We start from the raw sequence: 93,839 nt of genomic DNA on the forward strand, positions 1-93,839 counted from the left end.
CCGTCGACCGCCTTTCGGACGGGGTCGGGGAGGCGGAAGCAGCGGGGCGATCTCGTCCCAGAGATCGTCGGGAAGAAGTGCGCGGGCCATGAAACACCAACGCACATCAACGCTCAGGGTGCCGTTCTGTTAGGCGCTCTAAGGCGATCCGTAAAGGCGCGTCACGCGGGACGATCGTCCAGCCTGTCGCCGCGGACCGCCGCGTCGTACCCGGCCAGCCATTGGTCGTGGGCCGCCATGCCCTCGGCATAGGGGCAGTCTTCGCGGCGGAGGTTCTTGCCCGGCGCGTAGAAGCCGAGCGCGTAGTGGTCCAGGTTGTCGTCCGGCGGCTCCGACATCGATGGTTCTCCCGTATGCGTGGGGCGGCGGCGGTGCCGCGGCTTAAGTCATCACCTCGGCGAGGATGCACGGCACCTCCGCCGGAAGCTCGCGGGCGAGGAAGCCGATTCCGCCGTAGCGGCGCGCCAGCCGGCGGCCCGCCTCGCCGTGGGCGTAGACGCTCCACAGGGCCGCGGCTTCGGGCTCGGTTCCGCGCGCGAGCAGGCCGACGATGAGGCCCGCCAGCGTGTCGCCCGATCCCGAGATCGCCAGCCCGACATGCCCCATCTCGTAGCACCAGGCGCGGCCGTCGGGGGAGACGACCTGCGTCCGGCCGCCCTTCATCACCGTGATCGTCCCGAAGCGCTCGGTGGCCCGGCGAGCCGCCGCCAGCGGGTCGGCCTCGACGGCCTCTCGGTCGATGTCCAGCAGCTTGGCCATCTCGCCGGCGTGCGGGGTGATGATCGCTGGCTTGGGCAGGCGGCGCGTCAGGTCCGGATCGGCGCGCAACGCGGCGAGCGCCCCGGCATCCAGGACGATGGCTGCCGTGTCCGCCCCGCGGACGAGCGCGGCGACCACGGCTTCCGTGTCCGCGTCCTCGCTCATCCCCGGCCCGCACAGGATCGCGTCGCTCGCGCCGGCCCGCTGCGCGAGATCGTCGGCGCAGGCGCGCCCGATGCTGCCGGCCTCGGTCTGTGCCAGGCCGATCACCAGGGCTTCCGGCACGGCGATCCCGATCGGGATCGCGAGGTCGCGGCAGACGCCGATCTGCAGCTTTCCCGCCCCGACGCGCATCGCCGCGTTGGCGCCGAGCAGGACGGCGCCCGGCAGCGCCGTGCAGCCCGCGACGATCAGGACGCAGCCGCGCCCATCCTTGCTGTCGCCGTCCGGATCGGGAGGGGCCATGCCGCGGAGCACGTGCTCGGTCAGCGGTGTGACGGCGCTCATGGCTTCCCTCCGGTCCTTGCCCCAAGGGTCTGACGGTCGCTCAGCTCTTGGTGTCGGGTTCGGAGGTAACGGTGGCGCCCTGTGCCTCAAGGGGTGCGACGAAGTTGTAGCGGATCAGGTCGAGGGCACCACCGGGTGTGGCGCGCGCCGAGGGGACGTACTCGGTGACCCCGCAATTGGCGATGTCGCCCTCGGCGTCGATCGCCAGGATCTCCCCCTCGGTCATGTTCTCCAGGAGGTAGCGCAGGCACAGGACGACCACCTGGTGGGCGACGAGGAGGATGCGCTGGCCTTCGTAGTGCAGGGCCATCGTGTCAAGCGCGCCGCGCAGGCGCAGGATGACGTCGCACCAGCTCTCGCCGCCGGGCGGCCGGTGGTAGAACTTGCCGAGGTCGCTGCGCAGCGCCGCCTGCTCCGGGTGCAGCTGCTCGATTCCGGCGCGCGTAAGCCGGTCGAGGATCCCGAACTCCTTCTCGCGCAGGCGCTCGTCGACGAGGAGCGGCGGGGTGTCCGCGGTTAGCGCACCGGCGGCGCGGATCCCCTCGGCGGTCTCGACCGCGCGGCGGTAGGGCGAGGCCAGGACGAGGTTCGGACGCTGGTCCTCGGGCAGGCTGGCGAACCAGCGGCCGAGCGCCTCGGCCTGCCGGTGGCCGAGCGGGCTCAGCGGCACGTCCACGTCGCGTTCGGGGATGTCGATCCGCGCCGCGCCCGAGGCCTGCGCCGCATCGCGGGCGACGTTGCCGGCGCTCTCGCCGTGGCGCACGATCCAGAGGTGAAGCGGCTGTCTGTGCGGCACGGGGATCTCCAGCGCGTCCACCGGTCCGGTCGGCGCAGGTCTCGTCAAACGGCGCCGTCGCGCGCGAGATACGGCGACGACGCGGGATCGCATCGCCCCGCCCTTGGGCGCGATGCCGGCAGGGTGGGCGAGCGCACGAAGAAGCCCGCCGCGGCGAACCGGGCGGGCTGAACGACGTGCCGTCGACGCGAAGCCTACTTCGCGGTCGGGGCGCTGCCGCTGTTGACGGTGCCGCCCGCGCTCGGGCCCGCGCCGTTGCCGGCGGCACCGGGAGCGACGGGCGCCATGGTGGCGCTCGGCGCGGTGGTGCCTGCGTTCGGGACGGTGCCGGTGGTGGTGGACGACCGGCCTGCGGCCGACCCCTCACTGATCGTGCCGCCGGCCGACGGCCCGGCGCCCGGGCTGCCGGGGCCGCCGTCGGAGGCTCCGCCCTGGGCGAAGGCGGCGGTGCCCATGGTCAGGACGAACGCGGACGCGAGCGTGATCGACTTGAAAGACAATGTGTTTCCTCCGGTGAATTACCAAACTCTGCTGAAGAACCAGCTTGCGCCGTCTCCGTTCCACACGAGAAAGCCGGCCTGGATCTCCCCGGCCGGGCCCCTCGATCGTCGGGCTTCGATCGGCGCGTCTTTAAAGGCGCCTTCAGCGCGTCCTGGCACCGAGCTTGGTGCTGATCGTCCGTCCGCCGCCACGGCGCATCATGTGGCGCCGCATGGTGTGGTGGCGCATCATCGAGCGGCGCGTCATCCGTACCTGCACGGTCGGGGCCTCGGGCTGAACGAGGCTCGGCGCGGGCGCCGGCGTCGCGGCGGAGACGGCGCCGGCCGACATCAGAACGGCGCCGAAGGCCGCGGCCGCGATCGCAGAGGCTGTGAAACGGGTCTTGGTCATCGGTGCCGGGTCCTTGCTGCCGCACCGAGTCGGTGCCACGGCGTGAAACCACGGCCACAATCCGATCGTTCCTCGCCTTCCGGTTGAGAAGGTGCCAGCCGACCCGCCTCAGCCGATCAGGAAGTGCACCAGGATCAGCGCCAGCGCCGCGCCGCCGATCGCGAGGCCCATCAGGACGACGCTGCTGAGCTGGTCGACGCCGTCCACGTCCTGGCCGATGCGATGCTCGACGCTGTTGGCGCCGTGGCCCGGCCTGTCGGGAAAGGTGGGTTGTGCCATGTCGATCTTCCTCGCGATCCGAAGGGGTGATGCGGGGGCAACGCGACATCGGACCGGTCGGTCCTCGACGTTCGGCAGGCGATGCAACATGCCGCGGGTCGCGAAATCCCGGGCGCAGCGCGCTCCGAGCCGATGTGAACCAAAGCCTTCGCACGCCGTTGCAAGTGCCAGCGACGGGAGTGGATCGATGAAGACGCTTTGCACGGTGATGGTGGTGGGCCTGACGATCGCCGGATCGGTCGCGCCGGCCTTGTCCCAGCCCTACGGCGGCCGGGACTACGGCTACGGCGAGCGCGAATCCGGGTATGGCGGCCGTGACGACCGCTACCGCGATCGCGACCGGGGCTACGACGACCGCGGCCGCGGCGGCGGCCGCTTCGGGTTCGACGAGGCCGAGTACCTTCGCTGCAACCCCGACGTTCGCCGCGCGGTGAGCCGCGGGCAGGTGGATTCGGGCGCGGCGCATTACCGGGTGTTCGGCCGGCGCGAAGGCCGGCGGTTGAGCTGCTGAGCCTCCGACGACGCGGTCGGCCGGCACGACGGCCGGGCGGAGGCGATCTCGCCAAGCCCGGCCGGAGAGCCGCGCAGGGTCGATGGCGGCCGCCGGTTCACCGACGGCTCGGTCGGCCCGATTGAGATATGCATCCGGAGCGTAGCAACACCGTGTGGTTGCGCTTGCCGGCGCACTTGCCAGCATCCCCGCCATGGCCGCATGCAGCACGCGTTGCCGCCGCGAGCCCCAGCCCACGATGTCCCCTCCGCCCGCACCGTCGAGCACGCCGACCCATCACGGCCTGCCTCCGGCCCAGCGCGGGCGGGCGATGGTGGCGGTGCTCACCGGCGTCGCGCTGGCGACGCTCGACACCGCCATCGCCAACACCGCCCTGCCGACCATCGCCGCCGATCTCGGGGTCGATCCCGGCGCCTCGGTGTGGATCGTCAACGCGTACCAGCTCGCGGTGGTGGCGACGCTGCTGCCGATCGCGGCGCTGGGCGAGATCGTCGGCCAGCAGCGGATCTACGTCGGCGGGCTGATCCTGTTCACCGGCGCCTCGCTCGTCTGCGCGCTGGCCTGGTCGCTGCCGACGCTCGTCGCGGCCCGCGTGCTCCAGGGCGTCGGCGCGAGCGCCCTGATGGCGGTCAACATCGCCCTCATCCGCTTCATCTATCCGGCCCACCAGCTCGGGCGCGGCGTCGGCCTCAACGCCTTCGTGGTCGGCATCGGCTTCGCGGTCGGCCCGACCGTCGCCTCGCTGATCCTCGTCGCGGCGCCGTGGCCGTGGCTCTTCGCCGTCAACGTGCCGATCGGGCTCGCCGCCCTGCTGCTGGCCTGGACCGCGCTGCCGGAGACCGGCCGCTCCGGCCACCGCTTCGACGGGGTCGGCTCGCTGCTCAACGCGTCCGCCTTCGCCCTGCTCGTGCTCGGCCTCGGCGAGGCCGCGCACGAGGGGCCGCTCTGGCGCATCCTGGCGGAGGCCGCCGGCTCGGTCGCCTGCTTCCTGCTGCTGCTGCGGCGGCAGGCAGGGCATCCTGCGCCGATGCTGGCCGCCGACCTCCTCCGGCGCCCGCTGTTCGCCCTCTCCGCCACGACCTCGGTGTGCTCGTTCGCGGCGCAGGGGCTCGCCTTCGTCTCGCTGCCCTTCCTGTTCCAGCACACGCTCGGGCGCACGCAGGTCGAGACCGGCTTCCTGATGACGCCGTGGCCCGTCGTGGTCGCGCTGATGGCTCCCCTGGCCGGGCGCCTCTCGGACCGCTACCCGCCGGGCCTGCTCGGCGGGATCGGGCTCGCCGGACTCGCCGTCGGCATGGGGCTGCTCGCCGCCCTGCCGGCGAGCCCGACCGTCCTCGACATCGGCTGGCGCATGGCGATCTGCGGCGCGGGCTTCGGCTTCTTCCAGGCGCCGAACCTGCGTGCCATCATGACGAGCGCGCCGCCGGCGCGATCGGGCGGGGCAAGCGGCATCGTCGCCACCTCCCGTCTCCTCGGCCAGACCATGGGCGCCGCGCTCGTCGCCGCCTGCTTCGCGATCGCGGATGCGCATGGGCCGGCGCTCGCCCTGGGGCTCGGCGGCGCCTTCGCCGCCGTCGCGAGCGTCGTCAGCTTCCTCCGGCTCGCCGTCGCCCCCGAGGACACGGCGAGACCGGCGTGAGGCTGCGGGGCCGGACCTCGGCGCCGCGTTAACGCTTCATCAACCACGCGCCGGCCACGGTGTCCCGAGGAGAGACACCGCCATGAAGCGACGCCCCAGCCGCGACTTCGATGCCCTGAGCCAGGCGCAGATCGCCGCCGGCCGGACCGACACCCGGCGCGTGGATGCCGGCCGCCTGATGCCCGCCTCGGCGCCGAAGCGGATGGCGGACCTCCTCGACGCGATCCAGCACGTGACCGAGGCGGCGACGGGGGAGCGCAGCTTCCTCCACGTCCGGCCGCGCCCGTGACGCCGGCGCGCTTCTCCGGCACCCGCGCTCGTCCGGCGACGGTCTTGCGATGATCACGCTGGGCTTCGTGGTGATGCTCGCGGCCGCCCTCGGCCCGGCGGCGATCCTCGTCGCCGCCCCGGCGCGCCGTCGGTTCCTGCGCTGAGCGCGGGGCCTACGAAGCCGGCCCACGTCACGCTGCGGGGCGCGCCGCCTGATACACGGCGAGGAAGATGCGGACGGCCTCGTCCACGTGCCGTTCCATGTCGGCGCGGCTGCCGTCGTCCTTGTGGGGGATGAACAGGCACACCGGAACCACCTTCCCGATGATCAACCCGATGAACATGGTCGCGGCGAGCAACGGGTCGTCGCCGATGAACGCGCCGTCGCGCCGGGCCGCCTCGAGGTAGTCGGTCAGGTGCCGCTGCGTGCGGCCCGGCGCCATCGCGTAGAACGCCTCGCCGAGGGCCGGGTTGCGCTGGACCTCGGCGACGATGATGCGGGCGAGCGCCGTCATCTCGGGCATGATCATCGCGCCGTAGAGGTTCGTGCCGAAGGCCCGGAGCACCGCCGGGAGCGGGCCCTTGCTCCCGAGATCGGTCTCGATCCGCTGCCTGAGATCGCGCGTCCGGTTGCTCACGACCTCGATGAACAGGTCGTCCTTCGAGCCGAAATGGCGATAGAGCGTCTCGGTCGAGGCCCCGGCCTCGTTCGCCACCATCTTCATCGTGGTGTCCGAGAACCCGTGCTGAAGGAACACGCGCTCCGCCACAGCGGCGATCTCCTCGCGACGGCGCGATCCGCGCGGCACACGAATCCGAGAGCCATCAGCCGAACCGTTCGTTTCGCTTGACATCACCATCCAGATTGAGGGTAGAAACGAAACGTTCGGTTCGGATAACTCGCCGCACCGTACGGACGATCGCCCACGCCGTCTCGCTGAACGTGCGGTGGGACGAAAGGTTTGCATTCATTCCATGCGTGACGTCGATGCAAGCACCTCGTCCGGCCTGTCCAGGCCGTCGCGGAGTCGACGCGACCTGCTCGACGTCGGCTCGCCGCCCCGGCAGGGCGGGCCAGCCCGCGATGCCGACGACCGCCGTCGCCCCGCCCGCGATGCGTTGCGCGTCGTCCGGGATCGGCCCCGCGACGGCAGGGACGAGGAGCCGTACGCGGACGAGCGGGATCACGGAGATCCCCGTCGCAGCCGCGACGCGCGCGACCACCGCTCCGAGGGCTGGCAGGCCCGCGAGCGGCAAGGCGACGACGATCGGCACGGCGACGACGATCGGCAAGACCACGATGGGCGAGACGACCATCGGCAGGACGACGATGATCGGAAGGGCGGCGACGCGAAGGACCGGGACGACCGCGGCGGCAAGAAATCGGACGGGGACGACCAGGGAACCGACGAGCGCGCGCGCAGGAAGCGGCGGCCTTGGGTCATCGGGATCGCCGTGGTGGTCCTGCTGCTGCTCGCCGGGGGCGGCGTGACCTACTGGCTCGCGACCCGCGGGACGATCAGCACCGACGACGCCTACACCGACGGCAACATCGTCACGATCGCGCCGCAGGTGGCCGGGCAGGTGATCGCGCTCGAGGTGACGGACAACCAGTTCGTGCACAAGGGCGACACGCTGTTCCGCATCGACCAGCGCCAGTTCGTCTACAGCCGCGAGCAGGCCCAGGGCCAGTTCGCCGCGAGCAACGCCCAGATCGCCAGCCAGCGGCTCGGCGTCGAGATCGCCAAGAAGAACTTCCCCGCGGCCCTCCAGCTCGCGCAGGCGAACCTCGACTCGGCCAAGGCCAACCTCGCCCTGCAGCAGGCCAACTACGACCGGCAGAGGAGCCTGCCCAAGCTGGCCACGACGCAGCAGGAGGTCGAGACCAACGCGTCCAACTACCAGCAGGCCAAGGCGCAGGTCGAGCAGGCCCAGGCCCGCCTCGTCCAGGCAATGCCGGTCCAGCAGAACATCGGCCAGTCCGAGCAGCAGGTCGACCAGATAAAGGGCCAGGCCGAGCAGGCCAGGGCGCAGGTCGAGCAGGCCAACCTGAACATCGAATGGAGCGTGGTGCGGGCGCCGCAGGACGGCTGGGTGACGAAGCGCAACGTCAACGCCGGCGACTACCTCACCGCCGGCCAGCAGGTCATGTCGCTGGTCACCACCGACGTCTGGGTGACGGCCAACTACAAGGAGACCGAGCTCGACGGCATGCGGACCGGGCAGCGGGTGCGGATCGCGATCGACGCCTATCCCGACCTCGACCTGCAGGGGCACGTCGAGTCGATCCAGCGCGGGTCGGGCTCGAAATTCTCCGCCTTCCCGGCCGAGAACGCCACCGGCAACTTCATCAAGATCGTCCAGCGCGTGCCGGTGAAGATCGTGATCGATTCCGGCCTGAGGAAGGAGGAGCCGCTGCCGCTCGGCATCAGCGTGGTGCCGACGGTGATGCTGAAGTGAGCGGGGCCTCGGACGGCTGGAAACCCGCTCACAACCCCTGGCTCATCGCGATCGCGGTGACGCTGGCGGCGTTCATGGAAGTGCTCGACACCACCATCGTCAACGTGGCCCTGCCCTACATCGCGGGCTCGCTCGCCGCCTCGAACGACGAGGCGACCTACACGCTCACCGCCTACCTCGTCGCCAACGGCATCGTGCTGACCATCGCCGGCTGGCTCTCCGACACGATCGGCCGGAAGCGCTACTTCCTGATCTGCATCGGCATGTTCACGGTGGCCTCGTTCCTGTGCGGGCTGTCGCAGAGCCTCGGGCAGATCATCCTGTTCCGCCTGATGCAGGGCTTCTTCGGCGGCGGCCTGCAGCCGAGCCAGCAGGCGATCATCCTGGACACCTTCCCGCCGGCCAAGCGCGGGGCGGCCTTCGGGGTCACGGCGGTGGCGACGGTGGTCGCGCCCGTCCTCGGGCCGACGCTCGGCGGCTACCTCGTCGAGCACGCGACCTGGCGCTGGATCTTCTTCATCAACGTGCCGGTCGGCATCGTCACGCTGTTCGTCAACGCCTACCTGGTCCAGGACCCGCCGGCCGCGGCCGAGAAGCGCGCGCGCGGGCTCGACTACGTCGGCCTGGCCCTGATCGTCGTCGGCATCGGCTGCATGCAGATCATGATTGACCGCGGCGAGGTCAACGCCTGGTTCAGCTCGTCCTTCATCCGGATCATGGCCGTCGTCGCCTTCCTCGGGATCTTCGGCGCCATCTGCTGGCTGCTGACGGCCAAGGCGCCTGTGGTCGACCTGATGGTGTTCCGGGACCGGAACTTCGCCGTCGGCTGCCTGCTCATCGGCGCGGTCGGCGCCCTGCTCTACGCGGGCTCGGTCCTGATCCCGCAATTCGCGCAGCAGGTGCTGGGCTACACCGCGCTCGATTCAGGCTTCATCCTGTCGCCGGGCGGCGTGGCGGTGATCGTGCTGATCCCGCTCGTCGGCCTGATGATGAAGGTCGTGCAGACCCGCTACCTGATCATGTTCGGGTTCGCCTTCATGGGCGCGGCGATGTTCTATTCGAGCCGGATCGCGCCCGACATCGACTTCCGGACCCTGGTCTGGATGCGCACGCTCCAGACGGCGGCGCTCGCCTTCCTGTTCGTGCCGATCTCCACCGTCGCCTACCTGACGCTGCCCCAGAAGTACCGCAGCGACGCGTCGGCGCTGTTCTCGATGTTCCGCAACGTGTTCGGCTCGGTCGGGATCTCGCTCTCGACCGCCGCGGTCACGGAGCGGACGCAGGCCGACCAGGCCCACCTCTCGACGTTTATGACGCCGCTGCGACAGGGCTACGCCACGCTGATCCAGGAGACCGAGCAGACGCTGCGCTCGCTCGGGCGTGCCGCCTCGGTGGTGCACCAGCAGGCCGTCGCGCAGACCTACCAGACCTACACGAAGCAGGCTCAGATCCTGGCCTACAGCAACGTGTACCAATACGTGGCGCTGCTGGCGTTCCTCGTCGTGCCGCTCTGCTTCCTGATATCGGCCCGGACCGCCAAGGCCGAGGGCGGAGGACACTGACATGACATCCCGCCGAATGTTCGAAGGCCGGTCCCGCGCGAAGGCCTCGGCTGCGCTGTCGGGCCGGGCCTCCCTCCTCGCGCTCGCCGCGATGCTCGGCCTGGCCGGCTGCACGGTCGGCCCCGACTTCTCCGTTCCGCCGACGCCGCTCGCCGACGCGAGCGACTACCTCGACACCGGCGTCCCGGCCCGGGCGGCACGGCGCCTGACGGCGCGCACCAGCCAGGCCGAGCCGGACATCGCCTGGTGGCAGGCCTTCCGCGATCCGATCCTGACCCGGCTCGAGGAGCGCGTGGCCGCGCAGAACCTCGACGTGAAGACCGCGACCGCGCGCCTGTTCGAGAGCCGGGCCCAGCTCACCACCGCGAACGCCGCGACGCTGCCGACGATCGGCGGCACCGGCAACGCCTACCGCATGCAGTACAGCCAGAACGGGACGATCGGCCTCCTGTCCGGCTCCCTCGGCGGCCTGACCGGCGGCGGGGCGGCGGGCGCCAACCCGACCGCACCGCTGACCAACGGGTTCGAGAGCTACACCCTCGGGCTCGACGCATCGTGGGAGCTCGATCTCTGGGGCCGGGTCCGCCGCTCGGTCGAGGCCGCGGAGGCTCAGGCCGACGCGTCCGCGGATCAGCGCCGCGACATCCTGGTCTCGAGCCAGTCCGACCTCGCCCGCAACTACGTGCAGCTGCGGGGCACCCAGGAGCAGATGCGGATCAACCTCGCCAACATCCGCGTCAACGAGCAGATCCTCGACGTGGTGCGGGTACGCCAGCAGAAGGGCCTCGTCACCGGCCTCGACATCGCCAGCGCGGCGCAGCAGGTCGAGGCGATCAAGGCGCAGCTGCCCGGGCTGCAACAGCAGGAGATCCAGCAGATCAACGCGATCTCGCTCCTGCTCGGCGAGGCGCCGCTCGCCCTGTCGCAGGAGCTGGTCACCGCCCGGGCGATCCCGCCGGTGCCGCCGCGGGTGCCGGTCGGCATCCCGTCGACCCTCGTCCTGCGCCGTCCCGATATCCGCGCCGCGGAAGCCAACCTGCACGCCGCCGTGGCCGAGATCGGGGTCGCCGAGGCGCAGTTCTTCCCGACCGTGACCTTGAGCGCCAGCCCGACCGGCAACGCGGTCGATCCCGGAAAGATCTTCCGGGTCTCGTCGCTGCAGTACATGAACGTCGGCCCGTCGATCTCGATTCCGCTCTTCGACGGCGGCCGGCTCAAGGCGAACCTCGTGCTCCAGCGCGCCCGGCAGCAGGAGGCGGCGATCGCCTACCAGAAGGCCGTGCTCCAGGGCTGGCACGACATCGTCAACGCGCTCGCCGCGTTGCGCGCCGACGAGGGCCGGCGGGCGCGCCTGTCCAGGCAGGTCGGCGATGCGCGCCAGGCGCTGTCGCTGTCGCGGTCGCGCTACGAGCAGGGCGTCGACACCTTCACCACGGTCCTGCAGGCGTCGCAGACCGTGCTCCAGGCGGAGGTCAACCTGGCTCAGGCCACCGCCGCGATCTCGACCGACTTCGTCTCCCTGTCGCGGGCGCTCGGCGGCGGGTGGGAGACGACGTTCCCGAGCGGCCGGACGCCGCCCCTGTCCCTGGCGAAGGTCGGCGTCCCGCTCGCCGACCTCGTCCACGACGCGCCCGCCGCACATTGAGCGGGCGCGCGCGACCGGGCGCGCGGCGTCGGCGTCAGAACGCGTTCGCGACCGGCCTGAAGGCGCGGACGAGGTCGGTGTCGAGCCGTCCGCCCATCCCGACCAGGATGTCGTAGGCCTTCGCGTTCGGCATCGGCGCGCGATAGGGGCGGCGCTCGATCAGCGCGCCGAAGATGTCGCAGATCGTGACGAGGCGGACGAGATCCGGGATCGCGCGGCCGGCGAGCCCGTCGGGATAGCCCGAGCCGTCGAGCATCTCGTGATGCGAGCGCACGACCGCGAGCAGGGTGTCGTCGAACCCGCGCCCCACCAGCATGGCGTATCCCAGCGCGGCGTGGGTGCGCATCACGGCCATCTCCCCGTCGTCGAGCCTGCCCGGCTTGTTCAGGATGGCGGGGTCGATCTCCATCTTGCCGACGTCGTGCAGCAGGGCCGCCTTGACGAGGTGATGGCGGTCGGCCGCTTTCAGGCCGAGGATGCCGCCGAAGGCCGCCGACAGCCCGGCCACGAGCATGCAGTGCCGGTGGGTGGCGTCGTCGAAGCGCCGGACGGCGCGCACCCAGGAGCGGATGTCGACCTCCTGCACCGCGCTCGCCACGAGCTTCGTTCCGGCCTCGATCTCGGCCGGCGTGACCGAGCGGCCGGGCACGAAGGTCTTGCGCAGGAACTGCTCGGCCATCTCGCCGTAGCGTTGCATCGCCGCCGGCATCGGCGCCGCCCGCTCCAGCAGGCCCGTCAGGGTATCGACCAAGGCACCCGCGCCGGCGGCGGCGCTCAGCAGGCTGGAGGCGCCCAGGAGGTCGGCGTACGCGCGCGTGCGGCCGCCGTCGTCGTGCAGCAGGCAGACGTAGGGCACGTGCTGGCCGCGAACCCGCTCGAGCACCTGGCGCAGGCGCTGAAGCGCCTCGGAGGTCAGCGCCTTCACGTCGCTGACGATCAGTCGCGGCGGCCCCGGATACGGCTCGTCGTCGTAGAGGTCGTAGATGGTCGAGCCCTCGAAGTTTCGCAGGTCGCGTGCCAGCCGTGCCGTGCGGGCCGGGTCGTCGCTGATCAGAAGAAGCTCGGCCATGACGGCGGTCCATGTTGGATTTTCGTTGTCGCGCTCAGCTTGGACAGATTACAGATAGACCTCCCCCATCATCTCGAGGTCTGGCGCCGGGAACGGCAGATCTATGCTCAAGATCATCCCAGCGCCCGCGACGCTTCGCGGACCTGCCGCGTCGCGTGATCCACCCGCTCGCTGGCCTGGGCGATCATGTCCATGCCCGACGCGATCACCGACACGCCGCGCGAGGCGGTCTGCATGTTGCCCGAGATCTCCTGCGTCACCGCGGACTGCTCCTCGACCGCCGCCGCGATCGCGTTCGACACGTCGTTGAGCGTCTGGATCGTGGTCTGGATCGAGGCGATCGCGTCGACGGCATCGCGGGTGGCGTTCTGCGTCGCGACGATCTGGCCCCGGATCTGATCCGTGGCCTTGCCGGTCTGCTCGGCCAGCGCCTTCACTTCGGCCGCCACCACGGCGAAGCCCTTGCCCGCCGCCCCGGCGCGCGCCGCCTCGATCGTGGCGTTCAGCGCGAGCAGGTTGGTCTGGGCGGCGATGCCCTGGATCAGGGCGACGACGTCGCCGATCTGGGCGGCCTGGCTGCTCAGGCCGGCGACGATGTTGCCCGTGCGCTCGGTCTGATGGACGGCCTGGCCGGCGATCTGAGCGGCGTGGCTGACCTGCTGGCTGATCTCGCCGACCGAGGCCGAGAGCTCCTCCGCGCCCGAGGCCACGCTCTGGATGTCGCCGGAAACGCGCGCCACCGTGGTGGCCGCCTCCGAGGTCTGGCGCATGACGTCCTCGGTCGCCGCGCCGATCGCATCGAGATCCGTGCCGATCGCCCGCTGCGCTTCGACGCGGCGCTGCCGCTCGCGCACCTGCTCGGTGATGTCGGTCGCGAACTTGACGACCTTGACCGTGCGCCCCTCCGCATCGGTGACGGGGTTGTAGGTCGCCTGGATCCAGACCTCGCGTCCGCCCTTGCCGATCCGAAGGTACTCGGCGGACTGGTATTCCCCGCGGGCGAGCGCCTTCCAGAACTCCTGGTAGGCGGCCGTGGCGCGATCCGCCTCGGTGACGAACATGCTGTGGTGCTGGCCCTTCACCTCGTCGAGCCGGTAGCCGACGGCATCGAGGAAGTTCGCGTTGGCGGTGAGGATCGTGCCGTCGGGCTCGAAGGCGATCACGGCCTGCGACCGGTGCAGGGCGGCGATCTGGCCCTCGAGCTCCAGCGCTTCCTGCTTGTGGGCGGTGACGTCGGTCGCGAACTTCACGATCCTGATGGTCTTGCCGGCGCGGTCGAGCACGGGGTTGTAGGAGGCCTGGACCCAGACCTCGCGGCCTCCCTTGGCGATGCGCCTGAAGGCGGCCTGTTGCGACTTGCCCTGCGCCAGATCCGCCCAGAACTGCCGATACGCCTCGCTGGTCGCGTATGACGGCGGGCCCTGGATCTCGTCGAGGCCGTATCCCATCACCGCGAGGAAGTTGGCGTTGGCGGTGAGGATCTTGCCGCCGGGGTCGAACTCGATCACGGCCTGCGATTTGTCCAGCAGATCCGCCGCGATCGAGGCGCGATGATTTCGAAATGTCAACATGCCGTCCCCCCGTCCAATCATCGGCTTCCCAGCGTGCTCGTCCTTCGAGGCGAGAATTCGTACAGGCAGGCGATGAATTCCAGGCACAACCTAGACTATAAATAGTTAAGACCGGCTTATACTCCCGTCAGAATTGGCATCGACATGCCGATCCGCCGACGAGATCACGTTTGTGATACTGCGCATCGCAAAATTGATACTTTTCGCGACTTCCCATACCTCTGGTTGAACATTGGGTGATCCTGGGTTCCACCGCGGCATCCCCGCCTCGTCCGCGACGGGATGTCGGTGGTCAGGGGCGACCGGATGCTTCGCGACGGGTCTGGGTCGGTGCACACCCGTACATGCGGCGATAGCGCTGCCCGAAATCGCTCATGTGGACGAAGCCCCACCGTCTTGCGATGTCTCCGACGGAGAGATTCATGTTCGAAGTCGCGACGAGATCTTCGTGGACGCGCATCAGGCGCTGCTGGATGATGTATTGGAACGGCGTCTGGTCGACCGACCGGCGGAAGTTGTCCTGCAACCCGCGGACGCTCAGCCCGGCGGCCGCGGCGATGTCGCTCAACGCCAGGGGCGTGGCGAGATACGTCTGAATATAGTCCTTCGCGAGGCTCAGGCGCGACGGCCGGGCCTGCCGCCGGACGTCGGCGATCGCCTCCGCCCGCCTCGGCCAGGCCGAAAGCAGTTGATACCCCAGGATCTCCTGCATCAGCGCCAGGGTGTGATCGCCCGAAGGCTCGACCTCGAGGCATCGGCGATAGATCTGCCGCATCGCGCAGTACAAGGCTCTGATGCCGGGCGCCCCCATGTCGGCGCCCCGGGCGAAGGGCGGGAAACCGGTCGCTTCGCCGCCGGTCAGAGCCGCGTTGATGGTCGTCAACGCCTGTTTCGAGATCGAGCAGCCGAACAGGTGGAACCCGTCCGACGATTGCGCATCGCTCAGATCCTGATGATCGGCGAGGATCGCGGTCGTCGGCGCCCCCATGGCACGACCATCCTGGAAAACGTAGTTCGTATGCCCGCCCAACGTGAAGTTGATCGTCACGATGTCGTAAGCGGATTTCGGCCTTCTGCTGTAGGGGCCGACGGACCTCACGTCCCAGAAACTGAGCAGATCGCTCTGGCTGCCGACGAGCTCGATCTTGATCTCGGACGACCGCCCGATCTCGAACTGCACCGGGACCATGTCCCGATCGTTGAAATCCCGGACGTTCGTCGCGGAGCCGATCGACTCGGCTATGCGTCCCCTGGGTCGCCAGATCCCCGACCTCGAATTCGCCTTGCCCTTCATCGTGCCCTGTTCTTGCCCTGGCCTATCTCCCGACCGCACCGACGATCATTCCGCGAAGGACGTGAGGATCGGGATCTCCGAGCTGCGATCTCTTCGGCTGCATGCAACGCCCGTCGAAAGACCTGCGACGGCCCCCGTCGCGAGGCGCTTCGAGGACACGGATCGCGCCGATCCAAGATCCCCGACGTTTCGATCCGCGACCCTCGGCGTATCCGCGCGAGGGGATGCCGGACGTTACTGAATCGTGCCACATCTCATGAAACAATCGTAAGTTGGTTGTAGCTTCCGACTTTTCTACCGCTGCAACGATCGACTTTTATCTATGCAAAAGGAGCTATCTGTTTTGCCCGAATCCCGCGACGATGGCAGGCATCACTTTTCCGCGATCGTCGGACCCGACGAATATCGCCGACGATCGTCCGAATAGTTTCGTGATGCGGCACTCAGAATAGCAGTATATTCTGAGACAGAATTTCGATTTATCAAATATAGATAATACAGAAAAGTGTTTCAAGGCGATTGTCTCTGCTGAGATCGTCCGTGACGCGCACTTCCGCAGGTCGGGGGGACGTCATCGGCGAGACGCGATGTTCCGTCGGCGCGCTGCTGCTGAATGGGGGCGCTCGTTCGCCGCGCGATGGACCCGGCCGGGGCTTGAGGGCCGGCGGCGCCGCGCGCTGCGGCGATCGTGCCGGCTGTGCCGGGTCGCGATACGCCGGCGGGAAGCCGCTTCGTCGGCGGCGTCGGCCGTGATCGGGACCGCACGCAACGTGGCCGTCGGCATCCTCGCCGACGCCGATCCGGAGGCGCCGCGGCCGGTCCGGAACCGGTCAGGCGCCGGAGGTCGCCGCGCCGCCGTCCCGCATCGCCTCGGCGACGCTCTCGAAGGCGGCCACCACCGCCTGCGCATTCGCCTGGCGGATGGCGTCGAGGTCGGGGCCGCCGGCGCCGGGGATCTCGATGTCCGACATCTCGGCGCTGAGGCTGCGCCCGAGCGCGCGCACCCGGTCCGGCGGCAGGCCGCTCTGCTCGAACACCAGCACCGCGACCGTCTGGACGAGCACCCGCAGGGCGGAGGCTTCCGCGAGCCGCTCGACTGCTTCCTGATTGATCGCCATCGCCACCCCGCCGCCCGGCTCCGCCCCCGGAGGCCGGCTCATCGTCGTCGCCCCGCCATGCCCGAGGCCGCGTCCGGATGGCAACCGCTAATGCGCGTCGTCGGTATCCAGCGTCAGTCCGGTTGCATGCGGCGGGCTTCCGTCGGCGAGGCTCAGGCGGCCTTCGAAAGCCAGTCGCAGAAGGCGCGCACGGCCGGGTCCTCGGCGCGGGCCTCCGGGACGTAGGCGTAGTAGCTGCGCGCCGGCAGCGCCGGGCCGTCGAACGGCAGCGTCAGCCGGCCGGCCGCCACGTCGTCGGCGATCAACCGCTCCGGCCCCATCGCCACGCCCAGCCCGTCGAGGGCGGCTTGCAGCGTGAGGTAGAAGTGCTCCAGCGTCACCGAGCGCGCCGGGCCGAGGTTCGGCACGCCGGCGGCCTGCAGCCAGTGCGGCCACACCTCGGGCAGCGTCGCCGCGTGCAGCAGCGTGTGGCGCTCCAGGTCCGCCGGCGTGCGGAGCGGCAGGCGCTGCAGCAGCGCCGGGCTGCAGACGGGGATGCGCCGCTCGGTCAGGAAACGCTGACGGACATAGCCGGGGCACGTGTCCGGCCCGCCGCGGATCGCGACGTCGAACGGCTCGACGATGTGGGCGAGCGGCACGTTCGAGGTGGTCAGCCGGACCTCGATCGCCGGGTTGCCGCGCTGGAAGGCCGAGAGGCGCGGGATCAGCCAGCGCAGCGTGAAGGTCGCGAGCGCGTTCACATGCAGCACGCGCGCCTGCCCCCGCTCCATCTGCCGCGCGGTCGCGAGCGCGACGCGGTCGAGGGCGGCCCCGATCTCGGCGAGGTAGCCCCGCCCGGCTTCCGTCAGGACGACGCGACGGTTGTGGCGCTCGAACAGCGGCGTCCCGAGCCAGGCCTCGAGCGCCTGGACGTGCCGGCTCACGGCACCGTGCGTCACGCCGAGTTCCGACGCGGCCAGCGTGAAGCTCTGGTGCCGGCCGGCGGCCTCGAAGGCCTTGAGCGCGTTGAGCGGCGGCAGTCGGCGATGCATGCGCGTCAGCTTTCCTCACACGCACGTCAACATAAGGCGTTTGTCAGCCGGCGGCGAGGACGGCATCCTGCCGGCCATGAACACGGCCAGCAACACGGACAGCCGCTCCGCGCGCCCACCGAACCTCGCCGCCCCATCCGAGCCGGCCCAGGTCGCGGAGGCGGGGCGCTCGCTCGCGGTGGTCGGCCTGAACCACGCGCTCCACGACGGCTACACCGACCTGATCTACGTGCTGCTGCCGGTGTGGCAGGCGGAGTTCGGCCTCGGCTACGTCGCGCTGGCCGTGCTGCGCTCGCTCTACGTCGGCGCGCTGGCCGGGCTGCAGATGCCGGCCACCGCCGTCGCCCGCCGGCTCGGCCTGCGCACCGTGCTCGTGCTCGGGACGCTGCTCGGCGCGGCCGGCTACGCTCTCGCCGGCGCGTCGGGCGGCCTCGTCACCCTGTGCCTCGCCCTCGCCCTCTCGGGGGCCGGCAGCAGCACGCAGCACCCGCTCGCCTCGGCGGTCATCGCCCGGGCGTATGGAAAGGCCGCGCGCGGGCCGCTCGGCACCTACAACTTCACCGGCGACCTCGGGAAGGCGGCGCTGCCGCCCCTCGTCGGCTTCCTCCTCCTCCGCGCCGAATGGCGCGCCGTGCTGTGGATCGTCGCCGGCCTCGGTGCCGCGGTCGCGATCGCCGTCGCCGTCCTGCTGCCGCGTGAGCCGGCGTCGCGCGAAGCCGAGCCGGGCGAGCCGCGGGCGACCCCGGCCGGCGGGGCGCGGGAGGGCCGGGCCGGGTTCGGGCTGCTGGTGGCGATCGGCATGCTCGACAACGCGGCGCGGCCGGCCTTCCTCATCTACCTGCCGTTCCTGCTCCAGGCGAAGGGGGCAGCGCTCGCGACCGTCGGGATCGCGTTCGCCCTCGTCGCGGTCGGCGGCGCGCTGGGCAAGGCGGCGTTCGGCCGTCTCGGCGCCCGCTTTGGCGTGACGCCGAGCGTGATCGTCACCGAGGCCGGGACGGCGGCAGCGATCCTCGCCGTCGTCGCCCTGCCGCTCGCGCCTGCCATCGCCGTGCTGCCGCTGCTCGGCCTGCTGCTGAACGGCACCTCCTCCGTCCTCTACGGCACGGTGCCGGAGCTCGCGCCGGGCGGGCGCGTCGAGCGCGCCTTCGCCGTGTTCTACACCTGCACCCTCGGCTTCAGCGCGCTGGCGACGCCCCTGCTCTACGGGCCGCTCGGCGATGCGGTCGGGCCCGGCTGGGCGGCGATGGCGGCCGCGGCGACGGCGTTCGCCGTGATCCCGCTGATGCTCGCCCTGTCGCCCCGGCTCGCGCCGGCGCGGCGGTCGTGACGCCGATGCCCGGCGACCGCGCATGACCCCGCTCGTCCTCGCCTGCGTCGTCGGCGCCGCGATCCTCCATGCCGGCTGGAACGCGGTGCTGCGCGGCGGCAGCGACCGGCTGTGGTCGATGACCCTGATGATGATCGCCGTCGCCGCCGTCTCGGCGGTCGCGGTCGCGCTCCTGCCGTGGCCGGACGCGGCGAGCTGGCCCTACGTGATCGCCTCCGCGCTGATCCACACCGCCTACAACCTCTCCCTGGTGCGGACCTATCGCTCGGGCGACCTCGGGCAGACCTACCCGATCTCGCGCGGCTCCTCGCCCGTCCTCGTCGCCCTCGGCGCCGCGGTGTTCGCGCACGAGACGCCCGGCGCGGTCGCCGTCCTCGGCATCGTCCTGGTCTCGGGCGGCATCCTATCCCTCGCCTTCCAGGGGCGGATGCGGGCGGACTTCGTCCCGGCCGCGCTCACCACCGGATCGCTGATCGGGGCCTACACCGTCGTCGACGGCATCGGGGTGCGGCTGTCGGGGAACAGCCTGTCCTACGCGGCGAGCATGTTCCTGCTGTGGAGCCTGACCATGCCGCCGCTCTACTGGGCGATGCGCGGGACGCCGCCGGCCTATACCGGCGCGCAGACCGCGATGGCGCTCGCCGGCGGCCTGGTCTCGCTGCTCGCCTACGGCATCGTGATCTGGGCGATGCAGTCCGACGCGATGGGGGCGGTCTCGGCCCTGCGCGAGACCAGCGTGGTCTACGCCGCCCTCATCGGACGGCTCTTTCTCGGCGAGGAACTGAGCCCGCGGCGGATCGCGTCCTGCCTCGCCGTCGCCCTCGGCGCGGCATGCCTGGCGTGGTGATCCGGCCGGGGCGGACCACCGAGGCCGCGGCGCGCGTGATCGGGAGTGGACGACGGAGGCGACATGGCGAACGACACGACGACCCTGACGGGCCGGTGCCATTGCGGCGCGGTCCGGTTCTCGGCGACGCTCGGCGACGGCTTCCGGTCGATCCGCCGCTGCACCTGCTCCTATTGCCGGATGCGCGGCGCCGTCGTCGCGATGGCGGCGATGGGCGGGGTCGAGATCCTGGAGGGCGAGGCGGCGCTGACGCGCTACCGCTTCCACACCGGCACGGCGCAGCACTTCTTCTGCGCGCGCTGCGGGGTCTACACCCATCACCAGCGCCGGTCCGACCGGACCCTGTACGCGGTCAACGTCGCCTGCCTCGACGGGGTCAGCCCGTTCGATTTCGCGGAGGTTCCGGTGATGGACGGGATCAACCACACCAGCGACACCGGCCAGCCGACCCGGCGCGCGGGCACGCTGCGCTTCGTCCCGGCCGATTGACGCCGGCGGGCCGGCGCAGGCGCGTCTCAGCGCAGGCCGCGGATCGCCATCTCCTCGGGCGCCTGTTCGGCGGCGTCCTGGCGGGCGAGCACCTCGGCGAGGTCGACCGGTCGGTAATCCTGCGCGTCGACGCCGACATCGCAGGATCGGCTGGTGTCGGGCAGGCAGGCGTGGGTGTGGCCGTAGAGGTGCCGGGTCTCGCGCCAGAAGCCCGGCCACGAGCGATGCGGGTAGTGCGACAGGAACAGGCGCTGCGGGCGGCCGGCGGCATCCATCACGCTGATGCGGGCGCTGTCGACCGGCGGCTCGGCCCAGGGCAGGTCGAGCACGCGGTTGGTGTCGTGGTTGCCGCGCACCAGCCGCTTCACGCCGTTCAGCCGCCGGAAGATCGCGGCGCAATGCGCGCGGCTCGCCTCGGCGGCGAAGTCGCCGAGGTGCCAGACCTCGTCGTCGGCGCCGACGCGCGCGTTCCAGCGCGCGACCAGCGCCTCGTCGTGGTCCTCGACCGACCCGAAGGCGCTGCGCCGGCGCCGGACGAGGTCGGCATCGCCGAAATGCGTGTCGGCCGTGAAGTAGGTCGCCATGGATCCTGGGTCGCTCGAGCCCGGCTGGACGGTCGCCGAGACCCGAAGTGGCGCCCCGCGCGGCCGCCGCCACCCGACGCGGCATTGGACCGCTCTCCGGGCGGCCGGGCGCCGCCGCGCGTCAGGGGGCGTGACGCGGCGGCGGCTCCCGCTCGAGCCCGAGCAGGCCGGCGAGCTGGCCCCGCGCCCGGCTGACCCGGCTCTTCACCGTGCCGACCTGGCATTGCAGCCGGACCGCCGCCTCCTCGTAGGTCAGGCCCTCGGCCCCGACGAGGAGCAGCGCCTCCCGCTGCGTCGCCGGCAGCGTCTCCATCACCGCGTAGAGCCGCTTCAGGGTGACGACGTCCTCCTGATCGGGCACGGCGGTGAGCTTGCCGGCCTGGACCCCGTCCGCATCCTCGACCTCGCGCTTGCGCTTGCGGATCTCGGTGTAGAACTGGTTGCGCATGATCGTGAACAGCCACGCGACCAGGTTCGAGCCCGGCTGGAACCGGTGCTGGTTCATCCACGCCTTCATCAGCGTTTCCTGGACCAGGTCGTCGGTCCGGCTCATGTCGCCGACGAGCGAGAACGCGAAGGTGCGCAAAGCCGGAAGCACCGCCATCAGGTCGTCGCGGAACGCCGTGGTCGGCGTCTCGCCGCGGCTCGCCAGCACCGCCTCGAAGCGGCGCACCAGCACGAGGAGCGGTTCCGGCAGGGCATCGCAGGTCGGCAGGGCAAAGTAGGCGCGCAGCTCGCCGCCGAGATGGTTGCGGACCGCGGCCGCGACGTCGACCTCGTTCAGCTCGGTCTCGAAGGTTTCGTCCCGACCGTTGGAGATGGCGTGCGTCATGCCGATGGAGCGTCCCAAGGTTCTTACGGTCAAGCTCTTTTGAGCCAGTCTAAGGTAATTGCATATTAAATTCTGAGCCGGTGATGAACGGGGCGCGATCGCGAGCGACTTCAGAAATCGTTGCCTCGGCAAGCAACGCCCCATCCTTCGGAATCACCGTGCCGCGCATCACGGGCTCAGGCAATCGCGCCCGGATGCTGAGCTTCGCGGATCACGGGACCGTGCGACCCGAATGCGCTGCCTGAAGGTCGGAACCGATACCATCGCGTCCGATTTCCTCACGGGCAACCTTCTCGCACGGGGAAGGTTGAGGTATCTATTCGTCATGCCTCGCTTGGTTTCCTATCGCATTCACGACCGGGACGACGGCCTGTTCGACGCCGTCGCCACGCTCGCACCCGACAAGACGTATCGGCGCGAGGGCTTCGCCTCGCTGGCCGAGGTCGAGGACTGGATCGACGGGCTGCGGATCCTGATGGCCGCGATCGGCGCACCGCTCGTGCGGGCGCAGCACGCCACCGGTCTCGACGAGGCCGCCGCCCTTCGTCCGGACGGCGACGCACCCGAGGCGGATTCGCGCTCGGCCCGCGCCCGCCTGCTTCGCTTCCGCGATGCGGTGTCCGGCGCCGACGACGCGACGGACTGACAGGGCCGCCCCGCGCGGCAGGGCCTCGAACGGAGGCCGAGCATGTTCGCGACGGCCTCGTCTCCCGCCGCCGCGCGCAGGCTGCGGCCTTGCCTTCGACGCCCGGCGAACCAGACTTCCCCGCGCGAGGGCGACCGCTCCGGTCCGCACGAGGAAACCGCCGATGGCCCGACCCCGAACCGGCGCGCGCGTGCTCGTCGACCAGCTCCTGGCGCAGGGCGTCGGGCGCCTGACCTGCGTCCCCGGCGAGAGCTACCTCGCAGTGCTCGACGCGCTCTACGACACGGACGTCGACGTGCTGGTCTGCCGGCAGGAGGGCGGGGCCGCGATGATGGCCGAGGCGGCGGGCAAGCTCACCGGCCGGCCGGGCATCTGCTTCGTCACCCGCGGCCCCGGCGCCACCAACGCCGCATCCGGCCTGCACGTGGCGCAGCAGGACTCGACGCCGATGATCCTGTTCGTCGGCCAGGTCGCCCGCGCGATGCGGGACCGCGACGCGTTCCAGGAGATCGACTACCGCGCGATGTTCGGCACCGTGGCCAAGTGGGTGGTCGAGATCGACGACGCCGCGCGCATCCCCGAGCTCGTGGCCCGCGCCTTCCGGACGGCGATGCAGGGGCGCCCCGGCCCGGTGGTGGTGGCGCTGCCGGAGGACATGCTCGACGACGCGGTCGCGGTCGCCGATGCGGGGCCCGTCGAGCCGGCGGAGCCCGCACCCCGCCCGGAGGACGTGTCCGACCTGCGCCGGAGGCTCGACGGCGCGCAAAGCCCGATCGTCCTCGTCGGCGGCTCGCGCTGGAACGAGGCCGCGCGCGACGACCTCGTCGCCGTCGCCGAGGCCGAGGACCTGCCGGTGGCGACCTCGTTCCGGCGCGCCCACCTTTTCCCGGCCGACCATCCGCACTACGCCGGCGAACTCGGCATCGGCCCGAACCCGGCCCTCGTCGCCCGCATCCGCGCGGCCGACCTGCTGGTGATGATCGGCGGCCGGCTCTCGGAGATGCCGGCGCAGTCCTATCGCCTGCTCGGCATCCCCGATCCCGGCCTGCCGCTGGTCCACGCCCACCCGGACGCGAACGAACTCGGCCGGGTCTACCAGCCGGCCCTGGCGATCCAGGCCGCGCCCGGCCCGCTGCTCGCGGCGCTCCGGGCATCGCCGCCGGCCGTCGCGGCGCGGCGTGGACGCGCGGTCGCGGCGCATGCGAGCTACCGCGACTGGTCGGAGCGACCGGCGGCGACGCCCGGCGCCTTCCAGTACGGCGAGGCGGTGACCTTCCTGCGCGGGCGGCTGCCGGCCGACGCGATCCTCTGCAACGGGGCGGGCAACTTCGCCACCTGGATCCATCGCTACTACCGGTTCCGGGATTTCCGAACCCAGCTCGCGCCGACCTCGGGCTCGATGGGCTACGGCGTGCCCGCCGCGATCATGGCCAAGCGCACGCACCCCGAGCGCATCGTGGTCGCGCTCGCGGGCGACGGCGACCTGCTGATGACCGGCCAGGAATTCGCGACCGCCGTGCAATACGCGATTCCGATCGTCGTCGTGGTGCTCGACAACGGCATGTACGGCACCATCCGCATGCATCAGGAGCGCGAATATCCCGGCCGCGTCTCCGGCACGCGGCTGCGCAACCCGGATTTCGCGGCGCTGGCCCGCGCCTATGGCGGCCACGGCGAGCGCGTGGAGCGGACGGAGGACTTCGCGCCGGCCTTCGAGCGGGCGCTCGCCTCCGGGCTGCCGGCGATGCTGCACTGCCTCGTCGCCCCGCAGGCGCTGACGCCGACCCAGACCCTCGACGCGATCCGTGCCGGCGCGGTCGCGCAAGGCAAGGGCAAAGGCACGGGTCCCGACACGGGCAGCGAGGGCCCGGACGACGTTTGACGCGCCGTCCGCCGGGGGCCGCATCGTCAGAAGATCGAGATCAGCAGGATGCCGGCCACCATCAGCGCGGCGCCGCCGAGCCGCGCCGGGCCGGCCTTGACCTGCTTCATGCCGACCCAGCCGAAATGGTCGAGCGCCACCGAGGTCAGCAGGTTGGCGGTGATCAAGAGGCCGTTGAAGGCGCCGGCGCCGACCGTGTCGACGAACAGCAGGCCGCCGAACACCGCCACCGCGCCGGTGATGCCGGCGAGCGGCATCCACCAGCGCACGCCCTTCACGTCCTCGCGGGTCGGGAGCGGCGTCGGCCGCACCAGGAACACCAGCGCGAACACGAAGACGACGGGCAGGAACGAGACGGTCGCCGCGAGCCAGGGGTTCACCAGGGCGCCGCGCAGCTGGGAGTTCCACACCACGCCCACCGCCTGCAGGATGCCCGCGACGACGATGAATGGGTAGAGCAGCTTCGGGTTGAGGCCGTGGCCCTCGTCCTTCTCCCCGCCCGTGTCGGCGGTGGTGCGGGCGATGAAGAAGACGCCGACGGCCATCAGCAGGCCGCCGAGCCACGGCATCGGCTTGAAGCCGCCGCCCTGCAGCCCGAACAGGCCGAACGCATCCATCGCCAGCGAGGCCAGGATGTTGGCCGTCAGCGTCAGGCCGTTGAACGGCCCGGCGCCGACCTTGTCGATGAAGGCGAGGCCGCCGAACACCGCGACCGCGCCCGCGACGCCGCCGAGCGGGGCGTACCAGGGCATCTTGCCCAGCGTCTCCAGGGTCGGGAGCGGCACCGGCATGATGAAGAACAACGTCGCGAACACGAACACGATCGGGGCGAACGACACCGTCGCCGCCAGCCACGGGTTCACCAGCCGCCCCCGCAGCTGGGCGTTCATGGAGTTGCCGAGCGCCTGGAGGGCGCCGGCGACGAGGATGAAGGGATAGAGCAGGGCGGCGTTCACGGGGGGATCTCCGATCCGAAGGGCTGAGGGCTTGGCCGAGGCGTCAGACGAGGAGCAGGCCGGCGAGCGCCAGCGCCAGCGCCGGCGGCATCACCAGCAGGCCGAGCTTGAGGAAGCGCCAGAAGCCGACATCCTCGCCCTCGCGCCGGATCGCGGTGAGCCAGAGGATCGTGGCGAGCGAGCCGGTGACCGAGAGGTTCGGTCCGAGGTCGACGCCGATCAGGATCGCGGCGGCGATGGTCTTGGAGACGGCCGCGGCATGGACCGCGGCGCCGGCGAGGAGGCCCGCCGGCAGGTTGTTGACGAGGTTGGAGCCGACGGCGACGGCGACGCCCGAGCCCCAGGCGGTGCCGGCCGGGTCGGCCTGGGCGTAGGCCTTGAGCTGGTCGGCGATCATCTTGAGCACGCCGGACTTCTCCAGCGCCTCAACCAGGACGAACAGGCCGGCGACCAGCGGCAGCACGCTCCACGACACGTCCTTCACCACCGCGACGAGGCCGCTGCGCTTGATCGCGAGGACGACGAGGGTGGTGGCCAGCCCCGCGATGAAGGTCGGCAGGCCGAGCTCGATCCCGGCCGCCGACGACCCGATCAGCGCAGCCGCGGTGGCGACGATGCCGGCGCCCGCGACCTTGCCGCCGAGCCCGAGCGACGCGGCCTCGACGTCGGTCGCGATCGCCTGGCGCTTCAGCGTGCCGTTCTGCGTGACGCGCAGGACGAGGTAGGTGGCGACGATGGCCAGCACCGAGGGCAGGCCGAAGGTCGCGAGCCATTCCCCCAGCGGCGGCATGTGGTCGGCGAACACGACGAGGTTGGCCGGGTTCGAGATCGGCAGCACGAAGCTCGCCGCGTTGGCGATGAAGGCGCAGATGAACAGGTAGGGCAGCGGGTTCTCGACCTTCGCCGCCTTGGTCGCGGCGTAGACGGCCGGCGTCAGCACCACGGCGCAGGCGTCGTTCGAGAGGAACACCGTCACCACCGTGCCGACGACGTAGACCAGCAGGAACAGCCGCGTGGCCGAGCCCTTGGCCATCCGCACCGCGATCGTCGCGAGCCAGTCGAACAGGCCCTCCTTCCGCGCGATCTCGGCAAGCAGCATCATGCCGATCAGTAACAGGTAGACGTCGGTCCCCTTGGCGACGCCGTCGAGCGCGTCGTGCCACGGCAGCAGCCCGAGGACGACGAGGAGGACGGCCCCGAGCGCCGCCCAGATCGCCTCCGGCCATCCGAACGGCCGCAGGATCACGCCGAGCGTCGCGGCGCCCGCGATCCCCCAGGTCGCGAGGTTGGGTGTCATGGCCAGTCCAGCAATCACGTCTTGCATCCCCCGGCGCCCCGCGGGGCGCGTGTCGTCCTGAAATCCTGGGTCAGGCGCTCACCACTTGCGCCCGGCCCGGTTGGGCCCGAGCTGGTCGCCGCGCACGCCCTTCTGGAGCCAGCGGCCGACATTCGGCACGTCGCTGCCGGGCTTGCCCGGGATCGCGGGCACGAAGCCGGGCTCGTCGAAGGCGACGACCGGCTCGATCACGTCGGTGTCGACGAAGTCGGGCCCGTGGCCGGACCAGTCCTCGTGCACCGCCTCGACCTGGATGCTGCGCGCGTCCCGCGGCCAGGCCAGCCACGCCGCGTAGGTGCGCCCGCCCGCGTGCGCCATGCGGACCCATGGCCCTGTCCCGACGCGGGCATGCACGTAGCGCGGCGGCGCGTCGGAGAGCACCACGGCGCGGACCGCGATCCGCCCGCGCGCGTCGGCGACCATGCCGGAGGTCTCGGGCGTCGCCGGCCGCGCGGCGACGCGCCGGTCGGCCGGGCTGGTGATCAGCACGAACGGCCACGGGCGGTCGAGCGCCTTGAAGCGCCAGCTCGTGACCGGGCCGTCGATCGCCGCGACCGCGTAGCCGACCGAGCCGTCCTCGTTCTGCCCGACCGAGCGCGCCGCGGCGTAGAGGGTGCGCCCGTCATGGGCGAGCTCGTTGTAGTGGGTGTGGCCCATCTCCACGAGGCGCACGCCCGTGGCCCGGAACAGGCCGGCGACGTCGAGGCGGTCGTCGGGCTCGCGCAGGTCGTCGGGGTAGGCGTGCATGAACACCGCGACGGGAACGCCGTCCTCGGCCGCCTTGGTCAGCGCCGCGCTCAGCCACTGCGTCTGGTCGGGCCCCAGGCGGAAATCGAGGCCGATGCCCTTCCGGCCGTAGCCCGGGCTGACGATGTCGACGAACAGGCAGCGGACGCCCTGAAAATCCTCGCACGCGCAGAAATGCGGGATCTCGGCCGGCGGCCAGGTCTCCTCGGGCGACCCCACCGGCGGCTGGTCCAGCGTCCACACCGTCGGAGCCGGCAGGCCCCGCGACGCGACCAGTCCGGCGTGGAACGCCTGGAAGTCGGCCATCGCCCCCTGCTGCCGGTCGTGGTCGCCGGGAATCAGGCGCACCGGCAGGTGCGGATGCCGGGCGAGGGCGTCGGCGAGGATCGCGTACTCGCAGGCCCAGCCGTTCTCGGCGAGGTCGCCGGGCAGGTAGACGAAGTCGAGCAGGTGCTGCGGCGCGATCGCCGCGATCTGGTCGAGGATCGCGCGGAAGTCGGCGGCGTTGCGCGCGCCGGGCTTCGTCAGGTGCAGGTCGCCGACGTGCAGGAACACCAGCGGTTCGCCGGTCAGCGTCCCGCGCTCGGCGGCGGTCGGCATGGAGGCGTCGGACATTGCGGGTGGGTCCGTCCGATCAAGCGGTCGCGGGCATCGCGGCCGGCAGGCCGCCGTCCGGGCGGCCTCCGATCGCGGTCGCGTCGCGGGTCTCGGGCATCAGCGCGAGGTAGAGGACGAAGCCGAGCCCGGCGGTCGCCGCGAGCGCCAGGAACGCGGCCGAGTAGCCCGCCGAGACGATGATCAACCCGGCGAAGGTGGCGCTGAACGCGGCACCGAGCCCCTGCGCCGTCGCCACCGCCCCCTGCGCGGCGTTGAAGCGGCCGCCGCCGCGGGTGAGGTCGGCCACCACCACCGGGAACAGCGCGCCGTAGACGCCGGCACCGACGCCGTCGAGCAGCTGGACGCCGACGAGCCAGAACGGGTTGTCCGACAGCGTGTAGAGCACGCCGCGCAGGGCCAGAACGCCGAAGGCCGCGAGGAAGATCGGCTTGCGCCCGATCGCGTCGGCCTTGGCACCGACGAACATCGCCACCGGCACCATCACGCATTGCGCGGCGACGATGCAGACCGCGATCAGCGAGGTCGCGTGGTCCTTGCCCGACAGGTGCGTCAGCAGCTGCCCGACCGAGGTCAGCATCGCCGCGTTCGAGAGGTGGAACAGCGCGCACAGGCCGGCGAACAGCACCAGCGGCTTGTTCTTCAGCAGGGTGGCGAAGCCCGACGGCGCGTCCTCCTCGGCGACGTCCTGTTCCTTGGTCATGCCGCGGGCGAGGTCGTCGTCGATGGCTCGCGCCGGCACCAAGAGCATCGCGCCGATGGAGCAGACGGCGAGCGCCCCCATCAGCCAGAACACCACGACGGGCCCGAAGAAGTAGGCGAGCCCGCCGGCGAGCGCGGCGGAGACGGCGTTGCCGGCGTGGTTGAAGCCCTCGTTGCGGCCGATCCGCCGCGAGAACATTTTTGGGCCGACGATCCCGAGGGTGATGGCGGCGAGCGCCGGCGGGAAGATCGCCCCGGCGACGCCGGCGACCGATTGCGTCGCGGCGACGAGGTAGAAGTTGCCGATGAACGGCAGCGCGAGGCAGCTCGCCGTCACCGCCAGGGCGGCAGCGATCACCACGGCGCGCTTGGCGTTGGTGCCGTCGATCAACATCCCGGCCGGCGTCTGCGCGATCAGCCCGGCGATGCCCGCGATCGTCATGATCAGGCCCGTCGTCGCCTCGTTCCAGCCCTGGTCGGGCCCGCGCACGGCGATCAGGTAGATCGCGAGATAGGGCCCGAGGCCGTCGCGCACGTCGGCGAGGAAGAAGTTGAGGGCGTCGAGCCCGCGCAGGGTCTTCGCCGACGGCATCGAACCGGCCGTGCCGTCCCTCGCCCCCGCCTGTGTCGTGCTCACGTCGTCGCCCTCGCTGGTCGGGTGGCCGGGCGGATCGCCTCCGCTCGGCCGGGTGCTCAAGTCGTTGATCGCGCCTGTGTTCCGCCGCCCGGCTGCGATCAGGCCGCCTCGGCCGTCGCCGGCTTCGGCTTGCGGACGGTGCCGTCGTGGTCGACGTGCAGCCGGACGGCCTGCCCGTCCTTCTCGGCCGGCACGTCGAAGTGCTTCGGCCGCCGCTCCGGCTCGCCGGTCACGCGGTAGCCGGCGGCCTCCGCGGCGGCGATCGCCGCGGCCGGATCCGCATCCGAACCCGCAGCCTTCGCCGGCCACGTCACCGCGTGCACCGTGCCGTCGGCGGCGGTGAGGCGCGCGACCTTGATCTCCGACGGCTTGCGCTCGCCCTCCACCGTCACGGCATCGCCGACGCGGAGCGCGATGCCCTCGGCCCCCTTCGGCCCGAGGTCGGCGAGGTGTCGCCCGTCGGCGCCTTCGATGGCGAAGCGGTGCCCGAAGATGGCCCAGACGGTTCCGGTGGCGTTCGTCGTCGTCATGATCGTCTCTCTGAGGGGTGGTGGGTCGGTCAGCGCGGCGGCGCGGCGTCCGGTGGCGGCGGAGGGGCGTCCGGCGGCGGGGGCCGCCCCGGATCGATCTCGGTCATCGCGCCGGTGGCGGCGGCGATGGCGTGCGCCTCGATCACGGTGCCCAGCGCGCTCCGGGCGAGAACCCCGCGGACGGTCAGGGCGCGCCCGGCCCGGAGCTCGGCGTTCCAGCGTTCGGCCTCGCGCGGCGGTATCCGCACCTGCGTGCCGTCCGCGAGCAGCACCCCGTTGATCTCGCCGCGCTTGCCGTGCAGCGGCATGGCCACGCGCCCGGTCACCGTCGTCTCGCTGCGGTCGCGCCCGGGCGGCCCGAGGTCGATCACCGTCGCCCCGGTCGCGTCGTTGCGGATCATCGTCCCGTCGACCAGCGGCAGCGCGCGGGCCTTCAGTCCGTGGATGGTGACGGCATCCCCGGGGCGCACCGCGAAGGCCAGCTGCACGCTGAGATGGGGCGGCGCCTTCACCTCGGTGCCGTCGGTGAGGATCAGGCCGTCGATGTCGCCGCGTGGCGTCAGCGTGTACTGCCGCACCGTTCCGCGTGTCTCGGGCAGGCCGGCGGGATCGAACGCCGTCTGCGCCGCGGCGCTCGCTGCCGAGAGGGCGAGCGCCGCGATGGCCGGGAGGAGAGCCGTCTTCCGATGCCGCACGACGCCTCCCTGTCCCGATCGGATCACGGGAAGGCCATGGCACCGTCCGTGCCATCGACAAAACGCTTACGGATCAGATGGTTGCCTCGGCAACGGTCAAGCTTGATCGTCCGGATTCGCGACAGCGACCGTCGTGAGATCGGACAGGCGCGCGCCGTCGGCCGGCGCGCCGAGGCCGTAGCGCTCGATCTTGGTGTAGAGCAGCTGGCGCTGGATGCCGAGGCGCCGGGCGGCCGCGGTGCGGTTGCCGCCGGACGCCTCCAGGGCCGCTGCGATCATCGCCGCCTCGAGCCGCGCCACGGCGCCGGGCAGGTCGCCGGCGAGCCAGTCGACCGGCTCGGCCCTGCGGGCGGCGGCGGGCAGGTCGAGGTCGGGCGCGTCGATCGCGTCGCCCCGCACCAGCACGCCGGCGCGCTCGATCACGTTGCGCAGCTCGCGGACGTTGCCTGGCCAGGCATGCCCGAGCAGCCTCGCGGCGGCCGCCGCCGTCAGCCGCTTCCCCCCGAGCCCGGCGCCGGCCAGGAAATGCTCGGCGAGCGGCAGGATGTCGGCGAGGCGCTCGCGCAGGGGCGGCAGCGCGATCGGGACGACGTTGAGGCGGTAGTACAGGTCCTCGCGGAACGTGCCGGCGGCGACCATCCCCGGCAGGTCGCGGTGCGTCGCGGCGACCACCCGCACCGCGACGGCGACCGGGCGCCCGCCGACCGGCGCCACGACCTTGTCCTGGATCACCCGCAGGATCTTGGCCTGCATCTCGCGCGGCATGTCGCCGATCTCGTCGAGGAACAGGGTTCCCCCGTTCGCCTCGCGGAACGCGCCGGTTCGGTCCGTCACCGCGCCGCTGAACGCCCCGCGGACATGGCCGAACAGCTCGCTCTCGAGGAGGTCGCGGGGGATCGCGGCGCAGTTGACCGGGACGAAGGCGCCGGAGCGGTGCTTCGCGTAGGTGTGGAGCGCGCGCGCCACCAGCTCCTTGCCGGTGCCGGTCTCGCCCTGGATCAGGATCGTCGCATCGCTGTCGGCGGCGAGCCCGATGGTCTTCTGCACCCGCCGCATCCCGGCGCTCGACCCGACGAGGCCGTCGCCGGCGCCCGGCTCGCCGGCCGCGGCCGAGGGGATCGCCGGCCGGTCGAGCATCGCGGACAGCACCGCCGCGAGGTCGGCGCGGCCGACGGGCTTCGTCAGGTGGTCGTGCGCGCCCAGCCGCATCGCCTCGATGGTGTTGCCGGCATTAGCGTAGGCCGTGAGCACGGTCACCGGCGGCGGGCTGTCCTGCGCGCGGATGCGGGCGAGCACCGCCATGCCGTCGAGGTCGCCCGGCATGCGCAGGTCGAGCAGGATCGCGGCGACCCCCGGCTCGGCCGCCAGCCGCGACAGGGCCTCGCGGCCCGAGGCCGCCACCAGGGGCCGGTGGCCGAGATCGGCGATGGTCTCGGCGAGGCTCTCGGCCAGGGCCGCGTCGTCGTCGACGATGAGGATCAGAGCCATATCGCCATCAGAGCCAGGGCAGGTCGATCTCGAAGGTGGCGCCCACGGTCGATTCGACGAGCCGCACCTCGCCGTCATGCGCGCGGGCGATCTCGCGCACGATCGCGAGGCCGAGGCCGGTGCCGTCGGGACGTCCGGTGGCGAAGGGCTCGAACGGCTCGGCCCGGATCGCGTCGGGGACGCCCGGCCCGGTATCGGAGACGGTGAGGAGCAGGCGCGCGCCGCGAGCGTCGCCGATGCGCGCGGCGGCGAGCCGGACGAGGCCGCCCTCGGGCACGTGCTGGAGCGCATTGAGCACGAGGTTGTCCAGCGCCCGGGCGATCTGGCCGGCATCGATCGAGACCCGGGCGCCGGCCGGCAGCCCGTCGGTCTCGACCGCGAGCCGCACGCTCTGCTCGCGGGCCAGATCCTCGTGCAGGCGGGCGCTGGCCTCGAGCAGGGCGGCGACGTCGGCGGGCGCACGCACGGGCGGCCGCGCCTGCGTCAGGCCGAGGAGGTCCGAGAGCAGCCCGTCGATGCGGGCGACCTGCTCCAGCACGGTCTCGATCGCGCCGCGGGCGCGGGCCGGATCGCCGCTCGCCAGGGCGTTCTCGGCCTTGAGGCGCATCGCCGAGAGCGGGTTGCGGATCTCGTGGGCGACGCTCGCCGAGAGCCGCCCGACCGCCGCGAGCTTCTCGGCCGCCACCGCCCGTCCCTGCGCCTCGCGCAGGCGCGCGCTCGCCGCGTTCAGCGCGTCGACGAGGCGGTCGAGCTCCGGCTCGCCGGTCGGCGCGAGGTCGGGCAGGTCGCCGCGCTCGGAGCGCGGCGCGGCGAGCTGCGCCTTGAGCCGGGCGATGTGGCCGGAGAAGCCGTAGAGGAAGCGCCCGAGGAACAGCGCCGAGCCGAGCACGGTCGCCGCGAGGAAGGCGAAGCCGGCAAGCAGCTGGCGGTAGGCCGGGCCGTGATCGGTCTGGATCCGCGCCATGGTCCAGGCCGTCGCGCCGACGATCGGGCCGCGCAGGGGGCAGGCCTGGAGCAGCAAGGCCTGCGTCCGGCTCGGGCGGCGGAGCGCCACGGGCCGCTCGGTGCGCAGCGCGTCGGCGTTGATCTGCGCGATGCTGTCGCGCTCGGCCGCCGGCAGGTCGGTCTTCGGCCCGGTGCCCTCGTAGGTCGGGAAGGCGTAGGCGACCGAGCCGTCGGACGCGGTCCAGATCCCGCCCTCGACGCCGGGCGAACGGGCGAGCGCCACGCTCACCGCATCGGCGAGGTCGGCGCGCAGGGCGGCGTCGACCGCGCGCGTGGACGGCATCGCGCCGGCGACGAAGGCGGTGCGGTCGACGATCTCGCGGCAGGCGCGGGCGACCGCGACCTCGGCCTGGCCGACCTGCACGTCGGCCGACTGGCTGTAGAACGCGAACAGCAGGTAGGCGGTGGCCGCGGCGGAGGCGAGCAGCAGCAGCCAGAGCGCGAGCAGCCGCGCCCGCAGCGAGCGCGGCATCACCGGCCGCGCCATCGCCGGGCTCGGTCGAAACCTGGGTCGAAGCGGATCTCGCGCACCGGGCGTCTCGGCCCCTTCATCGGCAAGGCGCCACCGCCTCGGATGCTGCCGGTGGTCGCATGTTCCGGCCGGGCGACCAAGCGGGCTGAGCGGATGTCGGGTCGGGCGGGCTCGACGGTCCTGCGGAGGCCCCCCCCTCGCTTGACCGCCCCGGCGGTTTTCGACAGGGTCCGCGGCGCTGCAATCCGCGGTTCCGGCGAGGGCCGCCGCACTGGACGATCCGCAAAAGCTCCCGATGGCGTCAGGCGACGAGACGGCTCCCGAGGCGGCTCCCGGGCCCTTCACGATCTGCCGCGAGGACGAGCCGGTGCCGGCAGCGCTTCGCGGCGCCGTCGCCGGGATCGGCAATTTCGACGGGGTCCATCGCGGGCATCGCGCGCTGGTCGCGGCGGTGCGCGCCGCCGCCGACGAGACCGGGGTCCCGGCGGCGATCCTCACCTTCGAGCCGCATCCCCGAGCCTACTTCGCCCCCGACAAGCCGATGTTCCGCCTCACCGGCGTCGCCGCCCGCGAGATCGTCTTCCGGCGGCTCGGGCTCGACGGGGTGATCGTGCGCCGGTTCGACGCGGGCCTCGCCGGCACCGGGGCGCGCGACTTCGTCGATCGGCTGCTGCGCGACGACCTCGGCCTGTCGGGCGTCGTCGTCGGGCACGACTTCCATTTCGGGCGCGGGCGCGAGGGCACGCCGGCGATGCTGGCGGCCCTGTGCGCCGAGGTCGGCCTGTCGTGCCGCATCGTCGCGCCGGTGGCGCTCGGCACCGAGGCCGACCCGGTCTCGTCCAGCGCGATCCGGCGGGCGCTCGCCGAGGGCGAGGTGGCCCGCGCCAACGCGCTGCTCGGCTACCGCTGGTTCGTGATCGCCGCCGTGCGGCACGGCGACAAGCGCGGGCGCACGCTGGGCTACCCGACCGCCAACCTCGCGCTCTCGGACTGCGCCCTCGCCCACGGCATCTACGCGGTGCGCGTGCGCCTGCCCGACGGCACGATGCGGGACGGGGTGGCGAGCTACGGCCGCCGCCCGACCTTCGACGACGGCGCGCCGCTGCTCGAGGTCAACCTGTTCGGGTTCGCGGGCGACCTCTACGGGCAGGAGATCGCGGTCGAGCTCGTCGGCTTCATCCGCGGCGAGGAGCGATTCTCGAGCGCCGAGGCGCTGATCGCCCGCATGGACGTCGATTCGGCCGAGGCGCGGGCGATGCTCGCCGCCGACCGGACGCCGTCGATGCTGGACTGACCGGCGTCAGGGCGCCGAAGCGAGCGCGAGCGCGGCGTGGCGCAGGTCCTTCGCGTCGTGGCCGCCGCTGACGGCGTAGGCCGAGTCGCCGGTGGTCCAGGCCAGCGTCGCGCCGTCGCCGGCATCGGCCACCTCGGTGGCGAGCCCGGCCGCGTGCACGAGCCCGGTCGCGCGGCGCCGGGTCGCGAACAGCGAGACCTCGCCGAGCTCGCCGGCCGCGAACGCCACCTCGATCCCGGTGCCGCTGCGGGCGGGAAACACCTGCACGTCGCGCACCGTCCAGCCCTCGGGGACCGCGGGCAGCGCGATGCCGGTCGCCGCCGAGAGCCGCGCCCGGTCGTAGGCCGGCACGCCCTGCGCGCCGATGCGGACGCGGAGCTGCGCCACCTGCCGGGCCTGCTGCGCGTCGGCGACGAGCGCCGGGTCGACCGGCGAGGCGAAGGTGTCGGGCACCCCGAACTGGCCGACCTCGCTGTGCGCGAGCCAGCCCGCGCCGACCAGCACGGCGATCGCCGCCGCCCGCTTGAAGCGCGACGCGACGCGGTTCCAGCGCAGCGACCGGTCGAGGCGGCGGGCGGCGATGCGCAGGCGGTCCGGCCCGGGGCCGGGCGACGGCGCGAAGGATTCGCGCAGAGCGTCGCGGTCGTGCATCTCGGCCATCACGCGGGCCGCCACGTCGGGGTTGCCCGCCAGGTACGCCTCCACGTCGAGGCGGCGCATCACGTCGAGCTGCCCGTCGACGAAGGCGATGAGGTCGGTGTCTGCAATCGGGTCGGTCATCGCGGGTTCGTCCTGTCGTCTCGTTCGCCGTCGTCTCGCTCCGCGCCGTCAGAAGTCGCCGACGGCGCGGCGGGCAAAGGGCGCATCGCCCGGCCCCTCGGTGCGGCCGTCCCGGGTCACGAGGCGTAGGCCCGGCCGCTCGGGCGCGCGCGGTCGAGGCTCGTCGGCGCCCTTCCGCGCGGCGTTCTCCCGCGCGGCGCCCTCGCCCTCCTCGAAGGCGCGCAACGCCGCCCGGCCGCGGCCGAGGCGCGACATCAGCGTGCCGATCGGGATGCCGAGCACCGCCGCGGCGTCGGCGTAGGCCATGCCTTCGAGGGTGACGAGATGGAGGGCGGCGCGCTGCTCCTCGGGGAGCGTCAGGAAGGCGCGGCGGATCTGGGCGAGGCGCACCTGCCCCTCCTGGGCCGGCAGCGCCACCTCCTCGTGCATCTGCACCAGCACGTCGGCGTGGCGCGTCTCGACGCGCTTGCGGCGCTGGTCGTCGATGAAGACGTTGTGCAGCACCGTCATCATCCAGGTGCGTAGGTTGGTGTTGGGCCGGAGGCTGCCTTCCGCCTCCAGCGCCCGCACGAGCGTGTCGTGCACGAGGTCGTCCGCCCGCAGGGTGTCGCGGGTGAGCGAGCGCGCATAGCGCCGCAACGGCACCAGGAGGTCGACGATGTCGGGGCGCTTGGTCTTGTCGGCGATCATGAAACGCTAACGGAGCGGCGCGCGGATTTAATCCGTCCGCGCGCCGGCGTGCCCGAAGGGTCGGGTGCGCCGGCGCACGCGGCCCGGCGCGCTCGGCTTACTGGTACGCCTGCTGCAGGTCGAGCGAGCAGTCGCGGCCGATCTTCTCGTAGTTCTCGGCGAGCCAGGCCTGCGCGGCGTGGCGGCCCTTGTCGCGCAGGCGCTGGAACACGCGCCAGCGCGCGTCGAGCTTGGAGCCGGCATTGTAGGCGTCGAGCGCGTCGGTGCCGTCGATGCGGTGAACCAGCACCCGCTGGTACTGGCCCTGGCCGAGCACGCCCTCCTCGATCAGCCCGTCGACGAAGTCGATCGCGCGCAGCTCGCGCATCAGGTTGGCGTTGAAGGTGATCTCGTTCAGCCGGTCCTGGATCTCCCGCTCGGTCCGCGGGGTCTCGCGGCGCTCGACCGGGTTGATCTGCACCAGGAGGATGTCGCGGGTCACGGCGCCGCGATGCAGGGGATAGAGCGGCGGGTTGCCGAGGTAGCCGCCGTCCCAGTAGGGCACGCCGTCGATTTCGACGGCCTGGAACACGGTCGGCAGGCAGGCCGAGGCCATCAGGTGGTCGACGGTGAGGCGCTCGCGCTCGAACACCGCGAGCTTGCCGGTCCAGACGTTGGTGGCCGAGACGAAGACGCCGGCCGTGCTCGCCTCGCGCAGGCGCTCGAAATCGACCTGGGCGGCGAGCGCCTTGCGCAGCGGGTTGATGTTGAGCGGGTTCGAGACGTAGGGGCTCGGCGTCAGCACCTTCGACCAGAACTCGATCACCGGGTTGCCCTTCAGCGCGCCGAACATCCCGTGGAACAGGCTGCGCTGGCCCGGCGAGAAGTCGCCGTCGAGGCTGACCTCGCGCCAGAACCGCTCGAGCCCGGCGCGGGCGCCCTCGGGGCCGTCCTTCAGCCAGCCGTCGATCATCACCACGGCGTTCATCGCGCCGGCGCTCGCCCCGGTGACCGCCTCGAAGCCGAGGCGCCCGTCCTCGATCAGCGCGTCGAGGACGCCCCAGGTGAAGGCGCCGTGCGCGCCGCCGCCCTGCAGCGCCAGGGCGACGTTCTTCTCCGCCCGCGGCCCCGCGAGCACGTGATGCGAGGGGTGGGCGGAGGGGCGGTCGGCGATGCCGTCGGAGACAGGCCCGGGCACGGCGGTGACCGGGTTGCCGGGCTCGGGACGATCGGTGCAGGGCTGCGAAGTCGGCGTCATCATCGCCTCAACATGGATTGTTGCACTGCGGTATCAAAGGCCGCATCGCAGCATTTTCTACGGACACGGCGCCGGCGCAAGCGCGCCCGGTGCGTCGCGGTTCCGCGAATCGGCGCGGTGGACGGCGGCGCCCCGGCAAGCGCGACGCGACCGGAGCGCGCGCGAGGTCCGGGGCCGGCAAGCACGATCCCGTTGGCGGACAACGCTTATCCGAGGCGGGGTCGGCACGATCGCGCCGGGCCGTGGCCTGCGCGAACTCGACATCGCGGGGCGGATGCGACATGACACGCGCGGTGCAGACATGCATCGCCGCAGGATTGACGCGGTCCCGCGTCAATCGCAGCTAAACGATCGACCGTGCAAGCTGATGGCGTGCTGCGCGCAGCCGCCGGCCGATCGCGACGTCGCGAAACACAAGGCCTTGAACGAAGGTCCACGATGGAAGCCATGCAAGCCGCCAGCCTCGACCAGAACCCGCTCGCCGCGCAGGCCGCGGGCCTGACCGGACCGGAGATCGCCGGGCCGGCCCCGCGGCACCGCACCGTCGGGGTCCGCGTCGGCCAGGGCGAGGGCGCGGTGACCGTCGGCGGCGGCGCACCGGTCGTCGTCCAGTCGATGACCAACACCGACACCGCGGACATCGACGCCACGGTGGCGCAGGTCGCGCAGCTGGCGCGGGCCGGCTCGGAGCTGGTGCGCATCACCGTCGACCGCGACGAGGCCGCCGCCGCCGTCCCGAAGGTGCGCGAGCGCCTGGACCGCATCGGCTGCCACGTGCCGCTGGTCGGCGACTTCCACTACATCGGCCACAAGCTGCTCTCCGATCACCCGGCCTGCGCCGAGGCGCTGGCGAAGTACCGGATCAACCCGGGCAACGTCGGCTTCAAGGAGAAGAAGGACGTCCAGTTCTCGACGATCATCGAGCAGGCGATCCGCTACGGCAAGACGGTGCGCATCGGCGCGAACTGGGGCTCGCTCGACGAGGCGCTGCTCACCCACCTGATGGACGAGAACGCCCGGCTGCCCCGGCCGATCGACGCCCGCGCGGTGATGCGCGAGGCGATGGTGCAGTCGGCGCTGTCCTCGGCCGAGCGCGCCGTGGAGCTCGGCCTGCCGAAGGACCGCATCATCCTCTCCGCCAAGGTCTCGGCGGTGCAGGACCTGATCGCGGTCTACCGCGAGGTCGCGCGCCGCTCGGACTACGCGATCCACCTCGGGCTGACCGAGGCCGGCATGGGCTCGAAGGGCCTGGTCGCGGCGTCTGCCGCCATCGGCGTGCTGCTGCAGGAAGGCATCGGCGACACGATCCGCTACTCGCTGACGCCGGAGCCCGGCGGCGACCGCACCGTCGAGGTGAAGGCCAGCCAGGAACTGCTGCAGACCATGGGCTTCCGCACCTTCGTGCCGATGGTGGCGGCCTGCCCCGGCTGCGGCCGCACCACCTCGACCACGTTCCAGGAGCTCGCCCGCGACATCCAGAACTGGATCGTCACCTCGATGCCGGAGTGGAAGAAGACCTATCCGGGCGTCGAAGGCCTGAACGTCGCGGTGATGGGCTGCATCGTCAACGGCCCCGGCGAATCGAAGCATGCCGACATCGGCATCTCGCTCCCCGGCACCGGCGAGACCCCGACCGCGCCGGTCTTCATCGACGGCAAGAAGGCGATGACCTTGCGCGGCGCGACTCTGGCCAAGGACTTCGAGACGGTGGTGATCGACTACATCGAGCGCCGCTTCGGCCAGGGCGCCCGCAACGCCGCGGAGTAGCACCGCCGCGCCTCCCCCTCCCCCGCACCCAAGTCGGGCACACCCCGGCTTGGGCACATGTAAGGTGCGGGTCCCGGGCGAGCCCGAGATCGGTCGGGCGGAGGGACGCCCCGTTCCCCGAAACCTCCCTGTTCCCGCCCGCACGGGGGCGTGATAGCAGGGCGCCGAGATTCCGTGAGCGGCAGGCCCAGCGGCCGCCGTGGCCCGGCATTCGCGTTCCCGGTCGCATCCTCCGGTGGGACCCTCGATGCGCCACACCGCGAAACGCCGTGCAGGCTTGATGAGCCTCGATCGCACCCGATGACCCAACCCGTGACACCGGGCGGCACCGCCGCTCAGCCCGACGCCGCGGGCGTCCAGCCCGCCGCGGACGGCCCGGCCCTGGCCGCGCCCGGCACCGTCGTGCACCCCGCCGGCGCCGTCGACCCGGCGGAGGGCCGGGCGCACGCCGCGCCGGGCCTCTGGACGCTGGCCGTCGGCTCGGTCGGCGTGGTCTACGGCGACATCGGCACCAGCCCGCTCTACGCCTTCCGCGAGGCGCTGGTGCCGGCCCGCTACGACAACATCCTGCTGGCGGAAGAGGTGCTCGGCACCGCCTCGCTGATCCTGTGGGCGCTGTTCCTGATCGTGACGGTGAAGTACGTCGCGATCCTGCTGCGCATGGACAACAACGGCGAGGGCGGCATCCTCTCGCTGATGGCGCTGGCGCGGAAGGCGCTCGGCGGATCGCGGATCGTGTTCGCGCTGGGCCTGCTCGGCGCGGCGCTGTTCTACGGCGATGCGGTGATCACCCCGGCGATCTCGGTGCTGTCGGCGGTGGAGGGGCTGAAGCTCGTCACCCCCGCCTTCGAGGGCTCGGTACTGCCGATCACCGTGGCGATCATCCTCGCGCTGTTCCTGGTGCAGAGCCGCGGCACCAGCAAGGTCGCGGCCTTCTTCGGGCCGGTGATGGTGCTGTGGTTCCTGGCGCTGGCGCTCGCCGCGGTGCCGCACATCGTCGGAAACCTCACGGTCTTCCAGGCGCTGAACCCGTGGTACGCCGTGCATTACCTGCTCGGCCACGGCACCGGCGCCCTCGTCGCCCTCGGCGCGGTCTTCCTCGCCGTCACCGGCGCGGAGGCGCTGTTCGCCGACCTCGGCCATTTCGGCCGGCGGCCGATCCAGATCGCGTGGCTCGGCCTCGTCTTCCCGTCGCTGGCCCTGAACTATCTCGGCCAAGCGGCCCTGGTGCTGGAAAAGCCCGAGACCACCGATCCGTTCTTCCAGCTGTTTCCCGAATGGGCGCTGCTGCCGATGGTGATCCTGGCGACGCTCGCCACCGTCACCGCGAGCCAGGCGGTCATCACCGGGGCGTTCTCGCTGTCCCGGCAGGCGATCCAGCTCGGCCTGCTGCCGCGGCTCGAGATCCGCCACACCTCCGAATCGCATTCGGGGCAGATCTTCCTGCCGCAGATCAACGGCCTGCTGATGATCGGCGTCGTGGTGCTGGCGGTGGTGTTCCGCTCGTCCTCGGCCCTGGCCTCGGCCTACGGCATCGCGGTCACCGGCACGATGCTGCTCACCGCGAGCATGACCTTCCTCGTTGTCTGGCGGCTGTGGCACTGGTCGCCCGTGGCGGCGGCCGCCCTGATGCTGCCGTTCATCGTGATCGAGTTCCTGTTCCTGCTCTCGAACCTGCTCAAGGTGTTCGAGGGCGGCTACGTGCCGCTGCTGCTCGCCGCCGGCCTGATCGTGCTGATGTGGACCTGGGTGCGGGGCGTCACGATCCTGTTCAACAAGACCCGCAAGACCGACGTGCCGATCCTCGAGCTCGTCGGCATGCTGGAGAAGAGCCCGCCGCACCACGTGCGCGGCACCGCGGTGTTCCTGACGAGCGATCCCGAGATCGCGCCGGCGGCCCTCCTGCACAACCTCAAGCATAACAAGGTGCTGCACGAGAAGAACGTCATCCTCACGGTCGAGACCGTCGACACCCCCCGCGCCAACGGGCCGGACCGGGTGCGGCTGGAGCCGATCGGGCCGGGCTTCTACAAGGTCGTGATGAAGTTCGGCTACATGGAGACGCCGAACATCCCAAAAACCCTCGTGCTGCTGCGCAAGGAGGGCTTCAAGTTCGACATCATGGCGACGTCGTTCTTCCTGTCGCGCCGCTCGATCCGCCCGGCCGCCCATTCCGGGATGCCGCTGTGGCAGGACCGGATCTTCATCACGCTCGCCAAGAACGCCAACGACGCGACGGACTTCTTCCAGATCCCCACGGGCCGGGTCGTGGAGGTGGGGACGCAGGTCACGGTCTGAGGCGCCCCACTTCCAGGCCAGCCGGGATGGCGGCGCGCATCGTCGCTCGATGTCACAGGCGTTCGACGGGCACGCCCACGGCCGCACCCGCCTCTGCGGGGCGCGTGTCGAGGGTCGCGAGCGTCAGGCCGGCATCGGCGGCGATCGCCCGATGAAGCGCATCTCCAGCGCGAAAGCCGGGATGGGTCTGGTCCGCGAAGCGTGCCGCCGTCCGAAACGTCCTCTCGTCGATCGGCAGCATCACGAGCGACGTAGCCGTCAGGCGCGTGAACGCCGACGGGGCCACCGAACGATGCTGCGAATCGATCGTGCCCGTGCGGAACTTGATCGAGAGCGGTGCCGAGAACTCGGTGGCGACCCAGGCACTGATGGCGAGGTCCCCGCCTGCCCAGGCGGTGGGCCAAGCCCGCATCCGGGCGGTTTCCCGCTCCTCGGTCTACGCCGCGACCGAGACCGACGTATCGAGATACGGCATCAGTACCGTTCGTCGTCCCGCATCGCGCGCACAAACGTCGCGGCACCCTCCGGCTGCAGCGGCATCGCGGCGGTGACGGCCCTGAGGGTCGCGATATCGATCGGCCGCTTCGGTCCCGGCATGGCACTGTGCCGTGCCACCTCGCGCCCGAGACGCGTGACGACAGCGGCTTCGCCGGCGACCACTCGGTCGATGAGCGCGCTGAGTCGCGCCTTTGCCTCTGCCAAGCTCACCGTTTCCATCGCCCTCAATGCCCATCGAGCTGGTCATCGTAGGTGGCGGATCGGGATTCGGCTATCCGCCCGTTCCCTCCTATGCGTGCGTGCGCCAACGCACACGGCATGCCCCAGGCGCCGGGCTCGGGCCGCGTGCGGTCGTTTGCCCGCGTTGCACCGCGCAGCAGGCATGCCGTAGATTGAATTCATTCTGAGAACGACATGCGGACCCGGGGGGCGTCGCGGCACGGGAGGCCTTCGCGTCGCCCGGGCCGTCGCGCCGTCCCGGTTCGATCCGCATTCACACAGGACGTTTGCGAATGATCAAACTGACGGTGAACGGAGCGCCACGCAGCTTCGACGGCGACCCCGACATGCCGCTGCTGTGGTACCTGCGCGACGAGCTCGGCCTGGTCGGCACCAAGTTCGGCTGCGGCCAGTCGCTGTGCGGCGCCTGCACGATCCACCTCGGCGGCACCGCGACCCGCTCCTGCACCACCCCGATCTCGGCCGCGGCCGACCAGGAGGTGACGACCATCGAGGGGCTTTCCCCCGACGGCAACCATCCGGTGCAGGTGGCCTGGCGCGACCTCAACGTGGCGCAGTGCGGCTACTGCCAGTGCGGCCAGATCATGCAGGCGGCCTCGCTCCTGAAGGATACGCCGAAGCCGACCGACGCGCAGATCGACGAGCAGATGAGCGGCAACATCTGCCGCTGCGGCACCTACCCGCGCATCCGCGCCGCGATCCACCAGGCCGCCGGTCAGGCGCCCGCCAGCAAGGGAGAGCGCCTGTGATCCATGACGCAAAGATGATGGCCGACCTCGCCGCCGAGGCGCCGACCCGGCCGACCCTGATCGCCAACGTCAGCCGCCGCGCCATCCTCGGCGGGCTCGGCGCCTTCGTGCTCGCGGTGAACCTGCGCGACACCGCCAAGGCCGAGACCAAGGCCCAGGAGCCGGCGAAGTTCGGCGCCGACGGCATGCCGCACGGCTGGCGCGACGACCCGAAGATCTTCGTGGCGATCGCCGCCGACGGCCGCGTGACCGTGACCAACCACCGCTCCGACATGGGCCAGGGCGTGCGCACCTCGGTCGCCTTCGTCGTCGCCGACGAGCTCGAGGCCGACTGGTCGAAGGTCGGCGTGGTGCAGGCCTGGGGCGACGAGGAGCGCTTCGGCAACCAGGACACCGACGGCTCGCGCAGCTTGCGCCACTTCTTCCAGCACTTCCGCCACGCGGGCGCGGCGGCCAAGCTGATGTTGATCCAGGCGGCGGCCAAGCAGTGGAACGTCCCGGCCTCCGAGGTGACGGCCGATAACCACGTGCTGACGCATGCCAAGTCGAAGCGCACGCTCGGCTACGGCGACGTCGCGGCGATCGCGGCGGAGCTGCCCGTGCCGGCCCGCGAGAGCGTGGTGCTGAAGGACCCCAAGGCCTTCCGCTACATCGGCAAGGGCCAGATCGGCATCATCGACAACCGCGACATCACCACCGGCAAGGCGGTCTACGGCCTCGACACGAAGCGCGAGGGCATGCTGTACGCGCTGGTCGCGCGCCCGGCGGTCTACGGCGGCAAGGTCGTGAGCTTCGACGATACCGAGACCCGGAAGGTCCCCGGCGTCGTGAAGGTGTTCAAGATCGACGGCGGCGAGATCCCCTCGGAGTTCATGCCGCTCGGCGGCGTCGCGGTGGTGGCCAAGAACACCTGGGCGGCGATGAAGGGCCGCGAGGCGCTGAAGATCGTCTGGGACGACGGCCCGAACGCCGGCTACGACACCGACGCGTTCCGCACCGAGCTCGAGAAGGCGGCGCGCGCGCCCGGCAAGGTCGTGCGCAACCAGGGCGACGTCGACGGGGCGATGGCCAAGGCCAAGACCAAGCTGACGGCCGACTACTTCGTGCCCCACCTCGTCCAGGCTCCGATGGAGCCGCCGGCCGCGGTGGCGCAGGTGAAGGACGGCGCGTGCGAGGCCTGGGCCTGCACGCAAGGGCCGCAGGCGGCGCACGACCGGCTGGTCAAGGCGCTGGGGCTTCCCGCCGACAAGGTCCGGGTGAACGTGACGCTGCTCGGCGGCGGCTTCGGCCGCAAGTCGAAGCCCGACTACGTGGTCGAGGCCGCGCTCTGCTCGCGCGAGGTCGGCGGCGCGCCGGTGAAGCTCACCTGGACCCGTGAGGACGACATCCACCACGGCTACTATCACACCATCTCGGCCGAGCACCTCGAAGCGGGCCTGGACGACAAGGGCATGCCGGTGGCCTGGCTCCACCGCTCGGCGGCGCCGACGATCGGCTCGATCTTCGCGCCCGATCCGAAGCACGAGCTGCCGTTCGAGCTCGGCATGGGCCTGGTCAACACGCCGTTCGCGGTGCCGAACATCCGGCTGGAGAACCCGGAGGCGGCCGCCCACGTGCGGATCGGCTGGTTCCGCTCGGTCTCCAACATCCCGCACGCCTTCGCGATCCAGTCGTTCGTCGCCGAGCTGGCGCACGCGGCGGGTCGCGACGCGAAGGACTACCTGCTCGACCTGATCGGCCCGGCGCGCAAGATCGATCCCACCTCGATCGGCGATGTCTGGAACCACGGCGAGGATCCCAAGCTGTACCCGATCGACACCGGGCGCCTGCGCCGGGTGATCGAGACGGCGGCCGGCGGCGCCGGCTGGGGCCGCAAGCTCGAGAAGGGCCGGGGCCTCGGGATCGCGGGGCATTACAGCTTCGTCACCCACACCGCGGTCGCGGCGGAGGTCGAGGTCGACCCGAAGGGCGGCGTGAAGGTCGTCGCGGTCGACATCGCGATCGATTGCGGGCCGCAGGTGAACCCGGAGCGCATCCGCTCGCAGATGGAAGGCGCCGTGGTGATGGGGATGGGCCTCGCGCTCACCTCCGAGATCACCTTCAAGAACGGCCGGGCGCAGCAGAACAACTTCGACGGCTACGAGATCATCCGGATCGACGCCGCGCCGAAGGTGATCCGCGTGCACCTCGTCAACTCGGGCACCTGGGACGGGCCGCTCGGCGGCGTCGGCGAGCCCGGCGTTCCGCCGGTGGCGCCGGCGATCGCCAACGCGGTGTTCGCGGCCACTGGCCGCCGCGTGCGGCAGCTGCCGATCCGCGACCAGCTCAGCGCCTGAGCCAAGGAAGCCGCGCCGCCCGCCGGCGCGGCGACGGACCGGACGACCGAGGGGCCCCTCTTCCACCGGAAGAGCGGGCCCCTCGGCGTTTTGCGAAAAGCTCCGTGTCCGAGGCTTCTGTTTTCCCGCGACGTCGCGTTTCGGCGGAGCCTTGCCGGTGGATGCCGCGTTTCCGTCACGGAGCCACCGGGATCGTCCTGTCGGTCCCTCTCGGCTCCCAACCACCGGAGATCTCATTCGATGACGCGTCCTGCGTACCTCGCCACCCTGCTCGCCGTGTCCGCGCTCGCGGCGCCCGGCCTGATCGGGCCGGTTTCGGCCTCGCCCTGCTCGGATCGGATCGCCGGGCTGGAGAAGCGGGTGAAGGCGGAGTCGACCGAGGCGATCTCGGCCTCGACCAGCGGCCAGGGCGCCGCGGCCAAGCGCGGCGGCGAAGGCGTGACCGGCACGGAAGGCAACGCGCCCGGCCAGTCGCCGCAGGCTCCGCCGGAGAAGTCGGCCGAGGCCGGAAAGGGCGGCGACGCCGCCCAGCAGGCCAAGGTGGCGCTCGACGAGGCCCGCACCGCCGACGGCAAGGGCGACGCCAAGGCCTGCGAGGCGGCGTTGACCCGCGCCGAGGCGCAGCTCAAGGCGGCGCCGTAAGCACGAGCCTCCGCCGGATGCGCAAGCCTCCGCCGTCGTCCGTCGGATGCGGGGGCCGGTGGAGGCTCGGTTGGGTTCGCGCGCCGGATCGGAAGGACCCATGGGGGGCGGAGCCGGTCGGGCGCGGACGTGCGGCGGGCTGAAAAAAACCGTTTGCGGCGACGACGCCGGCGGCGGCGAAACGGTTTACGAAACGGTCGGTCGCGGCGAAACGATCGTGGGTCGGGGGCGGAGACCGTGTCCTCGCCCCGCGGAGGCTTCGTCAGGCCATCGCGTCGAAGGCTAGGCGGGCGGAGGCGGCGCCGAGGGCGTGCGCGTTGCCGTTAAGCCCGGCGCAGAGGTCGTCGATCTCGGCGACGTCGAGGGCCTCGCCGGTCTCGGCGGCGATGGCGTCGATGAGGTGATCCTGGCGGGGGTCGAACGGATGACCCTGCATCCGGTAGAACTGGTAATAGCGCAGGGCCGCCAGGACGGTGTCGCGCTCGCGGGCCGTGACCGTGAAGTTCTGCATGGGCTTTTGGCTCCCGTGTGGCTTCATCGAACGCCGGTACGTGCCGCGGCAACCGCACCAAGCTTGTCCATTGTACGCACAGCGCCGTGAGCGTCCATGTCTTGACACGGCGATCCTGCGTGATTCGGCCGAGAAAGTCCGATTGCGCGCAAGCGGATATTGAGTTTCCGAACGCAATTCCCGTGGTTTTTCAAACCTGTGCGGTCGCAGCCTGCGTTATTCTGCAGGTGTTCCTGCGCCATTGCATCGGATCACGATGTGAGAGTGGCGAGGAAGGTCGGCACCGTCTCGCTGGCCGGGCCGTAGCGGGCCTCGTCGAACGCGTCCGCGTTGTCGGAGGGCTCGGTGTTCAGCTCGCAGGTCGGGATGTTCCGCGCCTGCGCCAGCCGCACGTAGCCGGCCGCCGGGTAGACCGCCCCCGAGGTGCCGATCGCGACGAACTGGTCCGCGGCCGACAGCGCCGCCTGGATCGCGTCGAGGTGGTGGGGCATCTCGCCGAACCACACCACGTCGGGCCGCGACGTGCCGACCGCCGAGCATAGCGGGCAGGCATCGGCGACGTCGAGGTCGCCGGGACAGGGAAAGGTGCCGGCGCAGGCGGTGCAGCGGCCCTTCAGCAGCTCGCCATGCATGTGGACGACGGCACGCGAGCCCGCCCGCTCGTGCAGGTCGTCGACGTTCTGGGTGCACAGGAACAGCCGCCCGCCGCGCTCCGCCAGCGCCGCCTCGGCCTGCGCGAGCGCGACGTGGGCCGGGTTCGGCGCGGCCGCGACCGCCCCGCGCCGGCGCAGGTTGTAGAAGTCCAGGACGGTGCCGGGGTCGGCCGCGAAGGCCTCGGGCGTCGCGAGCCGCATCGGATCGAACCGCGCCCACATCCCGCCGCGGTCGCGGAACGTGCCGAGCCCGCTCTCGGCCGAGACGCCGGCTCCGGTGAGGACGAAGACAGTCTTCGGAAAGGGCGCACGCAGGGGCATGGGCGCGAGCCTACACCCGCCCGGCGCCGACCGCCCATCGGAATTCGGCGCCGGGCAGGTCGAAGCTGCGGGCCGGCGCGGCGAGGCTCGGCGGAGGGGCCGGCGCGCCGTCCCGCCGGGCGATGCGGCCCGAGCCGATCAGCCGAGCTATACCGCGCCGATGCGCATCCTCGGCCGCCTTCTCCTCGGCTCCCTCGCCCTGCTCCTCGCGATCCCGAGCGGCGGCGCGATCCTGCTCATGGCGCTCGTGCTCGATCCGGTGGCGAGCGTCTGGCTGACGAAAGGCGCGCTCGCCGGGCTCGATGCCGGCCTGTCGGACCTCGCCGCCGGCCTGCCGCCGGAGAGCTTCGCGTGGGTCCTCGCGGGGCTGGCGAAGGCGTCCTGCGTGCTGCTCGCGGTGCCGCCGGCCCTGGTGGCGCTGGTCGGCGAGACCCTGCGCTGGCGCGGCCTGCTCTGGTACGGCGCCGGGTGCGGCCTGATCACCGCCGCCCTGCCCTGGCTCGCGCGCGGGGCCGTGCACCCCGGCGGCACGGCGCTCGCGGCTGAGGCGCGGGTCACCGCGATCCTGTTCCTCGCCGGCGCCGGTGCCGGGCTCGTGTACTGGCTGATCGCCGGGCGAAGCGCCGGGCGGCCCCCGACGCGGGCGTGACGTTTCCGCGACACGGGCGCGCTTCGGGGCGGCCCGGCGGGATGCTTCGGATGCGTCGAACCGTCGAACCCCGGTCGGCCCGCGCAGGATCCCCCTGGCGGCGACGAGGGACGAACGATGATCGCACGCCGCCCGTGGACGACCCGGACCGCCCTCGCCCTGCTCGCGGCCCTCCTGCCCGGCGGCCCCGCCTGGGCCGGCTCGGCGGCGCAGCCGGGCCAGACCGTCGGCCTGCCGGTGGGGGCGCAACTGCCGGTCGGGTTCTATTTCGTGAACCTGTCGAGCTTCGGCGTCCGCGACACGCGGCCCCTGAACTCGGAATCGAACGTCAATCTGCCGACCTTCGCCTGGGCGACGCCGTGGACGATCGCCGACGCGCGGCTGCAGTTCTTCCTCACGCAGCCGGTGGTCGCCTCGAGCGGGCGCGGCGCGCCCTACCAGAGCGGCGTCGGGCAGCCGCTGCTCGCGGCGCAGCTCGCCTGGGACCTCGGAAACGACCTCGGGTTCAGCTACCTGTTCGGCGGCTACCTGCCGATCGAGACCCGCTTCCTGACGCAGTCGGCCTCGATCACCCAGCGCTTCGCGGTCAGCTACACCGGCAACGGCTGGAACCTGACCGCCAACCTGCTGCACGGGATCTTCATCGACGACCGCTCGCCCACGGGCACGCTCTACCCGGACTACCTCAACCTCGACCTCACCGCGACGAGGAAGCTTGGCCAGTGGCAGGTCGGCGCCGTGGCCTTCGGCTCGACCGACCTGCCGACCGGGGTCGGCAGCGACCGGCCCCAGGGGCAGGTCGCGGTGGGCGGCCTCGTCGGCTACAATTTCGGCCCGGTGAATCTGCAGGCCTACCTCACGCGCGACGTGGTCGAGCGCAACTACGGCGGCCGGGAGACCCGCGGCTGGCTGCGCGCGATCGTGCCGCTCTACCAGGACAAGGGCGAGGTGGAGCCGAACCGCACGCTGGTGACGCGGCGCCAGGGCGAATGACCGGCGCCTGCCGGACGGTCGCGGCCGTGCTATCGGGAAGCGAATGAGATCGATCCGCGCCGCCCTCGCCGTTCTCCTCATGCTGGGCGGCCCCGCCCTCCCGCAGGGCTCGGGGCCGCCGATCCCCTCCGACGACGCACGGATGCTGCCGGTGCAGGCCGCGCACGGCATGGTCGCGAGCCAGGAGGCGCGGGCGACGCGGATCGGCGTCGACATCCTCAAGCGCGGCGGCAACGCGGTCGACGCCGCGGTCGCCGTCGGCTTCGCGCTGGCGGTGACCCTGCCGCAGGCGGGCAACCTCGGCGGCGGCGGCTTCATGCTGGTGCATTTGGCGGACCGGCACGAGACCGTGGCGATCGACTACCGCGAGACCGCGCCGCAGGCCGCCACCGCCGACATGTTCCTGGCGCCCGGCGGCGAGCCGGACCGCGCCGCCTCGCGGCGCAGCGGCAAGGCCGTCGGCGTGCCGGGCACGGTGCGGGGCCTGGCGGAGGCGCACCGCCTCTACGGATCGGGAAAGCTGTCCCTCGCCGAGCTGATCGCGCCGGCCGAGGCCCTGGCCCGCGCCGGCATCCCGGTCACCGGCGGCCTCGCCGATTCCCTGCCGCGGTCGGCCGGCCTCCTCGAGCGCTGGCCCTCGACCCGCCGGATCTTCTTCCGCGGCGACGTCCCCCTGCCCCGCGGCGACAGCCTCGTGCAGGCGGACCTCGCCGACACGCTGCGCGCCGTCGCCGAGGGCGGCCCGGACGCGTTCTATGCCGGCCCGATCGCCGGGCGGATCGCGGCGGCGGTGCGCGCGGCCGGCGGCCCGATGACGGAGGCCGATCTCGCCGCCTACCGGCCGGTGGTCCGCCAGCCCGTGCGCGGGACCTATCGCGGCTACGAGGTGGTCTCGATGCCGCCGCCCTCGTCCGGCGGCGTCCACCTGATCGAGATCCTGAACATCCTCGAGGGCTTCGACCTCGCCGCGATGGGTGCGGGCAGCGCCGCCGCGATCCACACCCTGGCCGAGGCGATGAAGCCGGCCTACGCCGACCGGGCGACCTGGCTCGGCGACCCGGACCGGGTCCGCGTGCCGGTGCAGGGCCTCACCGCCAAATCCTACGCGGCGCGGCTGCGGCGGGCGATCGACCCGGAGCGGGCACGGCCCGCCGACAGCATCGCGGCCGGCGACCCGTTGCCGCCCGAGCCCGACCAGACCACGCACTTCTCGGTGGTCGATGCCGCGGGCAACGCGGTGGCCAACACCTACACCCTGAACTTCTCCTACGGGATCGGCCTGGTGGCCGAGGGCACCGGCGTGCTGCTCAACAACGAGATGGACGACTTCTCCGCCAAGGCCGGCACCCCGAACGCCTACGGGCTCGTCGGCGGCGACGCCAACGCGGTGGCGCCGGGCGCCCGGCCGCTCTCTTCGATGACGCCGACCTTCCTGTTCCGGGACGGGCAGCTCTACCTCGTCACCGGCAGCCCCGGCGGCAGCCGCATCATCACCACCGTGCTCGACGTGATCGTCAACTTGATCGACTTCCGCATGAACCTCGCCGAGGCCGTCGACGCGCCGCGCATCCACCACCAGTGGAAGCCCGACGTGCTGCGGGTCGAGCAGGGCCTGTCGCCCGACACCCTCGCCCTCCTGCGGGCGCGGGGGCACGACGTCAGGGTCGGGTCGAGCTCGGGCTCGGCCAACTCGATCCTGCGCAGCGGCGGCCTGCTCTCGGGCGCCGCCGATCCGCGCCAGCGCGACACGCTCGCCGAAGGGTATTGAGGTGGGGCCGGGGACAACCTCAAGCGTCACGCCCGATGCGCCCTTGGCCCTGGCCGCACCCCCGCGCTAAAGGACGAGCGTCACAGAAGGTCCCGATGCTCGCCGTCCGCTCCCTCGCGTTCAATCTCTGCTTCTACGCCGCCACGACGCTGATCGCGTTCGGCGGGTTGCCGACGCTGGTCTCGGGGCGGGCGGTGATGCGGCTGGCGCGGTTCTGGGGGCGGGTGACGCTGTGGCTGCTGCGCGTGGTCGCCGGCACGCGGGTGGAGTTCCGCGGGCTGGAGAACATCCCGTCCGGCGCGATGCTGGTCGGGGCCAAGCACCAGTCGGCGCTCGAGACCCTGGCCCTGTGCACGGTGTTTCCCGAATTCGCCTACGTGCTGAAGCGCGAGCTGCTGTTCATCCCGCTGATCGGCTGGTTCCTGTCGCGCGGCGGCATGGTGGCGATCGACCGGTCGAAGGGCGCGCGCGCCATGAGCCTGATGAACGCGGCCGCCGCCGACGCGATCGCGCAGGGGCGCCAGCTCATCGTCTTCCCCGAGGGCACCCGGACGGCGCCCGGCGCGGCCCCGGCCTACAAGCAGGGCCTGTCCCACCTCTACGCCGCGCTCTCCGTGCCGTGCCTGCCGGTGGCGCTGAACACCGGGCTGTACTGGCCGCGCCGCAGCTTCGTCCGCCGCCCGGGCACCACGGTGATCGAGTTCCTGCCGCCGATCCCGCCGGGGCTGGCACGCGCCGCCTTCCTCGACCTCGTCGAGGACCGCATCGAGACCGCCTCGAAGGCCCTGCTCGCGGCCGGCCTCGCCGACCTCGGGCAGGCCGCCCGCACGGTCCCGGAGCCGCGCCGCGAAACCTCGCGTCCGGCCTGACCCGCGCGCCCGATTCGTGCGCGCGGAGAACCGTCGGGACGTTGCGAATCGGCCTGCGAATTCCCATTTCCGTTGAACGAGACGAATCGCTTGACGGGCGCGCGATGCCCGATCTAGGTTGGAACAAATGGCGAACAAGAGAGCCTTGTCCTGGTCGGCCGCCCTGCGCGACCTGAAGGACGAGCGGACACGGAGACAGGACGTGCGGGAAGAGCGCTTGAGGACCACCGCCGGCCTTCGCGGCACCCCCGCCCTGGCGCTCAGCGCCTGGCGCGGACGTTCCGGCCGGCGCTACGTCGTCGGCGTCCACGACCTCAGCGCGCCCGAGCTCGACGAGATGGGCGAGGCGGTGGTGATCGCGGTCCGCCGCGATCCCGCCGGCATCGCCGAGCTGGTCGCGGTGTCGGCCTCCGGCGAGAGCCCCCGCGAGCGCCTGCACCGCACCTGGCTCGCCCGCGCCCGGAAGGGCGGCGCGACCGAGATGCACGTGCATCGGCTCGCCGAGGACGAGGCCGAGCGCAAGGCCATCGTCGACGATCTCTCGATGGAGAGCGCGGATCCGGCGCACGCCTGATATCCCTCCGCTCGATCAGGGCGGTCGGCATATCCGGCAGGCCCGCGCGCGATCGAAGGCCGAATCCGCCGGTCCGGCGAGGTGATGCGGATTTGGATCACGCCGCCCACGCCCCAGTTTCGCCCCGAGCCTCCCCTCATGCCTTGTGCGGCATGGACGATCGCGGACGAACCCGCGACGGGGCGAGAGCGCGGAGCGAACGATGCAGGATCCGGTACGGCAAGATTCTTCGGGGCAAGCCCCGGCCGAGCCCGCCGCGATCCCGCCCAAGGCGCCGCGTTCCCGGCGCGGCCTGTTCCTCCCCTACATCCTGCTGCTGACGCTGGTGCTGCTGTGGTCGGCGGGCTGGGTCTACCTCCGCGGCCGCGCCGCCACCGAGATGGACGGCTGGGTCGCCCGCGAGGCCGCGGCCGGACGGACCTGGACCTGCGCCGACCGGTCGATCACCGGCTATCCGTTCCGGATCGAGCTGCGCTGCGCCTCGGTCAGCCTCGCGCGTGCCGACGGCCGCTTCCGGCTGGGTCCGCTGACCGCGGTGACGCAGGTCTACCAACCCCGGCACGTGCTGATGCTCGCCGAGGGCCCGTTTCACGTGGAACAGGGCGACCTCGTCGGCGACGCGACCTGGACGATGCTGGAAGGCAGCTTCCACGGCGCGTCGGACGGGTTCGTGCGCGCCTCGCTCGTGGTCGACGGGCCTTCGGTGACGGTCGCCGGCGCGGCGCCCGATCCGATCGCCGTCTCCGCCCGCCACCTCGAGCTGCATGCGCGGCCGACGCCGGGACGATTCGATTCGGACGGCGCGGTCGACCTCAGCCTGCGCCTGTCGCAGGCCCTGGCGCCGATGGCGGATGCGCTGATCGGCAACGCCGATCCCGCCGACCTCACCCTCGACGCCACGGTCAACCGGGCGGCGATGCTCGGCACCGGCACGGTGGCGCGCGAGCTCGAACGCTGGCGCCAGGCCGACGGCAGCCTCGACGTCGCCGGGCTGTCGCTGGCCAAGGGTGCGCGCCGCCTGCAGGCCAAGGGCAATCTCGGGATCGATCAGGATCATCGCGTCGAGGGCCAGCTGGACCTGCGGGCCGCCGGTGTCGAGGCGCTGGTCGCGTCGGTCGTCGGGCAGCGCTTCGGCGCCGATCGCGGCGCGCTCATCGGCAACCTCGTCGGCGGCCTGCTCGGGCTTCGGCGCCAGCCCGAGGGCGAGGCGGGGGGCGACGTGCCGCTCAAGCCGCTGCCGCCGCTGCGCCTCGCCGACGGCCGGATGATGTTCGGGCCGATCGCGATCCCGAACGTGCGGCTGCAGCCGCTGTACTGATCCGGCCGTGCCGGTTCCCGGGCGTCGAGGGTGGAGCAGACTGCGCCGCCCGGACCCTGCCGGCCATACGCAAAACAGCGTATATGCTGCAACGCAACCGAGCCCCTAGCGTGCGCTCCACGATCCGCGGCCGTTCCATGAGCCGCCGGACGCGAGATGCGAGGCGTGAGGCACGATGGCTGACGGGGATCACGATCTGGATCGGGGCATGGACCGCGGCTTGCGCTCGCCCCTGCGGCGCAAGCTGCTGATGGGGCTGGCGGCCGCGCCCGCCCTTTCGCTCCTGCCGCGCACCGCGTTCGCGGCGGGGCCTGCCACCTCGGCGGTCAGCACCACCGGCCTCGCCGTCACCGACACCGAGGTGACCTGCGGCATCCTCCACTCGATCACCGGCACCATGGCGATCTCGGAGACCGGCGCCCAGCAGGCCGAGAAGCTCGCCATCGCGCAGATCAACGAGGCCGGCGGCATCCTCGGCCGCAAGATCAAGATCATCCAGGAGGACGGCGCCTCCGACTGGCCGACCTTCGCCGAGAAGGCCAAGAAGCTCCTCGTCAACGACAAGTGCGCGGCGGTGATGGGCTGCTGGACCTCGGCCTCGCGCAAGGCGGTGCTGCCGGTCTTCGAGCAGTACAACGGCCTCCTGTACTACCCGACCTTCTACGAGGGCCTGGAGCAGTCCAAGAACGTGTTCTACACCGGCCAGGAGGCGACGCAGCAGATCCTCGCCGGCCTCGACTGGGTGCACAAGGAGAAGGGCGGCGATACGTTCTTCTTCGTCGGCTCGGACTACATCTGGCCGCGCACCTCGAACAAGATCGCCCGCAAGCACGTCGAGAACGTGCTCAAGGGCAAGGTCGTCGGCGAGGAATACTTCCCGCTCGGTCACACGCAGTTCAACTCGGTGATCAACAAGATCAAGCTCACGAAGCCGAAGGTGATCTTCACCGACGTGGTCGGCGGCTCGAACGTGGCGTTCTACAAGCAGCTCAAGGCGTCCGGCATCGACCTCTCGAAGCAGGTGCTTCTGACGATCTCGGTCACCGAGGACGAGATCGACGGCATCGGCGGCGACAACATCGCCGGCGCGTACTCGTGCATGAAGTACTTCCAGTCGATCGAGAACGACAACAACAAGAAGTTCGTCGCCGACTTCAAGAAGATGTGGGGCGAGAAGACCGTCATCGGCGACGTCACCCAGGCCGCCTATCTCGGGCCCTATCTGTGGAAGATGGCCTGCGAGAAGGCCGGCTCGTTCGACGTCGACAAGGTCGTCGCCGCTTCGCCCGATCTCGAGTTCAAGGGCGCCCCCGAGGGCTACGTCCGGATCGACCCGAACCACCACCTGTGGTCGAAGACCCGGGTCGGCAAGGCCAAGACCGACGGTCAGTTCGAGATCGTCTACACCAGCCCCGAGCTGATCAAGCCCGACCCGTTCCCGAAGGGCTACCAGTAGGCCGCATGCGCGCGCCGCCGATGCGGCGCGCGATTTGCAGACGGCCTTTCGACGATCCCCCATCCCCCGACCTCATCCTGAGGCGCCCGCGACGGCGGGCCTCGAAGGAGGGCTCCAGGGATCGCCGAGTGCGCCGGAGGGCTCCCTCGAGGCCTCCGCTTCGCTCCGGCACCTCAGGAGGAGGTGGGCGGCTGGGAGACGGCGATCGCGCAAAGCGGCGGGCCACGGCCCTCCGGCATTCCCGACGGCTCGGAGCGCATGGATGTTCGGTGACTATTCCCTCGGCGATCTCGGCGCGATCTTCGCGATGCAGGGCTTCGCCGGCCTGATCCTGTTCTCGGTCTACGTGCTGATGGCGCTCGGGCTGGCGATCATCTTCGGGCAGATGGGCGTGATCAACATGGCGCACGGGGAGTTCATGATCCTCGGCGCGTACATGACCTACCTGTGCTCGACCTTCTTCCAGACCTACCTGCCGGCGCTGTTCCCGGCATACTTCTTCCTGGCGATGATCCTCGCCTTCTGCGCCTCCGGGGCGCTGGGAATGCTGGTAGAGTGGGCGCTGATCCGCCACCTCTACAAGCGCCCGCTCGACACGCTGCTCGCCACCTGGGGCCTGTCGCTGATCCTGCAGCAGGCCTACCGCTCGATCTTCGGCGCACGCGAGGTCGGCGTCGAGCTGCCGAGCTGGCTGATCGGCTCGGTGCAGGTCACCGATTCGATCGAGATCCCGATCAACGGCCTGTTCGTGATGGCGGTCACCACGCTGATCACGGTCGGCGTCGCGCTGCTGATCTACCGCTCGCGCTTCGGCCAGCAGGTCCGCGCGGTGATGGCCAACCGCCCGATGGCCGGCGCCGTCGGCATCGATACCGAGAAGGTCGACCGCTACACGTTCGGCCTCGGTTGCGGCATCGCGGGCGTGGCCGGCTCGGCCTTCACGATGATCGGCTCGACCGGGCCGACCTCGGGCCAGCTCTACATCGTCGACACCTTCCTGATCGTGGTCTTCGGCGGGGCGGCCTCCCTGCTCGGCACCATCGCCTCGGCGTTCTCGATCTCCCAGACCCAGTCGACGCTGGAATTCTTCCTCTCCGGCTCGATGGCCAAGGTGCTCACCCTGCTCGCGGTGGTCGGCATCCTGATGCTGCGGCCGCAGGGCCTGTTCACCCTCAAGGTCCGGCGCTGAGGATTTCGACGATGAAGAACCCCGTCCAGACCCTGACCAAGTCCGTCACCGTGAACGACAACCCGTTCATGAAGCCGATCGAGTGGCTGAGCCTGGCTGTGCTGGCTTTGGTGCTGCTCGTCGTGCTGCCGAGCCTGCTCGACGCCTTCCGGCTCAACCTGGTTGGCAAGTACCTCACCTACGCCTTCGTCGCCCTCGGCCTCGTCATCTGCTGGGGCTATGCCGGCATCCTGTCGCTCGGCCAGGGCTGCTTCTTCGGCCTCGGCGGCTACTGCATGGCGATGTACCTGAAGCTCGAGGCGTCCAGCGTCGAGAACACGAAGATCCAGTCGACGCCGGGCATCCCCGACTTCATGGACTGGAACCAGATCACGGCGCTGCCGTGGTTCTGGAAGCCGTTCCAGAGCCTGCCGCTGACCTTGATCCTCGTCGTCGCGGTGCCGGTGCTGTTCGCCTTCGTGATCTCGGCGGCGATGTTCAAGCGCCGGGTCGGGGGCACCTACTTCGCCATCATCACCCAGGCGATCGCCGCGATCCTGACGATCCTGATCGTCGGGCAGCAGGGCTACACCGGCGGCATCAACGGCATCACCGACCTGCGCACGCTGCACGGCTGGGACATCCGCACCGACGGCGCCCACACCATCCTCTACTTCGTCAACGGCGGCCTGCTGATCGGCTGCATCCTGATCGCGCAGTTCGTGAAGAAGTCGAAGCTCGGGCGCATCCTGGTCGCGATGCGGGACAAGGAGGACCGGGTGCGGTTCTCCGGCTACTCGGTCGCCGGGTTCAAGGTCTTCGCCTTCTGCCTCGCCGCCGCCTTCGCGGCGATCGGCGGCGCGATGTTCACCCTCCAGGTCGGGTTCATGTCGCCGTCCTTCGTCGGCATCGTGCCCTCGATCGAGATGGTGATCTACGCCGCCGTCGGCGGGCGGATGTCGCTGTTCGGCGCGGTCTGGGGCACGCTGCTCGTCAACTGGGCCAAGACCAGCTTCTCGGAATCCTTCCCCGACCTGTGGCTGTTCGGCCTCGGCGCGCTGTTCATCGCCGTGGTGCTGGCCTTCCCGAACGGTCTCGCCGGCATCTGGCGCGAGCACGTCGAGCCGCGCCTGACGCGCCGGGTGAAGGGTCTGCGCGCCCCGCCCCCCGCGATCGTCCCCCACGGCGCACCGGCCGAGTGAGAACAGCATGAACGCCGCGATCCTCCCGGGCTCCGTCATCGGCGCCAACCCGAACGCCCCCGAATACCTGCTGGCGGTCGACGCGCTCACCGTCTCCTTCGACGGGTTCAAGGCGGTCAACGACGTCTCGTTCTACGTCGACCCCAACGAGATCCGGGTGATCATCGGCCCGAACGGCGCCGGCAAGACCACGGTGCTCGACCTGATCTGCGGGCGCACGCGCGCCAGCGCCGGGTCGATCAAGTACAAGGGCCAGGAGCTGACCAAGCTCACCGAGAGCGCGATCGTCCAGGCCGGCGTCGGGCGCAAGTTCCAGACCCCGTCGATCTACGACGACCTGACCGTGTTCGAGAACCTGGAGATCTCGTTCCCGCGCGGGCGCTCGGTGTTCGGGGCGCTGACCTTCAAGCGCGACGCGCAGGTCCGCGAGCGCATCCACGAGATCGCCGAGACGATCTTCCTGAAGGACCAGCTGCTGGAGCGGGCCGAGTTCCTCAGCCACGGCCAGAAGCAGTGGCTCGAGATCGGCATGCTGCTGATCCAGGACCCGGAGCTGCTGATGCTCGACGAGCCGGTGGCCGGGATGAGCGTCGGCGAGCGCATCAAGACCGCCGAGCTGCTGAACCAGATCATCGTCGGCCGCTCGGTGCTGGTGATCGAGCACGACATGAAGTTCGTCGAGGACATCGCCCACCGGGTCACCGTGCTGCACCAGGGCAAGGTCCTGTCGGAGGGCTCGATGGAGCGGGTCAAGAACGATCCGAAGGTCATCGAAGTGTATCTGGGACACTGAGCATCATGCTGCAGACCGCGCATCCCCCCCTGGCCAAGGCCCCTCCGCTCACCACGCTCCCCTCGGCCGCGCCGATCTTAAGCGTCGAGGACCTGCACGCCGCCTACGGCCAGAGCGAGGTGCTGCACGGGCTGAACTTCCAGGTCGCGCCCGGCGAGATCGTCGCGGTGATGGGCCGCAACGGCATGGGCAAGACCACGCTGATGAAGACCCTGATGGGGATCGTGCCGGTGAAGGCCGGCTCGATCCGCGTCGACGGCACCGAGATCGGCGCCCTCAAGAGCCACGCCCGGGTCGCCAAGGGCCTCGCCTACGTGCCGCAGGGCCGGATGATCTTCTCGACCATGACGGTGCAGGAGAACATCGAGACCGGGCTCACCGTCACCGGCGCCCGCAAGGTGCCGCAGGACCTCTACGAGATGTTCCCGGTGCTGCTCGAGATGAAGGGACGGCGCGGCGGCAATCTGTCGGGCGGCCAGCAGCAGCAGCTCGCCATCGCCCGCGCGCTCGCGAGCAAGCCGAAGGTGCTGCTCCTCGACGAGCCGACCGAGGGCATCCAGCCGTCGATCATCCGCGAGATGGGCCGGACCCTGAAGAAGATCCGCGACGCGCGCGGCCTGTCGATCGTCGTCTCCGAGCAGGTCCTGAGCTTCGCCCTCGACGTCGCCGACCGGGTGCTCGTCATGGAGAACGGCGAGATCGTCCACGAATCGCTGCGCGCCGACATCGACGAGGCCCAGGTCGCCCGCTTCCTCTCGGTCTGAACGAGGACATCATGGCCGATTACGAGATCTTCGAGCTCGGCGACCACGTTCTCCAATGCGGCAAGACGCTGCGCGACGCCAAGCTCGCGTTCAAGACCTTCGGCACGCTGAACGCGGGGCGCGACAACGCCATCGTCTACCCGACCTGGTATTCCGGCCAGCACACCGAGAACGAGTGGCTGATCGGGCCGGGCAAGGCGCTCGACCCCGAGAAGTACTTCATCATCATCCCGAACATGTTCGGCAACGGGCTCTCGTCCTCGCCGAGCAACACGCCGGCCCCCTGGAACGGGCCGCGCTTCCCGGACGTCACCGCCTACGACAACGTCCGCGCGCAGCACCGGCTCGTCACCGAGCATTTCGGCATCGATAAGCTGGTGCTGGTGACCGGGTGGTCGATGGGAGCGCTCCAGACCTACCATTGGGGCGCGCTCTATCCCGACATGGTCCCGCGCATCCTGCCGTTTCAGGGCTCGGCCAAGTGCTCGCGGCACAACTTCGTCTTCCTCGAAGGCGCCAAGGCCGCGCTCCAGGCCGACGCCGCCTTCGCCGAGGGCTGGTACGCGAGCCCGCCGAACAAGGGGCTGCGCGCCTTCGGCCGGGTCTATGCCGGCTGGGGCCTGTCGCAGACCTTCTACCGGATCGAGGCCGACAAGACCCACATGGGCTACGCCTCGCTCGAGGACTTCCTCGTCGGGTTCTGGGAGGGGCTGTTCTACACGCGCGACGCCAACGACCTGCTCGCGATGCTGTGGACCTGGCAGAACGGCGACATCGGCGCCAACGACACCTTCCACGGGGACACCAAGGCGGCGCTTCGCGCGATCACCGCCAAGGCGATCCTGATGCCGGCCTCGACCGACCTGTACTTCCCGCCCGAGGACAACCGCATCGAGGCGGAGTCGATGCCGAACGCGGAGCTGCGCGTCATCGACACCTGGTGGGGCCACTTCGCCGGCGGCCCCGGCACCAGCCCCGACGACATCAAGACCCTCGACGACGCGCTCAAAGAGCTGCTCGCGAGCTGAACGGTTTCGGCCGGTGCGCCGGCCGGGCGGGGATGCGCCAAGCCCCGGATTTTCGAACAACAGGGAGCACAGTCGAGACATGCCCGAGACGCTGATCAAGGTCGACCTGACGCAATCGGCCTACGACAACGACATGGTGCACAACCGCTGGCACCCGGACATCCCGATGGTCGCGACGGTGAAGCCCGGCGACGACTTCATCGTCGAGACCTACGACTGGACCGGCGGCTTCATCAAGAACAACGATTCCGCCGACGACGTGCGCGACATCGACCTGTCGATCGTCCACTTCCTCTCCGGCCCGATCGGCGTCGAGGGCGCCGAGCCCGGCGACCTGCTCGTGGTCGACCTCCTCGACATCGGCGCCAAGCCCGAGAGCCAGTGGGGCTTCAACGGCTTCTTCTCGAAGAACAACGGCGGCGGCTTCCTCGACGAGCACTTCCCCCAGGCGCAGAAGTCGATCTGGGACTTCGAGGGCATGTTCACCAAGTCGCGCCACATCCCCGGCGTGCGCTTCCCCGGCCTGATCCACCCGGGGCTGATCGGCTGCCTGCCCGACCCGAAGATGCTGGAGACCTGGAACACCCGCGAGAAGGCGCTGTTCGACACCGACCCGAACCGCGTGCCGGCGCTGGCCACCCTGCCCTTCGCGCCGACCGCCCACATGGGCCGGCTCAAGGGCGAGGCGAAGGACAAGGCGGCGGCCGCCGGCGCCCGCACGGTGCCGGGGCGCGAGCACGGCGGCAATTGCGACATCAAGGACCTGTCGCGCGGCTCGAAGATCTACTTCCCGGTCTACGTGCCCGGCGCCGGCCTCTCGATGGGCGACCTGCACTTCAGCCAGGGCGACGGCGAGATCACCTTCTGCGGCGCGATCGAGATGGCGGGCTGGGTCCACCTCAAGGTCAGCCTGATCAAGGACGGCATGGCCAAGTACGGGATCAAGAACCCGATCTTCAAGCCGTCGCCGATCACCCCGAAGTTCGACGACCACCTGATCTTCGAGGGCGTCTCGGTCGACGAGCACGGCAAGCAGCACTACCTCGACGTGACGGTGGCCTACCGCCAGGCCTGCCTCAACGCGATCGAGTACCTCAAGAAGTTCGGCTACTCGGGCGCGCAGGCCTACTCGATCCTCGGCACCGCGCCGGTCCAGGGCCACATCTCCGGCGTCGTCGACATCCCGAACGCCTGCGCGACCTTGTGGATTCCGACCAAGATCTTCGAGTTCGACATCAATCCCACTGCTGCCGGGCCGACGAAGTTCCTCGACGGCTCGATCCAGATGCCGCTCTCGCCGGATCTGTAGTCTTCGGATCTGCCGCGCCTTCCGGGCGGCAGACCGCGTGCACCCTGCCTGAAAGCGCTCGAATGCCCGTCTACGATTACGCTTGCAAGGCCTGCGGGCCGTTCACGGTGCTGCGCCCGATGGCGCAGTTCAGGGACCCGCACGACTGTCCCGATTGCGGGGCGGCGTGCGGGCGCGCCTTCCTCACCGCGCCGAACCTCGCCTCCATGGATGCGGGCCGGCGCAAGGCCTTCGCCACCAACGAGCGCAGCGCGCACGCGCCCCGCAAGTCGTCCGCGCACGGGGCCGGCTGCGGCTGCTGCAGCGGGACCAAGGCGAAGTCCAACCCCACGGCCGCCAAGAGCTTTCCGAACGCGCGGCCGTGGATGATCAGCCACTAGGCTGCAGCTCACCCTCCCCCTCTCGCGGGGGAGGCAAGAACCCAAGCCAGGAGGAACCCACGCCATGATGCACGGAGACATCTCGTCCAGCGCCGACAGCGTCGGCGTCGCGGTGGTGAACTACAAGATGCCCCGCCTCCACACCAAGGCCGAGGTCTTGGAGAACGCGAGCAAGATCGGCGACATGATCGTCGGGATGAAGGCCGGCCTGCCGGGCCTCGACCTGGTGATCTTCCCCGAATACTCGACCCACGGGATCATGTACGACGCGGGCGAGATGTACGAGACCGCCTCCACCGTGCCGGGGGCGGAGACCGAGATCTTCGCCGCCGCCTGCCGGAAGGCCAAGGTCTGGGGCGTGTTCTCGCTCACCGGCGAGCGCCACGAGGAGCACCCGAACAAGGCGCCCTACAACACGCTCATCCTGATGAACGACCAGGGCGAGATCGTGCAGAAGTACCGCAAGATCATGCCCTGGACGCCGATCGAGGGCTGGTACCCGGGCGACCGCACCTACGTCTCGGAGGGGCCGAAGGGCCTGATGATCAGCCTGATCATCTGCGACGACGGCAACTATCCCGAGATCTGGCGCGACTGCGCGATGCGCGGGGCCGAGCTCATCATCCGCTGCCAGGGCTACATGTACCCGGCCAAGGAGCAGCAGATCCTGATGTCGAAGGCGATGGCCTTCGCCAACAACACCTACGTGGCGGTGGCCAACGCGGCCGGCTTCGACGGGGTCTACAGCTACTTCGGCCACTCCGCGATCGTCGGCTTCGACGGGCGCACCCTCGGCGAGTGCGGCGAGGAGGAGATGGGCATCCAGTACGCGGCGCTGTCGAAGTTCCTGATCCGCGACTTCCGTGCGCACGGGCAGTCGGAGAACCACCTCTTCAAGCTGCTGCACCGCGGCTACACCGGGATGATCAACTCGAAGGAGAACCGGCACGGGCTGTCGGAATGCCCCTACGACTTCTACCGCCGCTGGATCGAGGACCCCGACGCCACCCGCGACGCGGTGCGCGCCATCACCCGGCAGGGCGTCGGCACCGAGGAATGCCCGATCGACGGCATCCCCTTCGTCGGCAAGGGCGAGGGTCCGCCGGACCCGCGCTGAGACGCGGCCCACCGCGCGGTTCCGCCGGCCCGGGAGGCCGGGCGGGGCCGCGCGGGTGACAGGACGTCGTCCCTATCGGAACGGCCCATCGCCCGACACGTTGACCGGCGCTTGCCTAGCGCACATCAGATCGGAACAGGGGCGGATCGGGAAGATCATGAACGGTGAGTCGAAGCCGGCCGGTGCGGGCGGTCAGGACAGCGAGCCGGGAGCGCCCATGGTCAGCGCGGAGTTCCGGCGCTTCGCCGACGACGTTCCGCTGATGATGTGGCGCTCGGACCATCTCGGCCACGCGATCCATCACAACGAGTGCTGGCTCCAGTTCACCGGGCGGCCGCTGGAGGAGGAGCTCGGCGCCGGCTGGCGCACGGGGCTCCACCCGGACGACTTCGAGCGCCACGCGCGCATCGTCTCGGCCGCGTTCACGGCGCGGGAGCCGTTCACCGTGGAGTTCCGCCTGCGGCGCCACGACGGGGCCTATCGCTGGCTGCTCGACACCGCCCGGCCGCTGACCGAGGACGGCGAGTTCCGCGGCTATCTCGGCTCGTGCTTTGACATCACCGACCGCAAGCATGCCGAGGTGCATATCGAGGAGGCGCTGCAGGAGAAGGAGACCCTGCTCGCCGAGGTCTACCACCGGGTCCGCAACAACCTCCAGGTGATGGTCAGCCTGATCGGGCTCTACGGCCGCGCGGCGCCCGAGCCCTGCCGCGGCAGCTTCGAGGCGCTGGGCCAGCGGGTGCGGGCGATCGCGCTGGTGCAGCAGCACCTGCACGAGGCGCCGCACATCGCCTCGATCGACCTGCGCGACTACCTGCACCGGCTCGCCTCCGGCCTCGGCCAGCTGCGTCGGGCCGGCCGCATCGGCGTCCATCTCGGCGGCGCCGGCACCAGCCTGGTCGAGCCGCGCACCGCCAACGCCCTCGGCATGATCGTCGCCGAGATCGTCGCCGAATGCCTCGATGCCACCGCCGAGAGCGTCGCCTGCGCGATCGCCATCGACATCGACGCGGCCCCCGGTGCACCGGTGCGTCTCTCGATCGTCTCCGGGGCCGGCGACCAGGCGGAGTCGGGTCGGCCGAACATCCCGAAGCTGGGGCCGCGGCTGATCGCGGCCTACGCCGCCCAGGCCGAGATCGCGGTCACCGGCGTCGCGACCGCCGAGGATCCGCTGCGGCTGCAGCTGCCGGAGGCGCGGGTCGAGGACCCGGCCTGAGCGGGCGTCGCGATTCGCATCGGCCGGGGCGGCGACCTATATCCGGGATATCCCGCGCCCCCCGACACGAAACCGGCCGAGCATGCTGCCTCCGATCGAGACCATCGTCGAGAACTTCGAATTCATCGACGACTGGGAAGAACGCTACCGCTACCTGATCGAGCTCGGCCGCACCCTGCCGCCGGCCGACCCGGCCCTGCATGCCGAGTCGAACAAGGTGCTCGGCTGCGCCAGCCAGGTCTGGATCGACCTGAACGTCGACGCCTCGGGCGACGTGCCGCGCCTGCACCTGCGCGGCGACAGCGACGCCCACATCGTGCGCGGCCTCGTCGCGCTGATGGTGGCGCTGTTCAACGGCAAGACCCCGCGCGAGGCGGCCGACACCGACGCCTTCGCGCTCTACACCAAGCTCGGCCTCGGCGAGCACCTGACGCCGCAGCGCTCGAACGGGGTCCGCGCCATGGCGGACCGCATACATCGCGACGCGGTCCGCCTCGCCGCCTGAGCGCGCGGGGCTTACGCCCGGTCCCGCCACAACCGCATCCGGGCGTGGTCGGGCCCGACCGCCTCGCGCTGCAGGCCGTAATGCTCGGCGAGGCGCCCGAGGGCGATCTTCGCCACCACCTTGGCGGAGCGCGCCGGCCAGCGGCGCTCCTCCTCGATCCGCTCGAGCCCCTTCACGTGGCCGCACAGGTCGATCAGCAGGCCCGACAGGTCGTGGCCGACCGCGGCCATCGCCCGCTCCACCCGGGCACGGGCCGCCATCATCGCATCCGAGGCGCCGGCGGCGTCGCGCGGGCCGGAACCGTCGACGCGGATCGCGCTCCAGTCGATGCCCATTCGTGGCATCATCCGGCCCGTGGTGATGTCGCGGCGCAGGCGCTCGCCGGCCTCGAACGAGGCCCGGTCGAGGAGGGGCGCCCCGTCCCGGCCGCGCCGCCGAACCATCCAGGCGATCGGGCTCTCGGCGGCGTCGCGCAGGCGTCGCTCCGCCCCCTCGCCCTCCACCACGAGGTCGAGATGCTGGCCGCGGAACGCTTCGCCGGCCGGGGCGTCGCCGCGCCTGAGGCGGGCACGGCCGGCCGGCGCCAGCAGGATGCGGCCGCGCGGACCCGGCTCGCGGTGGGCGAGGTCCGCGGCCAGCAGGCGCTCGCCCGACGCCGCGGGAAAGCGCCCGCCGCCGAGCGAGACGCCGCCGCCGCACCGCACGATCAGCATTGCATCCTCGACCGGGTCCGGGAAGGCGTAGGCGCCCTCGGGCGCGAGCGCCGCGAGCAGCCGCTCGCCGACGCGCCCGAGCGCGGCCTCCGCGCGCGGCACGGCCACGGGGCGGGCGGTCCGGGCTTGAGGAGTTTTGTTCATGTTTTGTTCCCAACGCGAACGATCTTCGTCACGGCGAAGGAAACAGGAGAGTCTTGAAAATCGTCCTAGATCAAGACTTGACGGCCCGCGCGCTGTGGAGCGTCACGCAGCTCACGCCGTGGGTTGGGTCGGCGGATGCTTCAGCACCTCGGCAATCTCGTCCTCGGACTTGCCGCGAACGTCGTAGCCCATCGCGGCGAGCCGCTCGACCAGCCCGTCGCTGTCGGCCGCGGACCGGGCGGCCCACTCCGCCAGGACGTCGTTCGCCTTGTCGAGGTCGTCGGTGGGGATCTTGGGATCGCTCATCGGAACAGACCGCTCACGGGACAGGACTGAGGCAGTGCAAGGTTCGTTCCTCTGGCAACGCGAGCGAAGCCGGGTGCGCCCCGGCTTCGCCTCCGGCCGCCTCAGGCGGCTTCGTCGTAGTTGCCGTTGCGGGTCTGGCCGAGGCCGATCGCCTTGGCGAGGTCGGAGCGGGCCTTGGCGTAGTTCGGTGCGACCATCGGGTAATCCGGCGGCAGGCCCCACTTGGCGCGGTACTGCTCGGGGCTCATGTCGTACTTGGCGCGCAGGTGGCGCTTGAGCGACTTGAAGGTCCGGCCGTCCTCCAGGCAGATGATGTGGTCCGCGGTGACGGACTTCTTCACCGGCACGGCCGGCGTCAGCGGACCGGCGGGGGCGGCCGCCTCGACCTGCCCGCCCGCGACCTGCACCAGCGAAGCGTGGACGCGGCCGATCAGCTGCGCCAGCTCGCCCGGGGGGACCGGATTGTTGCTGACGTAAGCCGACACGATGTCGGCGGCGAGTTCCACGTAATCGACCGTGGTGTCTGTGTCGTTCATGTTCGGCGATGTCCCCTGGACGCTGAGGCAGTCGACGCGTCCCGAGCGGCGCGGACCATCGGCCCCGACGTCTCGTGGTGCGATGCGGGCATTCCCGCAACAATGGTCGTCCTGCCCGCAAGTGCTGAGTGAAATGCGGCGACCCCTTTCGCCACGACATCTCAATAGGATATTTGCAGATCGGCCGCAAGTTGCTCGACGGCAGCTTGGATACGCAACGTCAACTATCCGGAAGAATATTTCAGCTTGCCGACATCGCTGAAACAGATGCCTACTCAAGGGCGAAGTGCTGGCGGCGAGTTTCGCTACCTCTGATTGCGCCTCCCTCGGCGGACGCCACGCCGCCGCCCGCCACCGAGAGCCTCGCGGCGAAAGCTGTCAAGCCAAGTCCTCGCCAAGTCCTCGTCCGCATCAAGCCCTCGTCCGCACCAAGCACTCGTCCTCGCCAAGCCCTCGTCCTGGTCAAACCCTGGCGCGGCCGCGCTCGGCCCGGGCACCCCGTCCGCGCGATGCCCCGCCCGGCCAACACCATCCGATCGCGAGCGTTTCGACGCCGGGTCTTGTCCGGGAACGGGCCGCACGGCACATGCGCAGGCTCGAAGATTCTCCACGGGAAATTTCAGATGGCGTTCGAAACGGCTCACGTCCCGCCCGCATCCGACGCACCGAAGGCGCCGCGCCGGCCGCACAGCTACGTCGTCCATGGCCGCACCATCACCGATGACTACGCCTGGTTGAAGGCCGAGAACTGGCAGGATGTCCTCAAGGACCCGGCAGCCCTGCCCGCGGACATCGCGGACTACTTGAAGTCCGAGAACGACTACGCGCAGGTTGCGCTCGCCGACGCGGCGCCGCTGCGCAGGACCCTGGTCGCCGAGATGCGCGGCCGCATCCGCGAGGACGACAGCGGCGTGCCGACCCCGGATGGGCCGTTCGCCTATTACAACCGCCACCGCGACGGCGGCCAGCACCCGCTGATCTGTCGCCGGCCGACCGGTTCCGTCGACGACGCGGGGGCCGAGGAGATTCTGATCGACGGCGACGAGGAGGGCGCGGGCCAGGCGTTCTTCGAGATCGCCGGGGCCGCCCATTCCGACGACCACGCCCGCCTGGCCTGGGGCGCAGACACCAAGGGCTCGGAGCTCCACACCATCCGCGTACGCGACCTCGCCACCGGGACCGACGCGCCGGACCGGGTCGAGGCGACCTCCGGCGAGGCGGTGTGGTCGGCCGACGGCATGGGCTTCTGGTACGTGGCGGTCGACGCCAACCACCGGCCGGCACGGGTGATGTACCACCGCCTCGGCGCGGACCAGGCCGACGACCTCGCGGTCTACACCGAGCGCGATTCCGGGTTCTTCGTCCATATCGGGGCGACGCAGTCGGGCGGCTACCTCACCATCACCGCGAGCGACCACGAGACCTCGGAGGTCCACCTCCTGGACCGCGCCGCGCCGGACGGGCGCCTGCGCGTGGTGCAGCCGCGCGAGCCGCTGCTGATCTACTCGGTCGAGCATCGCGGGACGGATCTCTACATCCTCACCAACGCCGACGGCGCCGAGGACTTCAAGATCGTCACCGCCCCGGTGGCCGACCCGGGCCGGGCGCACTGGACCGACCTCGTGCCGCACCGCGCCGGCACCATGATCCGCCACCTGCACGTGCTCACGGCGCATCTGGTCCGCCTCGAGGTGGAGAACGCCCGCCCGCGGATCATCGTGCGCGACCTCGCGACCCGCGAGGAGCATGCGGTGGCGTTCGCCGAGGAGGCCTACTCGCTCGGCCTCCAGCCCGGCTACGCGTTCGAGACGGCGACGATCCGGTTCGCCTACTCGTCCATGACGACGCCGACGGAGACCTGGGACTACGATTGCGCCACCCGCGCCCGGCTCCTGCGCAAGCGCCAGACCATCCCGAGCGGGCACGCGCCGGAGGATTACGTCACCCGGCGCCTGTTCGCGACTGCCGCCGACGGCGAGCAGGTCCCGATCTCGCTGCTGCACCGGCGCGACCTCGTCCTCGACGGGTCGGCGCCGCTGCTGCTCTACGGCTACGGCGCCTACGGCACGCTGATGCCGGCGGCGTTCCGCACCAACCTGCTGAGCCTGGTCGACCGCGGCTTCGTCTACGCCATCGCCCACATCCGCGGCGGCACCGAGAAGGGCTGGCGCTGGTACCTCGACGGCAAGCGCGAGAAGAAGCCCAACACCTTCTCAGACTTCGTCGCCTGCGCCCGGGCGCTGATCGCCGCGAACTACACGTCGGAGAAGCGGATCGTCGCGCATGGCGGCAGCGCCGGCGGCATGCTGATGGGGGCGGTGGCCAACCTCGCCCCCGAGCTGTTCGCCGGCATCGTCGCCGACGTGCCCTTCGTCGACGTGCTCAACACCATGCTCGACGCCGAGCTGCCGCTGACCCCGCCGGAATGGCCGGAATGGGGAAACCCCGCCGAGAGCGAGGCGGCGTTCCGGACGATCCTGTCGTACTCGCCCTACGACAACGTCGCGGCCAAGGCCTATCCGGCGATCCTGGCGCTCGGCGGCCTCACCGATCCGCGCGTGACCTACTGGGAGCCGGCGAAATGGGTGGCGCGCCTGCGCGCAACCATGACCGGCGGCGGCCCGGTCCTGCTGCGCACCAACATGGAAGCCGGCCACGGCGGCGCCGCCGGCCGCTTCGACCGGCTCGAAGAGGTGGCGCTGATCTACGGCTTCGCGCTGGCGGCGGTGGGGAAGGCTTGAGGGGGCGCGGGGTGGCGCCGCCGAGATAGGAACACGCCCTCCCCCCACTGCGGGGGAGGGAGAACGCGCATCACGGCTGGGCGGGCGGCAGGCGGATGTCGAGCGGGCGCTCGGCCGGCGGCGGTTCGGCGGTCTCGGCGCGGGCGCGGCGGGCAGCCTCCTCGGCGGCCTGCGCCTTGAGCCGGGCCTGGCGGGCGGCCTCCTCGACCGCGGCCCTGTCGGCGGCCGCCTTCTCCGCAGCCGCCTTTTCCGCAGCGGCCTTCTCGGCGGCGGCCTTGAGGGCGGCGGCGCGGGCCTTGTCCATCTCGATCCGGGCGCGGCGCCGCTGGCGCTCGATCTGGTCGGCCTCGATCAGCTCGATGGTCTCGAGCTCGCGCTGCAGCACCAGGGCGGCGAGCCCGGTGGTGAGCGGGCCGACGTCGAGGCTGCGCTCGGGCGCGGCGAGCGGGCCGGCGAAGCCGAGCTGGATCGCGGGCGGCCCGCCGCTCCAGCCCTTCGGCGGCGCACCGCCGCCGAGCGTGCCGCGGGCGTCGAGCCGGCTCGTTCGAAGATCGTAGCCGAGCGTCCCGTTCCAGCGCGCCGCGCCGAAATCGAGGTCGAGCGGCCCGGCGCGCACGACCCCTCCGATGATGGTGGCCGGCGCCGAGGCCGGCTGCGTCGTGCCGGCGGCGGCCTTCGACAGCTCCTCGGCGACGAGGGCCTGGAGCCGGCCGTCGCGCAAGGGGTCCTCGATCTGCAGAGCGCGGACGAGGGCGTGCCCGACGGCGGCGGGATCCGTCTCGGGCAGGTTGAGGGCGGCGAGCGTCAGGCTGCCGGTGCCCGAGAGGTTGGCCGCCAGCGCGCCGGGCGTCTCGCCGGAGGTGCCGAAGCGCAGCGCCGCCGACAGGCGCCCGCCGAGCGGGCCGCCCCCCGCGAGCGCCGGGATCGACAGCTCGGCGACGGTGCCCTCGCCCGCGATCGAGGCGAGGCCGCCGCGACGCGACAGGGTCGCCGAGCCGGCGATCCGGCCCTCGGCGAGCCTGGCCGAGAGGTCGCGCAGCGTCAGGGTCCCCTCCTCGAACCCCAACGCCATGGCGGCGCCCGAGGCGGTGAGCCCGCGCCCGAGCTCGAGCTGGTCGACCCTGAGGTCGAGGGAGACCGGCGGTCCCGGCGGTGGCACCGGGCCGAACCGGCCGGCGGCGCCCGCCGGCATCGCCAGGGCGGCCGCGAGCTGCGGCAGGGACAGGCGGGCGAGGCGCGCCGTTCCCGACAGCGCCCCGTCCGGCGCGCGGACGAGGGTCGCATCGAGGGCCGCCCCCGCGATCCGGCCAGCGAGCGCGGCACGCGCGTCGTCTCCTTGCCGGGTCAGCGCGACGGAAAGGTCGGCCGACCACGGCCCCGGCGCGAGGGCGGCGGCGCCCGCCAGCGTCAGAAACGGCGCGAGGTCGGCGGTCTCGATCCGCAGCGCGCCGGATCGGGGCGGGCCGCCCTCGGTGGGAAGCCGCAGCGGCGTCGCGGTCGACAGCGTGGCGCCGGCGATCGTGCCGGTCGCCTGGAGCGTCAGGCCGCCGTCGGCCGCGCGGGCCGCCACCAGGCTCAGGTCGGCCGGCTGCTGCAGGCCGGCGATGTCGGTGCGGCCGAGCCAGGTGCCGGCCCGCGGCGTCGCGAGGCGGATCCTCGCCCCCTCGACCGCGCCGGCGCGGCTGACCAGCGACAGGTCGAGGCTGCCGCCCGCGGCCTGGCCCGTGGCGGCGAGCCGCAGCGCGTCGGCGTCGCCCGCGTCGCGCTCCAGCGTGACGGCGAGGTCGAGCGCGCCGGCGCGCAGGAAGGCCGGGATCAGGCGCGTCTCCGCGATCCAGACCCGGTCGACCAGGGCGACCAGCGGCGCCGCCACCGGGGCCGAGAGCCGGCCGGCGACGCGCCCCGTGCCGTCGGCGCCGATCCGCCCGGACAGCTTGGCGTTGGCGCCGGCCAGGTCCGTCACGTCGAGGCTGTCGACGACGAGGGCGGCGCCGTCCGACTGGATGCTGGCCGAGAGCGTGCCGTTCCCGGTGCCGGTCGCGCCGTAGCGCAGGTCGCGCGCCTCGATGGTCAGGCCGAGGTCGTGGCCGTGCAGCCCCGCGAGCGCGTTGCCGAGCGGCGGCAGGCCGGCGACGTCGAGGCCGCGGGCGCGGATCTGCGCGTCGAACCGGCCGCGGGTCCGGCCCTCGGCCGGGGTGTAGCGGGCATTTCCGGTAACCTGCGCCTCGCCCAGCGCGAGCCGGAGGTTGCGCAGGGAGAACGCGGTGCCGGCCGCCGAGACCTCGGCCGAGACCTCGACCGGCCGCCCGTCGAGCAGCGCCGTCGGCGGCCCGTCGAGGCCGAGCCGGCGCAGGTAGCGCCCGAGCCCGTCGGAGGCCGCGGCCGCGAGCGCGACCGGGCCGGTGAAGCGCGGGCTCGGATCGGTGTCGATCTCGCCGCTGGCCGTGATGGTCGCCGCACCCGGCGCCACGGCCGAGAAGCGTCGCAGCAGCAGGCCGCCGGTGCGGTCGAGGGTGCCCGTGGTCTTGAGGTTGGACCATTCCTCGAAGCCGAGCACGGCCGCCTCGACCGAGAGGTCGAGGTCGAGCATCACCGGCAGGCCGCCACCCGATTTCGCGCCCACCTTGGGCAGCCCGCGCGCCACGAAGGCCTGCCCGCCCGGCGAGAGCAGGAAGGCGTCGAGGTCGAGGCGGCGCGCCTCCAGGGTCAGCCCCGCGCGCCAGCGGCGCAGGTCGATCTGGCCGCTGCCGGAAAGCCGCAAGGCTTGCCCGCCCGGATCGATCTCGGCGTTGACGCCCTCGAACCGGACGAGGGCGCCGCGGGCCTTGAACTTGCCGCCCAGCGCGAACGGCAGGTAGGCGCCGGCGGCCTGGGCCGGCGGGCCGACGACGAGGCGGGCGCTGCCCTCGGCCTCGGCGACGAGCGGGCGCGGCTCGGTGCTGCGGGCGCCGCCGCGCGGATCCGCCGGCACGAAGGCGACGCGGGCGTCGGCCTCGAAGCGCGGATGGGCGTCGCCGCCGCCCGAGAGCTTCAGGGCGACGGCGCCGTCCGCCGCCGGCTCGCCGCTGACCAGGGTGAACGGCAGGCCGCCGCTGGTGCCCGCGACCCGCCAGGGGCCGACGAGGGCCGGCGCCTGGATCTGCACGGCTTCCGCGTAGAACTGGTCGGTGCGCCCGGTCGCGGGCACCACCGTGGTCAGCAGCAGCTGCTGGACGTGGAGGTCTTCGATCGCGAGGTCGCGGCCGCGCAGGGCCTCGCCGAGGCCGGCCGGCACCAAGAGGGCGTCGCCCTCGGTCACCGGCAGCTTGACCTCGGCGCGGCCGATCCGGGTCTCGGTGAAGCGGAACGCGCCCGCCAGCAGCGGGCTCAGGCCGAGCTCGGCCTTGACGAAGCGCAGATCGAGGGCGGGCCGTCCCGGCTCGTCGCCGAGATGAAGGCGGTCGAGGCGCAGGCGCGGCGAGGGCAGAAGCCGCACGTCGATGCGGCCCTCGCTGCGCACCGGCAGGCCGAGGGACCCGCTCACGGTCGCGTCGACGAAGGCGCGATGGGCCGGCCAGTCGATGAAGGGCGGCACCGCGAGCGCCGCGACGAGGATCAGGATGACGGCGCCCGCGAGCGCGGTCAGGAGGTCACGCACCGTGATCGTTCCGCATGCACCCCGCGCCACCCGGCGGGTTCACGGCGGGCATAGCACGGCGCGGGACCGCAGGCGCCAGGGCGCCCGCGGCCTCGGTTCAACGCCCGCGGGCTCGGCTCAGCGCCGGGGGGCGACGATCACGCCCGGGGTGGGTTGGGGTGCCTGCATCTGCTGGCTGCGCTGGATCTCCATGCGCGTGGTGTTGTTCTGCGAGGTGAGGTTCTGCTGCAGCGCCCGGGACTCGCCCTGGCGGGCGAAGGACTCGTTGGCGGCGTCGGGGTTGCCCTGCCGGACCTGCGCGAGGGCGGGCGTGGCGGCGAGGGCGGCGATGATGGCGATCGGCACGATGCGCATCGGGCGCTCCTGTGTGGGGGATGTCTGTCGATGATGTGAGCAAGCGGCCGGCCTGCTTCAAGTTCCCGCCCGGCGGCCGCGCGGGGCGGCGACATTGCGTCCGGGCCTCGGGCTCCGGGCCTCGGCGATCGCGCCTCAGCGTCGAGGCCTCGGCGTCCGGGTCTCGACGCCGTTCGCGTTTTGGTCCAGGGATTGCCCATGCCGAACTCTTCGCATGCGACGCCGCCTTCCGACGCGGAGCGTGGCTCCAGCTCCATCGCCGCCCGCGCCATGGGGGCCTTGCGCCCGAGCGCGTCCTCCTATCTCGACGGCCTGAACGATGAGCAGCGCCGCGCCGTCGAGGCGACGGAGGGCCCCGTCCTGGTGCTGGCCGGCGCCGGCACCGGCAAGACGCGGGTGCTGACGACCCGCATCGCCCACCTGATCACGACCGGCCGGGCGCGGCCGTTCGACATCCTGTCGGTGACCTTCACCAACAAGGCCGCGCGGGAGATGAAGCACCGCATCGGCACGCTGATCGGGCCGGCCGGCGAGGGCATGCCCTGGCTCGGCACCTTCCACGCCATCGGCACCAAGATCCTGCGCCGCCACGCCGAGCTGGTGGGCTTGAAATCCGACTTCACGATCCTCGGCACCGACGACCAGCTGCGCCTGATGAAGCAGGTGCTGAAGGACCAGAACATCGACGAGAAGCGCTGGCCGGCACGCGCGCTCGGCCACGTCATCGACGGCTGGAAGAACCGCGGCCTCGGCCCGGACCAGATCCCGGCCGGCGAGGCGCAGGCCTTCGCCTTCGGCAAGGGCGGCGACCTCTACACCGCCTACCAAGCCCGGCTCGTCACGCTCAACGCGGTCGATTTCGGCGACCTGCTGCTGCTCTGCCTCAAGCTGTGGCGCGAGAATCCGGACGTGCTGGCCAACTACCAGGACCGGTTCCGCTACATCCTCGTCGACGAGTACCAGGACACCAACGTCGCCCAGTACCTCTGGCTCAGGCTGCTCGGGCAGGTGCGCAAGAACATCGCCTGCGTCGGCGACGACGACCAGTCGATCTACGGCTGGCGCGGGGCCGAGGTCGATAACATCCTGCGCTTCGAGCACGATTTTCCCGGTGCCGTGGTGGTCCGCCTGGAGCGCAACTACCGCTCGACGGGCCACATCCTGGCCGCCGCTTCGGGCCTGATCGCCAAGAACCAGGGCCGGCTCGGCAAGACCCTGCGCACGGAGGACGAGCTCGGCGAGCCCGTCACCGTGTCGGGCGCGTGGGATTCGGAAGAAGAGGCGCGGCTCCTGGCGGAATCGATCGAGGCGCTCCAGGCCAAGCAGCACCCGCTCTCCGAGATCGCGGTGCTGGTGCGGATCTCGGCGCAGATGCGCGAGATCGAGGACCGCTTCGTCCAGCTCGGCCTGCCCTACCGGGTGATCGGCGGCCCGCGCTTTTACGAGCGCGCCGAGATCCGCGACGCGCTGGCCTACCTGCGTGCGACCAACAACCCGTCCGACGACCTCGCCTTCGAGCGGATCGTGAACACCCCCAAGCGCGGCCTGGGCGACGCGACGCTGCAGCAGCTCCACCTCTACGCCCGCGCCGAGCAGGTCCCGCTGCTCCACGCCGCGCGAAAGCTCTGCGAGACCGACGAGCTCAAGCCCCGCGTGCGCTCGACGCTGCGCGCGCTCACCGAGAGCTTCTCGCGGTGGGCTCGGCTCGTCGAGAGCAACCCGCATTCCGAGGTGGCGCAGACCATCCTCGAGGAATCCGGCTACACCGAGATGTGGCAGAAGGAGAAGTCGGCCGACGCCGCCGGGCGGCTGGAGAACCTCAAGGAGTTCGTCCGCTCGATGGAGGAGTTCCCCGACATGGGCGCCTTCCTCGAGCACGTCTCGCTGGTGATGGAGGCCTCGGAGGCCGAGGGCGCCGAGCGCGTCTCGCTGATGACCCTGCACGCGGCCAAGGGGCTGGAATTCGACACGGTGTTCCTGCCCGGCTGGGAGGATGGCCTCTTCCCGAACCAGCGCGCCCTCGACGAGAGCGGCCGCGCGGGCCTCGAGGAGGAGCGTCGCCTCGCCCATGTCGGGCTGACGCGGGCCCGCAAGCGCGCGAAGCTGTCCTTTGCCGTCAACCGCCGCATCCACGGCCTGTGGTCCTCGACCATCCCGTCGCGCTTCATCGACGAGCTGCCGGAATCGGCGGTCGACGTGATCGAGGCGCCGGCCCACTTCTCCGCCGGCGCCTCGCGCTTCGACCGCAACCCGCAGCCCTTCGGCTCGAGCTACGGCACGCCGGGCTGGCAGCGGGCGCAGGCCAATACCGGGCAGCAGAACAACTTCGGCAAGGGCGCGGCGCACACCACCGCCCGCGGCTTCGGCGCCTCGCCCGGCGGCGGGCGCGGCGGCCCGCGCCAGATCGAGGGCGAGCTGATCGCCAAATCCACCGGCACGCCCTCGGCCTTCGAGGCCGGGATGCGGGTTCTGCACACCAAGTTCGGCCCCGGCGACGTGGCCGCCGTCGACGGCAACAAGCTCACCGTTGACTTCGACAAGGCCGGTCGCAAGATGGTGCTCGACAGCTTCCTGCAGCCGGCCTGAGGCCGCTCGCGGACGAGCGTGACGTCGGGCGTAGGACACGACCTTGGGCGGACCGGACACGGCCCCATCCCCCGACCGTCCCGGCGCACCATCCGCCGTCGTCCGAGCCATTTCAGCAACACCTGCCGGGCCCCGTCATGCGGCCGTCGCATCGCCCGACTCTATGGTGCGCGCGTTGCATGCTCCGGCAACGACCAGGCGGGCCGCGCAGCGGCTCGTCTTGTCCACAAGCTTCGTGTCGAGGGCCGGAACCGGCTCGAGGCAGCGTCATTGCCTCCGAGAGGAGAGATAAGCCCACGATACGAAGGTTAGAGCGAAGAGCGGTTTCTGGTTAGCAAGTCCTTTTGGTTGGCAAATCCCACGCGGAGTGTTGATCGATGAAAAGACGGCGCGCACGACTCGAGCTGGTGGAAGACCGCACGGTCCGGCTGCACAGGACCCGCTTCGACGAGGAACGAAACCTAGGCCCGATCCAGCCGCTGACCGACCGGCAGGCCGAATACCTCGACGCGCTCGCCCTGAACCCGCAGGTCATCGTGCTCGGCCCGGCCGGCACCGGCAAGACCTACATCGCCGGCACACGCGCCGCCGACCTGCTGCGCCAGCGCCGGATCGCCAAGGTGATCATCACCCGCCCGAACGTTCCCGGCGGCCGTTCGCTCGGCTTCTTTCCCGGCACGCTGGAGGAGAAGATCGCGCCCTGGGTCGCTCCCCTCACCGAGGCGATGAAGGAACGGATGGGCGCCGCCGCCTTCGAGATCGCCCTGAAGGCCGGCGACATCGAGATCGTGCCGTTCGAGGTGATGCGCGGGCGCACCTTCAAGGACTGCCTCGTGATCCTCGACGAGGCGCAGAACACGACCACCGCCGAGATCAAGATGTTCCTCACCCGCATCGGCGACGCCTGCCAGGTGATCATCAACGGCGACGTCTCGCAGACCGACCTGCGCGAGACCTCGGGGCTGCGCACCGTCATCCACCTGATCAAGAGCCGGATGATGCCGATCCCCGTGGTCGAGTTCACCCGCGACGACATCGTCCGCTCCGGAATTTGCGCGGAGTGGGTGAAGGCTTTCGAGGAAACGAATCTGTAAGTTGCGAGTTACCAGCGGCGGGTCGAAGCGGAGACCCGCCGCGCTTCACCGGCGCGACGTCCTTCTCTTATCTCCCGGACCCGGGAGATGACATGGGTGCCGCGGCCCGACGACAAGAAACAGGATTATCTCCGTGAGGAAACTGACCTTCGCCGTTGCCGTTCTGGCCTCGCTCGGCGCCGCCGCCATCACCGCCCCCGCCTCCGCCGCCCCGGGCGCCCCGATGGGCGTGACCGCCCCCGACGCGATCGAGCATGTGCAGATGCACCGCATGGAGCGTCGCATGATGCATCGCCGGATGGAGCGTCGCATGATGCGCCGGCACATGGAGCACCGCATGATGCGCCGCCACATGATGCGCCGCATGTGATCTGACCGACCCTGATCGGTCGGCGACGGGGTCCTTCGGGGCCCCGTTTTCTTTTGTGGCCGCCCGCGCCGCGCCGCGCCGGCGGATTGCCCCGGACTCCGCGGATTCCTATGTCGAGGCGCAGGCCGGGTTGCGGCTGCGAGCTTTCGGAGACCACATGCCCCCCTCCAACCGCCTGTTCGACGACTTCGCCCGCCTGATGACGGATGCCGCGGGCGCCGCGCAGGGGGTGCGCCGCGAGGCCGAGACCGTGATCCGTGCCCAGGCCGAGCGGCTGATCCGCGACATGGACATCGCCTCCCGCGAGGAGCTCGACGTGCTGCGCGACATGGTCGCCACCCTGCGCGTGCAGAACGAGGCGCTGACCGCGCGGGTCGCGGCGCTCGAGGCCGATGCGGCGCCGGCCGCGGCCGCTGCGTCCACCGCCGGAGCGAGCGAGGCGATCTGATCCGACGCGCGGGCGACCGGCGCGAATCGGTCTCGGCGGGGCGGCGGGCTTGTACACAGGAAGCGCGCGCGAACGATCCATTTCCTGTTCACCGGCCGGGCGAAGCGCTTTGTGTCGCGAGTCCGCGCCGGTTTATAGTCGGTGACGTACTGATTCGCCTTAGCCCGCCGAAGACCGGGAGCCGCCAAGTCGTCATCGCGCGATATTCCGTCCCATCGGGACAAGTGATTTCGTGTCGTGACATGGTTCCGAACTTTGGTTATTTATCGTTCACCATGCCGCGGCGCCGGAATACGGCGGCGTCATCTCGGATCGTCATGCCACAGCTTCACGTCGACATCGAAGGCTACGATCGGATCGAGCACCCGCTCGATGTCGTGGAGCGTCTTGCCGCGCTCCGCGACTGGATCTTCGATCGCGCCGAGACGGACGAGATGTCCGTCGTGGTGGCCGGGCGCTGGACCGAATACCAGGTCGCGTTCACCTGGATCGAGGACGTCGAGGCCCTGCACGTCGCCTGCGCCTTCGACCTCAAGGTGCCGGATCGCCGCCGCACCGAGGTGCAGCGCCTGATCGCGCTGATCAACGAGCAGCTCTGGATCGGTCATTTCGACCTGTGGTCGAGCGACGACGTGGTGATGTTCCGCCATTCGCTCCTGCTCGCCGGCGGCTCGGTGCCGACGCATCCGCAATGCGCGATGCTGCTGAAGTCGGCGGTGGAGGCGTGCGAGCGCTACTACCAGGCCTTCCAGTTCGTGCTCTGGGCCGGCAAGTCCGCCCGCGAGGCGCTGGACGCGGTGCTGTTCGAGACCGAGGGCGAGGCCTGAGGCCCGCCATGGCCGCTCCTCCCGCTGCGGGCGCCCTGCCCGCCTCCCTCACCCTCGTCGGGGCGGGCAAGATGGGCGGGGCGATGCTCGAAGGCTGGCTCGCGGCCAGCCTCGACCCGAAGCGCACGACGATCGTCGAGGCCGATCCGTCCGATGCGCTGCGCGCGCTCTGCACCGCCCGTGGCCTCGCCCTCAACCCGGCCACGGTCGCGCCCGCCGCCGTCCTCGTCCTCGCGATCAAGCCGCAAGGGTTCGCTGACGCCGCGCCCGGCCTCGACCGGATAATCGGCCCGGGCACCGTCGTCCTGTCGATCCTGGCCGGCAAGACCGTGGCCGACATCGAAGGCCGCCTGCCGAGCGCCCGGGCGATCGTGCGCGCAATGCCGAACCTGCCCGCCAGCATCGGCCGCGGGGCCACCGGCGCCGTCGCGAACGCGGCGGTGACCGCGGGCCAGCGTGCCGCCGTCGCGGCTCTGCTCGGCGCCAACGGGCTCGTCGAATGGGTCGGCTCGGAAGCCGAGATCGATGCGGTCACCGCCCTGTCGGGCTCGGGTCCGGCCTACGTCTTCCTGATGGTCGAGGCGATGACCGAAGCCGGGATCGCCGCCGGGCTCGATGCGCAGGTCGCCGCGCGGCTTGCCCGGGCCACGATCTCCGGCGCCGGCGCCCTCCTCGACGCGAGCGACCTGCCCGCATCGGAATTGCGTCGCAACGTCACCTCGCCGGGCGGCACCACCGCCGCCGCCCTCGACGTGCTGATGCGCGACGACGCGCTTGGCCCCCTGATGCGGGAGGCCGTCGCGGCGGCCAAACGGCGGGCGGGCGAGCTGGCCGGCTGAGGCTCGACGCCATAGGGCATGCGGGGCTCCTCCATCCCACTCCCTCATCCTGAGGCGCCCGCGCCAGCGGGCCTCGAAGGAGCCCTCCGGGAATCGCGCGCAAGCTGGAAGCCTCCTTCGAGGCCTCCGCTTCGCTGCGGCACCTCAGGATGAGGATGGTGGACGGGATCGGCTGAAGGCTCGATCCTTCGGCCTCACCGGTCCAAGCTCGCAGGAACCAGCGCCACCCGATCGAGCCCCTTGGCCAGCACCGATCCGCCGGGCGGGGCGTCGCGGAGTTCGCGCCAGTTCACCCCGGCGCCGTCCGGCAGGACGACTTCGCCGTCGAGGCGCATTGGGGCGCCCGCCTCGATCGCGGCGAGGCTGTCGAGGAGGCGGTGCGTCACGGTGGCCGGCCAGAGCAGGTCGAGGTCCGAGGTCGTGGAGAGGTAGGCGAGGCCGGTCAGGCTTTCCCACAGCAGGCCGCCGAACACCTGCGGGACGACGCCGTATTCGGCGGCCAGCGCCAGCACCGCGTCGATGGCGAGGTGCCAGGCCGGCGGCGCGGATGGGCGCGCGGCGGCGAGGGTCACCGGAGGGGACGGCGTGGCGTCGGCCCACGGCACCGCGAGGCCGATGCGGCGCTTGCCGGCGGCCGGCGGCAGGGGCAGCCCGGCGGGCAGATGGTCGCCCTCGTTCGGATGACGGCGCCGCACGATCACCGGCCAGCCGTTGGCGGCCCAGGCCGCGACATGCGGCACGCCGTCGAGGTCGGAGCGCCCGGCGAGCAGCCGGTCCCAGGCCTCGGGCGCCACCACGAACAGGTCGTGGCGGCGAAGCGTCGTCACGCGCGCGCCGCGTCGACCACCCGCGCGGCGATGTCGTGGGCGACGGGACGACCGCCGCGATCCTTGCCGAGGGCGTCGCGAGCGTCGTGCGAGGGCGGCTCGCCGATCAGGGCCGCGATCTGCGGCCGGAGGGGCTTGGCGGGATCGAGCACCGCCTGCACCGCGCCGGCCTGGACCATGTTGTCGAGGCCGGGCGCGAAGACGGGGGTGGATTTCGCCATCGCCTCGAGCTTCTCCAGCGGCAGCTTGGTGACGCGGGCGACGGAGGGCAGGTCCATCACGCTCGGGTTGGCCCCGGGCAGCGCGACCAGCACCCGCGTCGCGAGGGCGGTGGCGATGAAGGCGCCGGCGGCCGAGTGGCCGTAGATCAGGCCGATCGTCGGGTGGCCCTGCGCATCCGCCAGCAGCAGCGCCTTGGCGAGGTGGGCCAGGCACTCGTTCAGCCCCAGAAGCTCGTCGCGCCGGCTCATGCGCTGGCTGTCGGAATCGACCAGCACGAGGATCGGCGTGGCGCCGCCGGCCCGCACCGTCGCCAGCACCGCGGCTGAAAGGGCCAGCGCGCCCTCGATCCCGAGCGGCGTGTCGCCGTCGACGCCGACCACCGCGAGGTCGCGGCCGTCGAGCGGCCCGCGGCCGGTGATCAGACCGTCGGCGACGGCGACCGCGTGGCCGTCGGGGAAGAGCGAGGCCAGGATCTCAGCGAGCGTCATGTGTCGTCCCCTCGAGCCCGGCGACGAGGCCGTCGAAGTCGGCCGCCGACAGGGCCGGCACGCCGGCCGGGTCGTTGACGCCGAGGCGCGCCCAGATCTCGGTGGCGTCGCGGCAATCGCCGAAGCGCGCGATGCGGTCTTCGAGCCGCGCCTGCTCCGCTTCGAGCGTCGCGAGGTCGAAGGCCGGCGCCCGGCCGATCAGGTCGAGGGCGGCGGCGCGAAACGCCTCCACGGTGTCGTCGCAGAATCGGTCGGCGCCGCCGGCGAGGCGCCGGTGCTTGCCGCCCATAGTGCGCCAGACCAGGGCGCGGTCCTTCGAGTCGAATTCCTCGGCGCCCTTGTTGGTCTCGATCACCTCCGGGCCGGAGACCGAGATGCGCCCGCCCTCCGAGACCGCGAGGCGCGAGCAGGTTCCGGCGATCAGGCCGCCGCCGCCGAAGCAGCCGGCGCGGCCGCCGACGAGCCCGACCACCGGGATGCCGGCGCGGCGCAGATCGGCGATGGCGCGCATGGTCTCGGCGATGGCGGTCTCGCCCGCATTGGCCTCCTGCAGGCGGACGCCGCCGGTGTCGAACAGGATCAGCACGGCCTCCGGCGTCTCGGTGACCGCGGCGCGTAAAAGCCCGACGAGCTTGGCGCCGTGCACCTCGCCGAAGGCGCCGCCCATGAAGCGGCCCTCCTGGGCGGCGAGGTAGACCGTGCGGCCGTCGAGCCTGCCCCGGCCGATGACGATGCCGTCGTCGAAGGCGCGGGGCAGGTCGAACAGCGGCAGGTGGGGGCTCATCGCCCGCTGCTCCGGGCCGACGAACTCTTCGAAGCTTTCCGCGTCGACGAGCGCGGCGACGCGCTGCCGGGCACTGGCCTCGTACCAGCTCAAGCTCATCGGCCGGTCTCCATCAGGCGCGCGCCCTGGAGCAGGCGCAGCGACACGGTGTCGGGCCGGGCGCCCCCGTCGTTGATCGCGATGCGCAGGCCGCCGGGCTGGGCCCGCGCCACGAAGTCGGCCGCCACCGCCTCCCAGACGTCGCCGTAGCCGACGACCGGCGTCGCGATCTCGATGGTGCATTGGTCCGGCGGCAGCACGCGCTCCAGCAGCACCTCGAGGTTGCCGGACGCGACGACGCCGGTGATCGCCTGCGGCTTGGTGCCGGCGAGCGGTCCTTTCGTGGTGTGGCGGAAGGTCATCGTTTCCATGTGACATCGTCCTCCTGCGCCCAATGCCATCCGGCGGGATCGCGGGTCCCCTCTCCCGAACGCGAGAGGGGGTCGCGTACCGCGTCCCGCGCCTGCTCCGTCAGCCCGATCATCTCACCAGTTCCGGAACCGGGCCGGCGGCTCGTACAGGCCGCCCGACCAGTGCACGAGGTCCTTGATCGACTTCGCCGCGAGCAGGCTGCGGTCGGCGTCGAGCGGCTCGATCCCGAGATCCTCCGGGCGGCGGACGATGCCCCGGGCGCGCAGGTGCTCGACCTTGGCCTTGTCGCGGCCGCGCCCGACCTCGGTGTAGCCGGCCACGCCGCGGATCGCCTGCTCGCGCTCGTCCGCGTTGCGGCAGAGCAGGAGGTTGGCAATGCCCTCCTCGGTGACGATGTGGGTGACGTCGTCGGCGTAGACCATCACCGGCGCGAGCTCGAGGCCGATCGTCCGGGCGAGCTCGAGGGCGTCGAGGTGCTCGACGAAGGCGGGCACGAGCCCGTCGCCGAAGGTCTCGACGAGCTGCACCACGAGCTTGCGCCCGCGCATCAGCGCCGGGTCGCCGGTCTGCTGCGCCTCGCGCCCGGCCTTCATCCAGGTGTCGGACGGGTGGCGGCGGCCGTGCGGGTCCGAGCCCATGTTCGGCGCGCCGCCGAAGCCCGCCACGCGGTTCGTCGTCACGGTCGAGGAGTGGCCCATGAGGTCGATCTGCAGGGTCGAGCCGATGAAAAGGTCGCAGGCGTAGAGCCCCGCCGTCTGGCAGAAGGCGCGGTTCGAGCGCAGCGAGCCGTCGGCGCCGGTGAAGAAGATGTCCGGCCGCGCGGCGATGTAGCGGTCCATGCCGACTTCCGAGCCGAAGCAGTGCACCTGCTCGACCCAGCCCGCCTCGATCGCCGGGATCAGCGTCGGGTGCGGGTTCAGCGCCCAGTTGGTGGCGATCCGGCCCTTCAGCCCGAGCCGCTCGCCATAGGTCGGCAGCAGCAGCTCGATCGCCGCGGTGCCGAAGCCGATGCCGTGGTTGAGCCGGCGGATGCCGTACTCGGCGTAGATTCCCTTGATGGCCATCATCGCCATCAGGATCTGCGTCTCGGTGACGGCGGCCGGGTCGCGGGTGAACAGCGGCTCGACGTAGAACGGCGTGTCGGCCTCGACCACGAAGTCGATCCGGTCGCCGGGGATGTCGACCCGCGGCACCGTCTCGACGATCTGGTTCACCTGCGCGATCACCACGCCGTTCTTGAACGCGGTGGCCTCGACCACCGTCGGCGTGTCCTCGGTGTTGGGGCCGGTATAGAGGTTGCCGGCCCGGTCGGCCGAGACGCCGGCGATCAGCGCGACGTTCGGCGTGAGGTCGATGAAGTAGCGCGCGAACAGCTCGAGGTAGGTGTGCACCGCCCCGAGCTCGATCTGCCCGCCGTAGAGCATCTTGGCGATGCGGGCGCCCTGCGGGCCGGAATACGAGTAGTCGAGGCGCTTGGCGATGCCGGTCTCGAACACGTCGAGATGCTCCGGCAGCACGATGCCGGACTGGACCATGTGCAGGCCGTGCACCTTGTCCGGGTCGCAGGCGCTCAGCCCGCGCGCCAGGCAGTCGGCCTGCTTCTGGTTGTCGCCTTCGAGGCAGACGCGGTCGCCCGGGCGCAGGACGGCTTCGAGCAGGTCGACTACGTCGGCGGCCGCGACGACCTTGCCGTCGGCGTGGGCGCGGCCGGCCGCGATCCGCGCATCCCGCGCCGTCCTCTGCCTGCGCCAGTCCGTCATCCCGATCCCCAAACCGTCGATCCGCCCGCACGCTGTCGGCATGCGATCGCGGGTCAGACACAGCAATTCGTATGCGAATGATCCGTTCGATCACATGATCGTATACCAGCTTGCCGATCTGTCAATATTTTGCATACTCAGTGGCAACGAAGACGAATCACGAAATCGGGACGGATACGCCAGATGCCCCGTGCCATCGCGCCTCCTCGACCATCGCCCGGCCCGATCGGGAGTGCCCCGCACGGGAGGCTGCGGCCATGATCATCGCCGGCGTCGCGCTGCTCGCCGCCTGCACGCTGATCGGCGTGTATCTCGGCGATCTCCTCGGGATCGCGCTCGGCGTGAAGGCCAATGTCGGCGGGGTCGGCATCGCCATGATCCTGCTGATCGCCGCCCGCGTCTGGCTGATGCGCCACGGCCGCCTGAGCAAGAACGTCAAGTTCGGCGTCGAGTTCTGGGGCGGCATGTACATTCCCATCGTCGTCGCGATGGCCGCCCAGCAGAACGTCGTCGCCGCGGTGAGCGGCGGCCCGATCGTGATCACCGCCGCCTTCGGCTCCCTGGCGATCTGCTTCGCCGCGGTGGCGCTGCTCAGCCGCATCGGCGGCCGCGACCCGGGCGGTCCGGAGGTCGAGCACGGCGGCGCCGTCATCGGCGGCGAACCCGAGGCAGCGCAGGCCGACGCCGCGGCGATCCCGGCGGGGCGGACGCGATGAGCGGCCTGTGGCACGGCCTTGAGCACGTCTTCGTCGAGCAGAGCCTGGTTGCGGCCTTCGCCGTCGTCGGGGCGCTGATCCTGGTCTCGAACGTCGCCGCGCGGCGGCTCACCAACGGGCGGGTGCACGGCTCGGCCATCGCCATCGTGCTCGGCCTGGTGCTCGCCTATCTCGGCGGCGTGCTCACCGGCGGCAAGAAGGGCCTGGCCGACATCCCGGCGCTGGCCGGGATCGGGCTGATGGGCGGGGCCATGCTGCGCGATTTCGCCATCGTCGCCACCGCCTTCGAGGTCGACGTGATCGAGGCGCGCCGGGCCGGCCTCGTCGGCGTGCTGGCGCTGGCGCTCGGCACGCTGCTGCCCTTCCTCGTCGGCACGCTGACCGCGGTCGCCTTCGGCTACCACGACGCGGTCTCGATCACGACGATCGGCGCGGGCGCGATCACCTACATCGTCGGCCCGGTCACCGGCGCGGCGCTCGGCGCCGACTCGACGGTGATGGCGCTCTCGATCGCCACCGGCGTGACCAAGGCGGTGGGCGTGATGGTCGGCACGCCCCTCGTCGCCAAGCTGATCGGCCTCGACAACCCGCGCTCGGCCATGGCCTATGGCGGGCTGATGGGCACGGTCAGCGGGGTGGCCGGCGGCCTGGCCGCCACCGATCCCAAGCTCGTGCCCTACGGCGCGTTGACCGCGACCTTCCACACCGGCATCGGCTGCCTCGTCGGCCCGTCGGTGCTGTTCCTGACGGTGCGGGCGATCGTCGGCTGAGCCCGGCTTCGCGGGGCGGGAGAGCCATGGACGCGGGCCACGAGACCGAGGAGCGGGCGCTGATCTCCGATCGCATCCGCGACGCGCTCACGGATGCGATCGCGGCGGGCGAGCTCGCCGCCGGCACGACCCTGGACGAGCAGACGCTGGCCGACCGCTTCGGCGCCTCGCGCACCCCCGTGCGGGAGGCCCTGCGCCAGCTCGCCTTCGGCGGCCTCGTGGAGCAGCGCCCGCGCCGCGGCATGGTCGTCGCCCGGATGACGCCCGAGCGGATCATGGACATGTTCGAGGCCACCGCCGAGATCGAGGCTTTGTGCGTGCGGCTCGCCACCCACCGCATGCGCCCGCTCGAGCTCAGCGCCCTGATGGAGCTGCACCGGCGCTCGGGCGCGGCGGTCGAGGGCGGCGACCTCGACGCCTACGACGGCCTGAACCGCCAGTTCCACGAAGGGCTCTACGCGGCCACCCACAACGGGTTCCTGGCCGAGCAGGCGCTGGCGATCCGCACCCGGCTCTCGGCCTTCCGCCGTACGCAGCTGCGCCAGGGCGACCGCATCCGCCGCTCCCACGCCGAGCACGGCGCGATCCTGGCCGCGATCGCCGAGGGCGACGGCGAGGCGGCGGCACGGCGCATGCGGGCGCACATGCTCAACGCGGCCGGGGCGCTCGGGCGCTACATCGCCGAGCATCACGCCGACTGATCCTCCCGGAGCGCAAAGGCGCGCCCGCCCGGCTCAGCCGGGCGGCGGCCCGTCGATCATCCGGCGGAGGTGGTCCAGAAGCTCCCGACGCTGCCCGGGCTGATCGAGGGTGGCCCACAGGCGCAGCAGGGTGAGGCTCTCGGCGATCCGATCCCCTTCGTCGAGCGTGGCGAAGAACGCCGCCGTCGGAATGCCGAGCGCCGCCGCCAGCTCGTCGAGCACCGGGTTGCGCGGGTGCGCCGTCCCCTCGTCCGTCGCCACGTCGTCCCCCTCGCTGCCCCGTTCCGCCCCCCATGAGCGAGCCGTCCGCCGTCGCCCGAGCCGCCGCAGCTTCGGTGGAAACCGGCCGAAGCGGCAAGGGGCGGCGGCCGCCGCCTCGCCCGGCCCGGCTCAGCCCTCCTTGAAGCCGTATTCCGGCACGCCGTCCTCGCTGCCGTAATACTTGTACGGCAGGAACTTGCCGGACATGCCGAGCTTCACGCGGTCGCCCTTGTTGTTGGCCTCGCGCTCCATGGTCATGTTGAAGTCGATCGCCGACATGATGCCGTCGCCGAACTCCTCCTGGATCAGTTCCTTGAAGGTGGTGCCGTAGACCATCACCAGCTCGTAGAAGCGGTAGATCAGCGGATCGGTCGGCGGCATCGACGGGATCGAGCCGCGATAGGGCGCCTCGTTGAGCATCCGCTCCTCGGATTCGTTGAGCCCGAACAGCGCGGCGGCCTTGGCGGCCTGCGCCTTCGGCAGCTTCATCTGGCCCATGCAGGCGGCGGTGATCAGGATCGGCGAGAGGCCGCCGATCTCGTCCTGGATGTACTTCCAGGTCCAGCCCTTGTCGCGCTTGATGTCGAGGAGCTTCTCGGTGAGGTCTTCGCGCTTCATGGTCGGCACTCCGGCAGGTTGTGAGATCGGTCGCGCCCCGCCGCGTGGTCTGCCGGCGGGGCGCGCTCGAGCGAGGCTTGCGCAAGCGATGTGCCAGCTGGGTCGTTGCGAAGAACCGCCGCGGGAACAGCGACTTGGCCTGAGGATCATCAGCTACGAGATCTCGTGCCCGACGAGATCTCGTGGTATGACCACGAAGTCTCGTAGCGAGACGGGTGCGTCGGGGCCGACATGATCGAGGATTTCGGGCCGGTCTTCGAGCAGCACCGGGAGGCGATGCTGGTGCTGGAGCCCGAGGCCGACCGGATCGTCGATGCCAACCCGGCCGCGGCGCGCCTGCTCGGCTACGACCGCGCGGCGCTCCGCAGGATCACGGCGAGCGCGCTGCATCCGGGCCAGCGGCCCGCGCTGGTGGTGTTCACGCAGGGCGCCTTCGCCAAGGGGCAATGGTGGTCGCGGACGCTGGAGCCGCGCCACGCGGACGGCCGCGGGCTGCGCCTCGAATACGCCGCGAGCCCGCTCGCGGGCGACCCGCCGCGGCTTCTCCTGACGCTCTCCGATCTCGAGGCGCGCCGTCGGCGGGCGGTCGACGGGCAGGCCGACGACCACATGCGCGCCGGCATCGCCGAGTGGCAGCGGATGGAGCGCATCTTCCGCGACATCGAGCGCGGGAACCAGCTGATCCTGCGGGCCGCCGGCGAGGGCATCTACGGCGTCAACGCCGATGGGGCGACCACCTTCGTCAACCCGGCCGCCGAGCGCATGCTCGGCTGGCGGGCCGCCGACCTCGTCGGCAAGGACATGCACGCCACCGTGCACCACACCCGCTCCGACGGCGCGCATTACCCGCACCGCGACTGCCCGATCTACGCGGCCTTCCGCGACGGCGCGGTGCGCCAGGTCGACGACGAGGTGTTCTGGCGGCGCGACGGCACCGCGTTCCCGGTCGCGTACACCTCGACGCCGATCCGGGATCGCGGGCGTCTGCTCGGCGCCGTCATCGTGTTCCGCGACATCAGCCAGCGGCGCGAGGCCGAGGAACGGCTGCGCAGCGCGCTCGCCGAGGTCGATTCCCTGCGCGAGCGGCTGGAGCTGGAGAACGCCTACCTGAAGGAGGAAATCCGGCTGGAGCGCCACCACCAGGGCATCATCGGCCGATCCCCCGCCATCGCGGCGACGTTGCGCCAGATCGACCTCGTGGCCGGCACCGACGCCACCGTGCTGATCACCGGCGAGTCCGGCACCGGCAAGGAGCTGATCGCCCGCGCGATCCACGAGGCCAGCCGGCGGCGCGACCGGCCGATGATCCGCGTGAACTGCGCCGCGGTGCCGCGCGAGCTGTTCGAGAGCGAGTTCTTCGGCCATGCCCGCGGCGCGTTCACCGGTGCGCTGCGTGATCGCGTCGGGCGCTTCGAGCTCGCCGACGGCGGCACGCTGTTCCTCGACGAGGTCGGCGAGATCCCGCTCGATCTCCAGGGCAAGCTGCTGCGGGTGCTGCAGGAGCGCTCGTTCGAGCGCGTCGGCGAGGAGCGCACGCGCGCCGTCGACATCCGCCTCGTCGCCGCCACCAACCGCGACCTGCGGGAGGAGGTGCGACGCGGCCGGTTCCGCGAGGACCTGTACTTCCGCCTCAACGTCTTCCCGCTGGCCGCGAGCCCGCTCCGCGAGCGCCCCGAGGACATCGCGCCGATCGCCCAGCACGTCCTGACGGGGGCCGCACGCCGCCTGAACATCCCCGAGCCGCGGCTGACCGAGGGCGACGTGCGCCGGCTTGCCCGCTACGCCTGGCCCGGCAACGTGCGCGAGCTGGAGAACGTGATCGAGCGCGCCGCCATCCTCGCCGTCCGCGGCCGCCTGCGCTTCGACCTGCCCGAATCCGAACGGTTCGAAGCCGAACGGCCCGATCCCGCGGGCCCCGTCGACGCGACGCCGCCGGCGCTTCCCGCCGACCGGCCGCCGACGGAGGCCGACCGCCGCGCCCGCGACCGCGCCGAGATCGCCGCCGCCCTTTCGCTCACCGGCGGCAAGGTGTTCGGCCCTGGCGGCGCCGCCGAGCTCATGGGGCTGCGCCCGACGACGTTGGCCTCGCGCATCAAGGCGATGGGGATCGAGAAGACCCGTTAACCGCCGGGCAACCGCGCAGGCGTCCAGTGACCGGCTCGCGCGCTCGACGCGGGCGCGCTCCGCGAGGAAGACCCGATGCTGACTTCCGCTCCCGCGTCGGGCTCCGTCCTTCCCACGATGCCGGGCGATGCCGCCCTCCTTGCCGCCGCCCGCGCCTGGGGCCTCAGCCTCGCGGCCGAGCGGCGGATGTCCGCCAACACGGTGGAGGCCTACGAGCGCGATCTGCGCCAGTTCCTCGCCCATCTCGACGCCCGCACCGGCACGCCGACGATCCCCGCGATCGTCGCGCTGAAGCCGCGCGACGTCCGCGCCTTCATGGCCGCGCGGCGGGCCGACGAGGTCGGCGGCCGCTCGCTGATGCGGGCCCTGGCCGGCCTGCGCTCCTTCGCCAAGCACCTCGAGCGCGAGGGTCACGGCACCGTGGCGGCGCTCGGCGCCGTGCGCTCGCCCAAGGTGGAGCGGCGCCTGCCGCGTCCGCTGCCGGTGGCGGCCGCCCGCGCCCTCACCGACGTGTCGCTGCGCGCCGACGAGGACCGCGACCTTTGGATTCTGCTGCGCGACGCGGCGGTGCTCGCGCTGCTGTACGGCGCGGGCCTGCGCATCTCGGAGGCGCTGGGGCTGGCGCGGCGCGATGCCCCGGTGCCCGGCATCGACGCGGTGACGGTGCTGGGCAAGGGCGCGAAGCAGCGGATGGTCCCGGTGCTGCCGGTGGTGGCCGAGGCGGTCGCCGCCTACCTCGCCGCCTGCCCGCACCCGCTGCCGCCGGAGGGCCCGCTCTTCGTCGGCGCCCGCGGCGGCCCGCTCTCGCCGCGGATCATCCAGTACGTCGTCGCCCGCGCCCGCGGCGCCCTCGGGCTGCCCGACAGCGCCACGCCGCACGCCCTGCGGCACTCCTTCGCGACGCATCTCCTGGCGCGGCAGGGCGAGCTGCGCGCGATCCAGGAGCTGCTCGGCCACGCCTCGCTCTCGACGACGCAGCTCTACACCAAGGTCGACGCGGCCCGCCTGATGAGCGCCTTCGACGCCACCCATCCGCGCGCCGGCCGTGCCGTGCCGACGGGGGCGTGACACGCGACGTGCATTGAGATGACACGTTGACACACTAGACAGAGCAAATAGCCGGTTCGGCCAGCCATTAAGCTTGCCGAGAGATTTGAGCGCTATTTCTCTTGTCATAGGATCGGACTGGACAGGAACCATGGCGGGCGAACACGCCGATATCGGAAGCGCGGTCCGGCCCCCGCAAGCCGGCACCGTCCTCATCGCCGATCGCGACGCGGGACGCCGGGCCGAACTCGCCACGGTGGTATCGCACTTCGATCCCAGGGCCGTGATCGTGCAAACGGCCTCGGGCGAGGCGCTGATCGATCTCGCCCTCGCGCACAAGCCGGCCCTGGCCTTCGTCGGCCTCCAGCTCGAAGGCGTGAGCGGCCCGGAGGCGGTGGCGGTGGCGCGCAAGCGCGGCGCCACTCTGCCCTGCCTCGTGCTGATCGCCGCCCGCGTCTTCGCGCAGTGGCAGGAACTCGCGGTCTCGCTCGGCGCCTACGAGGTGCTGAAGGTGCCCCTCGACACCGCCCACATCGAGAGCCTGCTGCACGCCGACACCCGGCGCCGGCAGCCGACGCGCATCCTGCTCGCCTCCTCGTCGGACGCGGCGCGCGCGGCGATCGGGCGGGTGCTGGCGCGCAGCGGCTTCGCCCTCGAGATCGACGAGACGGATTGCGGCCGGCACGCCCTGAAGCTCCTGAAGACCGACGCCTACCCGCTCGCCTTCGTCGACGTGAAGCTCAACGGGACCGACGGCCTCGAGCTCGCCTGCCAGGTTCAGACCCTGAACCTGACGACGCGCCTCACGATGCTGACCAGCGGCGATCCCGAGCCGATCGCCCAGGCCGCCCGCTACTTCGGCGCCACCTTCGTCCTGAAGATGCCGTTCCACGCCCGCGACATCGACCTCACGCTCCACCACGCGCTCGGTCTGCGGCGGCCGTACCTGCTGAACGCGATCACCGCGCCGCCGGCCCCGACCGCCCTCCTGCGCATCGCCGCCCTCGCCCCGGCCCGCCGCTCGGCCTGAGCGACGGGCGCGGCCGCGTCCTCAGACGTGGATCGCGCGCTTCCCGACCGCGAGCGCGGCCTCCTTCACCGCTTCCGTCAGGGTCGGGTGGGCGTGGCAGGTGCGGGCGATGTCCTCGGCCGACGCCCCGAACTCCATCGCCACCGCCACCTCGGCGATGAGGTTGCCGGCATCGGCGCCGACGATGTGGACGCCGAGCACCCGGTCGCTCGCGGCGTCGGCCAGCACCTTCACGAAGCCCTCGGTGGTGCCGTTGGCCTTGGCCCGGCCGTTGGCGGTGAAGGGGAACTTGCCCGCGTTGTAGGCGATGCCGTCCTTCTTCAGCTCCTCTTCGGTCTTCCCCACCGAGGCGACCTCCGGATAGGTGTAGACCACGTTCGGGATCACCGCGTAGTTCACGTGGCCGGACTGGCCGGCCAGGATCTCGGCCACCGCGACGCCCTCGTCCTCGGCCTTGTGCGCGAGCATCGGCCCGGCGATCACGTCGCCGATCGCGTAGATGCCGGTGACGTTGGTGGCGTAGTGGCTGTCGGTCTGGATCCGGCCCTTGTTGTCGAGCCCGACGCCGACGCCCTCGAGGCCGAGCCCCTCGGTGTAGGGCACCCGCCCGATCGCCACGAGCACCACGTCGGCCTGAAGCGTCTCGGATTCGCCGCCCGCCGCCGGCTCGACGGTGACGGTCGCGCCGCCCGCGCCGGTCGCCACGCCGGTGACCTTGGTCGAGAGCTTGAAGGCGATGCCCTGCTTGGACATGATCCGCTGGAACTGCTTGCCGACCTCGCCGTCCATCCCCGGCAGCACCCGGTCGAGATACTCGACCACGGTGACCTCGGCCCCGAGCCGGCGCCAGACCGAGCCGAGCTCGAGGCCGATCACGCCCGCGCCGATCACCAGGAGCTTCTTCGGCACCGCCGCGAGCTCGAGCGCGCCGGTAGAGGAGACCACGGTCTTCTCGTCGATCTCGACGCCGGGCAGGCGCGTCACGTCCGAGCCGGTGGCGATGACGATGTTCTTGGTCTCCAGCATCTGGTTTCCGCCGTCCTCCGACGTGACCTCGACGCGGCCGGCGCCGGCGATCCTTCCGGTGCCGCGGATGGTGTCGACCTTGTTCTTCTTCAGCAGGAACTCGACGCCCTTGGTGTTGCCGTCGACGCCGCTCTGCTTGAACCCCTGCATCTTGGCGAGGTCGAGCTTCGGCGTGCCGACCTCAATGCCGAGATCGGGGAAGTGCTTGGTCGCCTCCTCGAACGCCTCGGAGGCGTGCAGCAGCGCCTTCGACGGGATGCAGCCGACGTTCAGGCAGGTGCCGCCATGGGTCGCGCGCTTCTCGACGACGGCGGTGCGCAGGCCCAGCTGCGCGGCGCGGATGGCGCAGACATAGCCGCCGGGGCCGGTGCCGATGACGACGAGATCGTAGGTGCTCATGGTTCTGTTCGTTCCTGCATGCGCGTGCGGCGACCGCCGTGGCGGGTCGCCGCCGGATTCATTCGTCGCCGGGGATCACCGACCGCCCGAGACGTCGAGGATGGCGCCGGTGGTGTAGGCCGCCTCGTCGGAGAGCAGCCAGAGCACCGGGGCGGCGACTTCGTCGGCGGTGCCGGCGCGCCTCATCGGCACGCCCGGTCCCATCGCCGCCACCTTGTTGGGCGTGCCGCCGCTGGCATGGATCTCGGTGTCGATGATGCCGGGCGCCACGGCGTTCACCCGGATGCCAGCATCGGCCACCTCGCGGGCGAGGCCGATCGTGAAGCTGTCGATCGCTCCCTTCGAGGCGGCGTAGTCGACGAACTGCCCGGCCCCGCCGAGGCGCGCCGCGATCGACGAGACGTTGACGACGGCCCCGCCCCGGCCGCCCTGCTTCGTCGACATCCGCCGCACCGCCTCGCGGGCGCAGAGGAAGCTGCCGACGACGTTGGTCGCCATCATCCGGTGGAGCCGGGCGGCGCTCATCTCGGACACGGGCGCGGAGAGATCGATCACCCCGGCATTGTTGACCAGCGCCGTGACGGTGCCGAGACGGTCGGCCGCCGCGAACAGGGCGATCACGTCGGCCTCCTCCGCCACGTCGCAGCGCACCGCGACGGCCTGGCCGCCCTCGGCTTCGATCGCCGCGACCACCGAGGCGGCCGCGGCCGCGTCGGAGACGTAGCTCAGGCAGACGCGATAGCCGTGCCGCGCCGCGAGCAGGGATACCGCACGGCCGATGCCGCGGCCGCCGCCGGTGACGACCGCGACGGCGCCATGCGGACTATGCGGCGCCCCAGGCGTTTGAAAGACGTCCGTCATTCGGCCGCCGCCCGCGTCGCTTCGAACCGATCGGCCATCGCCTCGACGATCGCGGTTTCGACCTGGATGCGCGTCGCATCCGGGCAGAAGTCGATCTCGTGACCGGGATCGCCCAGGTTCCAGCCGAAGGTATGCCCGCCCTCGCCCACGGCGACGGTCTTGAAATACGCTTCGTCCTTGAGCGGGCCGAAGATCGGACGCCGCGCGATCATTTCAGACAGATCGAGCACGCCGCTCAGGCCGTCTTCAAAGATCACGCGAACGGTTGGGTAATCGAGCGGTTCGACGGATGCGATGCGAGACTGCTTCATTCGATCATGCCTCCGTCGTTGCGGCCCGCCCGGATCTCTCGCCAGATGTAGGAAACCTGCTCGCGGTTTACCGCGAGCCAGGCCTGGACGGCCTTCAGTTTCGCGCGTGGCAGGCTCCCGTTGAGCACCATGCCCGTCGCGATCGAGATCTGCGCCTCCTGCCCCGAAAAGATTGCATGGAGGTGGGGCGGCAGGTGATCCTTGAGATAGATCGTGATCCGCACGCCCTCGATGATCGCGATCGTCGGCATCGGTCACGCGCGCGTCCCGCTCGATGCCGATCGTGTCGTCCGCAGCCGGCGCCTCACAGATCCAGGACGAGCCGCGCCGGATCCTCCAGCGCCTCCTTCACCCGCACCAGGAAGGTCACGGCCTCCTTCCCGTCGACGATGCGGTGATCGTAGGAGAGGGCGAGATACATCATCGGCCGCGCCTCGATCTTGCCGTTGCGGACCACCGGGCGCTCCTCGATGCGGTGCATCCCGAGGATGCCCGATTGCGGCGCGTTGAGGATCGGGGTCGACATCAGCGAGCCGTAGATGCCGCCGTTGGTGATGGTGAAGGTGCCGCC

General features: G+C 71.5%; 94 protein-coding genes and 1 pseudogene. 47 read left to right on the forward strand and 48 right to left on the reverse strand.

What is annotated here, in order from left to right:
• The 7 genes and pseudogenes from MKK55_RS04775 to MKK55_RS04805 form a co-directional block, all read right to left on the reverse strand.
• Window positions 1-90: pseudogene (locus tag MKK55_RS04775) on the reverse strand (IS5/IS1182 family transposase); the annotation flags it as partial.
• 71 nt (window positions 91-161) lie between these two features.
• Window positions 162-338 (reverse strand): ribosome modulation factor, encoded by a 177-nt coding sequence (locus tag MKK55_RS04780; RefSeq protein WP_147729007.1) that lies wholly within the window; start codon window positions 336-338, stop codon window positions 162-164.
• Window positions 339-381: 43 nt separating this feature from the next.
• Window positions 382-1,266 carry an NAD(P)H-hydrate dehydratase gene (locus tag MKK55_RS04785; RefSeq protein ID WP_243933553.1) on the reverse strand — a complete coding sequence of 295 codons (885 nt, stop codon included), beginning with the start codon at window positions 1,264-1,266 and terminating at the stop codon, window positions 382-384.
• Window positions 1,267-1,306: 40 nt separating this feature from the next.
• Window positions 1,307-2,062 carry a histidine phosphatase family protein gene (locus tag MKK55_RS04790; protein WP_147841896.1) on the reverse strand — a complete coding sequence of 252 codons (756 nt, stop codon included), beginning with the start codon at window positions 2,060-2,062 and terminating at the stop codon, window positions 1,307-1,309.
• Window positions 2,063-2,256: 194 nt separating this feature from the next.
• Complete coding sequence (locus MKK55_RS04795) at window positions 2,257-2,562, reverse strand: hypothetical protein (RefSeq protein WP_243933554.1); 306 nt, start codon at window positions 2,560-2,562, stop codon at window positions 2,257-2,259.
• 142 nt (window positions 2,563-2,704) lie between these two features.
• Window positions 2,705-2,953, reverse strand: a complete 249-nt coding sequence (locus tag MKK55_RS04800; protein ID WP_147841898.1) for a hypothetical protein — start codon at window positions 2,951-2,953, stop codon at window positions 2,705-2,707.
• Between the two features lie 108 nt (window positions 2,954-3,061).
• Window positions 3,062-3,232, reverse strand: coding sequence for a hypothetical protein (locus MKK55_RS04805; RefSeq protein WP_187274771.1), 171 nt, complete (start codon window positions 3,230-3,232; stop codon window positions 3,062-3,064).
• Between the two features lie 187 nt (window positions 3,233-3,419).
• On the opposite strand from MKK55_RS04805, the gene MKK55_RS04810 reads away from it, so the two are divergent.
• The 3 genes from MKK55_RS04810 to MKK55_RS04820 all read left to right on the forward strand — a co-directional run bounded on the left by MKK55_RS04810 (window position 3,420) and on the right by MKK55_RS04820 (window position 5,671).
• Window positions 3,420-3,743, forward strand: a complete 324-nt coding sequence (locus MKK55_RS04810; protein WP_147729602.1) for a hypothetical protein — start codon at window positions 3,420-3,422, stop codon at window positions 3,741-3,743.
• A 238-nt stretch (window positions 3,744-3,981) separates the two neighbouring features.
• Window positions 3,982-5,382, forward strand: a complete 1,401-nt coding sequence (locus MKK55_RS04815; protein WP_243933555.1) for an MFS transporter — start codon at window positions 3,982-3,984, stop codon at window positions 5,380-5,382.
• Between the two features lie 82 nt (window positions 5,383-5,464).
• Window positions 5,465-5,671 (forward strand): hypothetical protein, encoded by a 207-nt coding sequence (locus MKK55_RS04820; protein WP_147727098.1) that lies wholly within the window; start codon window positions 5,465-5,467, stop codon window positions 5,669-5,671.
• A gap of 172 nt (window positions 5,672-5,843) precedes the next feature.
• On the opposite strand, the gene MKK55_RS04825 is transcribed toward MKK55_RS04820, so the two are convergent.
• Together MKK55_RS04825 and MKK55_RS04830 are read right to left on the reverse strand one after the other, a co-directional pair.
• Complete coding sequence (locus tag MKK55_RS04825) at window positions 5,844-6,422, reverse strand: TetR/AcrR family transcriptional regulator (RefSeq protein WP_187275424.1); 579 nt, start codon at window positions 6,420-6,422, stop codon at window positions 5,844-5,846.
• A 55-nt stretch (window positions 6,423-6,477) separates the two neighbouring features.
• Window positions 6,478-6,969, reverse strand: a complete 492-nt coding sequence (locus MKK55_RS04830) for a hypothetical protein (protein ID WP_187274773.1) — start codon at window positions 6,967-6,969, stop codon at window positions 6,478-6,480.
• A gap of 141 nt (window positions 6,970-7,110) precedes the next feature.
• On the opposite strand from MKK55_RS04830, the gene MKK55_RS04835 reads away from it, so the two are divergent.
• Genes MKK55_RS04835 through MKK55_RS04845 form a run of 3 tightly spaced genes read left to right on the forward strand, consistent with a single transcriptional unit; the run spans window position 7,111 to window position 11,319 of the window.
• On the forward strand, window positions 7,111-8,112 hold the full coding sequence (locus MKK55_RS04835; protein ID WP_147727100.1) for an HlyD family secretion protein: 1,002 nt from the start codon (window positions 7,111-7,113) through the stop codon (window positions 8,110-8,112).
• Window positions 8,109-9,674, forward strand: coding sequence for a DHA2 family efflux MFS transporter permease subunit (locus MKK55_RS04840; RefSeq protein WP_147841903.1), 1,566 nt, complete (start codon window positions 8,109-8,111; stop codon window positions 9,672-9,674). The genes MKK55_RS04835 and MKK55_RS04840 overlap by 4 nt, the downstream gene beginning before the upstream one ends.
• Window position 9,675: 1 nt before the next feature.
• Entirely contained in the window at window positions 9,676-11,319 is a 1,644-nt protein-coding gene (locus MKK55_RS04845; RefSeq protein WP_243933556.1) for an efflux transporter outer membrane subunit, read from the forward strand.
• Window positions 11,320-11,353: 34 nt separating this feature from the next.
• Here the strand turns inward: MKK55_RS04845 and MKK55_RS04850 are convergent, their stop codons facing one another.
• From MKK55_RS04850 to gcvA, 5 genes are all read right to left on the reverse strand, one after another.
• Window positions 11,354-12,388, reverse strand: a complete 1,035-nt coding sequence (locus tag MKK55_RS04850; protein WP_243933557.1) for an HD-GYP domain-containing protein — start codon at window positions 12,386-12,388, stop codon at window positions 11,354-11,356.
• A 113-nt stretch (window positions 12,389-12,501) separates the two neighbouring features.
• The gene (locus MKK55_RS04855; protein ID WP_243933559.1) at window positions 12,502-13,959 is read right to left on the reverse strand and encodes a methyl-accepting chemotaxis protein; all 1,458 of its coding nucleotides are present in this window, start codon (window positions 13,957-13,959) and stop codon (window positions 12,502-12,504) included.
• A gap of 292 nt (window positions 13,960-14,251) precedes the next feature.
• Window positions 14,252-15,253: an AraC family transcriptional regulator gene (locus tag MKK55_RS04860; RefSeq protein ID WP_147841906.1), complete on the reverse strand. Its 1,002-nt coding sequence runs from the start codon at window positions 15,251-15,253 to the stop codon at window positions 14,252-14,254.
• Window positions 15,254-16,083: 830 nt separating this feature from the next.
• A complete protein-coding gene (locus tag MKK55_RS04865) occupies window positions 16,084-16,413 on the reverse strand; it encodes a hypothetical protein (RefSeq protein ID WP_147729600.1) in 330 nt (109 codons plus the stop codon).
• 110 nt (window positions 16,414-16,523) lie between these two features.
• On the reverse strand, window positions 16,524-17,402 hold the full coding sequence (gene gcvA, locus MKK55_RS04870; RefSeq protein WP_243933560.1) for a transcriptional regulator GcvA: 879 nt from the start codon (window positions 17,400-17,402) through the stop codon (window positions 16,524-16,526).
• A 76-nt stretch (window positions 17,403-17,478) separates the two neighbouring features.
• Here gcvA and MKK55_RS04875 point away from each other — a divergent pair, with 76 nt between their 5' ends.
• The 3 genes from MKK55_RS04875 to MKK55_RS04885 all read left to right on the forward strand — a co-directional run bounded on the left by MKK55_RS04875 (window position 17,479) and on the right by MKK55_RS04885 (window position 20,065).
• Complete coding sequence (locus tag MKK55_RS04875; RefSeq protein WP_243933561.1) at window positions 17,479-18,729, forward strand: MFS transporter; 1,251 nt, start codon at window positions 17,479-17,481, stop codon at window positions 18,727-18,729.
• 22 nt (window positions 18,730-18,751) lie between these two features.
• Window positions 18,752-19,576, forward strand: a complete 825-nt coding sequence (locus MKK55_RS04880) for an EamA family transporter (RefSeq protein ID WP_147844577.1) — start codon at window positions 18,752-18,754, stop codon at window positions 19,574-19,576.
• 63 nt (window positions 19,577-19,639) lie between these two features.
• A complete protein-coding gene (locus tag MKK55_RS04885) occupies window positions 19,640-20,065 on the forward strand; it encodes a GFA family protein (protein ID WP_147729667.1) in 426 nt (141 codons plus the stop codon).
• Between the two features lie 26 nt (window positions 20,066-20,091).
• Here the strand turns inward: MKK55_RS04885 and MKK55_RS04890 are convergent, their stop codons facing one another.
• Both MKK55_RS04890 and MKK55_RS04895 read right to left on the reverse strand, forming a co-directional pair.
• Window positions 20,092-20,649 (reverse strand): metallophosphoesterase, encoded by a 558-nt coding sequence (locus tag MKK55_RS04890; protein WP_147844576.1) that lies wholly within the window; start codon window positions 20,647-20,649, stop codon window positions 20,092-20,094.
• 121 nt (window positions 20,650-20,770) lie between these two features.
• The gene (locus MKK55_RS04895) at window positions 20,771-21,481 is read right to left on the reverse strand and encodes a sigma-70 family RNA polymerase sigma factor (RefSeq protein ID WP_147844590.1); all 711 of its coding nucleotides are present in this window, start codon (window positions 21,479-21,481) and stop codon (window positions 20,771-20,773) included.
• Between the two features lie 325 nt (window positions 21,482-21,806).
• Here MKK55_RS04895 and MKK55_RS04900 point away from each other — a divergent pair, with 325 nt between their 5' ends.
• The gene (locus MKK55_RS04900; protein ID WP_187274904.1) at window positions 21,807-22,127 is read left to right on the forward strand and encodes a hypothetical protein; all 321 of its coding nucleotides are present in this window, start codon (window positions 21,807-21,809) and stop codon (window positions 22,125-22,127) included.
• 163 nt (window positions 22,128-22,290) lie between these two features.
• Window positions 22,291-24,009: a thiamine pyrophosphate-binding protein gene (locus tag MKK55_RS04905; protein ID WP_243933562.1), complete on the forward strand. Its 1,719-nt coding sequence runs from the start codon at window positions 22,291-22,293 to the stop codon at window positions 24,007-24,009.
• A gap of 26 nt (window positions 24,010-24,035) precedes the next feature.
• On the opposite strand, the gene MKK55_RS04910 is transcribed toward MKK55_RS04905, so the two are convergent.
• The 8 genes from MKK55_RS04910 to MKK55_RS04945 form a co-directional block, all read right to left on the reverse strand.
• Window positions 24,036-24,965, reverse strand: coding sequence for a DMT family transporter (locus MKK55_RS04910; protein WP_147728234.1), 930 nt, complete (start codon window positions 24,963-24,965; stop codon window positions 24,036-24,038).
• Between the two features lie 43 nt (window positions 24,966-25,008).
• A complete protein-coding gene (locus MKK55_RS04915) occupies window positions 25,009-26,262 on the reverse strand; it encodes an arsenic transporter (RefSeq protein WP_243933563.1) in 1,254 nt (417 codons plus the stop codon).
• 78 nt (window positions 26,263-26,340) lie between these two features.
• Window positions 26,341-27,663 (reverse strand): metallophosphoesterase family protein, encoded by a 1,323-nt coding sequence (locus MKK55_RS04920; RefSeq protein WP_243933564.1) that lies wholly within the window; start codon window positions 27,661-27,663, stop codon window positions 26,341-26,343.
• A gap of 19 nt (window positions 27,664-27,682) precedes the next feature.
• Window positions 27,683-28,957 carry an MFS transporter gene (locus MKK55_RS04925; protein ID WP_147728237.1) on the reverse strand — a complete coding sequence of 425 codons (1,275 nt, stop codon included), beginning with the start codon at window positions 28,955-28,957 and terminating at the stop codon, window positions 27,683-27,685.
• 143 nt (window positions 28,958-29,100) lie between these two features.
• Window positions 29,101-29,532, reverse strand: coding sequence for a hypothetical protein (locus MKK55_RS04930; RefSeq protein WP_243933565.1), 432 nt, complete (start codon window positions 29,530-29,532; stop codon window positions 29,101-29,103).
• A 29-nt stretch (window positions 29,533-29,561) separates the two neighbouring features.
• Complete coding sequence (locus MKK55_RS04935) at window positions 29,562-30,227, reverse strand: hypothetical protein (protein ID WP_243933566.1); 666 nt, start codon at window positions 30,225-30,227, stop codon at window positions 29,562-29,564.
• A gap of 96 nt (window positions 30,228-30,323) precedes the next feature.
• Entirely contained in the window at window positions 30,324-31,715 is a 1,392-nt protein-coding gene (locus MKK55_RS04940; RefSeq protein ID WP_243933567.1) for a sigma-54-dependent transcriptional regulator, read from the reverse strand.
• A 7-nt stretch (window positions 31,716-31,722) separates the two neighbouring features.
• Entirely contained in the window at window positions 31,723-33,207 is a 1,485-nt protein-coding gene (locus MKK55_RS04945) for a sensor histidine kinase (RefSeq protein WP_243933568.1), read from the reverse strand.
• Between the two features lie 280 nt (window positions 33,208-33,487).
• On the opposite strand from MKK55_RS04945, the gene MKK55_RS04950 reads away from it, so the two are divergent.
• Complete coding sequence (locus tag MKK55_RS04950; protein WP_147729638.1) at window positions 33,488-34,486, forward strand: bifunctional riboflavin kinase/FAD synthetase; 999 nt, start codon at window positions 33,488-33,490, stop codon at window positions 34,484-34,486.
• A gap of 6 nt (window positions 34,487-34,492) precedes the next feature.
• Here MKK55_RS04950 and MKK55_RS04955 read toward each other — a convergent pair whose 3' ends face one another.
• From MKK55_RS04955 to MKK55_RS04965, 3 genes are all read right to left on the reverse strand, one after another.
• Window positions 34,493-35,266, reverse strand: a complete 774-nt coding sequence (locus tag MKK55_RS04955) for an anti-sigma factor family protein (protein ID WP_147843668.1) — start codon at window positions 35,264-35,266, stop codon at window positions 34,493-34,495.
• A 48-nt stretch (window positions 35,267-35,314) separates the two neighbouring features.
• Window positions 35,315-35,956 (reverse strand): sigma-70 family RNA polymerase sigma factor, encoded by a 642-nt coding sequence (locus MKK55_RS04960; protein ID WP_147843667.1) that lies wholly within the window; start codon window positions 35,954-35,956, stop codon window positions 35,315-35,317.
• Window positions 35,957-36,053: 97 nt separating this feature from the next.
• A complete protein-coding gene (locus MKK55_RS04965) occupies window positions 36,054-37,196 on the reverse strand; it encodes a patatin-like phospholipase family protein (protein ID WP_147729027.1) in 1,143 nt (380 codons plus the stop codon).
• A gap of 444 nt (window positions 37,197-37,640) precedes the next feature.
• Between MKK55_RS04965 and ispG the strand changes: the two genes are divergently transcribed.
• Entirely contained in the window at window positions 37,641-38,960 is a 1,320-nt protein-coding gene (gene ispG / locus MKK55_RS04970; protein ID WP_147729028.1) for a flavodoxin-dependent (E)-4-hydroxy-3-methylbut-2-enyl-diphosphate synthase, read from the forward strand.
• 300 nt (window positions 38,961-39,260) lie between these two features.
• Window positions 39,261-41,258: a potassium transporter Kup gene (locus MKK55_RS04975; protein WP_243933569.1), complete on the forward strand. Its 1,998-nt coding sequence runs from the start codon at window positions 39,261-39,263 to the stop codon at window positions 41,256-41,258.
• A gap of 52 nt (window positions 41,259-41,310) precedes the next feature.
• Here MKK55_RS04975 and MKK55_RS04980 read toward each other — a convergent pair whose 3' ends face one another.
• A complete protein-coding gene (locus MKK55_RS04980) occupies window positions 41,311-41,670 on the reverse strand; it encodes a type II toxin-antitoxin system VapC family toxin (RefSeq protein WP_243933570.1) in 360 nt (119 codons plus the stop codon).
• 62 nt (window positions 41,671-41,732) lie between these two features.
• Window positions 41,733-41,975 carry a type II toxin-antitoxin system Phd/YefM family antitoxin gene (locus MKK55_RS04985; RefSeq protein WP_147843831.1) on the reverse strand — a complete coding sequence of 81 codons (243 nt, stop codon included), beginning with the start codon at window positions 41,973-41,975 and terminating at the stop codon, window positions 41,733-41,735.
• A gap of 293 nt (window positions 41,976-42,268) precedes the next feature.
• On the opposite strand from MKK55_RS04985, the gene MKK55_RS04990 reads away from it, so the two are divergent.
• The 3 genes from MKK55_RS04990 to MKK55_RS05000 all read left to right on the forward strand — a co-directional run bounded on the left by MKK55_RS04990 (window position 42,269) and on the right by MKK55_RS05000 (window position 45,723).
• The gene (locus MKK55_RS04990) at window positions 42,269-42,745 is read left to right on the forward strand and encodes a (2Fe-2S)-binding protein (RefSeq protein WP_147728433.1); all 477 of its coding nucleotides are present in this window, start codon (window positions 42,269-42,271) and stop codon (window positions 42,743-42,745) included.
• Entirely contained in the window at window positions 42,742-45,081 is a 2,340-nt protein-coding gene (locus MKK55_RS04995; protein WP_243933571.1) for a xanthine dehydrogenase family protein molybdopterin-binding subunit, read from the forward strand. The genes MKK55_RS04990 and MKK55_RS04995 overlap by 4 nt, the downstream gene beginning before the upstream one ends.
• Window positions 45,082-45,321: 240 nt before the next feature.
• Entirely contained in the window at window positions 45,322-45,723 is a 402-nt protein-coding gene (locus MKK55_RS05000) for a hypothetical protein (protein ID WP_147843829.1), read from the forward strand.
• A 262-nt stretch (window positions 45,724-45,985) separates the two neighbouring features.
• Here MKK55_RS05000 and MKK55_RS05005 read toward each other — a convergent pair whose 3' ends face one another.
• Together MKK55_RS05005 and MKK55_RS05010 are read right to left on the reverse strand one after the other, a co-directional pair.
• Complete coding sequence (locus MKK55_RS05005) at window positions 45,986-46,234, reverse strand: hypothetical protein (protein ID WP_147843828.1); 249 nt, start codon at window positions 46,232-46,234, stop codon at window positions 45,986-45,988.
• 251 nt (window positions 46,235-46,485) lie between these two features.
• A complete protein-coding gene (locus MKK55_RS05010) occupies window positions 46,486-47,208 on the reverse strand; it encodes an SIR2 family NAD-dependent protein deacylase (protein WP_243933573.1) in 723 nt (240 codons plus the stop codon).
• 160 nt (window positions 47,209-47,368) lie between these two features.
• On the opposite strand from MKK55_RS05010, the gene MKK55_RS05015 reads away from it, so the two are divergent.
• The 17 genes from MKK55_RS05015 (at window position 47,369) to MKK55_RS05095 (ending at window position 64,317) form a co-directional block, all read left to right on the forward strand.
• Window positions 47,369-47,857: a hypothetical protein gene (locus tag MKK55_RS05015; protein ID WP_243933575.1), complete on the forward strand. Its 489-nt coding sequence runs from the start codon at window positions 47,369-47,371 to the stop codon at window positions 47,855-47,857.
• Between the two features lie 117 nt (window positions 47,858-47,974).
• Window positions 47,975-48,850 carry a transporter gene (locus MKK55_RS05020; RefSeq protein WP_243933577.1) on the forward strand — a complete coding sequence of 292 codons (876 nt, stop codon included), beginning with the start codon at window positions 47,975-47,977 and terminating at the stop codon, window positions 48,848-48,850.
• Window positions 48,851-48,893: 43 nt separating this feature from the next.
• Complete coding sequence (ggt, locus tag MKK55_RS05025; RefSeq protein WP_409566019.1) at window positions 48,894-50,618, forward strand: gamma-glutamyltransferase; 1,725 nt, start codon at window positions 48,894-48,896, stop codon at window positions 50,616-50,618.
• Between the two features lie 95 nt (window positions 50,619-50,713).
• A complete protein-coding gene (locus MKK55_RS05030) occupies window positions 50,714-51,487 on the forward strand; it encodes a lysophospholipid acyltransferase family protein (protein ID WP_243933579.1) in 774 nt (257 codons plus the stop codon).
• A 127-nt stretch (window positions 51,488-51,614) separates the two neighbouring features.
• Entirely contained in the window at window positions 51,615-52,061 is a 447-nt protein-coding gene (locus tag MKK55_RS05035; RefSeq protein ID WP_147729237.1) for a hypothetical protein, read from the forward strand.
• 202 nt (window positions 52,062-52,263) lie between these two features.
• Window positions 52,264-53,379 carry a DUF2125 domain-containing protein gene (locus tag MKK55_RS05040; protein ID WP_243933580.1) on the forward strand — a complete coding sequence of 372 codons (1,116 nt, stop codon included), beginning with the start codon at window positions 52,264-52,266 and terminating at the stop codon, window positions 53,377-53,379.
• A gap of 208 nt (window positions 53,380-53,587) precedes the next feature.
• Entirely contained in the window at window positions 53,588-54,835 is a 1,248-nt protein-coding gene (urtA, locus tag MKK55_RS05045) for an urea ABC transporter substrate-binding protein (RefSeq protein ID WP_147842652.1), read from the forward strand.
• A 262-nt stretch (window positions 54,836-55,097) separates the two neighbouring features.
• Window positions 55,098-56,024: an urea ABC transporter permease subunit UrtB gene (gene urtB, locus MKK55_RS05050; RefSeq protein ID WP_147842653.1), complete on the forward strand. Its 927-nt coding sequence runs from the start codon at window positions 55,098-55,100 to the stop codon at window positions 56,022-56,024.
• 11 nt (window positions 56,025-56,035) lie between these two features.
• A complete protein-coding gene (urtC, locus tag MKK55_RS05055) occupies window positions 56,036-57,205 on the forward strand; it encodes an urea ABC transporter permease subunit UrtC (RefSeq protein WP_147726956.1) in 1,170 nt (389 codons plus the stop codon).
• Window positions 57,206-57,212: 7 nt separating this feature from the next.
• A complete protein-coding gene (urtD, locus tag MKK55_RS05060) occupies window positions 57,213-57,998 on the forward strand; it encodes an urea ABC transporter ATP-binding protein UrtD (RefSeq protein ID WP_147726955.1) in 786 nt (261 codons plus the stop codon).
• 74 nt (window positions 57,999-58,072) lie between these two features.
• Window positions 58,073-58,762, forward strand: a complete 690-nt coding sequence (urtE, locus tag MKK55_RS05065; RefSeq protein ID WP_147842657.1) for an urea ABC transporter ATP-binding subunit UrtE — start codon at window positions 58,073-58,075, stop codon at window positions 58,760-58,762.
• Between the two features lie 11 nt (window positions 58,763-58,773).
• Complete coding sequence (locus tag MKK55_RS05070) at window positions 58,774-59,790, forward strand: alpha/beta fold hydrolase (RefSeq protein WP_243933581.1); 1,017 nt, start codon at window positions 58,774-58,776, stop codon at window positions 59,788-59,790.
• A 79-nt stretch (window positions 59,791-59,869) separates the two neighbouring features.
• Window positions 59,870-61,099 carry a formamidase gene (gene fmdA / locus MKK55_RS05075; RefSeq protein ID WP_147726952.1) on the forward strand — a complete coding sequence of 410 codons (1,230 nt, stop codon included), beginning with the start codon at window positions 59,870-59,872 and terminating at the stop codon, window positions 61,097-61,099.
• A gap of 62 nt (window positions 61,100-61,161) precedes the next feature.
• Window positions 61,162-61,479 carry an FmdB family zinc ribbon protein gene (locus MKK55_RS05080; RefSeq protein ID WP_243933582.1) on the forward strand — a complete coding sequence of 106 codons (318 nt, stop codon included), beginning with the start codon at window positions 61,162-61,164 and terminating at the stop codon, window positions 61,477-61,479.
• Window positions 61,480-61,543: 64 nt separating this feature from the next.
• Window positions 61,544-62,596, forward strand: coding sequence for an aliphatic amidase (locus MKK55_RS05085; protein ID WP_147842655.1), 1,053 nt, complete (start codon window positions 61,544-61,546; stop codon window positions 62,594-62,596).
• Window positions 62,597-62,813: 217 nt separating this feature from the next.
• A complete protein-coding gene (locus tag MKK55_RS05090) occupies window positions 62,814-63,812 on the forward strand; it encodes a sensor histidine kinase (RefSeq protein WP_243932837.1) in 999 nt (332 codons plus the stop codon).
• Between the two features lie 82 nt (window positions 63,813-63,894).
• Entirely contained in the window at window positions 63,895-64,317 is a 423-nt protein-coding gene (locus MKK55_RS05095) for a SufE family protein (protein WP_147726948.1), read from the forward strand.
• 11 nt (window positions 64,318-64,328) lie between these two features.
• Here the strand turns inward: MKK55_RS05095 and MKK55_RS05100 are convergent, their stop codons facing one another.
• The 3 genes from MKK55_RS05100 to MKK55_RS05110 all read right to left on the reverse strand — a co-directional run bounded on the left by MKK55_RS05100 (window position 64,329) and on the right by MKK55_RS05110 (window position 66,016).
• Window positions 64,329-65,174, reverse strand: coding sequence for a DUF6456 domain-containing protein (locus tag MKK55_RS05100; protein ID WP_243933583.1), 846 nt, complete (start codon window positions 65,172-65,174; stop codon window positions 64,329-64,331).
• Window positions 65,175-65,285: 111 nt separating this feature from the next.
• The gene (locus tag MKK55_RS05105) at window positions 65,286-65,480 is read right to left on the reverse strand and encodes a hypothetical protein (RefSeq protein ID WP_147729092.1); all 195 of its coding nucleotides are present in this window, start codon (window positions 65,478-65,480) and stop codon (window positions 65,286-65,288) included.
• A 101-nt stretch (window positions 65,481-65,581) separates the two neighbouring features.
• Entirely contained in the window at window positions 65,582-66,016 is a 435-nt protein-coding gene (locus MKK55_RS05110) for a MucR family transcriptional regulator (protein ID WP_147729091.1), read from the reverse strand.
• A gap of 623 nt (window positions 66,017-66,639) precedes the next feature.
• Between MKK55_RS05110 and MKK55_RS05115 the strand changes: the two genes are divergently transcribed.
• Window positions 66,640-68,757, forward strand: a complete 2,118-nt coding sequence (locus MKK55_RS05115) for a S9 family peptidase (RefSeq protein WP_243933584.1) — start codon at window positions 66,640-66,642, stop codon at window positions 68,755-68,757.
• A 70-nt stretch (window positions 68,758-68,827) separates the two neighbouring features.
• Here MKK55_RS05115 and MKK55_RS05120 read toward each other — a convergent pair whose 3' ends face one another.
• Together MKK55_RS05120 and MKK55_RS05125 are read right to left on the reverse strand one after the other, a co-directional pair.
• Entirely contained in the window at window positions 68,828-72,394 is a 3,567-nt protein-coding gene (locus tag MKK55_RS05120; protein WP_243933585.1) for an AsmA family protein, read from the reverse strand.
• A 117-nt stretch (window positions 72,395-72,511) separates the two neighbouring features.
• Window positions 72,512-72,748, reverse strand: a complete 237-nt coding sequence (locus tag MKK55_RS05125) for a hypothetical protein (protein ID WP_147843467.1) — start codon at window positions 72,746-72,748, stop codon at window positions 72,512-72,514.
• Between the two features lie 198 nt (window positions 72,749-72,946).
• Between MKK55_RS05125 and MKK55_RS05130 the strand changes: the two genes are divergently transcribed.
• The 6 genes from MKK55_RS05130 to proC all read left to right on the forward strand — a co-directional run bounded on the left by MKK55_RS05130 (window position 72,947) and on the right by proC (window position 78,912).
• Window positions 72,947-75,334, forward strand: a complete 2,388-nt coding sequence (locus tag MKK55_RS05130) for an ATP-dependent helicase (protein ID WP_147843468.1) — start codon at window positions 72,947-72,949, stop codon at window positions 75,332-75,334.
• A gap of 377 nt (window positions 75,335-75,711) precedes the next feature.
• Window positions 75,712-76,428, forward strand: a complete 717-nt coding sequence (locus tag MKK55_RS05135) for a PhoH family protein (protein ID WP_147726528.1) — start codon at window positions 75,712-75,714, stop codon at window positions 76,426-76,428.
• Between the two features lie 133 nt (window positions 76,429-76,561).
• Window positions 76,562-76,798, forward strand: coding sequence for a hypothetical protein (locus tag MKK55_RS05140; RefSeq protein WP_147726526.1), 237 nt, complete (start codon window positions 76,562-76,564; stop codon window positions 76,796-76,798).
• A gap of 157 nt (window positions 76,799-76,955) precedes the next feature.
• Window positions 76,956-77,246, forward strand: coding sequence for an accessory factor UbiK family protein (locus MKK55_RS05145; protein WP_243933586.1), 291 nt, complete (start codon window positions 76,956-76,958; stop codon window positions 77,244-77,246).
• Window positions 77,247-77,563: 317 nt separating this feature from the next.
• Window positions 77,564-78,073, forward strand: coding sequence for a YbjN domain-containing protein (locus MKK55_RS05150; protein WP_147726522.1), 510 nt, complete (start codon window positions 77,564-77,566; stop codon window positions 78,071-78,073).
• An 8-nt stretch (window positions 78,074-78,081) separates the two neighbouring features.
• Window positions 78,082-78,912, forward strand: coding sequence for a pyrroline-5-carboxylate reductase (gene proC, locus MKK55_RS05155; protein ID WP_243933587.1), 831 nt, complete (start codon window positions 78,082-78,084; stop codon window positions 78,910-78,912).
• A gap of 194 nt (window positions 78,913-79,106) precedes the next feature.
• On the opposite strand, the gene mdcG is transcribed toward proC, so the two are convergent.
• The 5 genes from mdcG to mdcA form a co-directional block, all read right to left on the reverse strand.
• Entirely contained in the window at window positions 79,107-79,739 is a 633-nt protein-coding gene (gene mdcG, locus MKK55_RS05160) for a malonate decarboxylase holo-[acyl-carrier-protein] synthase (RefSeq protein WP_243933589.1), read from the reverse strand.
• A complete protein-coding gene (gene mdcE, locus MKK55_RS05165) occupies window positions 79,736-80,449 on the reverse strand; it encodes a biotin-independent malonate decarboxylase subunit gamma (RefSeq protein WP_243933591.1) in 714 nt (237 codons plus the stop codon). The genes mdcG and mdcE overlap by 4 nt, the downstream gene beginning before the upstream one ends.
• On the reverse strand, window positions 80,436-81,332 hold the full coding sequence (locus tag MKK55_RS05170) for a biotin-independent malonate decarboxylase subunit beta (protein ID WP_243933593.1): 897 nt from the start codon (window positions 81,330-81,332) through the stop codon (window positions 80,436-80,438). Before MKK55_RS05170 ends, mdcE begins: the two co-directional genes overlap by 14 nt.
• Entirely contained in the window at window positions 81,329-81,643 is a 315-nt protein-coding gene (gene mdcC, locus MKK55_RS05175; RefSeq protein ID WP_147726513.1) for a malonate decarboxylase acyl carrier protein, read from the reverse strand. Before mdcC ends, MKK55_RS05170 begins: the two co-directional genes overlap by 4 nt.
• A gap of 114 nt (window positions 81,644-81,757) precedes the next feature.
• Window positions 81,758-83,404, reverse strand: a complete 1,647-nt coding sequence (mdcA, locus tag MKK55_RS05180) for a malonate decarboxylase subunit alpha (protein WP_243933594.1) — start codon at window positions 83,402-83,404, stop codon at window positions 81,758-81,760.
• A gap of 257 nt (window positions 83,405-83,661) precedes the next feature.
• Here mdcA and madL point away from each other — a divergent pair, with 257 nt between their 5' ends.
• From madL to MKK55_RS05195, 3 genes are read left to right on the forward strand one after another with little or no spacing between them, the layout of a single operon-like run.
• Window positions 83,662-84,120, forward strand: coding sequence for a malonate transporter subunit MadL (gene madL / locus MKK55_RS05185; protein ID WP_243933595.1), 459 nt, complete (start codon window positions 83,662-83,664; stop codon window positions 84,118-84,120).
• Window positions 84,121-84,125: 5 nt separating this feature from the next.
• Window positions 84,126-84,890 (forward strand): malonate transporter subunit MadM, encoded by a 765-nt coding sequence (madM, locus tag MKK55_RS05190; RefSeq protein WP_243933609.1) that lies wholly within the window; start codon window positions 84,126-84,128, stop codon window positions 84,888-84,890.
• A 26-nt stretch (window positions 84,891-84,916) separates the two neighbouring features.
• Complete coding sequence (locus tag MKK55_RS05195; protein ID WP_147844029.1) at window positions 84,917-85,591, forward strand: GntR family transcriptional regulator; 675 nt, start codon at window positions 84,917-84,919, stop codon at window positions 85,589-85,591.
• A gap of 33 nt (window positions 85,592-85,624) precedes the next feature.
• On the opposite strand, the gene MKK55_RS05200 is transcribed toward MKK55_RS05195, so the two are convergent.
• The gene (locus MKK55_RS05200) at window positions 85,625-85,852 is read right to left on the reverse strand and encodes a hypothetical protein (protein ID WP_243933596.1); all 228 of its coding nucleotides are present in this window, start codon (window positions 85,850-85,852) and stop codon (window positions 85,625-85,627) included.
• Between the two features lie 129 nt (window positions 85,853-85,981).
• Window positions 85,982-86,470 carry a cyanase gene (gene cynS, locus MKK55_RS05205; RefSeq protein WP_243933597.1) on the reverse strand — a complete coding sequence of 163 codons (489 nt, stop codon included), beginning with the start codon at window positions 86,468-86,470 and terminating at the stop codon, window positions 85,982-85,984.
• A 231-nt stretch (window positions 86,471-86,701) separates the two neighbouring features.
• Here cynS and MKK55_RS05210 point away from each other — a divergent pair, with 231 nt between their 5' ends.
• The 3 genes from MKK55_RS05210 (at window position 86,702) to MKK55_RS05220 (ending at window position 90,671) form a co-directional block, all read left to right on the forward strand.
• The gene (locus tag MKK55_RS05210; protein ID WP_243933598.1) at window positions 86,702-88,594 is read left to right on the forward strand and encodes a sigma 54-interacting transcriptional regulator; all 1,893 of its coding nucleotides are present in this window, start codon (window positions 86,702-86,704) and stop codon (window positions 88,592-88,594) included.
• A 75-nt stretch (window positions 88,595-88,669) separates the two neighbouring features.
• The gene (locus MKK55_RS05215) at window positions 88,670-89,662 is read left to right on the forward strand and encodes a tyrosine recombinase XerC (protein ID WP_409566020.1); all 993 of its coding nucleotides are present in this window, start codon (window positions 88,670-88,672) and stop codon (window positions 89,660-89,662) included.
• Between the two features lie 130 nt (window positions 89,663-89,792).
• Entirely contained in the window at window positions 89,793-90,671 is an 879-nt protein-coding gene (locus tag MKK55_RS05220; RefSeq protein WP_243933599.1) for a response regulator, read from the forward strand.
• Between the two features lie 21 nt (window positions 90,672-90,692).
• Here the strand turns inward: MKK55_RS05220 and lpdA are convergent, their stop codons facing one another.
• The 5 genes from lpdA to MKK55_RS05245 all read right to left on the reverse strand — a co-directional run.
• On the reverse strand, window positions 90,693-92,096 hold the full coding sequence (lpdA, locus tag MKK55_RS05225; RefSeq protein ID WP_147728742.1) for a dihydrolipoyl dehydrogenase: 1,404 nt from the start codon (window positions 92,094-92,096) through the stop codon (window positions 90,693-90,695).
• A 75-nt stretch (window positions 92,097-92,171) separates the two neighbouring features.
• Entirely contained in the window at window positions 92,172-92,957 is a 786-nt protein-coding gene (locus tag MKK55_RS05230; RefSeq protein WP_243933600.1) for an SDR family oxidoreductase, read from the reverse strand.
• Complete coding sequence (locus MKK55_RS05235; protein ID WP_243933602.1) at window positions 92,954-93,268, reverse strand: DUF2442 domain-containing protein; 315 nt, start codon at window positions 93,266-93,268, stop codon at window positions 92,954-92,956. Before MKK55_RS05235 ends, MKK55_RS05230 begins: the two co-directional genes overlap by 4 nt.
• Window positions 93,265-93,519, reverse strand: a complete 255-nt coding sequence (locus MKK55_RS05240) for a DUF4160 domain-containing protein (RefSeq protein ID WP_243933604.1) — start codon at window positions 93,517-93,519, stop codon at window positions 93,265-93,267. Before MKK55_RS05240 ends, MKK55_RS05235 begins: the two co-directional genes overlap by 4 nt.
• 53 nt (window positions 93,520-93,572) lie before the next feature.
• Window positions 93,573-93,839, reverse strand: a 267-nt coding sequence (locus MKK55_RS05245) for a 2-oxo acid dehydrogenase subunit E2 (protein ID WP_243933606.1), incomplete at its 5' end; no start/stop codon positions are given.

The organism is Methylobacterium sp. J-059, assembly GCF_022829485.1.
Lineage (GTDB): Bacteria > Pseudomonadota > Alphaproteobacteria > Rhizobiales > Beijerinckiaceae > Methylobacterium.

Coding starts and splice junctions, on each gene's coding strand:
- MKK55_RS04845 (WP_243933556.1), top strand. CDS start 9,676: ATGACATCCCGCCGAATGTTCGAAGGCCGGTCCCGCGCGAAGGCCTCG.
- mdcA (WP_243933594.1), bottom strand. CDS start 83,404: ATGACGGACTGGCGCAGGCAGAGGACGGCGCGGGATGCGCGGATCGCG.
- MKK55_RS04800 (WP_147841898.1), bottom strand. CDS start 2,953: ATGACCAAGACCCGTTTCACAGCCTCTGCGATCGCGGCCGCGGCCTTC.
- MKK55_RS04830 (WP_187274773.1), bottom strand. CDS start 6,969: ATGGTCGTCTCGCCCATCGTGGTCTTGCCGATCGTCGTCGCCGTGCCG.
- MKK55_RS04980 (WP_243933570.1), bottom strand. CDS start 41,670: ATGCGGGCTTGGCCCACCGCCTGGGCAGGCGGGGACCTCGCCATCAGT.
- MKK55_RS04945 (WP_243933568.1), bottom strand. CDS start 33,207: ATGGCGCGGCCGGTGATGCCGCGCTCGCTGCGGGCGCGGCTGCTCGCG.
- MKK55_RS05195 (WP_147844029.1), top strand. CDS start 84,917: ATGGACGCGGGCCACGAGACCGAGGAGCGGGCGCTGATCTCCGATCGC.
- MKK55_RS05150 (WP_147726522.1), top strand. CDS start 77,564: ATGCCACAGCTTCACGTCGACATCGAAGGCTACGATCGGATCGAGCAC.
- lpdA (WP_147728742.1), bottom strand. CDS start 92,096: ATGAGCACCTACGATCTCGTCGTCATCGGCACCGGCCCCGGCGGCTAT.
- MKK55_RS04990 (WP_147728433.1), top strand. CDS start 42,269: ATGATCAAACTGACGGTGAACGGAGCGCCACGCAGCTTCGACGGCGAC.
- MKK55_RS04940 (WP_243933567.1), bottom strand. CDS start 31,715: ATGGCTCTGATCCTCATCGTCGACGACGACGCGGCCCTGGCCGAGAGC.
- MKK55_RS05220 (WP_243933599.1), top strand. CDS start 89,793: ATGGCGGGCGAACACGCCGATATCGGAAGCGCGGTCCGGCCCCCGCAA.
- ispG (WP_147729028.1), top strand. CDS start 37,641: ATGCAAGCCGCCAGCCTCGACCAGAACCCGCTCGCCGCGCAGGCCGCG.
- urtD (WP_147726955.1), top strand. CDS start 57,213: ATGAACGCCGCGATCCTCCCGGGCTCCGTCATCGGCGCCAACCCGAAC.
- MKK55_RS04985 (WP_147843831.1), bottom strand. CDS start 41,975: ATGGAAACGGTGAGCTTGGCAGAGGCAAAGGCGCGACTCAGCGCGCTC.
- MKK55_RS05145 (WP_243933586.1), top strand. CDS start 76,956: ATGCCCCCCTCCAACCGCCTGTTCGACGACTTCGCCCGCCTGATGACG.
- mdcE (WP_243933591.1), bottom strand. CDS start 80,449: ATGACGCTCGCTGAGATCCTGGCCTCGCTCTTCCCCGACGGCCACGCG.
- MKK55_RS04865 (WP_147729600.1), bottom strand. CDS start 16,413: ATGAGCCGGCCTCCGGGGGCGGAGCCGGGCGGCGGGGTGGCGATGGCG.
- MKK55_RS05040 (WP_243933580.1), top strand. CDS start 52,264: ATGCAGGATCCGGTACGGCAAGATTCTTCGGGGCAAGCCCCGGCCGAG.
- MKK55_RS04895 (WP_147844590.1), bottom strand. CDS start 21,481: ATGACGCACGCCATCTCCAACGGTCGGGACGAAACCTTCGAGACCGAG.
- MKK55_RS04900 (WP_187274904.1), top strand. CDS start 21,807: ATGCCTCGCTTGGTTTCCTATCGCATTCACGACCGGGACGACGGCCTG.
- MKK55_RS04920 (WP_243933564.1), bottom strand. CDS start 27,663: ATGTCCGACGCCTCCATGCCGACCGCCGCCGAGCGCGGGACGCTGACC.
- MKK55_RS05170 (WP_243933593.1), bottom strand. CDS start 81,332: ATGAGCTTGAGCTGGTACGAGGCCAGTGCCCGGCAGCGCGTCGCCGCG.
- MKK55_RS05015 (WP_243933575.1), top strand. CDS start 47,369: ATGCGCATCCTCGGCCGCCTTCTCCTCGGCTCCCTCGCCCTGCTCCTC.
- MKK55_RS04860 (WP_147841906.1), bottom strand. CDS start 15,253: ATGAAGGGCAAGGCGAATTCGAGGTCGGGGATCTGGCGACCCAGGGGA.
- MKK55_RS05035 (WP_147729237.1), top strand. CDS start 51,615: ATGGCGAACAAGAGAGCCTTGTCCTGGTCGGCCGCCCTGCGCGACCTG.
- MKK55_RS05090 (WP_243932837.1), top strand. CDS start 62,814: ATGGTCAGCGCGGAGTTCCGGCGCTTCGCCGACGACGTTCCGCTGATG.
- MKK55_RS04820 (WP_147727098.1), top strand. CDS start 5,465: ATGAAGCGACGCCCCAGCCGCGACTTCGATGCCCTGAGCCAGGCGCAG.
- gcvA (WP_243933560.1), bottom strand. CDS start 17,402: ATGCATCGCCGACTGCCGCCGCTCAACGCGCTCAAGGCCTTCGAGGCC.
- MKK55_RS04915 (WP_243933563.1), bottom strand. CDS start 26,262: ATGACACCCAACCTCGCGACCTGGGGGATCGCGGGCGCCGCGACGCTC.
- MKK55_RS04965 (WP_147729027.1), bottom strand. CDS start 37,196: ATGATGACGCCGACTTCGCAGCCCTGCACCGATCGTCCCGAGCCCGGC.
- MKK55_RS04960 (WP_147843667.1), bottom strand. CDS start 35,956: ATGATCGCCGACAAGACCAAGCGCCCCGACATCGTCGACCTCCTGGTG.
- MKK55_RS05230 (WP_243933600.1), bottom strand. CDS start 92,957: ATGACGGACGTCTTTCAAACGCCTGGGGCGCCGCATAGTCCGCATGGC.
- cynS (WP_243933597.1), bottom strand. CDS start 86,470: ATGAAGCGCGAAGACCTCACCGAGAAGCTCCTCGACATCAAGCGCGAC.
- MKK55_RS05010 (WP_243933573.1), bottom strand. CDS start 47,208: ATGCCCCTGCGTGCGCCCTTTCCGAAGACTGTCTTCGTCCTCACCGGA.
- MKK55_RS04905 (WP_243933562.1), top strand. CDS start 22,291: ATGGCCCGACCCCGAACCGGCGCGCGCGTGCTCGTCGACCAGCTCCTG.
- MKK55_RS04955 (WP_147843668.1), bottom strand. CDS start 35,266: ATGACCGACCCGATTGCAGACACCGACCTCATCGCCTTCGTCGACGGG.
- MKK55_RS05115 (WP_243933584.1), top strand. CDS start 66,640: ATGGCGTTCGAAACGGCTCACGTCCCGCCCGCATCCGACGCACCGAAG.
- fmdA (WP_147726952.1), top strand. CDS start 59,870: ATGCCCGAGACGCTGATCAAGGTCGACCTGACGCAATCGGCCTACGAC.
- MKK55_RS04925 (WP_147728237.1), bottom strand. CDS start 28,957: ATGCCGTCGGCGAAGACCCTGCGCGGGCTCGACGCCCTCAACTTCTTC.
- MKK55_RS05095 (WP_147726948.1), top strand. CDS start 63,895: ATGCTGCCTCCGATCGAGACCATCGTCGAGAACTTCGAATTCATCGAC.
- ggt (WP_409566019.1), top strand. CDS start 48,894: ATGAGATCGATCCGCGCCGCCCTCGCCGTTCTCCTCATGCTGGGCGGC.
- mdcC (WP_147726513.1), bottom strand. CDS start 81,643: ATGGAAACGATGACCTTCCGCCACACCACGAAAGGACCGCTCGCCGGC.
- MKK55_RS05130 (WP_147843468.1), top strand. CDS start 72,947: ATGCCGAACTCTTCGCATGCGACGCCGCCTTCCGACGCGGAGCGTGGC.
- MKK55_RS04810 (WP_147729602.1), top strand. CDS start 3,420: ATGAAGACGCTTTGCACGGTGATGGTGGTGGGCCTGACGATCGCCGGA.
- MKK55_RS04950 (WP_147729638.1), top strand. CDS start 33,488: ATGGCGTCAGGCGACGAGACGGCTCCCGAGGCGGCTCCCGGGCCCTTC.
- MKK55_RS05125 (WP_147843467.1), bottom strand. CDS start 72,748: ATGCGCATCGTGCCGATCGCCATCATCGCCGCCCTCGCCGCCACGCCC.
- MKK55_RS04850 (WP_243933557.1), bottom strand. CDS start 12,388: ATGGCCGAGCTTCTTCTGATCAGCGACGACCCGGCCCGCACGGCACGG.
- MKK55_RS05085 (WP_147842655.1), top strand. CDS start 61,544: ATGATGCACGGAGACATCTCGTCCAGCGCCGACAGCGTCGGCGTCGCG.
- MKK55_RS05235 (WP_243933602.1), bottom strand. CDS start 93,268: ATGAAGCAGTCTCGCATCGCATCCGTCGAACCGCTCGATTACCCAACC.
- MKK55_RS05100 (WP_243933583.1), bottom strand. CDS start 65,174: ATGAACAAAACTCCTCAAGCCCGGACCGCCCGCCCCGTGGCCGTGCCG.
- MKK55_RS04785 (WP_243933553.1), bottom strand. CDS start 1,266: ATGAGCGCCGTCACACCGCTGACCGAGCACGTGCTCCGCGGCATGGCC.
- urtA (WP_147842652.1), top strand. CDS start 53,588: ATGGACCGCGGCTTGCGCTCGCCCCTGCGGCGCAAGCTGCTGATGGGG.
- MKK55_RS05210 (WP_243933598.1), top strand. CDS start 86,702: ATGATCGAGGATTTCGGGCCGGTCTTCGAGCAGCACCGGGAGGCGATG.
- MKK55_RS05000 (WP_147843829.1), top strand. CDS start 45,322: ATGACGCGTCCTGCGTACCTCGCCACCCTGCTCGCCGTGTCCGCGCTC.
- MKK55_RS04930 (WP_243933565.1), bottom strand. CDS start 29,532: ATGACGACGACGAACGCCACCGGAACCGTCTGGGCCATCTTCGGGCAC.
- urtC (WP_147726956.1), top strand. CDS start 56,036: ATGAAGAACCCCGTCCAGACCCTGACCAAGTCCGTCACCGTGAACGAC.
- MKK55_RS05215 (WP_409566020.1), top strand. CDS start 88,670: ATGCTGACTTCCGCTCCCGCGTCGGGCTCCGTCCTTCCCACGATGCCG.
- urtB (WP_147842653.1), top strand. CDS start 55,098: ATGTTCGGTGACTATTCCCTCGGCGATCTCGGCGCGATCTTCGCGATG.
- MKK55_RS05105 (WP_147729092.1), bottom strand. CDS start 65,480: ATGAGCGATCCCAAGATCCCCACCGACGACCTCGACAAGGCGAACGAC.
- MKK55_RS05030 (WP_243933579.1), top strand. CDS start 50,714: ATGCTCGCCGTCCGCTCCCTCGCGTTCAATCTCTGCTTCTACGCCGCC.
- MKK55_RS05135 (WP_147726528.1), top strand. CDS start 75,712: ATGAAAAGACGGCGCGCACGACTCGAGCTGGTGGAAGACCGCACGGTC.
- MKK55_RS04890 (WP_147844576.1), bottom strand. CDS start 20,649: ATGGCGACCTACTTCACGGCCGACACGCATTTCGGCGATGCCGACCTC.
- MKK55_RS05020 (WP_243933577.1), top strand. CDS start 47,975: ATGATCGCACGCCGCCCGTGGACGACCCGGACCGCCCTCGCCCTGCTC.
- MKK55_RS04780 (WP_147729007.1), bottom strand. CDS start 338: ATGTCGGAGCCGCCGGACGACAACCTGGACCACTACGCGCTCGGCTTC.
- MKK55_RS05080 (WP_243933582.1), top strand. CDS start 61,162: ATGCCCGTCTACGATTACGCTTGCAAGGCCTGCGGGCCGTTCACGGTG.
- MKK55_RS04875 (WP_243933561.1), top strand. CDS start 17,479: ATGAACACGGCCAGCAACACGGACAGCCGCTCCGCGCGCCCACCGAAC.
- madL (WP_243933595.1), top strand. CDS start 83,662: ATGATCATCGCCGGCGTCGCGCTGCTCGCCGCCTGCACGCTGATCGGC.
- MKK55_RS05070 (WP_243933581.1), top strand. CDS start 58,774: ATGGCCGATTACGAGATCTTCGAGCTCGGCGACCACGTTCTCCAATGC.
- MKK55_RS05240 (WP_243933604.1), bottom strand. CDS start 93,519: ATGCCGACGATCGCGATCATCGAGGGCGTGCGGATCACGATCTATCTC.
- MKK55_RS04855 (WP_243933559.1), bottom strand. CDS start 13,959: ATGTTGACATTTCGAAATCATCGCGCCTCGATCGCGGCGGATCTGCTG.
- MKK55_RS04885 (WP_147729667.1), top strand. CDS start 19,640: ATGGCGAACGACACGACGACCCTGACGGGCCGGTGCCATTGCGGCGCG.
- MKK55_RS05110 (WP_147729091.1), bottom strand. CDS start 66,016: ATGAACGACACAGACACCACGGTCGATTACGTGGAACTCGCCGCCGAC.
- MKK55_RS04880 (WP_147844577.1), top strand. CDS start 18,752: ATGACCCCGCTCGTCCTCGCCTGCGTCGTCGGCGCCGCGATCCTCCAT.
- MKK55_RS04805 (WP_187274771.1), bottom strand. CDS start 3,232: ATGGCACAACCCACCTTTCCCGACAGGCCGGGCCACGGCGCCAACAGC.
- proC (WP_243933587.1), top strand. CDS start 78,082: ATGGCCGCTCCTCCCGCTGCGGGCGCCCTGCCCGCCTCCCTCACCCTC.
- MKK55_RS04815 (WP_243933555.1), top strand. CDS start 3,982: ATGTCCCCTCCGCCCGCACCGTCGAGCACGCCGACCCATCACGGCCTG.
- MKK55_RS05005 (WP_147843828.1), bottom strand. CDS start 46,234: ATGCAGAACTTCACGGTCACGGCCCGCGAGCGCGACACCGTCCTGGCG.
- MKK55_RS04975 (WP_243933569.1), top strand. CDS start 39,261: ATGACCCAACCCGTGACACCGGGCGGCACCGCCGCTCAGCCCGACGCC.